The organism is Streptomyces sp. WAC 04229, assembly GCF_003947455.1.
Lineage (GTDB): Bacteria > Actinomycetota > Actinomycetes > Streptomycetales > Streptomycetaceae > Streptomyces.
In genome coordinates this window covers 1-93,579 of the sequence record NZ_QHJH01000011.1, presented here as the reverse complement: position 1 = coordinate 93,579, position 93,579 = coordinate 1, and the positions used below count along the sequence as shown (strand labels likewise).

At 72.9% G+C, this 93,579-nt stretch carries 92 protein-coding genes and 3 pseudogenes; 44 read left to right on the top strand and 51 right to left on the bottom strand.

Annotated features, from left to right (window positions below):
* Positions 1-111 precede the first annotated feature (111 nt).
* From DMH12_RS05545 to DMH12_RS05525, 5 genes and pseudogenes are all read left to right on the top strand, one after another.
* Positions 112-789, top strand: a complete 678-nt coding sequence (locus DMH12_RS05545) for an AIM24 family protein (RefSeq protein ID WP_125490408.1) — start codon at positions 112-114, stop codon at positions 787-789.
* A gap of 8 nt (positions 790-797) precedes the next feature.
* Positions 798-1,757: a threonine/serine dehydratase gene (locus DMH12_RS05540; RefSeq protein ID WP_125490417.1), complete on the top strand. Its 960-nt coding sequence runs from the start codon at positions 798-800 to the stop codon at positions 1,755-1,757.
* A gap of 320 nt (positions 1,758-2,077) precedes the next feature.
* Positions 2,078-3,441: pseudogene (locus DMH12_RS05535) on the top strand (serine/threonine protein kinase).
* A 57-nt stretch (positions 3,442-3,498) separates the two neighbouring features.
* A complete protein-coding gene (locus DMH12_RS05530; RefSeq protein ID WP_125490407.1) occupies positions 3,499-4,491 on the top strand; it encodes an LLM class F420-dependent oxidoreductase in 993 nt (330 codons plus the stop codon).
* Positions 4,492-4,527: 36 nt separating this feature from the next.
* Positions 4,528-4,953, top strand: coding sequence for an SsgA family sporulation/cell division regulator (locus DMH12_RS05525; protein ID WP_125490406.1), 426 nt, complete (start codon positions 4,528-4,530; stop codon positions 4,951-4,953).
* 7 nt (positions 4,954-4,960) lie between these two features.
* Here DMH12_RS05525 and DMH12_RS05520 read toward each other — a convergent pair whose 3' ends face one another.
* Positions 4,961-5,464: a DUF6328 family protein gene (locus DMH12_RS05520; RefSeq protein WP_125490405.1), complete on the bottom strand. Its 504-nt coding sequence runs from the start codon at positions 5,462-5,464 to the stop codon at positions 4,961-4,963.
* A gap of 162 nt (positions 5,465-5,626) precedes the next feature.
* On the opposite strand from DMH12_RS05520, the gene DMH12_RS05515 reads away from it, so the two are divergent.
* Positions 5,627-5,968: a hypothetical protein gene (locus tag DMH12_RS05515; protein WP_125490404.1), complete on the top strand. Its 342-nt coding sequence runs from the start codon at positions 5,627-5,629 to the stop codon at positions 5,966-5,968.
* A gap of 16 nt (positions 5,969-5,984) precedes the next feature.
* Here DMH12_RS05515 and DMH12_RS05510 read toward each other — a convergent pair whose 3' ends face one another.
* The 5 genes from DMH12_RS05510 to DMH12_RS05490 form a co-directional block, all read right to left on the bottom strand.
* On the bottom strand, positions 5,985-6,968 hold the full coding sequence (locus tag DMH12_RS05510) for an aldo/keto reductase (RefSeq protein ID WP_125490403.1): 984 nt from the start codon (positions 6,966-6,968) through the stop codon (positions 5,985-5,987).
* A 4-nt stretch (positions 6,969-6,972) separates the two neighbouring features.
* Positions 6,973-8,205, bottom strand: a complete 1,233-nt coding sequence (locus tag DMH12_RS05505) for an FAD-dependent monooxygenase (RefSeq protein WP_125490402.1) — start codon at positions 8,203-8,205, stop codon at positions 6,973-6,975.
* Between the two features lie 92 nt (positions 8,206-8,297).
* Positions 8,298-8,999 carry a ribonuclease H gene (locus DMH12_RS05500; protein ID WP_125490401.1) on the bottom strand — a complete coding sequence of 234 codons (702 nt, stop codon included), beginning with the start codon at positions 8,997-8,999 and terminating at the stop codon, positions 8,298-8,300.
* A gap of 31 nt (positions 9,000-9,030) precedes the next feature.
* Positions 9,031-9,828, bottom strand: coding sequence for a VOC family protein (locus DMH12_RS05495; RefSeq protein ID WP_125490400.1), 798 nt, complete (start codon positions 9,826-9,828; stop codon positions 9,031-9,033).
* Between the two features lie 99 nt (positions 9,829-9,927).
* The gene (locus DMH12_RS05490) at positions 9,928-10,410 is read right to left on the bottom strand and encodes a VOC family protein (protein WP_125490399.1); all 483 of its coding nucleotides are present in this window, start codon (positions 10,408-10,410) and stop codon (positions 9,928-9,930) included.
* A gap of 211 nt (positions 10,411-10,621) precedes the next feature.
* Here DMH12_RS05490 and DMH12_RS05485 point away from each other — a divergent pair, with 211 nt between their 5' ends.
* Both DMH12_RS05485 and DMH12_RS05480 read left to right on the top strand, forming a co-directional pair.
* Positions 10,622-11,275 carry an ATP-dependent Clp protease proteolytic subunit gene (locus tag DMH12_RS05485; protein ID WP_125490398.1) on the top strand — a complete coding sequence of 218 codons (654 nt, stop codon included), beginning with the start codon at positions 10,622-10,624 and terminating at the stop codon, positions 11,273-11,275.
* Between the two features lies 1 nt (position 11,276).
* Complete coding sequence (locus DMH12_RS05480; RefSeq protein ID WP_125490397.1) at positions 11,277-11,879, top strand: ClpP family protease; 603 nt, start codon at positions 11,277-11,279, stop codon at positions 11,877-11,879.
* 44 nt (positions 11,880-11,923) lie between these two features.
* Here the strand turns inward: DMH12_RS05480 and DMH12_RS05475 are convergent, their stop codons facing one another.
* Positions 11,924-12,352 carry a RodZ family helix-turn-helix domain-containing protein gene (locus DMH12_RS05475; RefSeq protein ID WP_125490396.1) on the bottom strand — a complete coding sequence of 143 codons (429 nt, stop codon included), beginning with the start codon at positions 12,350-12,352 and terminating at the stop codon, positions 11,924-11,926.
* Positions 12,353-12,600: 248 nt separating this feature from the next.
* Here DMH12_RS05475 and DMH12_RS05470 point away from each other — a divergent pair, with 248 nt between their 5' ends.
* Positions 12,601-13,488: an RNA polymerase sigma factor SigF gene (locus DMH12_RS05470; protein ID WP_125490416.1), complete on the top strand. Its 888-nt coding sequence runs from the start codon at positions 12,601-12,603 to the stop codon at positions 13,486-13,488.
* 65 nt (positions 13,489-13,553) lie between these two features.
* Here DMH12_RS05470 and DMH12_RS05465 read toward each other — a convergent pair whose 3' ends face one another.
* Positions 13,554-14,009 carry an ATP-binding protein gene (locus DMH12_RS05465; protein ID WP_125490395.1) on the bottom strand — a complete coding sequence of 152 codons (456 nt, stop codon included), beginning with the start codon at positions 14,007-14,009 and terminating at the stop codon, positions 13,554-13,556.
* 144 nt (positions 14,010-14,153) lie between these two features.
* On the opposite strand from DMH12_RS05465, the gene DMH12_RS05460 reads away from it, so the two are divergent.
* The 3 genes from DMH12_RS05460 (at position 14,154) to DMH12_RS05450 (ending at position 16,528) form a co-directional block, all read left to right on the top strand.
* Entirely contained in the window at positions 14,154-14,738 is a 585-nt protein-coding gene (locus DMH12_RS05460) for a PRC-barrel domain-containing protein (RefSeq protein WP_125490394.1), read from the top strand.
* Positions 14,735-15,154: a hypothetical protein gene (locus DMH12_RS05455; protein WP_125490415.1), complete on the top strand. Its 420-nt coding sequence runs from the start codon at positions 14,735-14,737 to the stop codon at positions 15,152-15,154. Before DMH12_RS05460 ends, DMH12_RS05455 begins: the two co-directional genes overlap by 4 nt.
* A 72-nt stretch (positions 15,155-15,226) precedes the next feature.
* Positions 15,227-16,528 carry a streptophobe family protein gene (locus DMH12_RS05450; protein ID WP_185832160.1) on the top strand — a complete coding sequence of 434 codons (1,302 nt, stop codon included), beginning with the start codon at positions 15,227-15,229 and terminating at the stop codon, positions 16,526-16,528.
* Between the two features lie 25 nt (positions 16,529-16,553).
* Here the strand turns inward: DMH12_RS05450 and DMH12_RS05445 are convergent, their stop codons facing one another.
* Positions 16,554-16,964, bottom strand: a complete 411-nt coding sequence (locus DMH12_RS05445; RefSeq protein WP_125490393.1) for a hypothetical protein — start codon at positions 16,962-16,964, stop codon at positions 16,554-16,556.
* 376 nt (positions 16,965-17,340) lie between these two features.
* Between DMH12_RS05445 and DMH12_RS05440 the strand changes: the two genes are divergently transcribed.
* The gene (locus tag DMH12_RS05440; RefSeq protein ID WP_125490392.1) at positions 17,341-17,727 is read left to right on the top strand and encodes a nuclear transport factor 2 family protein; all 387 of its coding nucleotides are present in this window, start codon (positions 17,341-17,343) and stop codon (positions 17,725-17,727) included.
* Positions 17,728-17,802: 75 nt separating this feature from the next.
* On the opposite strand, the gene mgrA is transcribed toward DMH12_RS05440, so the two are convergent.
* Positions 17,803-18,795 carry an L-glyceraldehyde 3-phosphate reductase gene (mgrA, locus tag DMH12_RS05435; RefSeq protein ID WP_125490391.1) on the bottom strand — a complete coding sequence of 331 codons (993 nt, stop codon included), beginning with the start codon at positions 18,793-18,795 and terminating at the stop codon, positions 17,803-17,805.
* Between the two features lie 138 nt (positions 18,796-18,933).
* On the opposite strand from mgrA, the gene DMH12_RS05430 reads away from it, so the two are divergent.
* Both DMH12_RS05430 and DMH12_RS05425 read left to right on the top strand, forming a co-directional pair.
* Entirely contained in the window at positions 18,934-19,818 is an 885-nt protein-coding gene (locus DMH12_RS05430) for a LysR family transcriptional regulator (RefSeq protein ID WP_125490390.1), read from the top strand.
* A 25-nt stretch (positions 19,819-19,843) separates the two neighbouring features.
* The gene (locus DMH12_RS05425) at positions 19,844-20,383 is read left to right on the top strand and encodes a mycothiol transferase (RefSeq protein ID WP_125490389.1); all 540 of its coding nucleotides are present in this window, start codon (positions 19,844-19,846) and stop codon (positions 20,381-20,383) included.
* 145 nt (positions 20,384-20,528) lie between these two features.
* Here the strand turns inward: DMH12_RS05425 and DMH12_RS05415 are convergent, their stop codons facing one another.
* From DMH12_RS05415 to DMH12_RS05405, 3 genes are all read right to left on the bottom strand, one after another.
* Positions 20,529-21,605 carry an adenosine deaminase gene (locus DMH12_RS05415; RefSeq protein ID WP_125490387.1) on the bottom strand — a complete coding sequence of 359 codons (1,077 nt, stop codon included), beginning with the start codon at positions 21,603-21,605 and terminating at the stop codon, positions 20,529-20,531.
* A gap of 44 nt (positions 21,606-21,649) precedes the next feature.
* Positions 21,650-22,042: a VOC family protein gene (locus DMH12_RS05410; protein WP_125490386.1), complete on the bottom strand. Its 393-nt coding sequence runs from the start codon at positions 22,040-22,042 to the stop codon at positions 21,650-21,652.
* Positions 22,043-22,157: 115 nt separating this feature from the next.
* Positions 22,158-23,048: a glycoside hydrolase family 19 protein gene (locus tag DMH12_RS05405; protein ID WP_125490385.1), complete on the bottom strand. Its 891-nt coding sequence runs from the start codon at positions 23,046-23,048 to the stop codon at positions 22,158-22,160.
* 257 nt (positions 23,049-23,305) lie between these two features.
* On the opposite strand from DMH12_RS05405, the gene DMH12_RS05400 reads away from it, so the two are divergent.
* Positions 23,306-24,361 (top strand): acyl-CoA dehydrogenase family protein, encoded by a 1,056-nt coding sequence (locus DMH12_RS05400; RefSeq protein WP_125490384.1) that lies wholly within the window; start codon positions 23,306-23,308, stop codon positions 24,359-24,361.
* 57 nt (positions 24,362-24,418) lie between these two features.
* On the opposite strand, the gene DMH12_RS05395 is transcribed toward DMH12_RS05400, so the two are convergent.
* Positions 24,419-25,573, bottom strand: coding sequence for an LLM class flavin-dependent oxidoreductase (locus tag DMH12_RS05395; RefSeq protein ID WP_125490383.1), 1,155 nt, complete (start codon positions 25,571-25,573; stop codon positions 24,419-24,421).
* Between the two features lie 89 nt (positions 25,574-25,662).
* A complete protein-coding gene (ssuE, locus tag DMH12_RS05390; protein WP_125490382.1) occupies positions 25,663-26,241 on the bottom strand; it encodes an NADPH-dependent FMN reductase in 579 nt (192 codons plus the stop codon).
* 513 nt (positions 26,242-26,754) lie between these two features.
* Between ssuE and DMH12_RS05385 the strand changes: the two genes are divergently transcribed.
* The gene (locus tag DMH12_RS05385) at positions 26,755-27,195 is read left to right on the top strand and encodes an SPW repeat protein (protein WP_125490381.1); all 441 of its coding nucleotides are present in this window, start codon (positions 26,755-26,757) and stop codon (positions 27,193-27,195) included.
* 169 nt (positions 27,196-27,364) lie between these two features.
* Positions 27,365-27,634, top strand: a complete 270-nt coding sequence (locus tag DMH12_RS05380) for a GlsB/YeaQ/YmgE family stress response membrane protein (protein WP_125490380.1) — start codon at positions 27,365-27,367, stop codon at positions 27,632-27,634.
* Between the two features lie 11 nt (positions 27,635-27,645).
* Here DMH12_RS05380 and DMH12_RS05375 read toward each other — a convergent pair whose 3' ends face one another.
* Positions 27,646-28,596 (bottom strand): NAD-dependent epimerase/dehydratase family protein, encoded by a 951-nt coding sequence (locus tag DMH12_RS05375; protein ID WP_125490379.1) that lies wholly within the window; start codon positions 28,594-28,596, stop codon positions 27,646-27,648.
* Between the two features lie 155 nt (positions 28,597-28,751).
* On the opposite strand from DMH12_RS05375, the gene DMH12_RS05370 reads away from it, so the two are divergent.
* Positions 28,752-29,237: a nucleoside deaminase gene (locus DMH12_RS05370; protein WP_125490378.1), complete on the top strand. Its 486-nt coding sequence runs from the start codon at positions 28,752-28,754 to the stop codon at positions 29,235-29,237.
* A 74-nt stretch (positions 29,238-29,311) separates the two neighbouring features.
* Here DMH12_RS05370 and DMH12_RS05365 read toward each other — a convergent pair whose 3' ends face one another.
* Positions 29,312-30,019 carry a chaplin gene (locus tag DMH12_RS05365; protein ID WP_125490377.1) on the bottom strand — a complete coding sequence of 236 codons (708 nt, stop codon included), beginning with the start codon at positions 30,017-30,019 and terminating at the stop codon, positions 29,312-29,314.
* Positions 30,020-30,275: 256 nt separating this feature from the next.
* Between DMH12_RS05365 and DMH12_RS05360 the strand changes: the two genes are divergently transcribed.
* From DMH12_RS05360 to DMH12_RS05345, 4 genes are all read left to right on the top strand, one after another.
* Positions 30,276-31,886 (top strand): alpha/beta hydrolase, encoded by a 1,611-nt coding sequence (locus DMH12_RS05360; protein ID WP_125490413.1) that lies wholly within the window; start codon positions 30,276-30,278, stop codon positions 31,884-31,886.
* Between the two features lie 79 nt (positions 31,887-31,965).
* On the top strand, positions 31,966-33,060 hold the full coding sequence (locus tag DMH12_RS05355; protein ID WP_125490376.1) for a chemotaxis protein: 1,095 nt from the start codon (positions 31,966-31,968) through the stop codon (positions 33,058-33,060).
* A gap of 124 nt (positions 33,061-33,184) precedes the next feature.
* Positions 33,185-34,204: a Gfo/Idh/MocA family protein gene (locus tag DMH12_RS05350; RefSeq protein ID WP_125490375.1), complete on the top strand. Its 1,020-nt coding sequence runs from the start codon at positions 33,185-33,187 to the stop codon at positions 34,202-34,204.
* 271 nt (positions 34,205-34,475) lie between these two features.
* Positions 34,476-35,804, top strand: coding sequence for a PP2C family protein-serine/threonine phosphatase (locus DMH12_RS05345; protein WP_125490374.1), 1,329 nt, complete (start codon positions 34,476-34,478; stop codon positions 35,802-35,804).
* A gap of 15 nt (positions 35,805-35,819) precedes the next feature.
* On the opposite strand, the gene DMH12_RS05340 is transcribed toward DMH12_RS05345, so the two are convergent.
* Positions 35,820-37,328 carry a hypothetical protein gene (locus DMH12_RS05340; protein ID WP_125490373.1) on the bottom strand — a complete coding sequence of 503 codons (1,509 nt, stop codon included), beginning with the start codon at positions 37,326-37,328 and terminating at the stop codon, positions 35,820-35,822.
* A gap of 290 nt (positions 37,329-37,618) precedes the next feature.
* Here DMH12_RS05340 and DMH12_RS05335 point away from each other — a divergent pair, with 290 nt between their 5' ends.
* Together DMH12_RS05335 and DMH12_RS05330 are read left to right on the top strand one after the other, a co-directional pair.
* Entirely contained in the window at positions 37,619-38,764 is a 1,146-nt protein-coding gene (locus tag DMH12_RS05335; protein ID WP_125490372.1) for an aminoglycoside phosphotransferase family protein, read from the top strand.
* A gap of 263 nt (positions 38,765-39,027) precedes the next feature.
* Positions 39,028-40,962, top strand: a complete 1,935-nt coding sequence (locus DMH12_RS05330) for an N-acetylmuramoyl-L-alanine amidase (protein WP_260474076.1) — start codon at positions 39,028-39,030, stop codon at positions 40,960-40,962.
* An 8-nt stretch (positions 40,963-40,970) separates the two neighbouring features.
* On the opposite strand, the gene DMH12_RS05325 is transcribed toward DMH12_RS05330, so the two are convergent.
* The 6 genes from DMH12_RS05325 to DMH12_RS05300 form a co-directional block, all read right to left on the bottom strand.
* On the bottom strand, positions 40,971-41,468 hold the full coding sequence (locus tag DMH12_RS05325) for a hypothetical protein (RefSeq protein WP_053127120.1): 498 nt from the start codon (positions 41,466-41,468) through the stop codon (positions 40,971-40,973).
* Positions 41,469-41,526: 58 nt separating this feature from the next.
* The gene (locus DMH12_RS05320; RefSeq protein WP_185832159.1) at positions 41,527-42,126 is read right to left on the bottom strand and encodes an ABATE domain-containing protein; all 600 of its coding nucleotides are present in this window, start codon (positions 42,124-42,126) and stop codon (positions 41,527-41,529) included.
* A gap of 74 nt (positions 42,127-42,200) precedes the next feature.
* Positions 42,201-43,103, bottom strand: a complete 903-nt coding sequence (locus tag DMH12_RS05315; protein WP_125490371.1) for a universal stress protein — start codon at positions 43,101-43,103, stop codon at positions 42,201-42,203.
* Between the two features lie 86 nt (positions 43,104-43,189).
* Positions 43,190-43,432, bottom strand: coding sequence for a DUF397 domain-containing protein (locus DMH12_RS05310; protein ID WP_122618732.1), 243 nt, complete (start codon positions 43,430-43,432; stop codon positions 43,190-43,192).
* A 37-nt stretch (positions 43,433-43,469) separates the two neighbouring features.
* Positions 43,470-44,345, bottom strand: coding sequence for an alpha/beta fold hydrolase (locus DMH12_RS05305; protein ID WP_125490370.1), 876 nt, complete (start codon positions 44,343-44,345; stop codon positions 43,470-43,472).
* Between the two features lie 50 nt (positions 44,346-44,395).
* The gene (locus tag DMH12_RS05300) at positions 44,396-45,895 is read right to left on the bottom strand and encodes an acyl-CoA synthetase (protein ID WP_125490369.1); all 1,500 of its coding nucleotides are present in this window, start codon (positions 45,893-45,895) and stop codon (positions 44,396-44,398) included.
* Between the two features lie 161 nt (positions 45,896-46,056).
* Between DMH12_RS05300 and DMH12_RS05295 the strand changes: the two genes are divergently transcribed.
* Positions 46,057-47,832 (top strand): serine hydrolase domain-containing protein, encoded by a 1,776-nt coding sequence (locus DMH12_RS05295; RefSeq protein WP_185832158.1) that lies wholly within the window; start codon positions 46,057-46,059, stop codon positions 47,830-47,832.
* A 28-nt stretch (positions 47,833-47,860) separates the two neighbouring features.
* Here DMH12_RS05295 and DMH12_RS05290 read toward each other — a convergent pair whose 3' ends face one another.
* The 4 genes from DMH12_RS05290 to DMH12_RS05275 form a co-directional block, all read right to left on the bottom strand.
* On the bottom strand, positions 47,861-49,435 hold the full coding sequence (locus DMH12_RS05290; RefSeq protein WP_125490367.1) for an NAD(P)/FAD-dependent oxidoreductase: 1,575 nt from the start codon (positions 49,433-49,435) through the stop codon (positions 47,861-47,863).
* 174 nt (positions 49,436-49,609) lie between these two features.
* Complete coding sequence (locus DMH12_RS05285) at positions 49,610-51,745, bottom strand: serine/threonine-protein kinase (RefSeq protein ID WP_125490366.1); 2,136 nt, start codon at positions 51,743-51,745, stop codon at positions 49,610-49,612.
* Positions 51,746-51,803: 58 nt separating this feature from the next.
* Positions 51,804-52,661: an oxygenase MpaB family protein gene (locus DMH12_RS05280; RefSeq protein ID WP_125490365.1), complete on the bottom strand. Its 858-nt coding sequence runs from the start codon at positions 52,659-52,661 to the stop codon at positions 51,804-51,806.
* Positions 52,662-52,716: 55 nt separating this feature from the next.
* Complete coding sequence (locus tag DMH12_RS05275; RefSeq protein ID WP_125490364.1) at positions 52,717-53,094, bottom strand: four-helix bundle copper-binding protein; 378 nt, start codon at positions 53,092-53,094, stop codon at positions 52,717-52,719.
* A gap of 90 nt (positions 53,095-53,184) precedes the next feature.
* On the opposite strand from DMH12_RS05275, the gene DMH12_RS05270 reads away from it, so the two are divergent.
* The gene (locus DMH12_RS05270) at positions 53,185-53,544 is read left to right on the top strand and encodes a DUF6479 family protein (protein ID WP_125490363.1); all 360 of its coding nucleotides are present in this window, start codon (positions 53,185-53,187) and stop codon (positions 53,542-53,544) included.
* 10 nt (positions 53,545-53,554) lie between these two features.
* Here the strand turns inward: DMH12_RS05270 and DMH12_RS05265 are convergent, their stop codons facing one another.
* From DMH12_RS05265 to DMH12_RS05255, 3 genes are read right to left on the bottom strand one after another with little or no spacing between them, the layout of a single operon-like run.
* Complete coding sequence (locus DMH12_RS05265) at positions 53,555-54,223, bottom strand: hypothetical protein (protein ID WP_125490362.1); 669 nt, start codon at positions 54,221-54,223, stop codon at positions 53,555-53,557.
* Entirely contained in the window at positions 54,220-55,719 is a 1,500-nt protein-coding gene (locus tag DMH12_RS05260; protein WP_125490361.1) for a HAMP domain-containing sensor histidine kinase, read from the bottom strand. The genes DMH12_RS05265 and DMH12_RS05260 overlap by 4 nt, the downstream gene beginning before the upstream one ends.
* Positions 55,716-56,405, bottom strand: coding sequence for a response regulator transcription factor (locus DMH12_RS05255; protein WP_122618644.1), 690 nt, complete (start codon positions 56,403-56,405; stop codon positions 55,716-55,718). Before DMH12_RS05255 ends, DMH12_RS05260 begins: the two co-directional genes overlap by 4 nt.
* Positions 56,406-56,518: 113 nt before the next feature.
* Between DMH12_RS05255 and DMH12_RS05250 the strand changes: the two genes are divergently transcribed.
* Positions 56,519-57,451 carry a DUF3152 domain-containing protein gene (locus tag DMH12_RS05250; protein ID WP_125490360.1) on the top strand — a complete coding sequence of 311 codons (933 nt, stop codon included), beginning with the start codon at positions 56,519-56,521 and terminating at the stop codon, positions 57,449-57,451.
* A 53-nt stretch (positions 57,452-57,504) separates the two neighbouring features.
* Here DMH12_RS05250 and DMH12_RS05245 read toward each other — a convergent pair whose 3' ends face one another.
* The 5 genes from DMH12_RS05245 to DMH12_RS05225 all read right to left on the bottom strand — a co-directional run bounded on the left by DMH12_RS05245 (position 57,505) and on the right by DMH12_RS05225 (position 61,541).
* On the bottom strand, positions 57,505-57,714 hold the full coding sequence (locus DMH12_RS05245) for a hypothetical protein (RefSeq protein WP_125490359.1): 210 nt from the start codon (positions 57,712-57,714) through the stop codon (positions 57,505-57,507).
* A gap of 53 nt (positions 57,715-57,767) precedes the next feature.
* Entirely contained in the window at positions 57,768-58,772 is a 1,005-nt protein-coding gene (locus DMH12_RS05240) for a TerC family protein (RefSeq protein WP_125490358.1), read from the bottom strand.
* A 28-nt stretch (positions 58,773-58,800) separates the two neighbouring features.
* Positions 58,801-59,847 carry an SPFH domain-containing protein gene (locus DMH12_RS05235; RefSeq protein WP_185832157.1) on the bottom strand — a complete coding sequence of 349 codons (1,047 nt, stop codon included), beginning with the start codon at positions 59,845-59,847 and terminating at the stop codon, positions 58,801-58,803.
* Positions 59,848-59,849: 2 nt separating this feature from the next.
* Entirely contained in the window at positions 59,850-60,281 is a 432-nt protein-coding gene (locus DMH12_RS05230; protein ID WP_125490356.1) for an NfeD family protein, read from the bottom strand.
* 120 nt (positions 60,282-60,401) lie between these two features.
* Positions 60,402-61,541 carry a winged helix DNA-binding domain-containing protein gene (locus tag DMH12_RS05225; protein WP_125490355.1) on the bottom strand — a complete coding sequence of 380 codons (1,140 nt, stop codon included), beginning with the start codon at positions 61,539-61,541 and terminating at the stop codon, positions 60,402-60,404.
* A 113-nt stretch (positions 61,542-61,654) separates the two neighbouring features.
* On the opposite strand from DMH12_RS05225, the gene DMH12_RS05220 reads away from it, so the two are divergent.
* Entirely contained in the window at positions 61,655-62,509 is an 855-nt protein-coding gene (locus DMH12_RS05220) for an alpha/beta fold hydrolase (RefSeq protein WP_125490354.1), read from the top strand.
* Here the strand turns inward: DMH12_RS05220 and DMH12_RS05215 are convergent.
* Both DMH12_RS05215 and DMH12_RS05210 read right to left on the bottom strand, forming a co-directional pair.
* Positions 62,506-63,081 (bottom strand): dihydrofolate reductase family protein, encoded by a 576-nt coding sequence (locus DMH12_RS05215; RefSeq protein WP_125490353.1) that lies wholly within the window; start codon positions 63,079-63,081, stop codon positions 62,506-62,508. The genes DMH12_RS05220 and DMH12_RS05215 overlap by 4 nt on opposite strands.
* Positions 63,082-63,272: 191 nt before the next feature.
* Positions 63,273-64,172, bottom strand: coding sequence for a virginiamycin B lyase (locus DMH12_RS05210; protein ID WP_125490352.1), 900 nt, complete (start codon positions 64,170-64,172; stop codon positions 63,273-63,275).
* A gap of 265 nt (positions 64,173-64,437) precedes the next feature.
* Here DMH12_RS05210 and DMH12_RS05205 point away from each other — a divergent pair, with 265 nt between their 5' ends.
* Positions 64,438-65,652 carry a phosphatidylserine/phosphatidylglycerophosphate/cardiolipin synthase family protein gene (locus DMH12_RS05205; RefSeq protein WP_125490351.1) on the top strand — a complete coding sequence of 405 codons (1,215 nt, stop codon included), beginning with the start codon at positions 64,438-64,440 and terminating at the stop codon, positions 65,650-65,652.
* A gap of 42 nt (positions 65,653-65,694) precedes the next feature.
* On the opposite strand, the gene DMH12_RS05200 is transcribed toward DMH12_RS05205, so the two are convergent.
* Entirely contained in the window at positions 65,695-66,549 is an 855-nt protein-coding gene (locus DMH12_RS05200; RefSeq protein ID WP_125490350.1) for a helix-turn-helix transcriptional regulator, read from the bottom strand.
* Positions 66,550-66,758: 209 nt separating this feature from the next.
* Here DMH12_RS05200 and DMH12_RS05195 point away from each other — a divergent pair, with 209 nt between their 5' ends.
* The 5 genes and pseudogenes from DMH12_RS05195 (at position 66,759) to DMH12_RS05175 (ending at position 71,787) form a co-directional block, all read left to right on the top strand.
* On the top strand, positions 66,759-67,706 hold the full coding sequence (locus DMH12_RS05195; RefSeq protein WP_125490349.1) for an SDR family oxidoreductase: 948 nt from the start codon (positions 66,759-66,761) through the stop codon (positions 67,704-67,706).
* 214 nt (positions 67,707-67,920) lie between these two features.
* A pseudogene (locus DMH12_RS05190) lies at positions 67,921-68,211 on the top strand (respiratory nitrate reductase subunit gamma); the annotation flags it as partial.
* A gap of 234 nt (positions 68,212-68,445) precedes the next feature.
* Positions 68,446-69,186 carry a dienelactone hydrolase family protein gene (locus tag DMH12_RS05185; RefSeq protein ID WP_125490348.1) on the top strand — a complete coding sequence of 247 codons (741 nt, stop codon included), beginning with the start codon at positions 68,446-68,448 and terminating at the stop codon, positions 69,184-69,186.
* Positions 69,187-69,433: 247 nt separating this feature from the next.
* On the top strand, positions 69,434-70,771 hold the full coding sequence (locus DMH12_RS05180) for a hemolysin family protein (protein ID WP_125490347.1): 1,338 nt from the start codon (positions 69,434-69,436) through the stop codon (positions 70,769-70,771).
* On the top strand, positions 70,768-71,787 hold the full coding sequence (locus tag DMH12_RS05175) for a hemolysin family protein (RefSeq protein WP_125490346.1): 1,020 nt from the start codon (positions 70,768-70,770) through the stop codon (positions 71,785-71,787). Before DMH12_RS05180 ends, DMH12_RS05175 begins: the two co-directional genes overlap by 4 nt.
* On the opposite strand, the gene DMH12_RS05170 is transcribed toward DMH12_RS05175, so the two are convergent.
* The 4 genes from DMH12_RS05170 to tsaD form a co-directional block, all read right to left on the bottom strand.
* Complete coding sequence (locus tag DMH12_RS05170) at positions 71,763-72,530, bottom strand: fibronectin type III-like domain-contianing protein (RefSeq protein WP_125490345.1); 768 nt, start codon at positions 72,528-72,530, stop codon at positions 71,763-71,765. The two genes, DMH12_RS05175 and DMH12_RS05170, sit on opposite strands and share 25 nt — an antisense overlap.
* A gap of 170 nt (positions 72,531-72,700) precedes the next feature.
* On the bottom strand, positions 72,701-73,258 hold the full coding sequence (locus tag DMH12_RS05165; RefSeq protein WP_125490344.1) for a dihydrofolate reductase family protein: 558 nt from the start codon (positions 73,256-73,258) through the stop codon (positions 72,701-72,703).
* Positions 73,259-73,629: 371 nt separating this feature from the next.
* Positions 73,630-74,208, bottom strand: a complete 579-nt coding sequence (locus DMH12_RS05160) for a dienelactone hydrolase family protein (RefSeq protein WP_125490343.1) — start codon at positions 74,206-74,208, stop codon at positions 73,630-73,632.
* Between the two features lie 162 nt (positions 74,209-74,370).
* Positions 74,371-75,441: a tRNA (adenosine(37)-N6)-threonylcarbamoyltransferase complex transferase subunit TsaD gene (gene tsaD, locus DMH12_RS05155; RefSeq protein ID WP_185832156.1), complete on the bottom strand. Its 1,071-nt coding sequence runs from the start codon at positions 75,439-75,441 to the stop codon at positions 74,371-74,373.
* 197 nt (positions 75,442-75,638) lie between these two features.
* Here tsaD and DMH12_RS05150 point away from each other — a divergent pair, with 197 nt between their 5' ends.
* Positions 75,639-76,607, top strand: a complete 969-nt coding sequence (locus DMH12_RS05150; protein ID WP_125490342.1) for a DUF3500 domain-containing protein — start codon at positions 75,639-75,641, stop codon at positions 76,605-76,607.
* A 16-nt stretch (positions 76,608-76,623) separates the two neighbouring features.
* On the opposite strand, the gene DMH12_RS05145 is transcribed toward DMH12_RS05150, so the two are convergent.
* Positions 76,624-77,049, bottom strand: coding sequence for a Rid family hydrolase (locus DMH12_RS05145; RefSeq protein WP_125490341.1), 426 nt, complete (start codon positions 77,047-77,049; stop codon positions 76,624-76,626).
* 95 nt (positions 77,050-77,144) lie between these two features.
* On the opposite strand from DMH12_RS05145, the gene DMH12_RS05140 reads away from it, so the two are divergent.
* Entirely contained in the window at positions 77,145-77,648 is a 504-nt protein-coding gene (locus tag DMH12_RS05140) for a MarR family winged helix-turn-helix transcriptional regulator (RefSeq protein WP_125490340.1), read from the top strand.
* Positions 77,649-77,661: 13 nt separating this feature from the next.
* Here the strand turns inward: DMH12_RS05140 and DMH12_RS05135 are convergent, their stop codons facing one another.
* From DMH12_RS05135 to DMH12_RS38950, 4 genes are all read right to left on the bottom strand, one after another.
* On the bottom strand, positions 77,662-77,844 hold the full coding sequence (locus DMH12_RS05135) for a DUF6480 family protein (RefSeq protein ID WP_125490339.1): 183 nt from the start codon (positions 77,842-77,844) through the stop codon (positions 77,662-77,664).
* 140 nt (positions 77,845-77,984) lie between these two features.
* Positions 77,985-80,213: an MMPL family transporter gene (locus DMH12_RS05130; RefSeq protein WP_125490338.1), complete on the bottom strand. Its 2,229-nt coding sequence runs from the start codon at positions 80,211-80,213 to the stop codon at positions 77,985-77,987.
* Between the two features lie 278 nt (positions 80,214-80,491).
* A complete protein-coding gene (locus DMH12_RS05125; protein ID WP_125490337.1) occupies positions 80,492-81,229 on the bottom strand; it encodes a VOC family protein in 738 nt (245 codons plus the stop codon).
* 72 nt (positions 81,230-81,301) lie between these two features.
* Entirely contained in the window at positions 81,302-82,318 is a 1,017-nt protein-coding gene (locus DMH12_RS38950) for a DUF6215 domain-containing protein (protein WP_185832154.1), read from the bottom strand.
* Between the two features lie 435 nt (positions 82,319-82,753).
* Here DMH12_RS38950 and DMH12_RS05115 point away from each other — a divergent pair, with 435 nt between their 5' ends.
* Genes DMH12_RS05115 through meaB form a run of 3 tightly spaced genes read left to right on the top strand, consistent with a single transcriptional unit; the run spans position 82,754 to position 87,771 of the window.
* A complete protein-coding gene (locus tag DMH12_RS05115; protein WP_125490336.1) occupies positions 82,754-84,565 on the top strand; it encodes a methylmalonyl-CoA mutase family protein in 1,812 nt (603 codons plus the stop codon).
* A complete protein-coding gene (gene scpA / locus DMH12_RS05110; RefSeq protein ID WP_125490335.1) occupies positions 84,565-86,745 on the top strand; it encodes a methylmalonyl-CoA mutase in 2,181 nt (726 codons plus the stop codon). Before DMH12_RS05115 ends, scpA begins: the two co-directional genes overlap by 1 nt.
* Positions 86,746-86,757: 12 nt before the next feature.
* Entirely contained in the window at positions 86,758-87,771 is a 1,014-nt protein-coding gene (meaB, locus tag DMH12_RS05105) for a methylmalonyl Co-A mutase-associated GTPase MeaB (protein ID WP_185832153.1), read from the top strand.
* Positions 87,772-87,894: 123 nt separating this feature from the next.
* Here meaB and DMH12_RS40425 read toward each other — a convergent pair whose 3' ends face one another.
* Positions 87,895-88,203 (bottom strand): TetR/AcrR family transcriptional regulator C-terminal domain-containing protein, encoded by a 309-nt coding sequence (locus DMH12_RS40425; protein WP_399186671.1) that lies wholly within the window; start codon positions 88,201-88,203, stop codon positions 87,895-87,897.
* Between DMH12_RS40425 and DMH12_RS39660 the strand changes: the two are divergent.
* Positions 88,189-88,590, top strand: a pseudogene (locus tag DMH12_RS39660) (SDR family NAD(P)-dependent oxidoreductase); the annotation flags it as partial. The gene DMH12_RS40425 and the pseudogene DMH12_RS39660 sit on opposite strands and share 15 nt — an antisense overlap.
* A 124-nt stretch (positions 88,591-88,714) precedes the next feature.
* On the opposite strand, the gene DMH12_RS05090 reads toward DMH12_RS39660, so the two are convergent.
* Positions 88,715-89,674, bottom strand: a complete 960-nt coding sequence (locus DMH12_RS05090; protein WP_125490333.1) for a TIGR03557 family F420-dependent LLM class oxidoreductase — start codon at positions 89,672-89,674, stop codon at positions 88,715-88,717.
* Between the two features lie 398 nt (positions 89,675-90,072).
* Between DMH12_RS05090 and dhaK the strand changes: the two genes are divergently transcribed.
* The 3 genes from dhaK to DMH12_RS05075 are packed head-to-tail and all read left to right on the top strand — an operon-like array spanning position 90,073 to position 92,117.
* Positions 90,073-91,065 (top strand): dihydroxyacetone kinase subunit DhaK, encoded by a 993-nt coding sequence (gene dhaK / locus DMH12_RS05085; RefSeq protein WP_125490332.1) that lies wholly within the window; start codon positions 90,073-90,075, stop codon positions 91,063-91,065.
* 49 nt (positions 91,066-91,114) lie between these two features.
* Positions 91,115-91,714 carry a dihydroxyacetone kinase subunit DhaL gene (dhaL, locus tag DMH12_RS05080; RefSeq protein ID WP_122614602.1) on the top strand — a complete coding sequence of 200 codons (600 nt, stop codon included), beginning with the start codon at positions 91,115-91,117 and terminating at the stop codon, positions 91,712-91,714.
* Positions 91,707-92,117 (top strand): PTS-dependent dihydroxyacetone kinase phosphotransferase subunit DhaM, encoded by a 411-nt coding sequence (locus DMH12_RS05075; RefSeq protein ID WP_125490331.1) that lies wholly within the window; start codon positions 91,707-91,709, stop codon positions 92,115-92,117. The genes dhaL and DMH12_RS05075 overlap by 8 nt, the downstream gene beginning before the upstream one ends.
* 79 nt (positions 92,118-92,196) lie before the next feature.
* On the opposite strand, the gene DMH12_RS05070 is transcribed toward DMH12_RS05075, so the two are convergent.
* Entirely contained in the window at positions 92,197-92,997 is an 801-nt protein-coding gene (locus DMH12_RS05070; protein WP_260474072.1) for a glycoside hydrolase family 75 protein, read from the bottom strand.
* Between the last annotated feature and the right edge of the window lie 582 nt (positions 92,998-93,579).

Genomic DNA, 93,579 nt, shown 5'->3' with positions numbered 1-93,579 from the left:
GGGGCGGACGGGCGGGCACCTACTGGACCCAGCTCCTCGGCGGCTGAGCACGCGGGACGGACTCGGCACGCGATCTTGGCGGAACGGCACTCTCCGGGCCAGGATGCCGGTATGAAGGGTGACCTCTTTTCCAGTGAGCACATGGTGCAGCCCGCCTCCGCGCCGGGCATGACCGTCGAGAACTCCAAGTGCATCCGCTATTCGGTGAACGGTGAGATGCTCGCCCGGCAGGGCGCGATGATCGCCTACCGCGGCCAGCTCCAGTTCGAACGCAAGGGCCAGGGCGTGGGCGGCATGCTCAAGCGCGCGGTCACCGGCGAGGGGCTGCCGCTGATGGCGGTGCGCGGACAGGGCGAGGCCTGGTTCGCGCACGAGGCGCAGAACTGCTTCATCGTGGAGGTCGAGCCCGGCGACGAGTTCACGGTGAACGGGCGCAACGTCCTGTGCTTCGACGCCTCGTTGTCGTACCGCATCGCCACCGTGAAGGGCTCGGGCATCGCCGGCGGCGGGCTCTTCAACAGCGTCTTCACGGGACACGGCAGGCTGGGGCTGGTGTGCGAGGGCAGCCCGCTGGTCATCCCGGTCTCGCCGCAGTACCCGGTCTACGTCGACACGGACGCGATCGTCGGCTGGTCGGCGGGGCTCGAAACCTCCCTGCACCGTTCGCAGTCCATGGGTTCGATGCTGCGCGGCGGCTCCGGGGAGGCGGTCCAGCTGCTGCTCCAGGGTGAGGGCTACGTGGTCGTCCGGCCGAGCGAAGCGACACCGCAGAAGGCGCAGCAGCACTGATGACCGCACTGATCGGGATCACGGAGATCGAAGCCGCGGCCCAGCGGATCGCCGGACATGTCGTCCGCACCCCGACCGTGCCAAGCCCCGGGCTGTCCGCACTGCTCGGGGTTCCGGTCGCCGCGAAACTGGAGCTGCTCCAGCGCACCGGCTCGTTCAAGGCGCGGGGCGCGACGGCGAAGCTGCTGACGCTGACCGAGGCCGAGCGGGCCGCCGGGGTCGTCGCGGTCAGCGGCGGCAACCACGGCATCGCCGTGGCGGTGATGGCCGCGGCCCTGGACGTGAAGGCGACGGTGGTCATGCCGCGCACGGCACCGGCCCGTTCCGTCGAGATCGCCGAGGAGGCGGGCGCGCTGGTGCGGCTCACCGACGGCATGGACAGCGCCTTCGCGCTCGTGACGCGCCTGCGCGAGGAGGGACTGACCCTGGTCCACCCCTTCGACGACCCGGTGGTGATCGCCGGTCAGGGCACCGTGGGGCTGGAGTTCGCGGAGGACGCCGGGGACCTCACCGACGTGCTGGTGAGCATCGGGGGCGGCGGTCTGATCGCGGGCGTCGCCGCGGCGCTGCGGGCACGGCGGCCGCAGCTGCGGGTGTGGGGGGTGGAGACCGAGGGCGCCGAGGCGATGTCCCGGGCGCTGGCTGCGGGCGGGCCGCTGCCCGTGGCCCTGTCGTCGATCGTCACCACGCTCAGCGCCCCGGCCGTCTCGCAGGTGACGTACGAGCATGTGTCGGCGCTGGTCACCGAGGTGCTGGTGGTGTCGGACCGGGAGGCCGTCGAGGGGTCGCTGGCGCTCGCCGAGCACGCCAAGGTGTGGACCGAGCCGGCGGCCGGGTGTCTGCTGCCGGCCGCCCGGCGGGTGGTGGAGCGGGTGGGGGACGACGCCCGGCTCGGCCTGGTGGTGTGCGGCGGCAATGCCACGACCGCCGACATGGCATCGTGGGCGGACCGGTTCGGGTTGCGCTGACACCGATGGCCGGCACCGATTGCTGACACCGTTTCCAGCACCGGATCCGTAATTACCGCCGGTTACCCCCAGGTGGGCATCGGAATTCCGGTGCCGCGCGGTCCGGCGGCGGAATTCGGGACGGACGAGCGTGCGGGACCATCCAGCTCAGGGCTGGTCCATACCGGGTCGGTCGCTTTTCCCGCATCCATGGTCGCGCAGGTGTTCGGCGCATTTTGAAGAAGGGTCAGAAAGGGTCCCGGATCGCGCATTCGTTGAACGCGGCCGGGCCCGCTCACCGTATCCCTGGACAAGCTGAGAGCCAGCGGTGCGAACGAGGGATGGCCATGGGCTGGGCGCACGTCTCCACACACGAGATGGTCGCCGGGCGGTACCGCCTGCTGGAGGTCGTCCACGAGGAGACGAACCGCGTCTGCTGGTCCGGGGAGGACACCGGGACGGGCCGTCCGTGCCTGGTCACGCGGATCGCGCTCCCGGAGGAACAGTCCGGCGACACCGCCCGCCGGGCCACCGGGCGAGTGGTCCGCACCTGCGAGACCGTGGAGCGGCTGTGCCCCGGGCGGATCGTACCGGTGGTCGACGCGACCGTCGCGGACGGCGCCCTGTGGACGGTGACCGAGTGGGTCGGCGGGGTGCCGCTCGGCGACCTCCTGCACCGGCAGGGCACCTTCAACTACGTGCGCGCCGCTCGCGTCGGCCTGGAACTGCTGGCCGTGCTGGACGCGGCGCACGGCGAGGGCATCACCCACGGCGAGCTGAGCCCGGGCCAGGTGTTCGTGCGCGAGGACGGCTCGGTCGCCGTCACCGGGTTCGGACTGGCCGGCGCCACCCTCGCCCCGCGGCTCACCGCGCCCTCGTACGCCTCGCCCGAGCAGGCCCGCGACGAGCGGATCGGCCCCGCTGCGGACCTGTGGACGCTGGGCGCGATCCTCTACACCATGGTCGAGGGGCGTCCGCCCTTCCGCGACCGCGGCCGCCCCGAGGCGACGCTGAAGGGCGTGGACCGGCTGCCGCTGCGCACCCCGGCGCGCACCGGTCCGCTCACCCAGGCGGTGCTGGGACTGCTGCGCAAGGACTCCCGCGAGCGGCTGACCCGCCCGGTGGTCCGCGAGGCGCTCACCCGGGTGCTGACGGAGGACCCCGACACGGCCGTGCGCGAGGTTCCGCGCCCCCGTCGAGCGCGCGTCCGTCACCGTCGAAACCGGCCGACGGCACGCTGCCCGCCGGGTTCGGCCGCTACGACGCGCCGGAGGGCTTCTCCGTGGCCCTGCCCGGGAACTGGCGGCGCCTGGACACCTCTCGGGTGCCGGACGGGGCCTACCGGGTCGTCTTCGGCGCGTCCGGCGACCCGCGCACCCTCGCGGTCACCTACAGCGAGCGCGCGGGCGCGGACCCGGTCGCGGTGTGGCGCGACGACGTCGAGCCGGGACTGGAACGCTCGGGCGGCTACCGGCGGATCGGCGAGATCCGGGCGACGACGTACCGGGGGCGGGAGGCCGCCGACATGCAGTGGGTGGCCTACGACGACGGCGACCGGCTCCGCACCTTCGGCCGCGGGTTCCTCCTCGGCGGCGGGCGCAGCTTCTCGCTGCGCTGGACGGCCCCGGCCGCCGACTGGGACGACGGCGAGAACGAACGGACGCTCGCCACGTTGCTCGGAAGCTTCCGGGAGGACACGGCCTGACCGCTTCCCTCCCCTTTACGGCGGTTTTCCCTCCGGCCGGGCGGGGACCCGGACGCCATGGCACACATCGGATACACGATGATGACCGAGCAGGCCGGCCCACGTGAACTCGTCGGCCATGTGGTGCGGGCGGAGGAGGTGGGGTTCGACTTCTCGGTGACCTCGGACCACTACTTCCCCTGGCTGCGCTCGCAGGGCCACTCGCCGTACGCCTGGAGCGTGCTGGGCGCCGCGGCTCAGGCGACCTCCCGCATCCCGCTGATGACGTACGTGACGTGCCCGACCTTCCGCTACCACCCGGCGGTGGTGGCGCAGAAGGCGGCGACGCTGCAACTGCTGTCCGAGGGCCGGTTCCGGCTGGGTCTCGGCTCGGGCGAGAACCTCAACGAGCACGTGGTGGGCGGCGGCTGGCCGTCCGTCGACGTGCGGCACGAGATGCTCCGGGAGGCCGTGGAGATCATCCGGGCGCTCTTCGAGGGCGGCCACGTGAACCACCGCGGCACCCACTTCGACGTGGAGTCGGCGCGGCTGTGGGACCTGCCGGAGAGCGCGCCGCCGATCGGGATCGCCGTCTCCGGCGACCGCTCCTGCGCGCTGGCGGGCGAGTTCGCCGACCTCGTGATCGCCACCGAGCCCAAGGCGGAACTGTTGGCGGCCTTCGACCGGCACGGCGGCGCGGGCAAGCCGTGCGTGGGCCAGCTGCCGGTCTGCTACGACCCCGACCGGAAGGCGGCGGTGGAGCGCGCCCACGCCCAGTTCCGCTGGTTCGGCAGCGGCTGGAAGGTCAACTCGGAGCTGCCCCACCCGGACTCCTTCGCGGCGGCCACCCAGTTCGTCACCCCGGAGGACGTCGCCGGGTCCATCCCCTGCGGCGACGACCCGGACGCCTTCGTGGCGGCCGTGCGCCCGTACGTGGAGGCCGGGTTCACCGAGATCGCCCTGGTGCAGATCGGCGGCGAGTCCCAGCACGCCTTCCTGGACTGGTCGGAGAAGACCCTGCTGCCCGCGCTCCGCGAGGCGCTGGGCGATAGCCGGCCGACCGCGGGGTAGGAGAGGGCTCTACGTCCGTCCCGCTGGAGGTCACTCGTGAACACCACCGTGCACAGGACCCTCGTCGTGCAGATCCGGACGGGCGACACCGACCGTTTCCCGGTACTCGCGCACTTCTCCTACGACGCGCGGGACCCGTTCGCGCTCACCGTGGTGTTCAGCCACGACGGCCGCGTCCTCGCCCGCTGGACACTGGACCGGCAGATGGTGGGCGAGGGGCTGACGCGGCCGGTCGGCGTCGGCGACGTACGGATACGGCCGCAGTCGCGGGGCGTGTGGGACGAGCTCCGCATCGAACTGCTGGGCGACGACCGGTCCGACGGGGACCGCCACCGCGCCGTGGTGTTCGTCTGGGCCGCGGCCGTCGAGGCGCTGCTGCGCGAGACGCACGCCGTGGTCCGGCCGGGCACGGAGCGGGTGCGCGTCGACGACTTCCTCGCGGAACTGACGGCCGAGGGCTGACTCCGCCTCAGTCGGCGGTGTGCCGGTGCCGGGTCCACATCGGGATCCCGAACCAGCAGATCAGGTACCAGAGCACGACGCCGGTCACGACGTAGGGCACGACCCCGTTGTGGGTGGCGACGCGCAGGATCAGCAGGAGCGAGCAGGCCATGGTGGCGAGCAGCCCCACGAGGCCGAGCATGGTCAGCCGGGACGCCCACCGCACCGCCTGGGGTTTCACCCGCCGCCCGGACACCAGACGGTGCAGGGACACGGGGCCGATCAGGGCGCCGGTGGTCACGGCGCCGAGCACCACCGTCACCAGGTAGATCCGCTGGTCGGTGGCGGAGAGTTCCTCGTACTTGGACTGGAACACCACGGTGAGCAGGAAGCCGAACAGGATCTGCACGCCCATCTGCGCGACGCGTACCTCCTGGATCAGCTCCGACCACATCCGGTCGGCCCGCTCCTCCTCGGTCTCGTTGCGGCCTCTGCGCCGCCCCCCGCCGTCAGCCGTTCCCGAGTCGGTCACGGTTCCTCCCGATCGCCGTCGCCCGTGTGTTCTCCGTTCCCACCTCTGTTCCCGCGATCCCCGCACTCAGGCGCCGGGCCGGGAGGAGGACGCCCGGTTTGAGGGAACGGCGGGCGGTTACACGGGCCGAACCCATCGGCATACAGGGAGGAAGTGCGAAGGATGTCCGACACTCAGCTCACCGTGACGCTCAGCGGCGGCGGCCTCGACGACGCGCGGGCCATCGTGCGGGCACTGGAGGACGTCTTCGGGGCACCCGACGGCCGTCCGGCCGACGAGCGGGCGACGGTGCGCACCGCGACCTTCGACTCCCCGCCCTCACCTCAGGCCGCCCCGTCACCGGCGCGGGCCGCGCTGTCCGCGCCGGTGACGGTCACCGTCCAGGGCACGCCGCAGGCCGTGGAGGCGGCGAGCACGACGCTGTCGCACGCCTTCAGCACGCGCGACGAGGGAGCGGCCGCCGGGGACCAGGAACGCGAACGGCAGTTGCTCCTGGTGCCGTGAGGCCGCGGCGGACCGGCTACCAGCGGGCCTCGACCTGGTCCTTGATCCGCCGGTCGTAGAGGTCGCGGATCGCCGCGAGGGTCCGGTCGGAGAGTTCCGGGAGCCGGGCGGCGTCGGTGTTGGCGCGCGCCTGTTCGGGCGAACGGGCTCCCGGGATCACCGTGGTCACACCGGGCTGCTGGACGACCCAGCGCAGGGCCAGCTGGGCCGGGGTGTATCCCTCGGGGGCGAGCGCGGCGAACTGGGCGGCGGCCTCCACACCGGTGGCGAAGTCGACGCCGGAGAAGGTCTCGCCCTGGTCGAAGGCCTCGCCGTGCCGGTTGAAGTTCCGGTGGTCGTTCTCCGCGAAGACGGTGTCCTTGGTGTACTTGCCGGACAGCAGTCCGGAGGCGAGCGGCACCCGGGCGATGATGCCGACGCCCGCCTCCCGGGCCGCGGGCAGCACCTCGGCCAGGGGCTTCATCCGGAACGGGTTGAGGATGATCTGCACGCTCGCCACGTTCGGCCGGGCGATCGCGGTCAGCGCCTCCTCGCAGGTCTCCACGCTCACGCCGTACGCGGCGACGCGCTCCTCCTCGACCAGCGTGTCCAGGGCGTCGAAGACCTCGTCGCTGGAGTAGACGGGCGTGGGCGGGCAGTGCAGCTGCACCAGGTCGACGACGTCGACGCCGAGGTTGCGGCGGGACCGGTCGTTCCACTCGCGGAAGTTGTCGAGGACGTAGTTCTGCGGGATCTGCTCGACCCGGCGGCCCATCTTGGTGGCGACCAGCACGTGCAGGTCGGGCCTGCCGCGCAGGAACGTGGCGATGGTCTCCTCGCTGCGGCCGTCGCCGTAGACGTCGGCGGTGTCGAAGAAGGTCACGCCCGACTCGGCCGCCGCCTCCAGCACCGTGAGGGCCTGCTTGTCGTCGACGTCCCCCCAGTCGGCGCCCAGTTGCCAGGTGCCGAGGCCGACGACCGACGCGTGCTGATCCGACCTGCCGAAAGTGCGCTCGTCCATGGCGTCAGTCTGTCATCCGCCGCGCGCCCGCGGTTCTGCGGGCCTGCGCGGCCCGCGCCAGCCGCGGTCCCAGCCAGCGCTTGAACCGGCGCAGCGCCTCCAGCCGCCCCGCCGCCCGGTCCAGCCGGTAGTAGAGGCCGGGCGGGACGTGCGGCAGCAGGGGCGAGTGGCGCTGCCCGAGCAGGGCGAACATCTGCTCCGGGGGCAGCCGGAGGTAGCGGGGCAGGTTCTCGTACCACTGGGCGCTGAGGCGGGCGGCGCTCTGCACCGGCAGCAGGGCGGCCCTGCGTTCCCTCTCGTACCGGGCGAGCGCTTCGGGCAGGCGGTTGTGCTCGCGCAGCGCCGCGGCCAGGGCCATGGCGTCCTCCAGGGCGAGCGTGGTGCCGGCGCCGATGGAGTAGTGCGTGGTGTGGGCGGCGTCGCCGAGCAGGACGAGGTTGCCCCGGGACCAGGTGCGGTTGGTGAGGGTGCGGAAGGCGGGCCAGCCGGCGTGGGCGCGACCGCCGCCGGAGCGTGCGCTGAGGGGGTGTCCGTCCAGGACGTCGGCGAAGAGCTTCTCCAGCAGGACCAGTGCCTCGCCCTCGTCGGCGCGGTCGAGGCCCAGACCGGTCCAGGTCTCGGGCGCGCACTCGACGACGCAGGTGCTGCCGCCGGGACCGAACCCGTACCCGTAGGCCCAGATCCAGCCGTGGTCGGTCTCGGTGAAGGCGAAGGTGAAGGCGTCGAAGACCTTGGTGGTGCCGAGCCAGACGTAGCGGTTGCGGCCGAAGGTGATCTCGCTGCCGAAGTGCGCGGCGTGGTGGGTGCGCAGCGCGCTGCCCACGCCGTCGGCCGCGACCACGAGGTCGGCGGCGGGCGGGTTGGCGCCGGTGATCTCGTGGTCGAACTCCAGGCGCACGCCGAGGGAGCGGGCGCGGGCGGCGAGGATCTCCAGGAGCCGGTGGCGGCCGATGCCGAAGCCCTCGTCGCCCTGGTGCCGGGTGGAGAGGTCGCCGACGTGGGCGACGCCGTCGCGCCAGCGCACGGAGTGCTCCTCGACGGCGCGCGCCGATTCCGGGTCGTGCTCCCGGAGCCGGTCGAGCAGTCCGCGCCAGTAGGTGACGCCCCAGCCGTAGGTGGAGCCCTCCGGGTCACGTTCGTAGACGGTGATGTCGTGGGACGGGTCCTGCAGCTTCAGCAGGATGGACAGATACAGTCCGGCGGGCCCGCCGCCGACACAGGCGACCTTCACACACACCCCTGGTATGCACTCGTCGCGGTCATGGGGACACGCAGAGTAGCAAGGACGGGGTGGAAAACGGCGTCACCCGGCCGACGGGTCCGCGCGGATCAGCCGACGGTCGCCGTGCGGCACTCCGGGTGGCCCCAGCCCTGGTCGTTCTTGGCGATGGACTCCCCCGCCGCGTACGCGCGTCCGCACAGGCAGCGGCCCGGGAACTTCGCCTTGATGGTGCGCGTCGCGGAACCGTTGCCCTTGCGGGCGGTGCCCGGCTTGCGGCGCGGCGGCTTCCCGGCCGCCGGGGCGTCGGGGGCGGGCGGCGGCTCCGGGGAGCCGAGGCCGCTGCCCGCGGGCTCCTGGGCCACCGCGGCCTGGCTGGCGGCGCGGTCGGCGAAGTCGTTGAGGCGGTCGCCGTCGACCTGGTGGGCGGGGACGTAGCGGAAGTCGACCGAGCGGCCGGCGAGCAGCTCGTCGATGCGCACGACCAGTTCCTGGTTGGCGACCGGCTTGCCGGCCGCCGTCTTCCAGCCGTTGCGCTTCCAGCCGGGCAGCCAAGTGGTGACGGCCTTCATGGCGTACTGCGAGTCCATGCGGACCTCGAGCGGCACGTCCGGGTCGGTCGACGCCAGCAGGCGTTCCAGCGCCGTGAGTTCGGCGATGTTGTTGGTGGCCCTGCCGAGCGGGCCGGCCTCCCAGCGGGCCGGACTCTCCGAGGCGTCGGCCACCACCCAGGCCCAGCCGGCCGGACCCGGGTTTCCCTTCGACGCCCCGTCGCACGCGGCCACCACACGTTCACCCATGCGCCCGATCATGCCATGGCGCGGCGGGGCTCCCGGACCGGGCTCAGGCGACGTCCGTGATCTTCGGCATCTCCCCCTCGGTGGTGGTGATGTCGATCACCGAGAAGGCCGCGCCCTGCGGGTCGCTCAGCGCCGCGAACCTGCCGAACGGGGTGTCCATGGGCCCGAACCGCAGGACGCCGCCGCGTCCGGTGGCGCGGGCCACGGCCGCGTCGCAGTCGGGGACGGTGAAGTAGACGTTGACGTAGGGGGGAACCTCGGGCGGGAAGTCGTCCCCCATGGCCATGCGGCCCAGGACGGTGCGCTCGCCGAGGTCGAAGAGGCGGAAGTCCACCCCGTCGTCCTCCATCTGCTTCGCCCTGTAGGGGAAGACCTGGGGGAAGAAGGCGTCCGACTTCCCGGGGTCGCGGGTGAAGACCTCGGCCCAGCAGTACGCGCCGGGCTCGGCCATCACCCCGAAGCCCTCGTGGGTGCCCGCCTGCCAGACGCCGAAGACGACGCCGCTCGGGTCGCGGGCCAGGCACATGGTGCCGTAGTCGCCGACCTGCATCGGCTCCATCACCACCTCGCCGCCGGCCTCCCGGATCCGGGCCGCGGTCGCCGCGGCGTCCCGGGACGCGAGGTAGAGGCACCACTGCGCGGGGCCCTCCTGGCCGGGCATGGGCGGGACCACGGCCGCCACCGCCTTGCCGTTCGCATACGCTTCGGTGTAGTTGCCGTACTCCGTCGAGGACTCGCCGAAGGTCCAGCCGAGGACGTCGCCGTAGAAGCTCTTGGCTGCCTCGACGTCGCCGAACATCGCGTCGGCCCAGCAAGGGGCCCCTTCAGGTTGCACGGCCATGGTGCCGCCTCCCGTGCGCGTGAATGGTCCGGACGGCAGGGGCCGTCCGCTTCCTCACGCTAGTCACCCCCGGCCCGCCCCGCGCGCCGGAGGCACGCCTCACTTCCCGGCGTACGCGAGCTCCAGCGCGGCGATGTCGAGCTTGCGCATCGCCATCATGGCCTTGTTGGCGCGCGCGACCTTCTCGGGGTCCGGGTCGCGGAACATCTCCTCCAGCCGGATCGGGACGACCTGCCAGGACACGCCGAAGCGGTCCTTGAGCCAGCCGCAGGGTCCCTCCTCGCCGCCGCCCTCCGTCAGCTTCGCCCAGTAGTGGTCCACCTCGTCCTGGTTCTCGCAGGAGATCTGGAAGGAGACCGCCTCGTTGAACCGGAACTGCGGGCCGCCGTTGAGGGCGACGAACTTCTGGCCGTTGGCGGTGAAGTCGACGGTGAGGACGGTGCCGGCGGGCTGGTACGACCCCTCGGGGTAGTGGGTGACGGCGCCGATGCGGGAGTTCTTGAAGAGGGAGACGTAGAAGTGGGCGGCCTCCTCGGCCGTGCCGTCGAACCAGAGACACGTGGTGAATCCGTCGGTGCTCATGACTGCCTCCTGGGCGTGGAACTCGGTCACCACTGCCGACCGGCGCGGACCGCGAAAGTAATCGCTCTGCTCGTGGCGAATCTGCCGCGGGCAGAGAACGCGCCGCCCGGGGCCACGGCGGGCCGAGAGTGAACGAGTGAGGGAAACGCGGCGCCGCGAGCCGCGTACCACCCACCCTCCAGGACCGTCCACGACTCGACGAGGAGCGCCGATGTTCCCACTCATCGCCGGCCCCGGCCCGGCCGCACTGCCCCGAGCGGAGGAGGGCGACACCCCCTCGACCCGGTTCGACGAGCAGCTCGCCGCGCAGTTGCTCGACCAGCGGATCGTGCTGCTGGGCACGCAGGTCGACGAGGTCTCCGCGAACAGGGTCTGCGCCCAGTTGCTGATCCTTTCCGCGCAGGACCCGCGCGCCGACATCAGCCTGTTCATCAACAGCCCCGGCGGCTCCGTGCACGCGGGGCTCGCCGTCTACGACACGATGCGGCTGATCCCCAACGACGTCTCGACGCTCGCCATGGGCTTCGCCGCCAGCATGGGTCAGTTCCTGCTGAGCGTCGGCGCGGCGGGCAAGCGCTACGCCCTGCCGAACGCGCGGGTCATGATGCACCAGCCCTCCGCGGGCATCGGCGGCACCACCGCCGACATCGAGATCCAGGCCGACAACCTGGAGTTCACCAAGCGGACCATCGAGCGGATCACGGCCGAGCACACGGGCCAGACCCCTCAGACCATCTCCCGGGACGGCGACCGCGACCGCTGGTTCACGGCCGAGGAGGCCAAGGAGTACGGAATGGTGGACCGGGTCGTCCAGTCCCTCGCGGACGTGCGTCCGGCCGCCCCCGCCCGACGGATGGGACTGTGACATGGGGAGCTACACGATTCCGAACGTCGTCGAGCGCACCCCGCAGGGCGAGCGGTCCTACGACGTGTTCAGCCGGCTGCTGTCGGAGCGGATCATCTTCCTGGGCACCGAGATCGACGACGGCGTGGCCAACGTCGTGATCGCGCAGCTCCTGCACCTGGAGTCGTCGGCCCCGGAGACCGAGATCGCCGTCTACATCAACTCCCCGGGTGGCTCGTTCACCTCGCTGATGGCGATCTACGACACGATGACGTTCGTGCAGGCGCCGATCTCGACGTTCTGCGTCGGGCAGGCGGCGTCCACGGCGGCCGTGCTGCTGGCCGGCGGGGACCCGGGTCGGCGGTTCGTGCTGGAGCACGCGCGGGTCCTGCTGGGACAGCCCGCCAGCGGGGGCCGGCAGGGCACCGTCTCCGACCTGGCGCTGCAGGCCAAGGAGATGGTCCGGATCCGCTCGCAGGTCGAGGAGGTGCTGGCCCGCCACACCCGCCACGACGTCGCGACCCTGCGGGCCGACATGGACCGCGACAAGGTGTTCACCGCCGAGGAGGCCGTGGCGTACGGGCTGGCGGACGAGGTGCTCGCCCGGCGCCTGGCGCGGGTGTGAGGAACCGGGCCGGCGTCGCACGGGGCGCCGGCCCGGAGGGCCGCTCAGGCGGCCAGGCACATCCCGTCGTACCGCGCGCCGGATGCGCCCCGGCCGGCGCCCGCGCCGGTGTGGCGCGAGGTGAGGCGGACCAGCTCCCCGTGGGCCCGGGCCAGCAGGTCGCCCAGGGAGAGCCCGAGGGCAGCCGCGGCGGCGGCGAGCACTTCCGACGACGCCTCCTTGCGCCCGCGCTCCACCTCCGACAGGTACGGCATGGAGATCCGGGCGGCCTCCGACACCTCCTTCAGGGTCCGCTCCTGGGCGAGGCGTTCGCCGCGCAGGACGTCGCCGACCAGATCGCGCCAGAGGGGCTCGCGGGCGGTGGGCCGCCTTCGCTCCGGGGACACCGGCGCGACGGCGGGGCGGGCCGCCGGGCGCGTGGCCTGGGGGCGCAGGGGGATGACGCGGGCTTCGTTCGGCACGTGGCTGGTCACCTCCTCAGCCTAGGAGCCCGGCCGCGTCACGGAAGGGTTCGGCATTCCGCCCTGAGGGGAATCCGCGGATGACGGGGGCCACCCGCGGGACTACGCTGAGACAGGAGGCATCACCCCGCGACGACGCGGCGGCGGCACCCGTTTTCCGCCACCCGTGGGAACGGGGGGCATGTGCTGCCGTGACCCGGGTACCCGCAGGGCGGGAAACCTAGGGAGACGTCTGAACCGTGACTTTCGTGGGAGAGGTAATGGAGACCGCCGTGGTCCGGCCGAAAGCGCAGGTTGTCGGGAAGACCGCCGGGGGCGGGACGGGTGACGGAACCCTGCCCGGGGCCGTGGACCCCCGCACCGTGGCGCCGCGTGACGCGCGGCAGTTGTCCCGCCAGTTCTTCCAGCGCCTGACGGAGCTCGAAGAGGGCACGCACGAGTACCAGTACGCGCGCAACACCCTGATCGAGATGAACATGTCGCTCGTGCGGTTCGCCGCCGGCCGCTTCCGCGGTCGCGGCGACGACATGGAGGACATCGTCCAGACCGGCATGATCGGCCTGATCAAAGCCATCGACCGGTTCGAGCTGTCGCGCGAGGTCGAGTTCACGTCCTTCGCGCTGCCGTACATCGTCGGCGAGATCAAGCGCTTCTTCCGGGACACCACGTGGGCGGTGCACGTGCCGCGCCGGCTCCAGGAGCTGCGGGTGGAGCTGGCCAAGGCCCGCGAGGAGCTCTCCTCCCGCCTGGACCGCGAGCCCACCGTGGCCGAACTCGCCACGCTGATGAACATCGGCGAGAACGAGGTGATCGAGGGCCAGATCGCGTCCAACGGCTACAACTCGTCCTCGCTGGACGCGGCGCTGACCGGCGACGGCCCGGAGAACGGCGAGTCGGTGCTGGCCGACTTCATCGGTGTGGAGGAGGACGGACTGCGGCTCGTCGAGGACTTCCACTCGCTCGCACCGCTGATGGCCGAGCTGAGCGAGCGGGACCGCCGGATCATCCACATGCGGTTCGTCGAGGAGGCCACCCAGGCCGAGATCGGCGCGGAGCTCGGCTGCTCGCAGATGCACGTGTCCCGGCTGATCAAGCGGATCATCACGCGGCTGCGCGAGGGCATGCTGGGCGAACTCGGCTGCGCCTGACCCCTCGGCGCCCGTGGTTCCTCGTGGTGCTCCTCACGCTTCGGTGAGGGGCACCACGCTCACGTTCACGCCTGGGTGAGCGGGATCACGGCACGTACCCGCTTGCCGACCGGGACGGGTTCGACGACGACGCTCTCCGCCAGGGCGTGCACGATCTCCAGGCCGTGGTGCCCCACCCGTTCGGGGTCCTTGGGGAACCGCTCGGGCACCGCGCCGCTGCTGTCGTACACGGTCACCGCCACCGAGGCTCCGGTGCCCTCCAGCTCCAGGATGTACGGGCCCATGCTGTGGCGGTCGGCGTTGGTCACGAGTTCACTCACCACCAGCAGGACCGCGCCGTCGGAGCGGGAGCCGATCGCGGCGCACCACTCGGTCCTCAGCTGGTCGAGGAAGAGCGCGGCAAAGCCTCGCGCCCGCGCTATGCATCCCGGCTCACCGGAGTAGTGTGCCGCCCGCCTCAGCGGTTCAACGGGGACGTCGAAACCAGTACGTATCACTGCCCCGTCCAGGTGCTCGGTCATGCCTGTCTCTCTCGGAAGCCGGACTGGCCGGTCGCTGCTGCACCCGTCCTCGTACCCCGAGCCGCGCGACACAGTCCCCGTCTTCTCGTAGTGCGGGCATCGTCACAGTGGAGCGGGGAACCCGAGAAGGCGGGAAGGGGTGCGATGAACGAGCTGATGGCCGCGCGAAGCATCACCACCCGGCCGGTGGTGACCCTCGGCGGCGACGCCGTCGCCCACGTCAAGGACACCGTATGCGACGCCGCCGCGTCCCGGATCACCGGTTTCACTCTGACCGGGCGGGGGCTGCTGTCCGGCCCCCTCAAGGACGGCCTGCCCTGGGCGGCCGTGTCCGCGCTGGGCCACGACGCGGTGATGATCCGCGACCGGCGGGGCCTGGTGAACGCGGCGGTCATGACGGCGCGGCAGCAGCCCCTGCGGGCCCGGCTGCTGGGCGCGCGCGTGCTGACCGAGGCGGGCGCGGAGGTCGGCACGGTGCTCGACGTCGTCGTGGAGGGCGGCACCGCCGGGCGGGTCGTCGGCTTCCGGGTGGCGGCGAGCCGCCGGTTCGTGCCGGGGCCGGCCCGGCACCGGCGGCGGGTGTACGTGCCGCGCGGCGGGACGCTCTCGGTCACCGGTCGCGCCCTGATCCTGCCCGAGGACGCCGTCCGGCACGTCGCCGACGACCTGCCGGGCTTCAGCTCCCTGGTGGGCGGTGTGCCCGGCCCGTGGCGGGGCTCGCTGCCGTGATGCTGTTCACCGAGGTGCGGGGACTGCCGGTGGTGCCGTCGGCCGCCGATGCGGGTCCGCTCGGCACCGTGGTGTCCCTGACCGTCGACATCGCCTCCGGCACCGTGAGCCACGTCCGGTTCCGCGGCGGGCGCCTGCGCCGGGAGACGGTGCTGGCCTGGGACGCGGTGGACACGATCGGGCCGAGCGCCGTCCGGGTGCGGTCCACCGGGTCCGCCGAGCCGCCGGTGCCCCGCCACGACCTGCTGGGCCACCGGGTCCTGACCGAGGGCGGCACCGCGCACGGCACGGTGCTGGACGCCGCCTTCGACCCGGTGACGGGCCGGGTCCTCGCGGTCTTCACCACCCGGGGCGAAGTGGCGCCCGAGCGCCTGCTGGGGCTCGGCGACCACGCCCTGGTGGTCCGCGCCGCCTGACCGGAGACGGGGGCACCGCGCGGACGGCCCAGTCGGCGGGCGGGCCCGGCGGGGCCTGCCTAGCGTGGCAGCGTGAGTGCGCGAAACCCCTCCGGAACCCCCGGCCGGACCGCACCCCCCGGCCGGGCTGTCGCCCGGCACGGCTGGGCGCAGGCCCTGGGCACCGTGCTGGCGGCGCTGGTCGCCATGGGCGTCGTGGCGGCGCTCGGACTGTGGGCGGCCGGGGCCGCGAACCTGCCCGACGACGCCTTTCCCCGGGTGGTCGTGGCGACCGTCGTCACCGCCCTGGGCGGCGCGCTGGAACTGGCCGGGGACGCCGGGGAGTTCGCCGACACGGACGCGGGACTGACCGTGATGCCGCTGTCCGTCACCCTGACCGGTGCGCTGGCGATCGCCTACGGCTTCCTGCGGCCGCTGCGCCACCGCGCCGTCGCCGGCGCCACCGAGCTGGCCGGCTGGGCGGGGCGGATCGCGTTCCTTTGGCTGATCGCCCTCCTCGGGCTGGCCTTCGCCGCGCGCCAGACCTTCGAGGTGTCCCTCGGCGAGGGTGTGCTGAGCGACCTCGGCGACCTGTTCGGCGTCCGGCCGACCGTCGGTTTCACCGCGGACGTGCCGCTGACCGTGCTCTTCGGGCTGCTGTGGCTGGCGGGCGTGCTGGTGCTGGCCCTGCTGGTCTCCCGCGGGGCGCCGCTGCCCGGCCGGCTGCTGCGCCTGCACACGGCGGTGCGGCCGGCGGCGTACGCGATGGTCGCGCTGCTGCTCGCCTACGTCGTCATCGGCGTCGTCGTCGGCCTGGTCGTCGCCGGGACGCGCGGGCACCCGGCGGACACCTTCGCCGTGCTGCTCCTCGGCCTGCCGAACCTGGCGTGGCCGGCGCTCACGATCGGTCTGGGCGCGACCTGGAACGGGCGGGTCGAGGGGCCGTTCGGGCTGCCGATGCCGCGGGCGGTGGACGAGGTGCTGCGCACGGAGGACGTCTCGACCGTGAACCTGGGCACGCTCACGGAGCAGGACGGGCGGATGTGGTGGCTGCTGGTCGCCGCGGCGGTCCTGGTCGTGGCGGCCGGGTTCGTCATGGCGCTCCGCTCACCGGCCGGGACCGCGGTCTGGCTGCACGCGGTGCGCCTGGCGGTGGCCCTGGCGCTGACGGTCCTGATGATCGGCCTCGTCGGCCGCGTCTTCGCCCACTACGGGCTGTCCGTGCTCGGCATCGGCGACCTGGGCGGCGGCCTGTCCGGCCGGCTCTTCCTGCGGCCGCGACTGTGGAGTGCGGTGGGGCTCGCCCTGCTGTGGGGACTGGTCGCCGGGGCGCTCGGCTCGCTGCTCGCACGGTGGGCGAGGCGACGGACGGGGCGGGCTCCGACGGGCGCCTAGGGCGGTGGCGCGGGTCCCGGGAGGGTCAGGAGACCGGGACGACGAGGGGCGGGGAGGCCCGTTGCATGCGGAGTGCGTCCACGGACTCGGCCATCAGCTCGTACTCGGTGGTGTCGTCGCTGGTCGCGATCCGCACCAGGCGGCCCGCGGCCAGTTCGTCGGCGACCAGTTCCTGCTGGAGGTCGTCGGCGCACCAGGTGCGCAGCACGTGCGGCACGTCGGGCGCGTCGTCGGCGACGGGGGTCAGGGCGGCGCGCGGTAAGTGGGGGCTGTCGGGCTGCGGGTCCAGCCGCTCGGCCATCCAGGAGGCGCGGTCGCGCAGCCACCACAGGGCCAGGGCGAGGGTAGGCGCCCGGTAGGTACCGAGCGGGACACCGATGCGCCGGCCGTCACAGACGCCGTAGGCGGTGACGTGGCACAGGAACTCGTCGTGCACTGCTACCCTCCCCCGTCACCCACCGCCTGCCGGGTAGGGCGGCGCGTCCGTGCGGCTCGTGTGCTGTGCGTGAGGGCGCTGTCGCATGGTGTGAGAGGCCCTAGAGGTGAGTATGTTCACCGATGAATCACTGTCACCATGAATTTCCGGCCAGTCTCCTGGCATATTCACGGTCGTTGATGGCCGAAAGCCGCCCCGTGCCGCCGGTCGCCCGGATTCCGGGCGGGCGGTCCGCCGGCGGAGGCGCGGGGCGCCGCCATGACCCCGGGGGTAATCGACGGTCCGCGCGGGTGCGGGCATGGTTGCGGTACCGGGTCGCCGAGACCGGGATCCGGTCCCCGACCAGCGCACACGACATCGATGGAGGCTGATCGCCATGTCCGCATCCGCACCCGCCCGCCGCCACGAAGACGCCGTCGCCCGCTACTTCGAGGCGTGGAACGCGGCGCCGGAGGCGCGGGCCGAGGCGGTCGCCGCGGCCTGGACCAATGACGGCGGCTACACCGATCCCCTGGCCGACGTCCGCGGCCACGAGCAGATCGCGGCCGTGATCGCGGCGGCGCACGAGCAGTTCCCCGGCTTCGCGTTCCGGCTGTCCGGTGCCGTGGACGGGCACCACGACACGGCGCGCTTCTCCTGGGAGCTGGTGAGCGAGGCCGACGGCTCCGCACCGGTGGCCGGGTTCGACGTGGTCAGGCTGGACGACGAGGACCGGATCAGCGCCGTCTTCGGCTTCCTGGACCGGGTGCCCGCCGGGGCGTGAGGGCGCCCCGGCGAACGGCCCGGGTCCCGGAGGCGGTGACCCGACTCCGGGACCCGGGTGTCCTGCGGCCGCGCCCTACTTGTTGACGATCTTGTCGATGCGGGTCAGCTCGTCGGAGCCGAAGTCCAGGTTCCTGGTGGCCGCGACGCTGTCCTCCAGCTGCTGCGGGCTGCTCGCGCCGACCAGCGCCGACGTCACGCGGCCTTCGCGCAGCACCCACGCGAGAGCCATCTGGGCCAGCGACTGACCGCGGGACTTCGCGATCTCGTCCAGGGAGCGCAGCCGGCCGACCAGTTCCTCGGTGACCGCCTCGGACTTGAGGAACGGGCTGTCGCTCGCGGCGCGCGAGCCCTCCGGGATGCCGTCGAGGTAGCGGCCGGTGAGCAGGCCCTGCTCCAGCGGGGAGTAGGCGATGGAGCCGACCTTCAGCTCGTCGAGGGCGTCCAGCAGGCCGCCGGTCTCGGGGCGGCGGTCGAGCATGGAGTAGCGCGGCTGGTGGATCAGCAGCGGGGTGCCCAGCTCACCGAGGATGCGGGCGGCCTCGCGGGTCTGCTCGGCGGAGTAGTTCGAGACGCCCACGTAGAGCGCCTTGCCCTGCTGCACCGCCGTGTGCAGGGCGCCCATCGTCTCCTCCAGGGGAGTCTCCGGGTCGGGACGGTGCGAGTAGAAGACGTCGACGTAGTCCAGGCCCATGCGGGTCAGGCTCTGGTCGAGGGAGGACAGGACGGACTTGCGCGAGCCCCACTCGCCGTACGGGCCGGGCCACATCAGGTAGCCGGCCTTGGTGGAGACGACCAGCTCGTCGCGGTACGACCCGAAGTCCGCCTTCAGCGCCTCGCCCAGCGCGGACTCGGCGGAGCCGGGGGGCGGGCCGTAGTTGTTGGCGAGGTCGAAGTGGGTGACGCCGAGGTCGAAGGCGCGGCGCAGGATGGCGCGCTGGGTCTCGGCGGGACGGTCCGGGCCGAAGTTGTGCCACAGGCCGAGCGAGAGCGCGGGGAGCTTCAGGCCGCTGCGTCCGGTGCGCCGGTAGGGCATGTCCGCGTAGCGGTCGGGGTGTGCGGTGTACAACGCGACTCCAGAGGGGGTTGGGCACCCGGGTACGGGTAGGGGTGGATCCGGCTGGAACCGTCCCCCACTCTGGCCTGACCTGCGTGCAGTGGTCCAACAGAAGAATCCGATGGGATTGCGCGGTTACGCTTCTCAATCATGGAACTGCGTCATCTTCAGCATTTCGTGGCGGTCGCCGAGGACCAGCACTTCACCCGTGCGGCGGAGCGGCTGCTGGTGTCCCAGTCGGGCCTCTCGGCGTCGATCCGGGCGCTGGAGCGGGAACTGCGGGCGCCGCTGTTCGTACGGACCACCCGCCGGGTGACGCTGACGGAGGCCGGGCGGGCACTGCTGGGCGAGGCGGAGCGGATCCTCGCGCAGGTGCGGTCGGCGCACGAGGCGGTGGCGGCCGTCCAGGGGGTGCTGCGCGGCACGCTCTCGCTGGGCGCCGAGCAGTGCATCGCCGGGGTGCCGGTGGCGGGGCTGCTGGCCGGGTTCCGGCGGCTCCACCCGGACGTGGAGATCCGGCTGCGGCAGGCGGGCTCCGGCGAGCTGGCCGAGGAGGTGGCGGCCGGGCGGCTCGACCTGGCCTTCGCCTACCGCACCCAGGCCGACACCGAACAGCTGCGCTCGGTCCCGCTGTCCGGCGAGCCGATGACGGTGCTGTGCCACCCCGGCCACCGGCTCGCGGCGGACGGCGCGGCGCTCACCCCGCACGATCTCGCCGACGAGGTCTTCGTCGACTTCCACCCGGACTGGGGTCCGCGCCGCGTCACCGACGCCGTCTTCGCCGCGGCGGGCGTACGGCGGACCGTGCCGCTGGAGGTGAACGACGTGCACGGGCTGCTCGACCTGATCGACGAGAACCTCGGTATCGCGGTGGTGCCGCGGCACTTCCGGCACAAGCGGGCCGCCCTCACCTCGCTGCCGCTGAAGGACGCGGACGGGACGGAGTACGAGACCATCGCGCTGCTGCCGCCCGCCCAGGCGACCAGCCCCGCGGCGCGGGCGCTGATGGGGCTGCTGGAAACGGGGAGCGGGTGAGGGCGGACTGCGCGATGGTGGACGTATGCATGCGAAGGACATCCTCATCGAGGGCTACGCCCGTATCCAGGAAGAAGTCCACGCCGCCGTCGAGGGGCTGGACCCCGACGGCCTGAACACCCGCCCCGCCGACGAGGCCAACTCCGTCTCCTGGCTCGTCTGGCATCTCACCCGCGTCCAGGACGACCACGTCGCGGACGCCTTCGGTCTCGACCAGGTGTGGCCGACCGGCGAGTGGGAGAAACGCTTCGGTCTCGGCCTGCCCCGCCGGGACACCGGGTACGGCCACGGTCCCGCCGAGGTCGCGAAGGTGCGCGTCGACTCGGGCGACCTGCTGACCGGCTACTACGACGCCGTGCACGAGCAGACGCTCGGGGCCCTGCGCTCCCTGACCGCCAAGGACCTGGAGCGGATCGTGGACGACGCCTGGGACCCGCCGGTCACCCTGGGCGCGCGGCTGGTCAGCGTCCTGTCCGACGATCTCCAGCACGTCGGACAGGCCGCCTATGTGCGCGGGCTGGGGCCTGTCCGGCGGATCAGGTCGCAGGAAAGTGGCGGCGCCTGATCAGCACAGGTGAGCGAGGGCTGGTGCGTCCGGCTGCAAGGCGGAGGAGGGCGACGGGGCGGAGCCCTGGCAACCGACGACAACGCCGCAGACGGGCGTGCCGGCCCCCGCGTCTGCGGCACGATCCGCCGGACAGGTCCCAGGTTCAGAGCGCCGCGTAGCCCGGCAGGACGACGTCCTCGATCAGGGCGTTGCGCTCGTCGAAGGGGATGAAGGCGCTCTTGAGGGCGTTCACCGTCACCGTGCGCAGGTCCTCGGCACTCCAGCCGGCCTGCTCGACGAGCAGCGACATCTCGCGGGTCATCGTGGTGCCCGAGACCAGGCGGTTGTCGGTGTTCAGGGTGACGCGGAAGCCGAGGTCCTTCAGCGCGGTGATGGGGTGCTCGGCGATCGAGGTGGCGGCGCCGGTCTGGAGGTTGGAGGTCGGGCACATCTCCAGGGCGATCCGGCGGTCGCGGACCCAGCCCGCGAGGCGGCCCAGCTTGCCGGAGGCGAGGTCGGGGATGTCGTCGGTGATGCGCACGCCGTGGCCGATGCGCTGGGCGCCGCACACCTGGAGGGCCTGGTGGATGCTGGGCAGGCCGTGCGCCTCGCCGGCGTGGATGGTGAAGGGCACGTTCTCGCGGCGCAGGTGCTCGAAGGCGTCGAGGTGGTCGGCGGGCGGGAAGCCGTCCTCGGCGCCGGCGATGTCGAAGCCGACGACCCCGGCGTCCCGGAAGGCCACCGCGAGGTCGGCGGTGGCGCGGGTGCGGTCGAACATCCGCATGCCGCACAGCAGGGTGCCGACCCGGACCGGGGTGCCGGCCGCGGCGGCCTTGGCCATCCCGGCGGCCAGGCCCTCCTGGACGGTCTCGACGACCTCGGCGAGGGTCAGGCCACCATTCGTCATCAGCTCCGGGGCGTAGCGGACCTCGCCGTAGACGACGCCGTCGGCGGCGAGGTCGAGGACGTACTCCTCGGCGGTGCGCAGCAGGCCCTCGCGGTTCTGCATCACGGCGAGGGTGTGCTCGAAGGTGGCGATGTAGCGCACCAGGTCGCCGGAGTTGGCGGCCTCGTAGTACCAGGCGGCCAGCTCGTCGGGGTCGGTGGTGGGCAGGGCGTGGCCGACGGCCGCGGCCAGTTCCACGACGGTCGCGGGGCGCAGGCCGCCGTCGAGGTGGTCGTGCAGCACGGCCTTGGGGAGGCGGCGGAGGGTTTCGGCGTCTATGCGCGTAGATGACATGTGCGGTGGTTCCTCGGCGGGGTCTGAGCGGAGATCGGGAGGGTTCAGGCGGCGGGCTGGAGCAGGTCCCAGCGGTTGCCGTAGAGGTCCTGGAAGACGGCGACCGAGCCGTAGGGCTCGTGCCGGGGCTCCTCCAGGAAGGTCACGCCGGCGGCGGCCATGCGGGCGTGGTCGCGGGCGAAGTCGTCGGTGTGCAGGAAGAAGCCGACCCGCCCGCCGGTCTGGTCGCCGATCCGGGAGCGCTGCGCCTCCCCCTTGGCGCGGGCCAGCAGCAGCGCGGTGCCCTGTCCGGGGGTGCCGGGTTCGACGACCACCCAGCGGGAACCGTCGGGCCGGGGCGCGTCCTCGGCCAGGCGGAAGCCGAGGGCCTCGGTGTAGAAGCGGATCGCCTCGTCGTAGTCGTCGACGACGAGGGCGACCAGGGCGATACGTGTCATCGGGACCCTTCCGGACGGACGGTTGACGGGAGAGGTTATACGTAAAACTCCGGAACGCCAAGTCGGCCGCGTCCTGCCGGAGCGGGACGCGGCCGACGGGTGGCCCGGGGCGGGGTCAGCAGTACAGGTTGCCGCCCGGGGAGACACCGAGGATCTGGCTGAACTGCTGGTACTTGGTGACGCGGCTCTGGACCTGCGCCGGGTTCCGTCCGTCGCACTCCAGGGAGCCGTTGATGGAGCGGATCGTCTGGCCGAAGCCTGCGCCGTTGACCATGGCGTTGTGCGGGGTCATGCTGCCCGGTCCCGACTGGGTGTTCCAGTACCACAGGGCGGTCTTCCAGGCGACGGCCGCGTCGTTCTGCACCAGCCAGGGGTTGCCCAGCAGGTCGATGCCGAGCGCGTCGCCCGCGGCCTTGTAGTTGAAGTTCCAGCTGAGCTGGATCGGCCCGCGCCCGTAGTAGGCCGCCTGGCCGGCCGGACAGCCGTAGGGCTGGTTCCAGTCGCAGTAGTGCGGGTAGTTGGCGGTGTTCTGCTCGACGACGTGCACGAGTCCGCCGGTCTCGTGGCTGACGTTGGCGAGGAAGGCCGCGGCCTCCTGCTTCTTGGTGGCGTCGCCGCCGGTGTTGGCGAAGCCGGGGTAGGCGCTGAGCGCGGCGGTGAGGCCGCTGTAGGTGTAGAAGGAGTTCCGGCCCGGGAACATCTGGTTGAACTGGGCCTCGCTCACCACGAAGTTGCCGACCGGCGTACCCGGGCCGCCGCCGCAGGCGTACGGCTCCCAGTACCAGGTGCTGATCACCGGGTCGTAGCCCGGGTTGGCGTGCTCGGCGATGTACGCCTTGCCGTCGGTGTAGCGGACGATGTCGCCGGCGTTGTAGTTCTTGCCCGCCGTCCAGGCCGGGTAGCTCGAACACGCGGCGGCGGACGCCTCGGTGGCGGGCAGGAGGGTGGGCACGGCGCCCGCGAGGGCGAGCACGGCCACCAGGGCGGAGATACGACGCCTCGACACAGGACTGCCTCCTTTGACGGGCACGGCCGCTCCCGCGCAAGGCAGGCCGGGGCGAGGCCTTGCGCGCACGCGCCGGCCTGGCCGGTCACGGCGTCGGGGGCGGCCGTAGTGGGGGGTGTGACGCACACTCAACCGCGTTGGTCTGTACCAGTCAAGGGTGTAGACCAGTCGGACTCGGGGCCGGTTTCCGGCCTGGCGGGGACTCGCCGTACCGCGCCCGCTCGTCACCGTCCGGAACCGGTCGGGAGAATCGCCGTATGACCACCACGACCCACCCGCTCGTCACCGAGGCGCACCGGCTCGCCGACGACCTGCTCGCCCCGTCCGCCCAGCGCGTCGACCAGGACGTCGTGCCCAGGAGTCACATCGAGGCGGTCCGGCGCTCCGGACTGCTCGGGGTGAGCGCGCCCGGGGAGTCCGGCGGGGCCGGCGCCCCGGACCGGGTCGCCAGGGAGGTCGCCGAGATCCTGGCCGGGGCGTGCTGCTCCACGTGGTTCGTGCAGACCCAGCACCACACGCCGGTACGACTGCTGGCGAAGGCGGAGCCCGGACTCGCCGTGCGCGAACGCCTGTTGCGCCCGCTCGCCACCGGCGAACTGCTCGCGGGCATCGCCTACGCGCACGTCAGGTCCCACCCCCGGGTGCCGGTGCGGGCCACCGTCGAGCGGGGCGGGGTGCGCTTCGACGGCACCGTGCCCTGGTACACGGGCTGGGGCCTGAACGACCTGATGCTGCTCGCGGGCGTGACGGACGCCGACGAGGTGGTGTTCGCCTTCGCCGACGCCCGCGAGCAGCCGGGGCTGCGGGCGTCGGCGCCCATGCGGCTGGTGGCGCTGACGGCGGCCCGCACGGTGTCGCTGACGCTGGACGGCCTGTGGGTGCCGGAGGAGTCGGTCGCATTGCGCACGCCCCGCGAGGAGTTCGCCCGCGTCGACGTACCCCGCAGCACCAACACGTCCCCGGCCGTCTTCGGCCTCGGGTACGCCGCGCTGGACCTGCTCGGCGCCGCGCCCGCCGAGCGCGGTGCGGCCGACGCCCTGCGCGCGCGGCTGGACGAGGTGCGGGAGCGGGCGTACGCGCTCGCCGACCACCCCGTCCCGCACGAGCACGTCGAGGAGCGGCTGGCGCTGCGGACGCGGGCGTACGAGCTGCGGCGGGCGGCCACGACCGCCGCGGTCGTGGCCGGGGGCGGGCGGGCCACGAGTGTGGACAGTCCGGCCCAACGGATCGCGCGGGAGGCGGTGTTCCTGTTGATCCAGGGCCAGACGGCCACGGTGCGCGAGGCCCACCTGGCCGCGCTGGCCTCCGTCTAGACGGCTGGACGCCAGCGACGCCCAGGACGGCTGGGACGGCTGGGACGGCTGGGACGGCTAGACGGCGGCCGGCAGCACCATCTCCTCGGCACCGGCACCCGCGTGCTCGGGGTGGCGCCAGAGTCCCCGGGCGGCGAGGCGCGGCAGGACGCCCTCGCCGAACCAGTACGCCTCCTCCAGGTGCGGATAGCCGGACAGGACGAACTCGTCGATGCCGAGGGCGTGGTACTCGGCGATCCGCTCGGCGACCTCGTCGTGACCGCCGACCAGGGCGGTGCCCGCCCCGCCGCGCACCAGGCCGATGCCTGCCCACAGGTTGGGGTGGATCTCCAGGGCGTCGCGGGAGCCGCCGTGCAGGGCGAGCATGCGCCGCTGCCCCTCGGACTCGCTGCGGGCGAGGTTGGCCTGCGCCTCCCGTACGGTGTCCGGGTCGAAGCCGTCGAGCAGCCGGTGGGCCTCGGCCCAGGCGTCCGCCGCGGTGTCGCGCGTGATGACGTGCAGCCGGATGCCGAAGCGCAGGGTGCGGCCCTCGCGTGCGGCCGCCTCCCGCAGCCGGGCGATCTTGCCGGCGACCTGCGCGGGCGGCTCGCCCCAGGTCAGGTACACGTCCGCGTGCCGGGCGGCGACCTCGACCGCGGCGGGCGAGGAGCCGCCGAAGTACACCTCGGGCACGGGGTCGGGGACCCGCGTGAGCCGCGCGTCCTCGACCCGGAGGTGCTCGCCGCGCAGGTTCACGGTGCCGCCCTGCCACAACTCCCGCACGACGTGCAGGAATTCTCCGGTGCGCCGGTAGCGGGCGTCCTTGTCCAGGAAGTCGCCGTAGGCCCGCTGTTCGCGGCTCTCGCCGCCCGTGACGACGTTGAGCAGCAGCCGTCCGCCGGTCTGCCGCTGGAAGGTGGACGCCATCTGCGCGGCGAGTGTGGGTGACACGAAGCCGGGGCGGAAGGCGACCAGGAACTTCAGGCGCTCGGTGGCCTGGGAGACCATCGCGGTGGTCAGCCACGCGTCCTCGCACCAGGCACCGGTGGGAGTGAGCGCGCCGACGAAGCCCAGGTTCTCGGCGGCGCGCGCGATCTGCCCGAGATAGGCCACCGTCGGCGGTCGGCGGCGGCCGGGGCCGGTGGCGGTGTCCGGGGCGCCGTGGCCGCCGCCGACGACGTCGCGGCTGTCGCCGCTGGTGGGCAGGAACCAGTGGAAGGTGAGGGACGACAAGGGATCTCCGTTCGGGGACGTCCGGCCACGGCGGGCCGGCGCCGGGCGGGAAGCGGAAGGGCGAGCGGCCTACGGTCGCGGCGCGCCGGTCAGACGGCCGCGGCCAGCACGGGCGGGGCCGGCAGGGGCGCCGCCACCGGATTGCCCAGGGCCGCCGAGAACTGGTCGACCACCTGGGCGAGCGCCTCCGCCGAGCCCGGTGCGACGCGGACCGACCCGTCCTCGTGCGCCGTGATGTCCCGGTCCAGCGTGAACCAGCCCTGCACGATGTGTGCGGCGCCCATGGAGTTCAGCACCGGGCGGAGCGCGTAGTCGATCGCCAGGACGTGGGCGGTGGAGCCGCCGGTGGCGAGCGGCAGCACCGTCTTGCCGGTGAGGGCGTACTGCGGAAGCAGGTCGAGCAGTGCCTTCAGTACGCCGGAGTAGGACGCCTTGTAGACGGGGGTGCCGACGACGACGCCGTCGGCACGGGCGAACAGCGCGGCGGCCTCCGTGACGGCGGGATGCCTGAAGTCCGCGCCGAGCAGCGCTTCGGCGGGGATGGCGCGGACGTCGAGCGGGATCACGTCGTGGCCCTGCGCGGTCAGCCGTTCGTCGAGGTGGCGCAGCAGCCGGTGGGTGCGGGAGAAGGCGGAGGGGCTGCCGGAGACGGACAGGACGGTGGCCATGGGTCCTCTTTTCGGGAAGGCGGGAAGGCGGTGCGCGCCTTCCGGCCGGGGCGCGCGGCGGAATTCCCGGTCCGTCCTCCCCTCGGGGAGCCGCTGGACCGGGACATGGGAAGCACCGGGCCGGACGGGAGCCTAAGCGGCCACCGGTTGGGGCGGTGCGGGGATTCGCTCGCAGGGCGGTGCCGGGCCGTGCGGCGGGGTGGGAAGGGGGCGGCGGATCGGCGGGATCAGGCCGCGGTGCGACAGGAGGCGCTGAAGACGCGGGCGAGGTCGACGTGGCGTCGCCGCGTGAGGCCCGGTCGCGTTGGCATGCCGTCGATCGTGGCAGCCGCCGTCGAACAGGGTCAAGGAGATCAGGGCCGGTCTCGTCCCGCGGACGCGGATTTCACACGGGTGTGACAGAGGGGGTTCCCGACTACACATAAGGGAAAAATAAGAGCAGAATACCCTTATGCGGCGCTACCGCACACCGCACCCGAAGCGGTTGGCCCTGCCAGTCGAAGGAGACGACTCATGGCCCACGTCTCACACTCCAGAAGTGACATCACCAGCCATCCCGACGCCCCGGAAATGCAGGAACGCTACGCGCGCATGCTCGGTGGCCGTGACGTGGCGCTCGTGGACGGGCCGGTGTTCCTGCTCGGCCTCTACTGCGCCGTGTCCCCGTGGATACTCCACTTCACCACCAGCCAGCCGTCGCTCGTGGCCCACAACCTGATCGTGGGCATCGCCATCGGTCTGCTGGCCCTCGGATTCACCCGCGCCCCGGAGCGCATGTACGGCCTGAGCTGGGCCATGTGCGCGATGGGCGTCTGGATGATCATCTCGCCGTGGATCGTGGGCTCGAGCCCGGACGCCGGCGTCATCTGGAACAACATCATCATCGGCGCACTCGCCCTGGTCCTGGGCATGGTCTGCGCCGGCACGGCGGCGCGGAGCGCCCCCAGAAGTTAGACACCCGGGAAGGGAGCCGCACGGCCGGTCCGCTCACGCGCGGGCCGGCCCGCCCGCGCCCAAAGAGGCCCCCACGCCCCGGCCCGGGGCAGGTCGGAGCGCGGCGGACTGCGCCTGTCCGCAGCGGGCAGAAGCACTACAGCGGGGGACCTGACGAAGTGGGGTGGAGATGGAGATCGACGGCGTCATCAGCGCCATCGTCATCGGTATCGTCATCGGCGTCCTGGGCCGCCTCGTGGTCCCGGGGCGCCAGCGCATCGGCGTCCTGTGGACGATCGCTGTCGGCATCCTGGCCGCGCTGCTCGGGTCGGCGGTCGCCTCGGCGTTCGACGTGGCCGACACCGACGGCGTGGACTGGATCGAGTGGCTCATCCAGATCGGGCTGGCCGCGGTCGGCGTGGCCGCACTGGACCGGTCCCGGTCGCGACCCGGCCGCTGAGGCGTTGACCGTCACCGGTCGGCGAGCCACGCCTCGTACCAGGTGACGGTCGCGTCCAGGGTGTCCGCGAGCGGCGTGGGGGCCACCGCGAAGAACCGCTCGAAGGCGCCGGAGTCCACGATCTGCGCCTCCGTGTGCTGGTAGAACATCTCCTCGTACTCGGCCATGAACTGCTCGTCGAACGGGCCGAAGGCGCGGGGCCGGTCGAGCAGCACGACGTTCAGCGGTCGGCCCACCCGCTTCTCGATCATCGTGTGGATCTCGCGCGTGGTCACGGCCGGCGCGGTGGGCAGGTGCCAGACCCGGCCGTCGCCGTCCGGGCGTTCACCGAGGGTCGCGAGACCGGCCGCCACGTCCGCGATGCCGGTGTAGCTGTGCGGCAGGTCGATGTCGCCGAAGCCCACGACCTCCCCGCCGGTGAGCGCGCCGGGGAACACGGCCGCGCCGAGGGACGAGTTGAGTACGCCGGGACCGACGAAGTCGGCGCTGCGGCCCAGGACCACACGGGCCCGGCCGGCCCGGTGCGCGGCGAGGTACCGCTCGTCCAGTTCGGCGCGCATCCGGCCCTTGCGGCTCGTCGCCTGCCAGGGGCTGTCCTCGGTCATCACCGCTCCCCCGGTCTCGCCGTAGGGGTAGAGCGTGTCGAGCACGACGAGGCGCGCGCCGGTCTCCTCGACCGCGGCCAGAACGGCCTCCTGGACGCGGGGCATCACCTCGACCTGGAGGTGATAGGCGACGTTGACGCAGTGGTACACCACGGCCGCGTCGGCTATGGCGGCCCGGGCGCCTCCGACCGTGCCGACGTCGGCGGCGAACCGCTCGACGCCCTCGACCGCGGGGCCCTCGCCCCGCCGGTCCACCAGGCGGACGGGGTGCCCCCTGCCTACCAGTTCACGGGCGAGCGCGGTCCCGGCGGGGCCGGATCCGAGGACGGTGTGCGACTGCGGGGTGACGGCGGGCATGGGGCGCTCCTCTTCCAGTACGTTGCCTTGCACTGCTATTGCCATTCGCTTTCGTTAGAGACTGTAACTCTCACGAGTGGCGATAGCAAGGACGCCGGAAGCCGGGCGGACATAGGCTGATGGACGGGGCCACGTCACGAGGAAGGCCGTACGCCATGGTCGTGAAGGACGTCGAACTGCCGCATCTGCGCCGGTGTGTGGAGCTGGCGGCGCGGGCACTGGAGGCCGGCGACGAGCCGTTCGGGTCGGTGCTGGCCGGCGCGGACGGCACGGTACTGGCCGAGGACCGCAACCGGGTGGCCGGCGGCGACCGCACCCGTCACCCGGAGTTCGAGCTGGCCCGCTGGTCCGCCGCCCACCTCACCCCCGGCGAGCGGGCCGCGGCCACGGTGTACACGTCCGGGGAGCACTGCCCGATGTGCGCCGCCGCGCACGCCTGGGTGGGTCTGGGGCGCATCGTGTACGTCGCCTCGTCCGAGCAGCTGGGCGGCTGGCTGGCGGAGCTGGGCGTCCCGGCCCCGCCGGTGCGGCCGTTGGCGGTGCGGGAGGTGGCGCCCGGCGTGGCCGTGGACGGGCCGGTACCGGAACTCACCGAGGAGATCCGCGCGTTGCACCGGCGGTTCCACGAAGGGCGCGGCTGAGCGCGCGGGCCGCGTGAACGGACGGGGCGCCCCTCCGGCCGGAAGGGCGCCCCGGAATGTACGACCGGGCCCGGTCAGCTCTCGACACCCGGGCGGAAACGCCGGTAGAGGACGGCGCCGCCGAGGACGAGCGCCACGCCGCCCGCTAGCACGGGCAGGGTCTGATCCGCCCCGGTGTGGGCGAGGGCCGCCGACTCGCTCGGCGGTGCGGCGTGCGGTACCGGCTCCGGCCGGGCGCGCTCCTTCTCGGGCGCGGACGGCTCGGGCTCGGCGGGGGTCGGCGGCGGGGGCTCGGGGTCGTCGTCGGAGCCGTTCGTCGACTCGTTGCCGACGGCCGGGTTGCCGATGCCGACCACATTGACGCTGTTGCCGGTGACATTGACCGGGAGATGCACCGGCAACTGAACGCCGTTGCCGGACAGCACGCCCGGTGAATCCTTTCCGCTTCCCTCGGCGTGCGCGCCGCCCGACGTGCCGGCGGCGCCCGTCCCCTTGTGCGCCGCGTCCGGCTCGTGGGACGCGCCGCCCTTCCCGGTGTTGGCGCAGCCGTTGCCCGCGGCCGGGTTGAGGAGCCCCACCACGTTCACGGTGTTGCCGCACACGTTGACCGGTACGTCCACCGGGAGCTGCACGGTGTTGCCGGAGACCAGACCCGGCGAACCCGCCGAGGAGCCGTCGGCGGTGGCACCGTCGGACGCGAACGCCGCGTACGCCGGCATGGTCACCGCCAGCGCGCCGGAGGCGGCGACGGCGAGCACACCGTTTCGGGTAACCCTTCTCATGCGGTCCCTGCCTTCCAGACATCATCGCGGGCAGTCGCCCGCACCGGTTAAAACGCGGGCGCACCATCCGAGTTATGGCTAATCGGTCTTTCACCCCATCGAGTGGACGGTTCATCGAACAAACGCTGGCGTCCGTCGGGCGCCCGCGCGGGGCCCCGCCGGCCGTCCGCGCCCGGAGGCGCCGGGTGCGAGGCCCGCTTATGGTGATCGAGTGGCGCCGACCACGGGTCCGCGACAGGGCGCCCGGGAGGCATCGATGCAGGCCAAGCCGTCGACTCGGCCCTCGGTCCGGCGCTGCGCGGTCAGCGGGGCGCTCGGCCTGTCCCTGCTGGGCGCGGGGCTGCCCGCGGCCGCAGAACGGGACACCGGACCGGATCTGTCCCGGTTCTACGACCAGAAGGTCACCTGGTCGGCGTGCGAGGGCATGGAGATGCCGAAGGATCTCCAGTGCGGGAAGGTCACCGTCCCCCTCGACTACGGCCGGCCGAAGGGCGACACCCTCGACCTGGCGCTGGCCCGGTTCCGGGCGACCGGCGAGTCACGCGGCTCGGTGCTGCTGAACTTCGGCGGTCCCGGCGGCTCGGGGGTCAGTGAACTCTCCTTCGGCGGCAAGGACTTCATGCATCTCACCAACGGCTACGACGTGGTCACCTTCGACCCCCGCGGCGTAGGCCGGTCCTCCCCCGTGACCTGCGGCCCGGCCACCATGAAGATCATCGAGGCGACGGGCGGGGACGAGTCGGTCACCGACCCCGAGGACGTGCTCGGACGGCTGCGGGACGCGGCGGCCGAGTGCGCGAAGTACTCCGGACCCGTGCTGCACCACATGGGCACGGTCGACGCCGCCCGCGACATGGACGTGATGCGCAGCGCCCTCGGTGACGGCCGGCTCAACTACCTGGGCTTCTCCTACGGCACCCGGCTGGGCGCGGTCTACGCCGCCCGGTTCCCGGACAAGGTGGGCCGGATGGTGCTGGACGGCGTGGACACACTGACCGAACCGCTGGCCGAGCAGGGGCTGGCGGGCGCGCGGGGTCAGCAGACCGCGCTGGAGAACTTCCTCGACTGGTGCGTGGAGGACATCGCCTGTCCGTTCGGCCAGGACGCCCGGGCCGCCCGGGAGCAGGTCGAGCGGCTCGTCGCCTCGCTCGACGCCGATCCCGTACCGTCGGCCTTCGGGGAGCCCTTCTCCGGCCAGGACATGGTGGGGGCCATAGGTCAGGCGCTGTACAGCCGGGAGCTGTGGCCCTCACTGCAGCGGGCGCTGGCGCAGCTGCTGGACGACGGCGACACCCGGGGCCTGGAGGGCTTCTCCTCCGGCGGCGTCACCTTCCCCGTCCGTGCGGGGTCGGCCGCGGCGGGCCGGGAGCCCGCGGGCGCCGGTCTCACGGACGAGGAGGACATCCCCATGGACAACCTCCCGGCCGCCCTGATGGCGGTGAACTGCGCCGACGACCCCGACCGCCCCTCGGCCGCCGAGGTCACCGGGTCCCTGGACCGGCTTCGCGCACGGTACGAGGAGGCTTCGCCGGTCTTCGGCCGGTACCGCCTCACCCAGGTGCTCATGTGCTACGGGCGCCCCCGGGGCACCGACTACATCCGCGACGACGTGAAGGACCTCGACACCCGCAGGATGCTGCTCGTCGGCACCCGGGGCGACCCGGCCACGCCGTACCGGTGGACCACGGAGACCGCCGAGCGGCTGGGGTCCCCGGCCGTGGTCCTCGACAACCGGGACGAGGGACACACCGGGTACGCGTCCTCCGAGTGCGTGCACCGCAAGGTCGACGACTTCCTGCTCTACGGTTCCCTGCCGCCCGACGGCAGCTCCTGCGGACCGGAGAACGGCGAGGGCGAGACCGGCTGAGCGCCCGGCCGCGCCGGCCACCCCGACTGTCCGATGTGATCGATATGCCCTATCCGTCCAACGGTCCTATCGTGCTGACATGGAGCACGATCTGAGTCCCGCCACCCTCGCCGAGCTGCGGCGCCCCCGCCCGTATCCGGCCGTGTCCGTGCTGACGCCGACCCACCGCCGCGAACCGGACAACGCCCAGGACCGGGTCCGGCTGCGCAACGTGGTCGCCGCGGCCAAGAAACAGCTGGAGGACGATCCCGCGGTCACCCGCGAGCGCCGTACCGACGTCTCCCGGGAGCTCGACCGGGCGCTCGCCGAGGTCGATCTGACCTACGCCGAGGACGGCTTGGCGATCTTCGCCGCTCCGGGGGAGCACCAGGTCTGGACGCTGGCCCGTTCCGTGCCCGAGCGCGTGGTCCTCTCGGACACCTTCCTGACCCGCAACCTCGTCGCCGCGCAGGCCGCCGAGCGGCCGTTCTGGGTACTGTCGGTCGCCGCCGACCGCGTCAAGCTGTGGAGCGGCGGCGCGGACCGGGTCGTCGAGGAACACCTCGGCGGCTTCCCGTTCGACCGGCCCGCCGAGGACTTCGACCCCGAGCGCCAGGAGCGGATCGGCGACGCGCCGAGCACCTTCCGCGACGAGGGCACCCGCCGGTTCCTGCGGGACGCCGACACCGCGATGGGCAGGATCCTGCGGACCCATCCCCGGCCGCTGTACGTCACCGGCCCCGAGCCCGCGCTGTCCCTGTTCGACGAGGCGGGCACCCTCGCCGCGGGCGCGGTGCTGGTCCCGCACGGCGGCCTCGCGCACGGCACGCCCGAGGCCGTGTGGCAGGCCGTGCGGCAGGTGCTCGACGACGAGGCGAAGGGGTCCGTGGCCGCGGTGGCCAGGGAGCTGGACGCGGCCCGCGGGCGCAAGGACTTCGCGGCCGGGGTCGACGAGCTGTGGGAGAGCGCCCACAGCGGCCGGGTCCGGCTGCTCGCCGTCGAGGAGAACTTCAAGGTCACGATGCGCGACGACGGGGAGCACCTGCTCCCGGCGTTCGACGGGGACCTCGACGCCCGCGAGGACATCGTGGACGAGATCGTGGAGCAGTGCCTGGAGACCGGTGCCGACGTCCGCTTCGTGCCGGACGGCGCGCTCGCGGACGCGGACGGCATCGCGGGGGTGCTGCGCTACTGACGCCGGCGCTCGCGCCTCGCGGGCCGTCCCCTCTTGACGACGGTGACGGCCATGAAACCCTGTTCGCCGTACACGCGCCCGCCGCCCGCGGGTGCGCGGCGGACGGGGAAGGAGCCGGCGGAGCGTGAGCGATCTTCTGGGTGTGGCGGTCCTGGGCGCGGGGCACATGGGCGCCGACCACGTACGGCGCCTCGACGCGGTGGTGAGCGGCGCCAGGGTCGCCGCCGTCGCGGACCCCGACGCGGAACGGGCGAAGGAGGCCGTGGGCGGCATCGACGGGGTCTTTGTGCACACGGACCCCGTCGCCGCGCTCGACGCACCGGGCGTCCGCGCGGTCCTGATCGCCTCGCCCGGCGAGGCGCACGAGGAGGCCCTGCTGGCCGCGTTCGAGCGAGGGCTGCCGGTGCTGTGCGAGAAGCCGATGGTGCCGGACTCCGCGGGCGCGCTGCGCGTGGTGGAGGCGGAGGCGCGGCTCGGCAGGCGGCTGACGCAGGTCGGGTTCATGCGCCGGTACGACACCGAGTACCGGCAGCTGAAGTCGTTGCTGGACGGCGGGCGGCTGGGCCGGCCCCTGATGCTGCACTGCGTCCACCGCAACGTCTCCTCGCCGCCGCACTTCACCTCGGCGATGCTGGTCAACAGCTCCGTCTCGCACGAGATCGACGCCGCTCGCTGGCTGCTGGGACAGGAGCTCGGCGCGGTGACCGTGCTCCGGCCGCGGCCGTCGGCGGGGGCGCCCGAGGGCCTGCTCGATCCGCAGCTGGTGCTGTTCGAGACCGAGGGCGGCGCGCTCGTGGACGTGGAGGTCTTCGTCAACTGCGGCTTCGGCTACGAGGTGCGCTGCGAGGCCGTCTGCGAGGCAGGCAGCGCCCGGATCGGCGAGGCGCACGGCATGCTGGTGACGGCGGCGGGCGGCGCCCGGGAGGAGGTGCCGCAGGACTACCTCGTGCGGTTCTCCGACGCCTACGACCGCCAGGTCCAGACCTGGGTGGACGCCACCCGCCGCGGCCGGGTCACCGGTCCGGGCGCCTGGGACGGGTACGCCGCCTCCGCGGTCGCCGAGGCCGGGGTGCGGGCGCTGGAGACGGGTGAGCGCACGCCGGTCGAACTGGCGCCGCGGCCGCCCCTTCACGACCCGGCATAGAACAAGGGTCCACCGAACACCAGGGCGACGAAGCCTCCGGGCTGCGACACCCGCCAAGTCCCGTAGAAGCCCTACGACTTGAGCTGCGCCGCACTTACGCAGTCCACGTACCCACGCCACTCCGTCAAGACGCTGGCATATGCCGGAAGCACCACCGTATCGTGTGTTGCCGAATCCCTTACGAGTCGTCGCGGGCTGTGCAACAGTCGTAACGGTCCTTCCGCCGGCCCCGGTTCACCCTGGTCGTACCGTCTGCACATCGGAGTGCGTCATGTCGCCCCATCTCTCCGCGGACCACCCCGCCGCCCAGCCGCCGGGACGCGGCTCGGTCGAGTCGCTCATATCGCAGGCGCGGCGGCTGCGGGGCGACGTGGACGCGGTGCGGCGGGACAGCCAGGGCGAGGCGGCGGACCCCCGGGGACGGTGGCAGCGCGCGCTGTACGACCTGGCGCTGCACCAACTCACCGACCTCGACGCGCACTTGGCGCAGCTCCGCGACGGCCCGGCGCCCGCGCCACGGCCCGGTTCGCTGCTCAGCCGGGTCGGCAGCGCGGAGTGGAACCTGCTCACGGACGAGGCCGACTGGTCCGGGGAACTGTTCCAGATCCTCGGCCGCGACCCCGCCTCCACCCCGCTCAGCCTCGACGAACTCCCGTCCCTGGTCCTCACCGAGGACCGCCCGAAGCTGACCGCGATGGTCACGGACTGTCTCGTCGACGGCCGGCCCATCGACGGCGAGTTCCGCGTCGTGCGCCCCGACGACACCGTGCGCACCGTGCACATGATGGGCGAGCCCGTGCTCGACGCCGACGGCAGCACCGCCTCGATGTGGGCGGTGCTGCGGGACGTCAGCGAACTGCGCCGCAGCCAGCGGGCGGTGAGCGAGACCCGTGACTCGCTCCGTCACCGCCCGCTGCCCGCGGACACCGGGTCACGGGCCGCGGTCGAACCGCGGGAGGCCGCATCCGCGCCCTGGCACGGCCTCCTGCGGTTCCCGCACCAGGGACGGCCGGGCCTCGACCTGGCCGCCGGGTACCTGCCCTCGTCGGACCCCGCGCCCCGGCACAGCGCCTGGTACGACGCGTGTCCGCTCACCGGCGACGAGACCCTCTTCGCCGCCGGCGACCTCCCCGGCGTGGACACCGACGGGGCGCAGGGCGCGGTGATGCTGATCGGCGCCCTGCGGGGCCTGGCCCTGGCGGGGACCCGCCCCGGGCGACTCCCCGACCGGCTGGCCGGGTTACTCGAAGCCACCGCCCTGCCCCCCGTCCGCTCCGCCGTGTACTGCGGCTACGCGCCTCGCACCCGCTCCCTGAACTGGGCCGGGGCCGGGCACCCGGTCCCGCCGCTGCTGTTCCGCGCGGGAGCGGGACGTGCGCTGACCGGACAGGGCGAGGTGACCCTCGAGCCGGGCGACCTGCTGCTCCTGCACACCGGCGCGACGGAGCCCGCGGCCGTCGCACACCTCCTCTCCCTGGCCCCCCGGCTGACCGGGCCGGGCTCGGCGCGGGACGGCGTACGGATCGCGGCCGGTGAACCCGCCGCGCGCCCGGCGCCGACGGACGACGCCTGTGTGCTGGTGGCCCGGGTGACACCCTGAACGACGCGTCACCCCCTACGCCGGCGCGACGCCGCCGCCCTTCCCCTTCCCCCTGGCCGACTTGCCCTTGGGCAGCGCCAGTTCGATCTCCTCGCGCAGTTCCTGGATCCTCGGGTACCCGGAGTACTCGGCGGTGAGCCGGTACATCTGCCGCAGTCGGTCCCAGGTCCGCTGGGACGAGTTGGAGCCCATCGACACCAGGGCCAGGCGCGCGTACCGGTCCGCCTGTTCGGGGTCGTCGGCGATGAAGCAGGCGGAGGCCATGGACAGGTAGTCGAAGATCTTCGACCGCTGCCGGCCGTCGATCCTCAGGGCCAGCGCCTTCTCCGCGTAGTGCTGGGCGTGCGCGGCCGCCCCCGGCTCGAAGTCGGCGAGCGTCCGGTAGGCGAGGGCCTGCATGCCGTACAGGTCCTCTTCCTTGAACGTCTGCATCCAGTCCGGCGGCGGCACGTCGGCCTTGTCGGAGACGAAGAGGTCCTCGGCCCGCCCGAGGGTGCGGCGCATGGCCTGGCCCTTGCCCATGGACGCCTGTGCCCACGCCTCGATGGTGCAGAGCATGGCCTGGGTGCGCGGCAGCACCTGGTCGCCGGAGCCGGACTCGGCGAGCTTCATCAGGTCGAGCGCGTCGTCGGGCCGGCCCAGGTGCACCATCTGGCGGGCGGCCCGGGAGAGCGCCTCCCCGGCCCGGGGCCGGTCGCCGCCTTCACGTGCGGCGTGGGCGGCGATGACGAAGTACTTCTGGGCCGTGGGTTCCAGGCCGACGTCGTGCGACATCCAGCCCGCGAGGACGGCGAGGTTGGCGGCGACGCCCCACAGGCGCCGCTGCAGATGGGGTGGGTGGTGGTAGGCGAGCATGCCGCCCACCTCGTTGAGCTGGCCCACCACGGCCTTGCGCTGGAGCCCGCCGCCACGGGCGGCGTCCCAGGCGCGGAACACCTCGACCGAGCGCTCCAGTTCCTCCACTTCCTGCGACCCGATGGGGGCGGCCTCGTAGCGGTCGAACCCGGCGGGGTCGGCGTGCAGGGGTTGGCGGAGGTCGGGGGCGTCGGCCGCGAGGGCCGGGTCGGTGTGCAGCCAGTCGTGCATGGCGCTGCTGAGTGCGGAGCCCGCGGCGAGCGCGGCGCCCGCGCCCACCAAGCCGCGTCGGTTGAGCATGAGGTCCATTCCCGTGAATTCGGTGAGGACCGCCGCAGTCCGCTCGGGCGCCCACGGCACTCCGTCGGGATGTTCCTCGCTCCCGCCGCCCTGCCGTTTCCCCGCGCGCCCGTGCCGGACCAGACCGAGGTCCTCGATGGTCACGACACGGCCGAGTCGCTCGGTGAACAGAACCGCCAGCACCCGCGGCACCGGATCGCGCGGGATCTCTCCCATGTCGATCCACCGCCGCACCCGCGAGGTGTCGGTCGCCAGCTGGGGGTGGCCCATGGCCGCCGCCTGCCGGTTGACCAGCCTCGCGAGCTCGCCCTTGGACCAGCCGGCCAGGCCGAACAGGTCCGACAGACGGGTGTTGGGTTCTCCGCTCACGTCAAGCCCCCAGGTTCTCGGCTGAGTTGACAGTAGCCCGGTGCGGGTTGCCGGGCGACTATTCGCCACCGTTCGCCAGGGTGCGCCAGATGGTGTGCCAGGGGCGGCCGGGTGTCAGGTAGGAATGCGCCACCCCGACCCGGTTGCCGTGGAGTTACTCCCCAGGGTGACCCCGGGCGGCCGGTCGGGCGGCGCGACGGCTTACGGAAGACGCGCTCCTCCGGCACCCCGCGGACGGGCACCGGTCTTCAGGCAGGCACAGCAGGCACACGAAGGGATCTGTCTCGCCCATGTACGCAGCATCGTCCTCCGTGTCCGCCCCGCAGCGCTCGCTGCACCCCCGCCCGGCGGCGGGCGGCGGCCCCTATCTCGCCCCCGCGCGTCCGGCGGCCCCGGTGCTCGGGGCGGGCAGGGCGCGGCGCGGCGCGGGGCCCGGCACGCAGCCGCTCAGCGGAAGAATCGACCTGTCCGGCCCCCAGGGGGCCCAACTGCGCACGGCGATCGCCTCCGTGCACCGCATCTGCCCGGAGTTCTCCCCCGTGCAGGTCCTGCGCCGCAGCGGGCGCTCCGTGCTCCTGGTCGGGACGACCGGGCGCAGCACGGCGGTCGCCAAGTGCTTACTGGACCACTCGCCGGTGTGGTCGGAGCGGATCCGGCACGAAATAGGGGCATACCGCTCGTTCGTCCGGCAGCGCCCTCCGGTGCGGGTGCCGAGGCTGATCGCGGCGGATCCGGACAACGGCACGCTGGTCATCGAGCGGATGCCGGGACGGGTGGCCGCGCTGCAGCGGCACCCCGTGGAGGCCCCGCCGCGCGCGGACATCAGGGCGGCGCTGGGCGCGATCTGCCGGCTGAACGCCTGGCGGCCGCCGGCCGGGGCGTTCGACGCCCCGCTGGACTACGCGGCCCGCATCTCCCGGTACCACGAGCTGGGGCTGCTCACCGACCGGGACCTGGGCGACCTGCAGAAGCTGCTGCACGGCATCGCCCACGCGAGCGGACGCCAGGGCATGGGGCAGTTCTGCCACGGTGACGCGCTGCTGTCCAACGTCCTCATGTCGCCGGCCGGTCCGGTCCTGGTGGACTGGGAACACGCCGGCTGGTACCTGCCCGGCTACGACCTGGCGACACTGTGGGCGGTCCTGGGCGACGCCCCGGTGGCCCGCCGTCAGATCAGCCAGATCGCCCAGTCGACGGGCACCGCGGCGCGCGACGCCTTCCTGGTGAACCTGATGCTCGTGCTGACCAGGGAGATCCGCACCTACGAGACGGCCGTGCAGCGTTCGATGCACGACGCGGCCCCGGCCCCCTCGGCCACGCCGGCCCACCCCGGCGCCACGCCGACCGGCGAGGAGCAGCGGCTGCTGCTGCGCCGGCTGCACGACGACTGCCAGATGGCCCGCCGGGCCGTGCGGGCGGCGGTCGGCACGCGCTGACACGAAGGACGACGGTCCGCGGTGTGCCCTTCGGGGCGCACCGCGGATTTTGTGCGTCCAGGTACATGCAGGGGCCATTGGTGTACGCCACTGACGCCGCGCAGGCCGGTGCCCCGCCGCCACGAAACTCGCCGGGCACCGTGCTGACGTGGGAAATCGCCTCCATGACGGCATGATTGACGGATCATCGGACCGCCGGGTAACACTGACCCACGCCCGGCCCCGCACGCCCCCCGCACGTCCGACCGTCACAGGAGGCCGCTTTGCGAAGGTCCCCCCTGGTGCCCGCCCTGGCCGGCGCCGCGCTGCTGCTGCCACTGCTCGGCGCGGCACCGTCCGCCGCCGGCCCCTCCGACGCGCCGCCCGCCACGGACCGCCTCCAGCGGGCGTTCGCCACCGCGGCGGCCGAGTACCGGGTGCCGCAGAGCGTCCTGCTCGGCGTCTCCTACCTCCAGTCCCGTTGGGACGCCCACGGCGGAGCGCCCAGCGTGACCGGCGGCTACGGCCCGCTGCACCTGACCGACGCCCGCACGGCACTGGCCGGGACCTCGCACCACGACGAGGGCACCGAGGACCCGCGCGGCGACGACGCCCGCGCCCCGCTGCACCCGAAGGCCGTGTTCACGCGCGCCGCCGCCCTGCCGGACCGGCTGACGACGCTGCCGAAGGCGGCCGAGCTGACCGGCCTGAGCCCCGAGGCCCTGCGCACCGACCCGGCCGCGAACGTGTCAGGCGGCGCCGCGCTGCTGGCCGCCGCCCAGCGGGACCTGGGTGAGCCGCTCAGCGCCGACCCGGCGGACTGGTACGGGGCGGTGGCCCGCTTCTCGGGCGCGGAGGACGCGGCGACGGCGGCCGCGTACGCCAACGACGTGTTCGAGGTGATCCGCGCGGGCGAGCGACGGACCACGGACGCCGGGCAGCGCATCACCCTGGCCGCCCGTCCGGGCGTGGCCCCGGACACGGCGCAGCTGGGCGAGGCGGGCCTGCGCACCGCCTCGGCCGCCGGCACCGAGTGCCCGAAGTCGGTGTCCTGCGAGTGGCTCCCGGCGCCGTACGAGGAGTTCGGCGACGGCGACTACGGCAACCACGACCTGGGGAACCGGCCCGCCTCGCAGCGCATCCGGTACATCGTCGTGCACGACACGGAAGGCGCCTGGGACGGCGTCCTCAACATGGTCCAGGACCCCACCTACGTCTCCTGGAACTACACGCTCCGCTCCACCGACGGGCACATCGCCCAGCACGTGAAGGCGAAGGACGTGGCCTGGCACGCGGGCAACTGGTACGTCAACGCCAAGTCGATCGGGCTGGAGCACGAGGGTTTCCTGGCGGAGCCGGACGCCTGGTACACGGAGGCCATGTACCGCTCCTCGGCGCGGCTGGTGAAGTACCTGGCAGGGAAGTACGACATCCCGCTGGACCGGCAGCACATCCTGGGCCACGACACCGTCCCGGGCACCACCACCGCGACGATCCCGGGCATGCACACCGACCCGGGACCGTACTGGGACTGGCGGCACTACTTCCGGCTGCTCGGCCGCCCCCTGGAGCCGACCGCGGGCCGGACGTCCGGCGTGGTGACGATCCGCCCCGGCTACTCCGCCAACCGCCCGGAGTACACCGGCTGCGAGAAGGCGGGCGAGCCCTGCGCGACGCACGGCTCCAGCGCGGTGCGGCTCTACTCCGACCATGACGTGAACGCGCCCCTGATCAAGGACATCGGCCTCGGCTCGGCCCCGACGACGGGCGTGAACGACCTGTCGTCCCGGGTCTCCACGGGGCAGCAGTACGCGGTGGCCGACCGGTGGAGGGACTGGACGGCCATCTGGTACCTGGGCCAGAAGGCCTGGTTCCACGACCCGGCGAAGAGCCCGGCGGCGGTGCCCGCGTCGGGCCGGGTGATCACTCCGAGGAAGGGGCTGGACAGCGTCCCCGTGTACGGAAGGGCGTACCCGGAGAAGGCCGCCTACCCGGCGGACGTGCCCGCCCAGACCGTGTCGCCGCTGCCGTACACGCTGGGCAAGGGGCAGAAGTACGTGGTCGGGGAGAAGGTGCCCGGCGAGTACTACTACGCGGTCGGGTTCGACTCGGCCTCCCACCGGGTGGTGCGGGGCGAGGACGAGTACTACGAGATCCAGTACGGCCACCGGGTCGGGTACGTGCGCGCCGCCGACGTCACCCTCTCGGCCGTGCGGTAGCCGCCGGGTCAGCCCTGCTGGAAAAGCTCCGCCGGGAGCGGCTTCAGCAGGGCGTACAGGTCGTCGGTGATCGGTCGGTCCCAGGCGGCGATGGTCACCAGCACGCCGTCGCTGCGGTCGAACTGCACGCAGGAGATGCGGCCCTCGGAGAGTTTGAGGCGGCGCACGATGAGCAGGTTGTCGCCCTGCATCACCGGCACGTCCTCGGCGCCGACGACGGTGACCTCCTCGTCGTTCTCCAGCGCGAGCAGCAGTTGGGCGACCTCGAAGGGGATCTCCCCTTCGGGGACCTCGCGGGCCGGGGAGCCGGCCGGCAGGTTGCCGATGATCATCGCGGGGCCGCGGCCGCCGAACAGGTCGTAGCGCAGGAAGACGCCCTGGCAGCTGCCGTCGGGCGCGGGCAGCAGACCGGCGCCCAGATTGCCGGGCCAGTCGCCCGGGTCCATGGCCAGTACGTCGAAGTCGGGCCCGGCGGGCGTGGCGCTGCGGCGGCGGAGGAACGACATGCCGCCATGGTACGTGGCCGCACCCCGCGGACGGCGTGCGGGCGGGCGGCCGTCCCGGCTACGGCCGAGGCTCGGCGGTCCGCCGCCGGCGCTGCTGGTGGCGGGCGACCCGGGCCCGGTTGCCGCAGGAGGGTTTGCACCACTCCTGGCGCGGGTGGTCCTTGAGGAAGTACCGCACGCAGCGCGGTGCGTGGCAGGCCCGCAGCCGCTGCCGGTCGGGTCCCGCGAGGAAGCCGATCACGGCCTGGGCGAGCGCGGCGGTGAGGTCGGGCCGGGCGCCGGGCGCGGGCGCGGCGCGGACGACGGGGGTCCCGGCGTCGGCCCAGTGCAGGACGGGGACGGTGGGGGTGCGGGCGGCGGCCTCGTTCAGGCGCCGCAGGGCTTCGGCGACGGGCAGCAGCCGGGCGGCGTCGGCCGGGCTCGGCTCGCCCGGACGCACGGCGCGGGCGAAGAGGGCGCGGGCGGCGGCCCGCACGTCGCGGACGGCGGCCGGGTCGGCGGCCTCGGCGGCCGCCGCGAGGTCGGGGTGGGCCCGTACCCAGGCGGTGAGCCCGGCGGGGTCGGCGAGGTCGTCGGCGACCCCGCCGTGCCCGTCGTGCCGGACGGTCAGGGCGAGGTCGAGGGCGATCCGGGCGTCCCTGCTGGGTGAGTCCTGCATGGGGCCGATGATAGGCAGGGCAGGGTGCGCAGGGGCGTGACCCCGTACGGGAGAGCGGACGACGGGGCGTCCCCTCAGTCCTCCGGTGGGGCCGGTGGTACGACCGCGACCGGGGACGCCGCGTGGAGCAGGACCGCGTGGGTGACCGAGCCCATCATGCGGGCGGGGGCCAGCAGGCGGCGGCGGTGGCGGCCGACGACGACCAGCTGGGCGTCGCGGGAGGCGGCGACGAGGTGGCCGGCGGCGTCGCCGGGCGCGACGTACGGCTCGGCCCGGACGTCGGGATGACGTTCGCGGTACGGGGCCAGGAAGCCGTCGGCCAGGACCCGGGTCTCGCTCTCGATGGAGACCTCGTCGATCACCGGGGGCATGATCTGCCCGGCGGCGGCCCAGGTCTGCACCGGCCACGGGTAGGCGGCGACGACCTGGAGGCGGGCGCCGCGCAGTTCGGCCTCGGCGAAGGCGAAGGAGAGGGTGGCGTCATCGGGACTGTCCACGTGGAGTCCGACGACCACCCGGGGCCCCTCCTCGGCCGGTGCCTCGCCGTGCACCTCGCGTCCGGGGCGGGGCACCACGACGACGGGGCACTCGGCGTCGCGGGCGGCGGCCATGCCGTTGGAGCCGAGCAGCAGGCTGGCGAAGCCGCCGCGGCCCCGGGATCCGAGCACCAGCAGCTGGGAGTCGGCGCCCAGCTCCGGCAGCGCGGCTCCGGGCACGCCCTCCATACCGACGTACTCCGTCGCCACGGCGTAGGCACGTCCCTGCAGGTGGGCGCGGGCCTGGTCGAGCACCGGGTCGTCGCCGGTGTCCGGCTCGCCCGCGACCAGGATGTCGGTCTGGGCCCAGGTGGCGTACTGCCGCACGTGCACCACCCGCAGGGGCGCCCCGCGCCGGTGCGCCGCGTCGAGGGCCCAGTCGAGGGCGCGCAGGCTGTCGTCGGAACCGTCGACGGCCGCGATGACCGGCAGGGTGCTCATGGGACCTCACCTCCGGAAAACGGCCTTCCCCCCGGCGCGGGACGGGACACCCCGGTTCGGCCGGTCGGCTCACCGCACCCCGCGGGTCAGGTGAGGTCGAACTCCCCTTCCCGCGCCCCCGACACGAACGCGCCCCATTCCGCGGGGGTGAAGATCAGGGAGGGGCTTTCCGGGCTGCCGCTGTTGCGCATGGCGATGAACCCCTCGACGAAGGCGATCTGGACATCCCCCAGGCCCCGGCTGCTCGACTGCCACTGCGCGTCGCTGAGGTCCAGCTCCGGCTTGTCCCAGCCCATGATCGGGCGCTGGTGGGTGGTGCTCTCGGCCACGTCCGTGCTCCTCCCGGTCTCGTCGTTCGCGGCCAGCCTAGCGATCGGCTCCGACCGCCGACAGGCCATGTGAGGGCTGCCCTTCGAGGAACGCGGTGACACGCCGTACGAACCACTCGGGGTCGTCGAGCCAGGGATAGTGCCCGGCACCCGGCTGGACGGCGACCTCGGCGTGGGGGAAGACGGCGGCGCAGCGGCGGGCGAGTTCCGGCCGGGGACCCCCGTCGAGTTCACCGGCGAGGACCAGGACCCGGGCGGTACTGCGGGCGAGGGCGGCGCGGGTGGCGGGCGGGTCGAAGGCGTCCGGGGAGAGGTAGACGTCGCCCGCCTCGTAGTGGGACTCCTGGGGGCCGCGGGCGACGTGGGCGCGGGCGGCGTCGTCCCAGCGGCCGTGGAAGAAGGGGAGGAACACCGGGTCGAAGTCGCCGGTGCCGGCCAGCCACGCCTCGAAGGGGCCGTACGCCTCCTCGAACCAGGGTTCGTCCCGGCGCAGGAGGGCGGCCGCCCTCCGGTCCTCCGGCGTGGCGGGCATGTCCAGCGCCCAGGGCGTGGCGGTGATCAGGGCGAGGCGTCCCACCCTCGTCGGGTGGCGGGCGGCGTGGAGCATCGCGAGGCTGCCGCCTGCGGAGTGCGCGAGGACGTCCATGCGGTCGAGGCCGAGGTGGACACGGAGCGCCTCCACGTCGTCGACGAGCCGGTCGCAGCGGTACGTCGCCGGGTCGGCGGGGACGGCGGAGTCGCCGGTGCCGCGCAGGTCGAGCAGGACCAGCCGCCGGTGCGCGGTCAGACCGCCGAGGTCGCCGAGGTAGGAGGAGGCCCGCATGGGGCCGCCCGGCAGCACGACCAGCGGGGCGCCGCGGCCCCGGACGTGGTAGGCGAGTTCGGTTCCGTCGTACGCGGTGAAGGTGCCCATGGCGCCGATCCTCGGCTGCCGGGGGCGGGGGCCGCAACGGAGTTGTGGAGTCATGACCCGGCGAAGCGGTCCCGCAGTTCGCGCTTGAGGATCTTCCCGCTGGCGTTCCGCGGCAGCACGTCCACGAACCGCACCCCCTTGGGTGCCTTGAAGGAGGTGAGCCGGTCCCGGGCGTGGGCGATCAGCGCATCCTCGGTGACCTCGCCGCGCGCGACGACGACGGCCGTGACGGCCTCGATCCAGCGTTCGTCGGGCAGGCCGATCACCGCCACCTCGGCGACTCCGTCGTGCGTGTAGAGGGCGTCCTCGACCTGGCGGGAGGCGACCAGGACGCCGCCGGAGTTGATCACGTCCTTCACCCGGTCGACGATCGTGTAGTAGCCGTCCGCGTCCCGCACGGCGAGGTCGCCGGAGTGGAACCACCCGTCGCGGAAGGCGGCTTCGGTCTCCTCGGGCTTGTCCCAGTAGCCCTCGCACAGCTGCGGCGAGCGGTAGACGACCTCTCCGGGGGTGCCGTCGGGTACGTCCGCGCCGTCCTCGTCGACCACGCGCGCCTCCACGAACAGGACGGGCCGCCCGCAGGAGTCCATCCGGCCCTGGTGCTCGTCCGGGCCGAGGACGGTGGCGAGGGGGCCGATCTCGCTCTGGCCGAAGCAGTTGTAGAAGGCGAGTGCGGGCAGGCGCTCGCGCAGTCGCTCCAGGACGGGCACGGGCATGATCGACGCCCCGTAGTAGGCCTTGCGCAGGCCGCCGAGGTCGCGGGTGGCGAAGTCGGGCCGGTTCGCCAGGCCGATCCACACGGTGGGCGGCGCGAAGACGCTGTCCACGCGGCCGGCTTCGACGAGGTCGAAGAGCCGGTCGCCGTCCGGGGCGTCGAGGATGATGTTCGTGGCGCCGACGGCGAGGTAGGGCAGCAGGAAGACGTGGGTCTGCGCCGAGTGGTAGAGCGGCAGGGCGTGCACGGGGCGGTCGCCGGCGCCGAGGTCGAGGGCGGTGATGGCGCTGAGGTACTCGTGCACCAGGGCCCGGTGGGTCATCATCGCGCCCTTGGGCAGGGCGGTGGTGCCGGAGGTGTAGAGGAGCTGCACCAGGTCGTCGCCGGCCGGCTCGGGGCCGTCGTACGCGGGCGCCGCGGCGAGGCGGGTGAGGAGCGAGTCGTCGGCGTCGCGGAGCGCGAGGACGCGGGTGCCGTCCGGCAGCCGGCCGGCGAGGCCGGGGTCGGCGAGGACCAGGGAGCTGCCGGACTGGCCGACGAGGTAGGCGAGGTCGTCGCCGGTGAGGTTCTGGTTGACCGGGACGTGCACCAGCCCGGCCCGGGCGCAGGCCAGGAAGGCGATCAGGTAGGCGTCGGAGTTGTGGCCGTAGGCGCCGACCCGGTCGCCGGGGGACAGTCCCTCGGCCAGCAGGGCGCCGGCCGCGCGGGAGACCGCGGTGTCGAGTTCGCCGTACGTCCAGGTGCGGTCGCGGTACTCGACCGCGACGCGTGCCGGAGTGCGTCGGGCGCTGCGCCGCAGCACCCCGTCGACCGTGCTGCCGTGTCCGGGCTTCATGACCCGATCCTCGGCCGCCCGCCGGGGCGGGTCAAGCGGCGTGCGTCCGGTCCGTGGACCGCGCACGCCCCATTGACACGACCCCGTCATGACAGGAAAGTTTCACTCCGCACGGCGATCCGGGAAAGATACTTTCAGCTTCGGTGGCGGGAGACTCTTCGATGGCCGGACAGGCGAACAGCGGATTCACACGGCGTCAACTGGGCGCCGGTGCCCTGGCCCTGGGCGGTGCCCTGGCCATCGCCCCGTTCGCCGCCGGCCCGGCCGAGGCGGTCGCGGTCGGGGGCCGCCGGCCCACCCTCCGGCGCGGCTCCGCCGAACGCGCGGGGCTGCTCCCGGGGCATCTGCGACGGCTCGTCAGCGACGCGGAGACCTACCTCCAGCCCTCTCCCCAGCACCCGTGGTACGCGGGCGCCGTGCTGCTGGCCGGCCGGGGCGGCACGGTCGCGCTGCACGAGCCGATCGGCATGGCGGTGCGCTACCGGGCGTACGACGAGGCGACCGACACCGGCGTCGAGTTCCCGGCCGCGGAGCAGATCCCGATGGCCGGCGACACCGTGTTCGATCTCGCGTCCATCTCCAAACTGTTCACCTCGATCCTCGCCGTGCAGCAGCTGGAACGGGGTGCGCTGGAGCTGGAGGCGCCGGTCGCGTCGTACCTGCCGGGCTTCGGGCGGGCCGGGAAGCAGGACGTGACGGTCCGGCAGCTGCTCACGCACACCTCCGGGTTCCGGGCGTGGATCCCGCTGTTCCGCGCGCCCACCTACGACGAGAAGGTGCGGCTCGTCTACGACGAGGCCCCGGTCGGCGCGCCCGGCACGGCGTACCTGTACTCGGACCTGAACATGATCTCGCTCCAGCTGGTGCTGGAGAAGGTCACCGGCCGCGCGCTGGACGTCCTGCTGCGCGACGAGATCACCGGCCCCCTGGGGCTGCGCCGCACCCGCTACAACCCGCCCGCGTCCTGGCGGCCGGGTATCGCGGCCACTGAGGACGCCCGGCAGCCCTGGTCCGGCCTCGACCGCGGTCTGGTGTGGGGCGAGGTGCACGACGAGAACGCGTTCAGCCTCGGCGGCGTCGCCGGTCACGCCGGGGTCTTCTCCTGCGCGTGGGACCTGGCGGTGCTCGGCCGCACCCTGCTCAACGGCGGTTCCTACGGCCGGGCGCGCGTCCTGCGGCCGGAGTCGGTGGAGCTGATGTTCACCGACTTCAACACGGACTTCCCGGGGGACGCGCACGGCCTGGGCTTCGAGCTGTACCAGCACTGGTACATGGGTGCCATGGCGACACCGCGCACGGCCGGGCACACCGGCTTCACAGGCACGTCGCTGGTGCTCGACCCGACGACGGACTCGTTCCTGGTCGTGCTCGGCAACTCGGTTCACCCGGTCCGCAGTTGGCGCTCGGGGTCCGCGCCCCGGGTGGCGGCCGGCACCCACATGGCGCGGGCGGTGGCGGTCCGGCCCGCGCACGGGCGCACGGCGTGGTTCTCGGGGACGGCGAGTGCCGCGACGGCCACGCTCACGCTGCCCGCGCTCGACACGTCGGCCGGGCGGGCGCGGCTGCGCTGTGACCTGTGGTGGGACACCGAACCCGGGTCCGACGCCCTCGTCCTGGAGGCCTCGACGGACGGCGGCACCGCCTGGCGGCCCGTGCCGTTCACGACCACTCGGCGCGCAGAGGGACCCGTGGCGCACGAGGACGGCTCGGTCACCGGCTGGTCGGGGCGGGTCTGGCACCGGCTGACGGCCGGACTCCCGGCCGCCCGCGCGCTCACGCTGCGCTGGCGGTACACCACCGACCAGCTGTACGTGGGCCGCGGCGCGTACGTCGACGGGCTGCGGGCGGAGGCGGCGGGCGACGTCCTGTTCCACGACGCGCGCCCGGCGGACGCGGCGCGCGTCGAGACCGTGGGGTGGACGGCTTCGGCCGACTAGTCCCGGCCCGGTGGCCCCGGGCACCCCGTCACCGGTCCGCCTCCAGGACCGCCATCGCCGCGTTGTGTCCCGGCACGCCGCTCACCCCTCCCCCGCGCACCGCGCCCGCTCCGCACAGCAGGACGTTGGCCTGAGCGGTCTCCACGCCCCAGCGGCCGGTGCCGTCCTGGGTGTGCGGCCAGGACAGCTCGCGGTGGAAGATGTTGCCGCCGGGCAGGCGCAGGTCGCGCTCCAGGTCGAGCGGCGTCCGGGCCTCGACGCAGGGCCTGCCGTCGGCGTCGGTCGCCAGACAGTCGGCGATCGGTTCGGCGAGGTGGGCGTCGAGCTGGGCGAGGGTCGACTTCAGCAGGTCCTCCCGTACGGCGCCGTTGTCCCCGGCGAAGAGCCGGGCGGGGGTGTGCAGGCCGAAGAGCGTGAGGGTGTGCATGCCCCGGCCCGCCAGATCCGGGCCGAGGATCGTGGGGTCGGTCAGGGAGTGGCAGTAGATCTCGGAGGGCGGGGCGGCGGGCAGTGAGCCCGCGGACGCCTGGGCGTGGGCGGCGGCCAACTGCTCGTACCCCTCGGCGATGTGGAAGGTCCCGGCGAACGCCTCGCGCGGGTCGGCGTCGGGGTCGCGCAGCGCCGGGAGCCGGTCGAGCAGCATGTTGACCTTGAGCTGGGCGCCCTCGGCGGGCGGCGGAGCGGGGGTGCCGGTCAGGGCGGCCAGCTCTCGCGGGGAGGCGTTCACCAGGACGTGCCGTGCGGCGGCGACGTGCTCGCCGTCGGCGGACCGGTAGGTGACCTCGGCCGTGCGTCCGTCGGTGTCGATCCGCACCGCCTCGTGGCCGGTGACGAGTTCGGCGCCCGCGGCGCGCGCCGCGCCGGCCAGGGCGTCGGTGAGGGCGCCCATGCCGCCGACCGGCACGTCCCAGGCGCCGGTGCCACCGCCGATCACGTGGTACAGGAAGCACCGGTTCTGGCTCAGCGAGGGGTCGTGGGCGTCGGCGAAGGTGCCGATCAGGGCGTCGGTGAGGGCCACGCCGCGGACGGTGTCGTCGGCGAAGTGCTCCTCGATGGCGACGCCGACCGGTTCCTCGAACAGGGCCCGCCAGGCCGCCTCGTCGTCGATCCGGCGGCGCAGCTCGTCGCGGGTGGGCAGGGGCTCGGTGAGGGTCGGGAAGACGCGTTCGGCGACGTGGCCGGTCATGGCGTAGAACCGCTGCCAGGCCGCGTACTCCCGGTCCGACCCGGTGAGCCGGGCGAACGACTCCCGGGTCCGCCGCTCGCCACCGCCGACGAGGAGCCCGGTGGGGCGGCCGTCGCGCTCGACGGGCGTGTACGAGGAGACCGTGCGCCCGCGGACCCGGAAGTCCAGGTCCAGGTCCCCCACGATCTTCTCCGGCAACAGGCTGACCAGGTACGAGTAGCGGGACAGCCGGGCGTCGACCCCGGCGAACGGCCGGGTGGAGACGGCCGCGCCGCCGGTGTGGTCCAGCCGTTCCAGTACCAGCACGGAGCGGCCGGCGCGGGCCAGGTAGGCGGCGGCGACCAGGCCGTTGTGGCCGCCGCCGACGATCACGGCGTCGTAGGTGCGGGAGGCGGGGGGTGTGCTGGTCGGGGTCATGGCTCTTGGTAACACGGGGCGGTCCGGGGCGGCCAGGGGTGGCTCACGGAGCCGGCCGGTGGAAGAGCCTGCCGGTGACCGGGCCGCCCGCGGCGCCCACGAGACGTCCGGCCCGCCGGCAGGTGCGATCGGCAGGGCGGTGCGCAGCCCGGGCTCGCCGACCGAGCCGCGCGCTCAGTGCGCCGCCGCCCGGTGCGGTGCCGCGACCCGGTGGTACAGCTCCGCGGCCTCGGTGGCGCGGCCGAGCTGTGCCAGGCAGTGCGCCTCGTCGTCGCGGGCGGTGCGGGTGTCGGGATGGTCGGCGCCCAGGACGCGGTGGCGGGCGCCGGTGACCAGGCGGTACTCGGCGAGGGCGGCGGACCAGCGGCCGAGCCGGCACAGCGCGACGGCGACCTCGCGGCGGCTGACCAGGGTGTCCGGGTGATCGGCGCCCAGGACGCGGGTGCGGACCGCGCACACCTCTCGGGACTCGGCGAGGGCCTCCGCCCAGCGGCCGAGCCGGCCGAGGTTGACGCCCAGGCCGTGCCGGGCGCGCAGGGTCTCCGGGTGTTCGGGCCCCTGGGCGCGGGCGCGGTCGGCGATCAGTTCCGCGTACAGCGCCAGCGCTTCGGTGCTGCGGCCCAGGCGGCCCAGGGCGATGCCGGTCTCGTAGCGGGCGGCGAGGGTGTCGGGGTGGTCGGGGCCCAGCGCCCTGCCGCGGGCCGCGGCGACGCCCCGGTAGGTCGCCAGGGCTTCCGGCCAGCGGCCCAGCCGCCCCAGTTCGTAGGCCACCTCGTAGCGGGTGACGAGGGTGTCGGGATGGTCGGGGCCGAGCACGCGGGCGCGCGCGGCGGCCACCTCGCGGGCCAGGCGGTGGGCGTCCTCGGTGCGCCCGAGGCGGCCGAGGTTGAAGGCCAGGTTGTGGCGGCAGCGCAGGGTGTCGGGGTGCTCGGCGCCCATGGTGCGCTCCCGGGCGGCCAGGACCGCCGTGTAGACCTGGTGGGCGTCGGTGTGCCGGCCGAGCCGTCCCAGGGCGTAGGCCATCTCCTGGCGGGCGGCGAGGGTGGCGGCGTGGTCGGCGCCCAGGACCCGGATCCTGGCCTCGGCGACGCGCTTGTACGCGCGCAGCGCGTCGGCGGCGTGCCCGGTGCGGCCGAGGACGAAGGCGACCTCGTAGCGGCTGGCGAGCGTGTCGGGGTGGTCGGGGCCGAGCAGCTGCTCGCGTTCGGCGGCCACCGCGCGGTGCACGTCGCCGGCCTCCTCCCAGCGGCCGAGCCGCCCCAGGCTCAGGCCCGCGTGGTGCCGTGCGGTCAGGGCGGCGGCTCTCCCGGTGCGGTCGGGCGGCGTGGTGCGCGGGCCGGGGCCGGCCGTCGTGTGTCCGGCGGCATGGCCCTGGGTCCAGGAGGGTGGCGTGGTGCGGGCCCCGGCCGGCAGGGGCGTCCGCGGCCGGGGCGCCGCCGGGGCCGGCCCGGACGCCGGTGCCGTACGGCCTGCGGTGATCCGGCGGGCCAGTTCCCGGGTGTCGTCGGGGCGTTGCTCGGGCCGCTTGGCCAGCAGGTCCAGGATGATGCGGTCCAGGAAACCGGGCAGGTCGGCGCGGTGGCCGCGGGGCGGCTCGGGCTCGGTGTCGCGGTGGCCGACGAGGACCGCCCAGGTGTCGTCGAGGTCGAACGGCGGGGCGCCGGTGGCGACCTCGTACAGCACGCAGCCCAGCGAGTACAGGTCGCTGCGCCCGTCGACGTCGTCGCCGCCGATCTGCTCCGGCGACATGTAGTGCGGGGTGCCCATGGCGATGCCCGTACCGGTGAGCCGGGCGGTGAACCCGACGTCGTCGCCCAGCCGGGCGATGCCGAAGTCGCAGATCTTCACGGTGCCGTCGGTGAGCCGGACGATGTTCGCGGGCTTGAGGTCGCGGTGCACGATGCCCCGCTCGTGGGTGTGGGCGAGGGCCTGGGCGACCTGTTCGGCGATGTCGACGACGTCGGGGACCGGCAGCGGGCGGTGGCCGTTGTCCTTGAGGAGCCGGCTCAGGTCGCGGCCCTCCAGCAGCTCCATGACCAGGAAGAGCACGCCGTCGCACTCGCCGAAGTCGTGGACGACGGTGACCCCGCGGTGCTGGAGCGCGGCGGCCACCCGGGCCTCGCGCCGGAACCGCTCCCGCATCGCGCGGGTGAGCGACTGGTCGTGCCGGGTGCCCAGCGGTTTGAGGCACTTGACGGCGACGCGACGGTCCAGTGACTCGTCCTTCGCCCGCCAGACCTCGCCCATGCCGCCGCGCCCGATCCGCTCCAGCAGCCGGTACCGGCCCTGGAGCAGCGTGGTGTCCCCCATCTCGCTGCCCGCCCCCGTAGCAGTCCGCGCCCTCCCCTGGCCGGTCCAGTATGGCGGCTTATCGTCCGAGTTTGTACGGTGCCGGGCGCGCGGCCGGACCGAGCCGTGCCATCGCGCCGAGGATGTGTTTGGGCGGCAGTTGCCAGCGCAGACGTGCGGGAATCGCGCGCAGCAGGGTGCCCGTGGCGCGAAGCCGCCGGGTGACGGTGGCGGGTGGGGGCGCCGGTCTGCCGTACAGCTCGTGCGCGTACGGCGGTAGGGAGTCGTACGCCAGATGCGCGACCCGCCGCCACAGCAGTGCGCGGGCCGGGACCAGCAGGGGCGGGACGGGCGGGTTGCGCAGGAAGTCGTCCACCTCGCGTGCCTCGGCGCCGGCGGCCAGCTCGGGCCGTACCCGGTCGAAGTAGGCGGCCAGCTCGGACCGGCCGGCGGGTACGGCTTCGGGGTCGAGGCCGACGAGGCGGGCGCTGTGCCGGTGCTCGGCGAGGTAGCGGTCGGCGTGGGCGTCGGTGAGGGGGTAGCCGGAGCGGCGCAGGACGTGCAGGTAGGAGCCGATCTCGGCGCAGTGCACCCACATCAGCAGCGCGGGTTCGTCCACGCCGTACCGCTCCCCCGTGCCGGGGTCGGTCGCGCCGAGCAGGGTGTGGATCCGCCGGACCCGGGCGCCCGCCCGCTCGGCGGCCTCCGTGGTGCCGTACGTGGTGGTGCCGACGAATCCGGCGGTGCGCATCAGGCGGCCCCAGGCGTCGCGCCGGAAGTCGCTGTTCTGCGTGACGCCCCGTACGGCGCGGGGGTGCAGGGCCTGGAGGTAGAGGGCGCGGATGCCGGCGATCCACATCATCGGGTCGCCGTGCGCCTGCCAGGTCACCGAGTCCGGGCCGAACAGCCCCGGATCGGCGTCACGCGTCGCCGCCATGGAGCGAGGCTAACGCCCCGCGCGGCCGGATCCCAGGGGCCGCCGCTCCCGGGCGTCAGTGCAGGGTGTCCAGGAACTCTCCGCAGGCTTGGGCGCAGTCGCGGCACGCCTGCGCGCTCTCCTCGGCGCCCGGGTGCGCGTCGAAGACGTGGGCGCTCTCCAGGCACACCTGCCGGCACCACTCCAGTTGGACGCGGATGGCGTCCTCGTCCACCTGGTTCTGTTCGGACAGCACCCGGCAGGTCGCGTCGCAGACCTCCGCGCACATGATGCCCCGGCGCCGTACGAGTTCCTGGTTCTCGGTTCCGTCCGGGTCCACGAGGCTGGCCCGCAGCGCGCAGGCCCTGGCGCACTCGGTGCACGCCTGTGCGCACGCGAAGCGGTCCTCGAGGAAGCGGAACAGCTCCTGCTGGGAAGTCGTCGTCGATGTCACACCGGGCGGGTTGCCGCCGCGAGCGACGGCAAACCGGCGGGCCCGGGTGTTTCCAAGGGTTCTGGCGGGATTTCCGGGTACCCGACCGCCATGAACGACACAGCAATGGACCTGGCCGCGGGCGCGGGCGGGCTCGGCATCGGACTGATCGTGGCCGCCGTCGTGGTGGCGGCCCTGCTGATCGGCGCGTTCGCCTTCGGCAGCCGTCTCAAGCGCCGTGAGTCTCCGCCGCCGCTGCCGGAGGAGCAGCCCCGCCTGCCCGACGACGGGCCGGTGCGCGAGGAGCGGGAGCGGCGGGAGCCCGACGAGATGCCGCAGAGCGACGAACGGACGCTGCCGCACGACCTGGGCCATCAGGGCAGCCGCACCGCCGCCGGACAGGAGCGGCCCCGCTGGGACGAGGGCGGCAGCGGTGCGTTCGGCAGCGGAGGGCCGGGCGGACGACGCTGACGCGAACCCGTCAGCCGCCACCGCCGGTGCCACCGGATGGGCCGGGGGCACCGGTTCCGCTTGCGCTGGGCACGGCGGTGCCGGTGCCGCCCGCCCCGGCGCGGGCCGGTTCCGCGCCCGCCGGGCAGTCGTCGCTGGAGCGGCCCGAGAGCCGGCCACCGGGCTGTTCCACGGTCACCTGCGCCCGGTCCAGCGCCGGGTCCTGACGCAGCCGGGCGGCGGCGACCGTGCAGGCCAGCTGGTCCACGGCCGTGCCGCTGAGGCTGCTCGTGCCGCGCGGCAGGAGCACGGTGACCGACGCACCGTCGACGCGGACGGTGGGCGCGGCGGCGGTGAGCGGCAGTTCGGTCGTCAGTCCCCTGTTCCGCTCCTGGTCGTCCGGGCCCTTGAACAGCATGAGGACGACGGTGCCGGGATCGGTGGCATTGGGCACCGTCCGGGTCACCGGCGCCAGGGCGCCGTCGTCGACGAAGAAGAGCGGCACGGCGGCGACGGGCACCGGCGTGGGCTGTGCCTGGGACGGGCTGGGAGCGACGCCCGGTTGCAGGACGCCGGTCGCGGGTTCACCCGCCTCGACCACGCCGGTCTCGGGGATGCCGCAGCCGGCCAGCGGGAGCAGCGCCGCGAGCAGGAGCGGGAGGGCGCGTCGGGCGGTCCGTGGTGTCGTCGGCGGTTTCATGTCCGGCCCTCCTTGGCCGCGTCCGTCGCCCCGTCGCGCGGCAGGGGCAGCACGACCGTGAAGACCGCGCCGCCGCCCGGGTCGTTGGCCGCCCGCACGGTACCGCCGTGCAGGCGTACGTTCTCCGCGGTGATGGCCAGCCCGAGGCCGCTGCCCTCGGTGCGGGTGCGGGCGGCGTCCGACTTGTAGAAGCGGTCGAAGACGTGCGGCAGGACGCTCTCGGGGATGCCGTCGCCCCGGTCGCGGACCGTGAGGACCGCCTCTTCCCCGGTGCCCGTCTCGTCCCCCGCGCTCAGTCCCACGTGGACCGGGGGTGCGCCGTGCCGCAGGGCGTTGCCGACGAGGTTCGCGACGACGACGTCGAGGCGGCGCGGGTCGACCCGGCCGCGCAGCTCGCCCGGTCCGGGCAGGCCGGCCGTCACCGAGTCCAGCCAGCCGCGGGAGGCGAGCGTGCGCCGTACGGACTCCGCCAGGTCGATCTCGTCCAGGTGCAGGGCGGCGGCCCCCGCGTCGAACCGGGAGATCTCCATCAGGTCGTCCACCAGGGTGGCCAGCTTGGTGGTCTCCTCGCTGATGAGGCGCACCGCCGTCGCCGTGTCCTCGTCCAGTCCGGCGGCGTCCTCGTCGAGTACGTCCGTCACCGCCGACATCGCCGCGAGCGGAGTGCGCAGTTCGTGCGAGACGTCCGCGGCGAAACGGCGGGCGCCGGCCTCCATGCGCCGCAGCTCCGCCACCGAGCCCTCCAGGGCGGCGGCGGTCTCGTTGAAGGTGTGGGACAGGTCGGCGAGTTCGTCGGAGCCCTGCACCGCGAGCCGGGTGTCCAGGCGGCCCTCGGCGATGCTGCGGGTGGCGCGGCGCAGTGCCCGCACGGGTCGCAGCACCCCGCGCGCGGCCAGCAGCGCGATCAGCACGGCCAGCGCCAGCGCCGGCACGGTGGCCCGTTCGATGGCGGTGACCAGGGCGTCGACGTAGCCCTGTTCCTCCTGTTGGGGCACGGTCAGGTAGACCTCCAGGCCGGAGGCGCTCTCCGAGACGGCGTACGGGCCGGTGAAGGTCACCGGCATGCCGACGACGAGTGCGGGCCGGCCGTCGTGCGACACCCGCTGGAACACCGTGGCCCGGCGGGAGCGCACGGACTCGCGCATCTGCGGGGACAGTTCGCGGAAGGCGTCCCCGGGGCGCGAGGTGGCCTCGGCGTCCCGGTAGGCGGCGAGCACCCGCCAGGTCTGGGACCGGCCGCTGCGCGCCACGTCGGCGGCGAACGCCTGGAGGTCGGCCGCGTCGGGCGGGAAGCGGTAGTTGGGGGCCAGGGTGTTGACCCGGTGCCGGAAGTCCTCGATCACGGTGTCCTGGCTCTGCTGGAGGACCCCGTTGCGCGCCTCGCGGAAGGTCAGCGCACCGGTGGTCACGGTGGCCACGACGGCGACGAGGGTGAAGGCCACCACCAGCCGCACGCGCAGCCCGTTCAGCGCGCGCAGCGCCCGCGGAACCCTCACCGGGCCCCGAACCGGTAGCCGAAGCCGCGCACGGTGTGGACGTGGCGGGGGCTGCCCGCGGGCTCGCCGATCTTGGCCCGCAGGCGCTTGACGCAGGCGTCCACGAGGCGGGCGTCCCCGTGGTAGCTGTGCTCCCACACGGCTTCCAGGAGCTGCTGGCGGCTGAAGACCTGGCCCGCCGACGCGGACAGCGTGAGCAGCAGCCGCAGCTCCGAGGGGCCGAGGGCGACGGGCCGCCCCTGGTGGGTGACGGTCAGTCCGGCGCGGTCGATGACCAGGTCGCCGTGGTGTTCCGTGCGCGGGGTCCCCTGGTCGTCCGGGGTGCCGCCGGCGCGGCGCAGCACCGCGCGGATGCGTGCGTCCAGGACCCGGGCGCGGACCGGCTTGACCACGTAGTCGTCGGCTCCGGCCTCCAGGCCGACGACGATGTCCGTGTCGTCGCCGCGGGCGGTGGCCATGATGATCGGCACCTGGTCGTGGGCGCGTGCGCGGCGGCACACCTCCAGGCCGGACATGCCGGGCAGCATCAGGTCGAGGACGACGGCGTCGGGCCGGAACGACCGCAGCAGCTCCAGCCCTTCCTCGCCCGTCGCGGCGGCGGCGACCTCGTGCCCCTGGCGGCGCAGGGCGAGGCGCAGGCCGTCGCGGACGGCGCGGTCGTCTTCGATGATCAGGACCCGTGGCATGGGTCTCAGTATGCGTATGAACGGGCGGGCGTCCCCGCGCGGGTGACGGCTGTTACACAGCGGTCCAACAGCGGTCCACGGGCGATCACACCGTCGCGGCACGCTTCGTGATCATGAACGAGCGCCGATCGACCCCCTCGTCCCCCTCCGCGCCGGACCGGCGGCACCGCCGCGGGTCCCGCGGGCGCCGTGGCAGCGGTGCGCGCCGCCGCCGGGGCGTCCGGTCGCGTCTGCTGTGGCCGGGTCTCGCGGCCGGGGCGGTGCTGGTGCTCGCCGGCGGTCTGGCCCTGCGTGAGGGCGGGGAAGCCGCCGCAGACCGCTCCGCCGGCGCCACCGGTCCGGCGGGCCCGCCGGGCCCGTCCGCGTCCGTGCGGCCCGGGCCGCGCGACGTCGTCGAGACAGAGAAGGCCGAGGCGACGGAGAAGGAGAAGGCCGACGGGACGACGGGGACGGGGAAGGACCGCGATCCCGGCTCGATCCCGTCGTCCGGCCCGGGGACGTTCGCCACCGCGGGCGGCGGCGGGGAACGGGTCGGCGGGAGCGGGCGGACTCTGACCTACGTGGTCCAGGTCGAGGACGGCATCGGGATCCCGGCCCGGGACGTCGCGGCCGAGGTCGAGGAGATCCTCTCCGACGAGCGGGGCTGGACGGCGGACGGAATCGTGGGGTTCCGGCGGGTGTCGGGCGGCGCCTCCGACTTCCGGGTACGGCTCGCCACGGCGGGGACGGTGGACACGATCTGCGGCCGGTACGGCCTGGACACCGGCGGCGAGGTCAACTGCAACGTCGGTCAGGACGTCATGGTCAACCTCAAGCGGTGGCTGCTGGCCACGCAGTACTACGCGGACGACGTGACGTCGTACCGGGCGCTGATCATCAACCACGAGGTCGGGCACTTCCTGGGCCACGGCCACGAGGGGTGCCCCGGGGCGGGGCGGCCGGCACCGGTCATGATGCAGCAGATCAAGGGCCTGCACGGCTGCCGGACCAACGTCTGGCCCTACGACTTCGAGGGCAGGCCGATCGCGGGTCCCGCCGTCGGCTGAGCCCGGACGGGGCGCCGGACCCCTCGGCACCGCATGCCGGTGGCGGAGCGGTGTCAGTGGCGGAGGCCGGTTGCGCCGGTGCCGCAGTCGGGGTTACGGCAGGTGCCCGGCCCCCAGACCGGGACGTAGATCCCGAGGGTCTTGTGGCGGGTGATCTCCGCCGGGACGGAGTGACCGCAGGTGGGGCAGATGGCAGGGCGCTGCGCGTCGGCCTGCCGCGGTGCGGTGCGGGTCTGCTTCGTCTGCTGTGTGTGACTGCTCATCGTTCTCACATCCGCGCTGGGAACGGATTCGGACCCTTTGTGAGACTTTACCCCTATTTTACGTTCTTATGTTCGGGTGAGGCCAGGACTTCATCGTCGGGGCCGCCCGTGTCCCCGTCGTCCGTGTCGGGCGGGCGCCGCAGGCTCAGGAACACCGATGCCGCGAGGACCACGACGATGACCGCCAGGCTCACGGGCGAGGGGATCTCCGGCACGGAGGGGCTGACCATCTTGTGGGTCGCCTGGAGGATGAGCTTGAGGCCGATGAACCCCAGGATGATCGCCAGCCCCCTGCTCAGGTAGTGGAAGCGGTCGAGCAGCCCGGAGAGCATGAAGTACAGGGCCCGCAGGCCGAGGATGGCGAAAGCGTTGCTGGTGTAGACGATGAAGGTGTCGTCACTGACCGCGAGCACGGCGGGCACGCTGTCCACGGCGAAGATCAGGTCCGCCGCCTCGATCGCGGCGACGACGGCGAGCAGCGGCGTCGCCACGTGCTTGCCGGCCTCCTTCACGAAGAACTTCGGGCCCGCGTAGGTGTCCCGCACGGGGATGACCTTGCGCAGCAGCCGGACGGCGAAGCTCTTGCCGGGGTCGAAGCTCTCCTCCTCGCCCTTCAGGATCTTGTAGACGCTCCAGAAGAGGATGGCCGCGAAGGCGAACAGCACGGCGGTGAAGCGGTTGACCACGGCCACACCGGCGGCGAGGAAGATGCCGCGGAACACCAGCGCCCCGATGACGCCGAAGAAGAGGACGCGGTGCTGGTAGGCGCGTGGCACCTTGAAGTAGGCGAAGATCAGGGCGAAGACGAAGAGGTTGTCGACCGAGAGACTCTTCTCCAGCAGCCACGCGGTGGTGTACTCCGTGCCCGCGGTCGGGCCGAGGACGAGGAAGACGACCGCCCCGAAGACGAGCGCCAGGCCCACCCACAGGCCGCTCCAGGCGGCCGCCTCCTTGAATCCGATGACGTGTGCGCTGCGGTGGGCCAGGAGGTCGACGGTGAGCGACACGACGACGGTGGCGGCGAAGACGGTCCAGAGCCAGAAGGGCACGTCGAACATGGGGGCCTCGCATGGACGGGCGGGGTTCTCATCGGTCCTCGGTCACGGGGGTGGCGCGCATCGCCTCGGAGGTCACCCGGTCGGCCCGGGCGGCGTCGGCGAGGGCCTCGGCGGCGGCCTCCGCGGCCTGGGCCGTGTCGCTGGCGGCCTGGGCGGCACCGTCGTCCGAGCGGCTCTCGCGGGTGGCGGGTGACTGGGGCAGCGCTTCGGTGAAAGCGCGGGAGACGCCTTGGAGCGCGGAGGTGACCTCGCTGGGGATGACCCAGAAGGTGCTGCCCGAACCCTGGGCGAGCTGCGGCAGCACCTGGAGGTACTGGTAGGCCAGCAGTTTGGGGTCGGGGTCGTTGCGGTGCACGGCCTGGAAGACCTCGTCGATGGCCCGGGACTGCCCCTCGGCCTTGAGGATCTCGGCGGTGCGGTTGCCCTCCGCGCGCAGCACGGCGGCCTGCTTGTCGCCCTCGGCGGTGAGGATCTGCGACTGGCGCTGGCCCTCCGCGCCGAGGATCGCGGCCCGCTTGTCGCGCTCGGCCCGCATCTGCTTCTGCATAGCGTCCTTGATGGACTGCGGCGGGTCGATGGCCTTGATCTCCACCCGGTTCACGCGCAGCCCCCATTTGCCGGTGGCCTCGTCCAGTACGCCGCGGAGCTGGCTGTTGATGGTGTCGCGCGAGGTGAGGGTCTTCTCCAGGTCCATCGAACCCACGACGTTGCGCAGGGTGGTGACGGTGAGCTGCTCCACCGCCTGGAGGAAATTCGCTATCTCGTAGAAGGCCGCGCGTGGATCGGTCACCTGGAAATACAGCACGGTGTCGATCTCGACGACCAGGTTGTCCTCGGTGATGACCGGCTGGGGTTTGAAGGAGACGACCTGTTCGCGCAGGTCTATCACGGGATAGACCCGGTCGATGTAGGGGATGACGAGGTTCAGCCCCGGTTTCAGCGTACGATGGTAGCGGCCGAGCCGTTCGACATTGCGGGCACGGGCCTGGGGCACGATGCGAACCGCCCGCACCACGGTGAACACCGCGAGAATCGCGACGATCACACCGGCGATCAGGAAAGCCGAGACTTCCATGGTCACTCCCGGGGATAGACGAATGCGGTGGTGCCGCTGATCTCCAGTACGTCGACGGTGGCCCCGCGGGGAATCACCAACGTCTCGTCGTAGGAACGGGCGCTCCATTCCTCACCGCCGATACGGACCCTGCCCTCCATGCCCGTCACCTCGGAGACGACGTACGCGGCCTTGCCGACCAGCGCCTCCACGCCGAACCGCTCGGTCTGGGGCTGCAGGAGATGGCGTACGGCGACGGGGCGCACGAACAGCAGGGTGACCGTGGCGACGACGGTGAACAGCAGGAACTGGAAAGGCGGCGAAAGGCCGGCCGCGGCGGATCCCGCCGTGATCAGCGCGGCCGCACCCAGCATTCCGAGCGCGGCGGTCAGAGTGAAGATCTCCGCCACGATCAGGACCGCCGAAACGATCAACCAGATAAGCCACGGATCCATGGCGACCCCTCCGGACGATGCGAGAAGAGCGGTCTGTTGATCAAGTAGTGATCAAGGCACCGCAAAGGCGCCTTTGACGTAATTTTACCTGGTTCCCGGAAAATCCGACCCCGCCCGGGATCAGCCCTTCACGGTCACGCGTTCGGCACCCGGGAGCCCCTTTTCCCACCAGTGTCCGTAGCGCCCGTACACGGCCGGATCGCGGTCGGCGAGCAGCGCCGACAGCTTCTCCGCCTCCTCGGTCACCCCGCGCCACGCGGCCTTGCCGAGCTTGTGGAAGGCGGTCAGTTCCAGTCCGCCGTCGACCGCGCGCCACACCCCGGCCACCCGGCCGTCGACCAGCAGACAGGGCAGCACGTCACCGTTGCGGCGGACGACCGCCGGGCGGTACTCGGGAGGCAGGAACCGTCCCGGTACGACGTGCGCGAGCAGGGTGCTGTCCCACATCGGCAGCAGCCGGGGCGGGGCCTCGGTGTCCTCGGCCGGCACGGTGGCCTCCGCCAGGTCGAACAGGGCGGCGCGGCCCCGGCCCGCCACCGGCACCACGCGGTCGCCGAGTTCGTGCAGCGCCCCGTCGACGGTGCCGCGCGTCAGCAGGGTGAAGCGGGCGAAGTCCTGGGCCGTGGCGGGCCCGAACGCCCGCAGGTAGGAGAGCAGCAGCCTCCGCACCCCCGCGGCCGCCTCCCCCGGACCGTTCTCGGCGTCCGCCGGGGCGGCCAGGTAGGCGTTGCGCGCGGTGAACGACCAGGGCCCGCCAGTGGGCCCGTGGTGTATCGGCGCGTAGGTGCGCAGCGCCCACCACACGCGGTGCGCGTCCTCGCCGAACCGTGCGGTGACTTCCTGCTCCACCTCGGCGCCGGTGCGGGGCCGGTCGAGGAACCCGGCCAGCTCCGGAAGGACCGAGTCGGCGTCGGCGGGGGTCAGCGCGGTCGAGGTGAAGCGGCGGTCGTACAGCCGGGAGGCGCGCAGGGTGCTCAGCATGGCCGCGCGGAAGGGCGCGTGGTCCTCGGCGTGCACGGCGTGCAGGGTGATCCGCATCAGGCTCGCCTTGACGATCCGGCGCTCCGCGAACGCCGCGTCGAGGTCCTCCGGTGCGAAGTCCCGCACCCTGTTCCACAGCGCCAGGTACGGCGACGCCGGTGATTGCGCCTGCAGCGCGCAGACCCGGCGCACCGCCTCCGCCACCTCCAGGCGCTCGCGTTCGAGCAGGAGTTGCCGGTCCAGGGTGGCCAGGGCGAGGCGTCGCGGGGTGAGGGTCACGCACGGATTATGGCCTCCCTCGGCCTGCCCGGGGCGACGTGAGCGTGCAGGCCCCTCCCCCGCCCCCGCCCGCCGGACCGGCCGGGCCGTCCAACGCCGGATACGGTGGTCCGATGAGCACCGTCAACGCCAACGGAGTGACCCTGGGCGTCGAGTCGTTCGGTGACGACGACGCGCCCCTCGTGCTGCTCGCGGGCGGGACGACGATGCTGTCCTGGCCCGACGCGCTCTGCGAGCGACTGGCCGCCGGCGGGCGGCGCGTGGTGCGCTACGACCTGCGCGACAGCGGCGAGTCGACGACGGCGGATCCGGAGGCGCCCGCCTACACCCTGCGGGACCTCGCCTCCGACGCGGCGGCGCTCGCGCGCGCCCTGGGCGGCGGGCCCGCGCACCTCGCGGGGATCGGCGTGGGCGGGATGGTCGCCCAGGTGGCCGCCCTCGACCATCCGGAGGCGTTCTCCGCGCTCACCCTGGCCGGCACCCGCGCGGTCGCCCCCGGCCCGCCCGACGCCGACCTCCCCGACCACGACGCGGAGACGATGAGCCGCCTGTTCGCGCATCCCATGCCGGACTGGACCGACCGGGAGGCGGTGGCGGAGTTCGCCGCCGCCGGTGCGGCGATCCTCGGCGACGACCCCGACGCCGCGCGCACGACGGCCGCCCGTGTCTGGGACCGCACACCCGGCGCCGAACCCCCCGTGCACCTGGCCAACCAGCTCGGCATGGTCTTCTCCGCGCTGGACTGCGCGCCCCGCTGGCGGGAGCGGCTGCCCGGGATCGCGATCCCCACGCTCGTCGTGCACGGCCGCCGCGACCCGTTCTTCCCCGTCGGCAACGCCGAGGCGATCGCGCGCGAGATCCCGGGCGCCCGGCTGCTCGTGCTGGAGGACGCGGCGACCGCGATCCCCGACGCGTCGGCCGACGAGGTCGCCGAGGCGATGCTCGCGCTCGGCACGGGCCGGTCCTAGTCGCCGGCGCCGGGCGGCCCGTCGAGGACCCTGGGGACGTACTCCAGCAACTGGAGCCCGCCGTCGAACGTGCGGTGTTCGACCATGTCGAGGGCGAGGTCGGGATAGCCGTCGAAGATGCGGTCCTTCCCGGTGGCGCCGGTGATGACCGGGAAGACGACCACGCGGAAGCGGTCGACCACGCCCGCCGCGATGAGCGACCGGCACAGGGTGAGACTGCCGAGGGTGCGCAGCGGGCGCCCGTCCCGCTTCATCTCCCGTACGGCCGCCACGGGCTCCTCCCGGTTCAGCTCCGAAGCGGTCCACGACAGCGGCGCCTCCAGGGTCGAGGAGAACACCACCTTGGGCGACGCGGCCAGGAGCGCCATCCCCGGGTCGTCGGGCATCTGGGCGGCGAACCCCGACATGAGCCGGTACGTCGTGGCGCCCATGAGGGTCGTGTACTCCTTGTGCGAATCCTCCTCCAGCCAGGCGAGGTACTCGGGCCCCTCCATGCCCCAGAAGCCCGGCCATCCCTCCGCGGCGCCGTAGCCGTCGAGCGAGATGATGAAGTCCACCATGAGGCTTGACATCGGTCTCTCCTCCTACGCACGTGTACGTAGGAGTGCTGACCGGCGGCGGGAGGGAAAGTCATCGGCACCGCGGCGATCCACGGGGCGCTCGCCGCGGATCGTGGCGGTACTGCCCGCCGGGGACGCCTGCCCGGACGGCCTCCGGGCCCTGGTGGACGGCTTGCCGGCCCGGCGCTGAACCGGCCCCGTGGTCAGCGTGTCGTCAGGCGGGCGATCGTCCCGTTCTCCAGGGCGGTCCAGATCGCGCCGTCCGGTCCCTGGACGATGCCGTGGGGCTCCGAGGCCGGGGTGGGGAGGTCGTACTCGTCGATCTCGCCGTCGGGGGTGATCCGCCCGACCCGGTTGGCTCCCCACTCGGTGAACCAGCAGCCGCCGTCGGTGCCGGCGGCGATGGCGTGCGGGCGGGACCCGCGGTCGGGCAGGGCGAACTCGTCGATCGTGCCGTCCGGGGTGATCCGCCCGATCCGCCCGGCGCCGATCTCGACGAACCACATCGCGCCGTCGGCCCCGGCCGCGATGCCGACGGGGGCGGCGTCCGGTGCGGGCAGCGGATGGACGTCGACGGCGCCGTCGGGAGCGATGGCTCCGATCGCGTTCGCCTGGTTCATCGTGAACCACAGCCGGTCGTCCCGGCCGGCGGCGATGCCCGAGGGGAAGGCACCCGAGACGGGGAGGGGGAACTCGCCGACCCGGCCGTCGGTCGTGATCCGGCCGATGCGGTCGGCGCTCGCCTCCGTGAACCACAGCGCGCCGTCCGGGCCCGCCACGATCCCGAACGGCCCGGCGTCCGGCGTGGGCAGCGGGAACGACGTGACCTGACCGGCCGTGGTGATCCGGCCGATCCGGTGGCCGCGGAACTCGGTGAACCACAGCGCTCCGTCGGGCCCCGCCGTGATGGTCGACGGTCCGCCGGAAGCCGGTTCCAGGGCGTGGGAGTCGGTGGCGCCGTCCGGGGCGACGCGCCCGATCCGCCCGTGGTGGACCATGGTGAACCACACCGCGCCGTCGGGTCCGGCGGTAATCCCGTAGGGGCCTGCCTCGGGGTCGGAGACGGGGAATTCCTCGATCGAGACGGTCGGGCGGCGCGGCATGGGCGGTTTCCTCGATCGGTCGGCGGCGGGGATCCGACAGCGGATGCTAGCCGTGCCGCGGTCAGCACGCCTCCGGTTATTCCGGAAGCCCCGCCGGGGCCTGGGGATGTTCCGGCGGACCGGCCGGGAACGACGCCTCACGGGACGACGCGCATGCACGGCGGCGGACAGGGCAGACGCAGCGTCGTCGGCGTCGGCCGACGGCTCAGGGGCGGGTTCACCGGGAACTGTCGCTTCCCCTTGCGCGCTTCGAAAGGAAACAGGGATGACCAGTGTCCAGGAGGTCCCGTCGGCCTCCGTCCGTGCGGCGGACGACGGTGCGGTAACGGAACGAACCGTGCGGATACGGCGCCGCCTGGAGCGTCTGATCGGCATCGCGGCGACCGAGGGCAACGCCCTGCTTCCGCTGCGCAACGGGGACGAGATCTTCCCCGCCATGCTCGACGCCATCCGCTCCGCCGAGCACACCGTGGACATGATGACGTTCGTGTACTGGAAGGGCGAGATCGCGCGCGAATTCGCGCACGCCCTCGCGGAGCGGGCCCGGGCCGGCGTGCGCGTGCGGCTGCTCCTCGACGGCTTCGGCAGCCGGCTCATCGACAGCGACCTGCTCGCCGAGATGGACCGGGTCGGCGTCCAGGTGGCCTGGTTCCGCAAGCCCGCGCACCTGTCGCCGCTCAAGCAGAACCACCGCTGCCACCGCAAGGTCCTGGTCGTGGACGAGCAGATGGCCTTCACCGGCGGCGTGGGCATCGCCGAGGAGTGGTGCGGCGACGCCCGCAACCCCGGCGAGTGGCGGGACACCCACGTCCAGGTGCGGGGACCGGCCGTGGACGGCATCGCGGCCGCGTTCGCGCAGAACTGGGCCGAGTGCCACGACGAACTCTTCGACGACCGCGACCGCTTCACCCCCCACCAGCCCCACGGCGACGCGGTGGTGCAGGTGGTGCGCGGCTCGGCCAGCTTCGGCTGGCAGGACATGCAGACCCTGATCCGGGTCATGATCGAGTCCGCCGAGGAGCGTTTCCGGCTGACCACCGCCTACTTCTCCCCGGACAGCTACTTCATCGAACTCCTGTGCGCCGCCGCACGGCGCGGCGTGGAGGTGGAGATCCTGCTGCCCGGCCCGCACACCGACAAGCGCGTCTGCCGGCTGGCCGGACAGCACTACTACGACGATCTCCTCGCCTGCGGGGTGAAGGTCTACGAGTACCAGCCGACCATGATGCACGCCAAGGTCATCACCGTGGACCGCACGGCCGCGCTCGTCGGGTCGACCAACTTCAACCGGCGCTCCCTCGACCACGACGAGGAAGTCATGCTGGCCGTCCTGGACGCGGAGTTCACCGCCGGCCTGGACGCCCACTTCGAGGCCGACAAGGCGGCGGCCGAGCCGATCCGCAAGGGCGCCTGGAAGCGGCGTTCCTTGCTCCAGCGCGCCCGTGAGGCAGCCGTCCAGCCCATCCGCCGGTTCCTGTGACGGCGACCGTCGGCACGGCGGCCGACGCGCGCCGTGCCCTGATCAGCGCAGTGCCCGCGCCTGCGGCCCGATGACCGCGAGGAGGCGCAGCCGGTCGTGGCTCTCGCTGCCCGGGACCGCCGTGTAGACGAGCAGTCGGTGTGACTGGTCCGGGTCGAGGAGCGTCTGGCAGTTCAGTTCGAGGGCGCCGACCTCCGGATGGCTGAAGCGCTTGACGTGGTGGGGCCGGACGCCGACCTCCTGCTTGTCCCACAGAGCGCGGAACTCGTCGCTGCGGGCGAGGAGCAGCTCGGCGTAGTGGGCGGCCCGGGAGCCGGGGCCCCGCAGGGCGGTGACTTCACGCAGCCCGGACGCGAACATCCGGGAGAGGAACGCGTGATCCTCCGGCGCGTAGAGCCCGCGGGTGACGGGGTCGGTGAACCAGCGGTAGCCGATGCTGCGCGCGGGGCCGGCGTAGCGGGTCGTGTCGCCGGTGAGGGCGACGCCGAGCGGGGTCTGGCGCAGCGTCTCCCCCAGCTCGGTGACGACCTCCGCCGGCGTGTCGTCCAGCCGGTCGAGGATGCGCAGCAGGCCGGGGCTGATGTGCTCGCCGACGGCGCCCGTACCCCGGGCCGGCGGAGCGTGGCCACCGAGGCGGAACAGGTGGTCCCGCTCGTCGAGGGAGAGGTGCAGCCCCTGCGCGATCGAGGCGATCATCGACTCGGACGGCTGCGGGCCGCGCTCGCGCTCGAGCCGGGCGTAGTAGTCGGTCGACATGTGGCACAGCTCGGCGACCTCCTCGCGGCGCAACCCGCTGGTCCTGCGCCGCGGTCCGCGTGGGAGGCCGACGTCCTCGGGTTGCAGCAGCTCCCTGCGGCGCCGCAGGAACGCCGCGAGCCCGGCCCGGTCGATCTCCATGCGCCCTCTCCCTCTCGTACCGGTCTCTTTCTAGCGTGCGCGTCCGCGCTTATCCACGGTCCGCCGATCCCCCTCTCGCGCTTGTCCACGGTCCGCCGGCCCCGTTTCCGACGCCGCTACGCGACCGCGCGCATCGGTGGATCGGGAGTCCCTGGATGGGTCCGGCCGCCGGGGTGACGGTGGAGGCAACGACATCGTGGGGAGCAGACATGCCACGCAAGGACATCGACATCACCGTTCCCGACCTGACCGGGAGGCGCGCCGTCGTCACCGGAGCGAGCGACGGGATCGGACTCGGCATCGCGACGCGTCTGGCCGCCGCCGGCGCGCAGGTCGTCATGCCGGTCCGCAATCCGCGCAAGGGCGAACGGGCGGCCGCCGGAATCCGGGAGCGGGTCCCCGGCGCGGACGTGTCCCTGCGCGCCCTCGACCTCTCCTCGCTCGCGTCCGTCGCGGAGCTGGGCAGGACGCTGCTGGACGAGGGCCGTCCCATCCACGTCCTCGTCAACAACGCCGGCGTCATGACCCCGCCCGACCGGCGGACGACGGCCGACGGCTTCGAGCTGCAGTTCGGCACCAACCACCTGGGGCACTTCGCCCTGGTCAACCATCTCCTCCCCCTGCTACGGGCCGGGCGGGCCCGTGTGACGTCCCAGATCAGCGTCGCGGCGAACCGCAACGCCATCAACTGGGACGACCTGAACTGGGAGCGTTCCTACGACGGCATGCGCGCCTACAGCCAGTCGAAGATCGCCTTCGGTCTCTTCGGCCTCGAACTCCACCGGCGCAGCGAAGCGGCGGGCTGGGGCATCACCAGCAACCTCTCCCACCCGGGAGTCGCACCGACGAGCCTGCTCGCCGCCCGCCCCGAGGTCGGCCGCGCCCGGGACACGCTGGGCGTACGCCTGATCCGCGCCCTGTCCGCCCGCGGCGTCGTCGTCGGAACGGTGCACACGGCGCAGTTGCCCGCCCTGCACGCCGCCACGGCCCCCGAACCCGGGGCCACGGGCGGCGGCTTCTACGGACCGAGCGGGCCCGGACACCTGGGCGGCCCGCCGGCGGAGCAGAAGCTGTACGGCCGCCTGCGCGGTACGGAGGACGCGCGGCGCGTCTGGCAGATCTCCGAGGAACTCGTGGGCGCCCACGCCTGGCGGTAGGAGGGGTTCACCCGCCGGGGCGTATGCGCGGAAAAGCGGGGCGCGCGCACCGTTATGGCGCGAATACGCACCGGAAGAGCGCCGGACGGCGGGCCGACGTGGGGTGAATTACCAGCGGACAGGAATCCGGCACGATTCACTCCGCCATTCCTGGCCGAAAGTATTCACGCACCAAGAATATGCGCATGACAAATAATGCAATGTGCAATAAAACGACTACCGGCTGGGCGTCTCCGTCTGGTTCCGCAGCCTGTTCACCCTGGCACCCGATGTCCCGGCGATGGCCGAGGCGCCCCTCGTCCACCGCCTGCACGCCCTCCTCGCGATGGCCCTCTTCGCCCTCTGGCCCTTCACCCGCCTGGTCCACGCCTTCACGGCTCCGTTGGGATACCTGGTACGGCCATACGTCGTGTACCGCCACCGGGGGCGCGGACGGGCCGGGACGGACGGCCAGGGCGGCGGATCCGCACCTGCCGCGGCGGTGGGGCCACGGCCGGGGCGCTGAGACGTGTCCGGGGTGGCGTGGCGGGGTCCTCGTGGCGCCGCTCGGGGAGGCTCCGAATAACCGTTGGCAGACGACTGCCGGCCACTGCTACATTCCCGGAGACCGTGCGAGAGAGCGAGGAGGTGGTACCCGTGAACACAGTATCGACATGGGTGCTCCCCTCCGGGGTCACGGTCGGGCGATAGGCAGGTCGTCCGGGAGCGCCGTCCCAGTGCACTCCCGAAAGGCACGACCATGCATGTCACTTCCGAGCAACGCCTCGACGACGGCGTCCTCGAACGCGCATTCACCCTCGGTGAGATCCCCGGCTTCCTGTGGACGCCCGAAACCGCGTCCGCTTCCGCACCGGTGCCGCTGATCCTGCTGGGCCACCCCACGCTCGGGCTGCGCAGGATGTACCCCCGGCTGGTGGCCCGAGCCCGGCACTCCGCGGCGGAAGGCTTCGCCACGGCCACCATCGAGCTCCCCGGAAGCGGCGACCGGCCCGGTTGGCCCGCCCTCGACCAGGCCCGCACCGACCTGCGCCGGGCCATGCAGGCCGGCCTGCCGGTCCCCGACGAGACGGTCGACGCCCTCATCCTCCCGCTGGTCGACAAGGCGGTCCCGGAATGGCAGGCCGCGCTGGACGTCTTCCTGTCGCTCCCCGAGATCGACGGTCCGGTCGGGTACTCGGGCGGAGTGATCTCCATCGGTGTCCGGCTGGCGGTGGTCGAGCCGCGCATCAGGGCCGCCGGCCTGTTCGCGGGGAGTCTCGTGCCTCGCGTCATGTTCGAGGAGGCCCGGCAGGTCACCATTCCGCTGCACGTCCTGCTGCAGTGGGACGACGAGGGCAACGACCGGCAGGCGTCCCTGGACCTGTTTGACGCCTTCGGTTCCAAGGAGAAGTCCCTGCACGCCAACATGGGCGGGCACACCGGCGTCCCGCAGCACGCGGGGGACTCCGCGGCCCAGTTCTTCACACGGCACCTGAAGTAGCGTCACCGCTCAGGGCCCCTGCCGAACTCTCGGCAGGGGCCCTGTCCCGCGGTTCACCCGCCTCGCGTCGTGGCGTTCGCTCCGGCTCGCCGTCGGGAACCTGTTCTCGGTCGGAATCGTTTCGCTGTCTGCACGCCTAGACGAGGAGTCATCGCTTGTCCGCCAGATCGACGGGCCCGTCGGGGCCCGGTCCCCGGCCATCGCGCCCGGTACTTCCCGAGCACGGCAAGCGGTGGAGTGGTGTCCGGTGAGTGCCGTGGAAGCCTGGCTGGGCGTGCTGGCGGTGTTCGCGCTGACCGCGGGCACCGGTTACTTCGTCGCCCAGGAGTTCGCGTACGTCTCCGCCGACCGGCTCGCCCTGGCCCGTGAGGCCGATGCCGGGGACCGGAAGGCCGCCCGTGCCCTGACGGTGCTGGAGCGGTTGTCGTTCATGCTGTCGGGCGCTCAGCTCGGCATCACCGTCACGGGTCTGGTCGTCGGTTTCCTCGCCGAGCCGTCCGTCTCGGCGCTGCTCCGGCCGGTCCTGTCCGGGCTCGGCATCCCCGACGGCGCGGTCACCGGCATCTCCGTCGTGCTCGCCTTCGTCCTGGCCACGGTCGTGCAGATGGTGCTCGGCGAGCTGGCCCCGAAGAACCTCGCCATCGCCGTCCCGGAACGGCTGGCGAAGTCGCTGGCCGGATCCACGCTGGCCTATCTGAAGGTCGTCGGCCCGGTGGTACGGATCTTCGACGGCGCAGCGAACAGGCTGCTGCGCAGGATCGGTATCGAGCCGGTCGAGGAACTGCACCACGGCGCCACCCTGGAGGAACTGGGCCACCTGATCGGCGAGTCCCACGAGCAGGGACAGCTGCCGCGCGGCACCGCAGAGCTGATCGACCACGCCCTGGAGTTCTCCGAGCGGACGCTGCACGAGGTGATGGTGCCGCGCGTCGACGCGGTCTTCGTCCGCGAGGACGCCACCGCGGCCGAGGCCGTCGGCCTCATCGCCCGGCACGGCCACTCCAACTACCCCGTGCTCGGAGACCACCCCGACGACGTCCCGGGGGTACTGGGCGTGCGGGAACTGATGGGGCTGCCCGCCGGCCGGCTCACCTCCACCACGGCCGGCGCGCTGGCCCGGAGGCCACTGCTGCTGCCGGCCACCCTGCCGCTGCCGGACGCCGTGCAACGCATGCGCGAGCTGGACGACGAGTTCGCCGTCGTCCTCGACGAGCACGGCGGTGTGGCCGGGGTCGTCACCTACGAAGACGTCGCCGAGGAACTCGTGGGCGACATCGCCGACGAGTCCGACACCGTCACCGAGGTGGCGGTCGCGCACGGCGACGGCTGGCTGGTGGACGCCGGGCGGCGCCTGGACGAGGTCGCCGCCGTCACCGGTATCGAACTGCCCGAGGACGAGGACTACGACACGGTGGCCGGCCTGATCGTCGACCGGCTCGGCCGTTTCCCGGCCATCGGCGACCACCTGACGGTCACGCTGCCCGACGGCGGCGACGTGGCGATCGACGTACGCACCCTCGACCGGCACGTACCGGAGCGGATCCGGATCGAGCGGACGACCGAGAAGGCGCAGGAGCAGGCATGAGTTTCCCCATCGCGCTCTTCGTCACCGTCCTGCTGCTCATCGGCAGCGGGTTCTTCGTGGCGGCCGAGTTCGCACTGGTCGCCGCCAAACGGCACCGCGTGGAGAAGGCCGTGGCCGACGGACAGCGCGGCGCCAAGGCGGCACTGGCCGGCATGCGGGAGCTCTCGCTGATGCTGGCCGGCGCCCAGCTCGGCATCACCGTGTGCACTCTGGGCCTCGGTTCGGTGTCCAAGCCCGCGATCTCCCACGAACTGGACCCGCTGCTGAACAAGCTGGGCCTACCCACCGCACTCAGCTACGGCGTGGCCTTCGCCGTGGCGATGATCGTGGTCGTGTTCCTGCACATGGTGCTCGGCGAGATGGCCCCCAAGTCCTGGGCCATCGCGCACCCCGAGCGCTCCGCGATGCTCCTCTCCCCGCCCTTCCGGGCCGTCGTCAAGGCGGTACGTCCGCTCATCCGGATCCTCGACCGGATCAGCAACGCCCTGGTCCGGCTGTGCCGGGTCACCCCGCGCGGCGAACTGGCCTCCGTCCACAACCGCGAACAGCTCACGCACCTCGTGGCGGAGTCCGAACGCCTCGGCCTGATCAGCGAGACCGATTCCGACCTGCTGGCCCGCTCACTGACCGAACCGGAGACCCCGGTACGCGACCTGCGGGTCCCGGCCGCCGACATCACCGCCGTCGACGCGGACGCCGACACGGAACAGATCCTCGCCCTGGCCGCCGCCACCGACCGCACCCGACTGCTGGTACGCGCGGACGCGGACGTGCTCGGCTCGCTGCATACGCGCGACGTCCTGGTCGCACGCGCCCAGGGACGCCCCACCACCGCCCGCGCCCTGGCACGCCCCGTGCCCGAACTGGCCGAGGACGCCACGGTGGCCGACGCGATCGAGCTGCTGCGGCGACGCCGGTCCACCCTGGCGGTGGTCCGCGACGCCACCGGCGCTCTCTCCGGCGTGGTGAGCCTGGACGACCTGCTGGCCCGCTACCTACAGCCCCAGAAGGCGTAGCCCTCACCTGCCGCCCAGTGCCCGGAACGGCCACGGGCAGCCTGGCACGGGGGCACGGCGATGCGACTCACCCGGCGTTCTCCGAGCCGATGCGGGCGAACGGCGAAGGCCCAGCGAATCGTGCGACCCCTTCTTCGATCTGCTCCTCGCTCAGGGGGGAATCCGGGGAAGCGGGAGAGCCGCCGCAGCGGTATCGCACGGATCATCTGGCCGCTGTGCGGGTCGAAGAGGATCGCGCCGAAGCCCTGGTCCCCGACCGCCTCGCGGAGCCACGGCCCGGCGTCGCGGTGGGACAGCCAATCCTCGGCCGGGGAGTCGGACCGGAGCGGGAGGGCGATGTCGTCGCCGCTGAGTGCGACGGCGGTCTCCAGGCGGATGTCGCGGGACGAGGCGCCGACGCGCAGGCCGAACGTGCCCCCCTCGACGACCCACCGGTCCAGTGTCTCGCTCCAGAAGGCGAAGGCCCGACGGCCGAGGGCGAAGGTGACCAGGGAGCTCTCACCGGGCTCCAGGGCGACCCGCGCGAACGCGCGCAGTTCCTGGGCGGGCCGGCTCACGGTCGATTCGGGGTCCGTGACATAGAGCTGGACGGTCTCGGTGCCCGGCCGGTCACCGGTGTTGGTGACGGTCACCGTGACCTCCACCTCCGGCTCGGCGCCGTCGGACCGGACCACGGCGTCGACGTCGTCGTAGGAGAACGTCGTGTAGGACAGCCCGTGGCCGAACGGATAGGCGACGGGCATCCGGCGCGTGTCGTACCAGCGGTAGCCGATGAGGAGGCCCTCGCCGTAGTGGACGCGGCCGAAGTCGCCGAGGAGGACGAGGGCGAGGCCATGGTCGTCATCTTCGCAGAGGGGTGAGGCGGGCCGCCTTCGCCCCGGCGTCCGCGACCGGTGGGACCGGCCGGTGCGGTTCAGCGGGTCCGGTAGCGCGCGTAGACCAGTCCGCTGTCGAAGGCACGCTCCTCGACCATGTCCAGATCGAGGCGTACGCCGTCGGGGAAGAAGCGCTTGCCGCCGCCGACCACGCTGGTGGTGACGAACAGGTGGTACTCGTCCACCAGACCGGCCGCGATCGCCTGGGCCGCGAGGGTGGGGCCGTCGACGGTGAGGTCGGCCTCGGCCTCGGCCTTGAGCCGGCGCACCGCCTCCGGGTCGAAGGTCCGCTCGATCCTGGTCTTCGCGCTCGACACCGACTCGAGCGTCGTGGAGTACACGACCTTCTCGGCGGCCTGCCAGTCGCGGGCGTACTGCAGGATGTGCGGCGGCTGGTCGGGTTCGGTGTGCGCGGTCTCCCAATAGACCATCGTCTCGTACATCCGCCGGCCGTAGAGGTAGGTGCCGACGGGGCGGAAGAGGTCGTTGATGAAGGTGTGCACCTCCGGGTCCTCGGCCCCGGTGCCGAGGTCGCCCTCGGCCGCCTCGGCGTAGCCGTCGAGCGAGGTGACCATCGAGTAGATGAGCTTTGCCATGCCTCTCCTTCGCTACGGGCGCGCCAGTCTGTCAGCGGTCCTGCGAACCATGACCCCGACAGAGCCGGGAACCCACCGATCGGCCGAGTCGCAGTGACCCGAGACGAGCCCCGGGAGCCGGGGCGCCGGTCCTGTTCCTCCGTCGGTTCGTGCCGGGTGATGCTCGCCGAGCCCTGCGAGCCCGCGAACGAGGAACGGTTCACCGCCACCGCGGCCATCTCGGAGTACGTCCGCTCCACCGTCCCCGAGGTGGCCGCGGAGGCCGTGTCGACCACGGTGCAGGCCATGGTCCACGGCCTCTCGTTGCTGCTCCTCGCTCCCGGCGGCCGTGCACGCGCTGTTCGCCGCCTCACCGGTCCGCGAGGTGCCTGCTACTCGACGCGGTCGAGGAAGCCGAGCACTCGACGGGCGACCTGCTCCGCGGCTGGTTCGTCGTAGGACGGCAGGCTGTTGTCGGTGAACAGGTGCCTGTCGCCCGGGTACAGGAACAGCTCGCCGTCCGTCGCCGTCCCCACGAGCGCGCGGGCGGCGTCCACGTCGCCCTCCCCGGCGAAGTAGGGATCCGCGTCCATGCCGTGGACCTGGACCGGGACGTCCCGGGGCCAGGTGCCGCCGAACTCGGCGATCGGCACGCACGACTCGAGCAGCAGCGCGCCCTTCGCGCCGGGGCGGGTCTGGGCCAGCTTCTGCGCCGGCAGGACGCCGAGTGAGAAGCCGACATGGACAAGCTCCGGCGGCAGCTGCTCCGCGGCGGCGATTCCGCGCGCGGTGATCGTGCCGAAGCCGGTGCTCCCGGCGTAGGCGATGCCCTCCTCGAGGGTGTCGAACACCCGCCCCTCGTACAGGTCCGGGGCGTGGACGGTGTGTCCGGCCCGTCGCAACCGCTCGGCGAACTCGCGGACGCCGGCGGTCAGTCCGTGTCCGTGATGGAAGACCAGCACCTCGGCCATGTCGCTCCCCTCGTACCGCGGAGCCCGGGTGGCGCCGCGGCACGAGTATGGCCGGGAGCACTGACACCCGGTCCGGCTCAGCGTTCGCCCACTCCGGCCGAGGGCTGGGCCGGCCGCCGGCCGGGTGTGCGGGCCGGGTGTCGGGTGCGGCGCCGGCCGGTATCAGGCGGCCTGCGGTGAGAGGGCCGGGAGCGGGGTCAGGGAGGCGTACTCCAGCGGCGCCGACGGATCGATGGACACCTCCAGCGGCGCGGGCTCGGCACCGGCGCGGACGAGGAGGTCACCGACGGCGGCGATCATGGCGCCGTTGTCCGTGCACAGCGTCATGGGCGGCACTCGCAGCTCGATCCCGGCCGCGGCGCAGCGTTCCTCGGCCAGGCCCCGGACCCGGGAGTTCGCGGCCACACCGCCGACCACGATCAGTGTCCGCACGTCGTGTGCGCGGCAGGCGGCGAGCGCCTTGCGGGTCAGCACGTCCGCGACGGCCTCCTGCAGGGCGGCGGCACCGTCGGCCACCGGCACCTCCTCGCCGCGCAGCCGCTGCCTCTCGACCCATCGGGCCGCGGCCGTCTTGAGTCCCGAGAAGGAGAAGGCGTACGGATCGTCGCCGGGGCGCGTGAGGGGGCGGGGGAAGTCGACGGCGCGGGGGTCGCCCTCCCGTGCCGCGCGGTCGATCGCGGGTCCGCCCGGATAGGGCAGGCCGAGGATGCGGGCGACCTTGTCGAAGCACTCCCCCGCCGCGTCGTCGAGGGTGTCCCCGAGGTGCAGGATCGGCTCACGCACCAGGTCCCGTACGAGGAGCAGCGAGGTGTGTCCGCCGGAGACGATCAGCACGACGCACGGCGTGGGCAGCGGCCCGTGCTCCAGCGTGTCCGCGGCGACGTGTCCGGCGAGGTGATGCACCCCGTACAGCGGCACGCCCGCCCCGTAGGCGAGCGACTTGGCTCCCGCGAGGCCGACCTGGAGGGCGCCGGAGAGGCCGGGGCCGGTCGTGACGGCGACGGCGTCGATCCGGCCGAGTCCCAGCCCCGCCCGTTCGAGGGCCTCACGCACGACCGGGGTGAACGCCTCGAGATGCGCCCGGGCGGCGATCTCGGGCACGACCCCGCCGAATCGGGCGTGCTCGTCCATGCTCGACGCCACGACGTGGGCGAGCAGCCTTCCGTCCTGGACGATCCCGGCTCCGGTCTCGTCGCACGAGGACTCGATCCCGAGTACCACTGGTCCGCCCATCGGGTCATCTCCTTCTGCGCTGGAACTGCATCTGCAATATATGTGCAATAGGCGCCTGGAAACGTCCGGCCCGTCCGAGGGCGACGGCGAGCGCGTGCGGGTGAGCGCTTCCTGACCGCGGAGGCATGCGGGCAGGGGATTCCGCGCGCAGAATGAAGCCCGTTGCCGGCCGTGCGGCCGTCAGCGGGAGGAGAAGCGTGGGCGAGATCCCGTCGAAGCACATCGCCTCCGGGATGCGGGAGGCGGCGCATGCGCTGCTGGCCGCCCTGGAGCCGGAGCAGGTGCGTGAACTGCGCTCAGGGCCGGACCGGCTGGACGCGCCGGAGCTGCGCGAGTGGACCTACCTGCCGGGCCCGCGCCCCGGACTCTCCACCGAGGGTCTCGACGCCCGGCAGCGTGAGGCGGTCGACGCGCTGCTGGCCACGGCGCACAGCGCGCCGGGAGCGGAGCTGGCGCGCGGGGCTATCGAGGTGGAACGGCATCGCCGCGCCCAGCAGGGGTCCGTGGGCGCGGACCGCTACTGGGTACGGCTGCTCGGCGACCCGGACGGCGACGAACCGTGGGGCTGGCGGATGAACGGCCACCACCTCGCGGTGCACGTCCTGGTCACGGCGGTCGGGATCCGGGTGACGCCGCACTTCGTCGGCTCGGAACCGGCCCGCGTCGGCAGCGGCCCCCAGGCCGGCCGCCGGCTCCTGGGCCCGGAGGAGGACCTGGCCAGGGAGCTGATCACGGATCTGGACGGCGGTGCGCGGGCCGAGGCGCTCTTCGCCGCCGTGCCGCCGGACGACATCCTGACCCGGGACGATCCCTTCGCCGATCCGACCGTCCTGCCGGACGGCCTGGCCCACGACCGCATGACGCCCGGTCAGCAGCGCCTCCTGGAGTCCCTGGTGCGCCGCTATCTCGACCGCGCGCCCGCTGCGTACGCGCGGGAGTGCTGGTCGGACGCGGTGACCCGCGGACTGGGTTCGGTCTCCTTCGCCTGGGCCGGCGGCCTCGTCCCCGGCGACCGGCACTACTACTGCGTCCGCGCCCCGGACTTCCTCATCGAGTACGACAACACCCAGGACGACGGAAACCACGCCCACTCGGTCTGGCGCCACGTCCGCCACGACTGGGGAACGGACCTGCTCCGGAGGCACTACACGGAGCAGCACGCATAAAGCGGCGCCTCAGCGTTCAGTTCCCGGATCCGGCGATGGCGGTGACGCGGATCTCCACACGCATGGCGGCGAGGCCGAGGACCGTGACGCCGGTCTCGGTCCAGATCGGCGCGCGGCCGCCGAGGCGACGGCGGAACTGCTCGGCCATGACCCTGTTGTGGTCCTCGCCGATGACGTCGTCGCCCGGTGCGACCTTGTGGTACGAGTTGACGTGGATGACGTCCTTCCACGTCGCGCCCACCGTGGCGAGGGTGCGCTCCACGTTGTCGAAGGCCTGGACGATCTCGTCCTCCAGCGAGTCGGGGACGACCAGATCGTCGTCCACCCCCGCCTGGCCGGAGATCTCCACCCGGTCGCCGACGCGGACGGCTCCGCTGTAGCCGAGGGCCTCGTGGAGCTTCTCACCGAAGCCCGGAGTGACGCCGAAAGTGACGGTGCTCATGGTGGTCCCTCTTCCTGTCCGCAGGGCCGCGTTTCCCGTTGTATGACTTCACGCGTAAAGTGAGACTAGCAAGCGATGACTTCAAGCGCAAAGTGATGACGGGAGGTCCCGTGAGCGGCACCGGAGAACACGAGGACGATCAGGAGCTGCGATGGCTCGACGAGCAGGAGAAGGCGGCGTGGACGGGGCTGATCTCCCTCGTCCTGCTGCTGCCCGGCAAGCTGGAGTCACCGCTGCGGCAGGAGCACGGCCTCACCCTGTTCGAGTACCTCGTGCTCAGCCACCTCTCCGAGGCTCCGCAGCGCAAGCTGCGCATGGGAGAACTCGCCTTCCTCGCCAGCGGGTCGCTCTCCCGCCTGTCCAACGTCGTCAAACGCTGTGAACAGCGGGGCTGGATCGTACGGACCCCCGACCCGGCGGACGGCCGCTACACGCTCGCCGAACTGACCGCCACCGGCTTCGACACCGTGGACCGGGCGGCCCCCGCCCACCTGCGCTCCGTACGCCGCACCGTCCTCGACTCGCTCAACACCACGGACCAGAAGGCCCTCGCGCGCATCGCGCAGAAGCTCCGCATCGTCCCCGACGACTTCGGCTGACGGGCGGAGCCGGTCACATCAGCGACACGGCGCGGGCGACGAAGAAGGCGGCGAAGATCACCGCACCGATGAGGATGATCCACGTCCAGATCCGGGGGTGCTCCCAGATGCCGCCGTCGGGGCGCTCCTCGTGGGCCTCCGCCGTGGAGCCTTCGACGGGAGGGGTCTCCTGAGGGGGTACGAGCGGTTCGGTCATGGTTCCAGGTTCCTGCAGACACCCGGGGTACGCATCCGCTGCCCGCACACCCCCGCGGACGCGGAGCACGAAGGTCCCGGCGGTGACACGACTGTCACTGCCGGGACCGGGCACCGCCGGGGTGATCACCGTCGCGTGGATCAGACTCCCGTGGGGTCCTTCTCGTACGTCCGCTGTGGCGGTGGCGCAGGCTCGTGGCCGCCCTCGCTGAGGCCGAAGCGGTCGTGCGCCTTGCGCAGGGACGGTGGCGCGTACCAGGCCGCGCGGCCGAGCACGCGCATCGCGGCGGGCACGAGGACGCCGCGGACGGCGACGGCGTCGATGAGGATGGCCAGTCCGCTGCCCAGACCGAACATCTGCATGTAGCTGATGCCGGCCGTCCCGAAGGCGAAGAAGCTCACCGCCAGCAGACAGGCCGCGGCGCTGACGATGCGTCCCGTGTGCCCGAGCCCGTTGACCACCGCGGTCTCGTTGTCCGCGCCCGCGTCGTGCAGCTCCTTGATCCGGCTGGTGACGAACACCTCGTAGTCCATCGAGAGGCCGAAGGCGATGCAGAACATCAGCAGCGTCATCGAGACCTCCATCGGCTGCGGCGTGAAACCGAACAGGTCGGAGAGGTGGCCGTCCTGGAACATCCACGTCATGACGCCGAGGGCCGCTCCCAGGCTGACGATGTTGAGCACCAGCGCCCGCAGCGGCTGCACCACGCTGCCGGTGAACAGGAACAGCAGGAGGAAGGTGGTGAGGGCGATCAGGCCGCCGGCCGGCGGAATCAGGCTGGTGATGGAGTCCTTGGAGTCGACCAGTGCGGCGTCCCTGCCGCCCGCCAAGGGGTCCGTCCCCTCGGGCGCTTCGACCGCTCGCACGTCCTTGACCAGGCCCTGGGCCGCCTCCGACATCGGTGTCAGGTCGCTCACCACGTTGATCCGCTGCGCCTCGGGGCGGCCGAGCGCGGTGTTGCGCGGACCGGGCGCGGTGGCACGGCCGTCGGTGTAGGTCCCGGTGGACGCCTCGACGCGGACCACGCCGTCGAGCTCCGAGAGCTTGCCCGCGTACGCGTCCAGCGGTGCCCTGCCGACCGCCTCGTCCATGACCACGTGGATGGCCGCCGCGTCGCTGCCGTTGAAGTTCTTCTCCAGTGCGGCCGAGACCTGGCGGCTCCTGGCGTCCTCGGGCAGGGAGCGCTCGTCGGCGATGCCGATGGTGATGCCCAGCAGCGGGCTCGCCGCCAGCAGCAGCACTGCGAGGACCGGCATCGCGGTGAGGGCGGGACGCCGCATGGCCGTACGGGCCAGCCGGCCCCAGAAGGGGAGCCTGGAGTCCTGCCGCTTCGCGTTCCCCGCCCAGGGCAGCCGCCCCTTGTCCACCCGATGCCCCAGGACCTTGAGCAGGGCCGGCATCACGAGCAGGGTGCTGATGGCGGCGATGGCGACGACACCGACCCCTGCGTACCCGAACGAGCGCAGGAAGTACTGGGGGAACACGAGCAGCGCGGCGAGCGCGACCGCCACCGTGGCGGCGGAGAAGGCGACCGTACGGCCCGCGGTGTGCACGGTGTGCCGGACGGCGTCGTCCACGCTCGCGCCCTTCGCGAGCCGTTCGCGGAACCGGCTGACCATCAGCAGCGCGTAGTCGATGCCGAGGCCGAGTCCCAGGGCGGTGGTCAGGTTGGTGGCGGTGATGGAGATGCTGGTGGCGCTGCCGAGGACGAAGAGTTCCGCGAAGGTACCCACGATCGCGATGAGTCCGATGACCAGCGGCAGCAGGGCCGAGACCACACTGCCGAAGACGAAGAGGAGCAGCAGGAGGGTCAGGGGCACCGCGATCGCCTCGGCGAGTACGAGGTCCTTGGAGGAGTAGGTCCCCATGTCGTCGCCCACGGCAGCGGTGCCGCCGGCCTCGACGGTGAGCCCGGCGCCCTTCGCACCGGTGTACTCGTCGATGATCTCCTTGGCGTTCTCCCGCTCCTCGCTGTCACCGCCCTTCACATGGGCGAGCACCATCGCCTGACTGCCGTCCTTGGAGCGGAGGTCCGGGTTGCCCGTGTCCCAGTACGAGATGACGTTCGCGACCGTGTCCTCCTCCTTCAGACCGGCCGCCAGTTTCGCGCCCTGCTGCTTGACGGCCGCCGCGTCGACGCCACCCTCGGGGGCCCGGACCAGCAGGACCAGGTTGGACTCCCCGCCGAACTTGTCGCTGATGACCGCCTCGGCCCTGCTGGACTGGGACGACGGGTCGTCAAATCCACCGGGCAGGAGCTTGCCGAACGCGCCGGCGCCCAGAACTCCCATGAGGACCACGGCCACGGCGGTGATGACGAGGACCAGCCGGGACCGGCGGATCGCCAATTCGGCTATGCGTTCGAACACGCACTTTCTCCTTGCATTCTGACGGCGTGAACCCCGGGCCCGCGCGGGTGGTGGGGGTGTGGCCCTGAAGGTAGCCAGGCAGCAAGGGGCTTTGGCAGTGCGAGATTTACTTGACACTGTCAGGTGTTTCTCACACCTTGGATACGGGCGTGCAGACGCATGCGGTACCGGCCGTCGTCGTGCACGGCGGCACTGCGTCGGGTTCCGCGTGTTGCTGTAGTGCGCGGTCAGGCGTCGCGCGCTGACGCACCGCGGTGGGCGAACCGCCGGGGTGTCTGTCAGCCCCGGCCGAGGACGCAGAACTCGTTGCCTTCAGGGTCGGTCAGGACGACCCAGGAGACGTCGCCCTGCCCCACGTCGGCCCGGGTCGCGCCAAGGTCTTCGAGTCGGGCGACCTGCTTCGCCTGGTCCTCGACGGGGTCGGACATCACGTCGAGGTGGACGCGGCTTCCTACGACGTCGTCGTCAGGTGCGCGGCGGAACTCCAGGTACGGCCCGACACCCCTGACGGAGCGCAGCAGGGCGCGGTCGTCGGTCAGCTCGTGGACGGTCCAGTCGATCGCCTCGCCCCAGAACCGGACCATCGCCCGTGGATCGGCGCAGTCGACGACCACGGCGGCTATCGGCCCTGTGTCCCGGTACAGCTCTTGGGGCTCCAGGACGCTGAACTTGTTGCCTTCCGGATCGGCCATCAACGTCCACGGTGCGTCGTCGTGGCCCGCATCCGCGTGCGTCGCCCCGAGTTCCTTCGCGCGTGCGATCAACTCCGTCCGGTGGGTGTCGGAGGTCGTGGCGAGCGCGAGGTGGACGCGGTACCGCACGCTCTCCGGGTCCGGGACGCGGACGAGATCGACGCAGACGGCGGACGGGTCCGGCCAGTCGAAGCCCACCGGTTCCAGGTTGGTGACCCCGGGCCCTTCACTGGAGACACTCCAGCCGAGGACCTCCGCCCAGAAGCGACCAAGTGCCGAGTCGTCCCGTGCCTTGAAGTTCACCTGAACAAGCTGCAGCGTCATACCGCACACCCTAGGTGGTCCGTGATCGCCCTGGACGGTGTCCAGCACGCCGCTGCGATCCCCGACCGCCTCTCACACCGTCCGTTCGGGGATCGCCGGGAGGATCTTCTCGGCGATGCCGAGGAGGGCCCTGTCGTCCGGGAGGGCTCCGGTCCTGCTCCACACGGTGATGTCGAAGTAGCCTCCCCGGTCCTGCGCGTCGAAGGCCACGGACAGCGTTCTGGCCAACGGGCCCTGCTCGACCGGTCCGCCGGATCCGCCGCTCCCGAGATCGATCTCGATCTTCATGGTGTGATCCGAGGCGAGGACCGCGGGCCGGCCGAGGACCACGAGCGTCCTGACATCCGTCTCCGCCCCGTACTTCATCAGGTTCACGTACTGGGCGATCGACAGCTCGTTGTACGTGGCCGAGACGTTCACGGTGTAGGTGTCGAACTGGACCTCGGCCTCCGGCTGGGCGACCTTCCCGTCGGTCAGGGGCGCGGTGTTGCTCGTGCCGGACGCCACGGTGGCGGCCTCGGCGGGGGTTCCCAGGAGCTGGGCCAGGTCGGGCATGTTGAGCGCCTTGCAGAGCTCGTCGCCGGTCACCGCCTCGGGGTTCTTCGCGTAGGCGCCCGGCAGTTCCTCGCCCTCCCCGCTCGGACACGAGGCGGGCTGCGGCGTGCCGTCGTTCTCGGAGGGCTGCAGACGCGGGCCCAGCCACACCGCGGCCCCGAGCGCCGCGAACACGGCCACGGCCGCGACGGCCTGGGCCCACGCGTTGGGTTCCTTCTCCCGCGCGGACGGAGTGGGACGCTGCGCCGCTGGAGCGTGAGTCTGCGTCTGCGCCGGCACCTGGACAGGGGCGGCGGTCGCCGTGCCGTCCGCCGAGGCCTCCGGGCCGCGGTCCCGGCGGGCGCGCAGGGCGCCGACCACCGTGTGGACGCGCACCGCGGTGAACACCAGGAACACCACACCGATCCCGGCCGGCACCCATGTGTCGTCGCGGAGGGCGAGATACACGAGGCGTACACCGAAAACGGCCCCGACCACGATGAACAGCGGCTCGCGGACCCAGAAGGGCAGGAGCCGGAGGAGGAAACCGAGCATCCGGCCATCTCACCAGGACAAGATCGCGTCGGCTGTGGTGGAAGCCACAGTTCCGGCTCGGACCGTCCAGTCGCGTCGAGGAGGCCGGGCGGGCGCGAAGGGCGACTCCCCCGCGAGCCCGGGGCGGGGGAATCGGAAAGCCGTCGGGTGACGGGTCGGCGGCGGCGCACGTGGCACCGATCCGCGGACGACGCGGCCCCGTTGACGCCGCACATCGCCGTGGGCGACCATCCCCGCCGGAGGGGAATGCGCGTCACCCACCCCGCCACCACCGTCCACCCGGGTGAGTCGGCACTCACCGGCCATCCCGCCGAGTCCCGGCGAGCATGGGAGTGCCAGTGGGTGCGTGAGCGGCTTATGTCACACACGCGGAGAGAACAAGGTCACAACCGCTCCCTCTGCTGCTCGTCTGCCCGCCTGACCTAACATCCGAGCATGACGCTCCTGCCTGACGACGGACTCGACCTCGCAGCCGAGTTCCCGCACCCGACACACGAGCAGTGGCAGCACCTGGTGGCGGGCGTGCTGCGCAAGTCGGGCAGGGAGGTGCCGGACGACGAGGCGGAGGACGCCCTGTCCACCGCGCTCGAGGACGGCCTGCGGGTACGGCCCCTGTACACCGCGCGCGACGCCGCCCCCGACCCCGGTCTGCCGGGCCTCGCGCCCTTCGTGCGCGGCGGCCGCGCCCAGGCCGCCCGCATCGGCGGCTGGGACGTGCGCCAGCGGCACACCGTGGCCGAGGGAGCGTCGGTCATGACCGACCTCGAGAACGGTGTCACCTCCCTGTGGCTGGTCGTCGGCGAGTCCGCCGGCATCCCGGTCACCGCGCTCGACGGCGCCCTCGACGGCGTCTACCTCGACCTGGCTCCCGTCGTCCTGGAGGCGGGCGACGCCTTCGAGCCGGCCGCGCGTGCCCTGTTGCGCCTGCACGAGGAGCGGGGCGTCCCGGCGGACACCGTGCGGGGCAACCTCGGCGGCGATCCGCTGGGCCACGAGGCCCGTACCGGCAGGTCGTACGAGACCGCGCCCGTGACCGAGCTGGCCCGGCTGTGCGCCGAGCGCCACCCCGGAATGCGGGCCCTGACCGTGGACGCGCTGCCCTACCACGAGGCCGGTGGCTCGGCCGCGCAGGAGCTGGGCTGCTCCCTGGCGACAGGCCTGGCCTATCTGCGCGAACTGACGGCGGCCGGACTGGACATGGCCCAGTCCCTCGCCCAGCTGGAGTTCCGGTACGCCGCGACCGCCGACCAGTTCCTGACCATCGCCAAGCTGCGTGCCGCACGCCGGCTGTGGGCGCGCGTGGCCGAGGTCTGCGGCGCGCCGCGCGAGGGCGCGCAACTGCAGCACGCGGTGACGTCGCCGGTGATGATGACACGCCGCGACCCGTGGGTGAACATGCTGCGCACCACGGTCGCCGCCCTGGCCGCCGGGACGGGCGGCGCCGACGCCGTGACCGTGCTCCCCTTCGACCACGCGCTCGGTCTGCCGGACGCGTTCGCGCGGCGTATCGCCCGCAACACCTCCACCATCCTGATCGAGGAGTCGCACCTGACCCGGGTGATCGACCCGGCGGGCGGTTCCTGGTACGTGGAACGGCTGACCGACGAACTGGCCCACGCCGCCTGGACGTTCTTCCAGGACATCGAGCGGGCGGGCGGGCAGGCGGCCGCCCTGCGCTCCGGGACGGTCGGCGAACGGCTGGCGGACACCTGGGCCGTGCGCAGCGCGAAGCTGGCGAAGCGGCGGGAACCGGTCACCGGGGTCAGCGAGTTCCCGCACCTGGCCGAGAAACCCGTCGTGCGCGAGCCCGCGCCCGAACCTCCGTCCGGGGGCCTGCCCCGGGTGCGGCGGGACGAGGCGTTCGAGGCGCTGCGCGCCCGCTCCGATGCCCACCTGGCCGCGACCGGCGCCCGGCCCCGTGTCCACCTGACCGCGCTCGGCCCGGCCGCCGCCCACACCGCCCGGCTCACCTTCGCCGCCAACCTCTTCCAGGCCGGCGGCATCGAAACCGTCACCGAGGGGGACTTCGGTGAGAGCGGGGCGCGGGAGGTGTGCCTGTGCTCCAGCGACACGCTGTACGGGGAGCAGGCCGAGTCCACCGCCGCCGCGTTGCGCGAGGCGGGCGCCGAGCACGTGTTCCTCGCGGGCCGTCCGGGCCCGTACCCGGGCGTGGACACCTACGTCTTCGCGGGCTGCGACGCCGTCGCCGTGCTGTCCGCCACCCTCGACCGCATGGGAGTGTCCTGATGTCCATCCCCGATTTCTCCGCGATCGGGCTGGGGGCTCCGACCGCCGACGCCGACGCCTTCGACGAGTGGCGTGCGGCCGTGAAGAAGGCCGCGGACGGTGACGACCTCCGCTGGGAGACGCCGGAGCAGATCACGGTCAAGCCGCTGTACACCGGGCAGGACCTGGAGGGTCTGGACTTCCTGGACACCTTCCCGGGCGTCGCCCCGTACCTGCGCGGCCCGTATCCGACGATGTACGTCAACCAGCCGTGGACGATCCGTCAGTACGCGGGTTTCTCCACGGCCGAGGAGTCCAACGCGTTCTACCGCCGCAACCTGGCGGCAGGGCAGAAGGGCCTGTCGGTCGCCTTCGACCTGCCCACCCACCGCGGCTACGACAGCGACCACCCGCGGGTGACCGGCGACGTCGGCATGGCGGGCGTGGCCATCGACTCGATCTACGACATGCGGCAGCTGTTCGACGGCATCCCGCTGGACCGCATGACGGTGTCGATGACGATGAACGGCGCCGTGCTGCCGGTGCTCGCGCTGTACATCGTAGCGGCGGAGGAACAGGGCGTGCCGCCCGAGAAGCTGGCCGGGACCATCCAGAACGACATCCTCAAGGAGTTCATGGTCCGCAACACCTACATCTACCCGCCGAAGCCGTCGATGCGGATCATCTCCGACATCTTCGCGTACACGTCCCAGCGGATGCCCCGCTACAACTCGATCTCCATCTCCGGCTACCACATCCAGGAGGCGGGTGCGACGGCCGACCTGGAGCTGGCGTACACGCTCGCGGACGGGGTGGAGTACATCCGGGCCGGGCGTGAAGCGGGCCTGGACGTCGACGCCTTCGCGCCCCGGCTGTCGTTCTTCTGGGCGATCGGCATGAACTTCTTCATGGAGATCGCCAAGTTGCGGGCGGCCCGGCTGCTCTGGGCCAAGCTGGTGAAGCAGTTCGACCCGCAGAACGCCAAGTCGCTGTCCCTGCGTACGCATTCGCAGACCTCCGGCTGGTCGCTGACCGCCCAGGACGTGTTCAACAACGTGACCCGCACCTGCGTGGAGGCGATGGCCGCCACCCAGGGCCACACCCAGTCGCTGCACACCAACGCCCTCGACGAGGCGCTCGCGCTGCCCACCGACTTCTCCGCGCGCATCGCCCGCAACACCCAGCTGCTGCTCCAGCAGGAGTCCGGCACGACCCGCGTGATCGACCCGTGGGGCGGCAGCGCCTACGTGGAGAAGCTGACGTACGACCTCGCGCGCCGCGCCTGGCAGCACATCCAGGAGGTCGAGCGGGCGGGCGGCATGGCGCAGGCCATCGACGCGGGCATTCCCAAGCTGCGGGTCGAGGAGGCCGCCGCCCGCACCCAGGCGCGGATCGACTCCGGGCGGCAGCCGGTGATCGGCGTGAACAAGTACCGGGTGGACTCGGACGAGCAGATCGAGGTGCTCAAGGTCGACAACTCCTCGGTGCGCGAGCGGCAGATCGCCAAGCTGCGGCGGCTGCGCGAGGAGCGGGACGAGACCGCGTGCCGGGACGCGCTGGACGCGCTCACGCGGGCCGCCGGCGCCGAGGGCAACCTGCTGGAGCTGGCGGTGCGCGCGGCTCGTGCGAAGGCGACCGTGGGGGAGATCAGCGACGCCCTGGAGAAGGTGTACGGGCGGCACGCGGGTCAGATCCGTACGATCTCCGGTGTGTACCGCAACGAGACGGGCGAGTCGCCGGCCGTGGAACGCACCCGGGCGGTGGTGGACGCCTTCGCCGACGCCGAGGGCCGCCGGCCGCGCATCCTGGTCGCCAAGATGGGCCAGGACGGCCACGACCGCGGACAGAAGGTCATCGCCACCGCCTTCGCCGACCTCGGCTTCGACGTGGACGTCGGCCCGCTGTTCCAGACCCCGGCCGAGGTGGCCCGCCAGGCCGTCGAGGCGGACGTGCACATCGTCGGGGTGTCGTCCCTGGCCGCCGGGCACCTCACCCTCGTCCCGGCGCTGCGCGAGGCGCTCGCCGAGGAGGGCCGCGAGGACATCATGGTCGTCGTCGGCGGGGTGATCCCGCCGCAGGACGTGCCGACCCTGCTGGAGATGGGCGCGGCGGCCGTGTTCCCGCCCGGCACGGTGATCCCGGACGCGGCCCGTGACCTGGTGGGACGGCTGGCGGCCGGTCTCGGACACGGCGAGCTGTGAGCCGGTGACGTGATGGCCCTCGAACTCGACGCCTACGTCAAGGGCGTCCTGGACGGCAAGCGCGCGGTCGTCGCCCGCGCGATCACCCTCGTCGAGTCCACCCGTCCCCAGCACCGTACGCTCGCCCAGCAGTTGCTGACGAAATTGCTGCCGCACAGCGGCACGGCCCGGCGGATCGGGATCAGCGGCGTGCCGGGCGTCGGCAAGTCGACGTTCATCGACGCCTTCGGCACGATGCTGACCGGGCTCGGCCACCGGGTCGCCGTCCTCGCCGTCGACCCGTCGTCGAGCCGGACCGGTGGATCGATCCTCGGCGACAAGACCCGGATGGAGCGCCTGGCCGTCGACCCGGCGGCGTTCGTCCGCCCCTCCCCCACCGCGGGGACGCTCGGCGGGGTCGCGAAGGCGACCCGCGAGTCGATCGTGGTCATGGAGGCCGCCGGCTACGACGTGGTGCTGGTGGAGACGGTCGGCGTGGGCCAGTCCGAGACGGCCGTCGCCGACATGGTCGACTCCTTCCTGCTGCTCACCCTGGCCCGCACCGGCGACCAGTTGCAGGGCATCAAGAAGGGCGTGCTGGAACTCGCGGACGTGATCGCCGTCAACAAGGCGGACGGCCCGCACGAACGCGACGCCCGCACGGCGGCACGTGAACTGGCGGGCGCCCTGCGGCTGATGCACGGCAAGGACGCCTTCTGGACGCCGCCGGTGCTCAGTTGCAGCGCACGCGAGTCGACCGCGCTCGACACCGTCTGGGAGCGCCTGGAGCAGCACCGCACCCTGCTGGACTCCACCGGCCGCCTCGCCGCCAAGCGCCGCACCCAGCAGGTCGACTGGGTCTGGAGCATGGTCCGCGACGAACTGCTGGGCCGCCTGCACGCCGACCCGGCCGTCCGGTCGCTGGCTCCGGGGCTCGAACAGCAGGTGCGGGAGGGCGGATTGACCGCGACCCTGGCGGCGGAACGCATCCTGGACGCGTTCACCAACGACACAGCCGTCCCTGCACCACCCGCCTCCTCTCAGTGACCGTCCCGGCCGTCGGCGGCTCCCGCCGTCGCCGGGCCATTGTTGACCTACTGGCGAAGCAGCGGTCTGGACGCCCAAGCGCCTGGTTGCGGTGACGTCCAATGCGGGTCAGAGCCACCGGCCTCACCGCCGGGCGGCACGCAGTCCGTCCAGGAGCAGCCGCCTGCCGAACTCGAAGCGCGCCGTGAAGTCCGTGCCGGTGAGCACCGGCAGGGTGGCAGCGAGGTGCGGATACGTCTCTGTCACCACCGCCTCGCGCCGGGCGCCCGCCTCTGAGTCGCCCCGCAGGAGAGCACCATCCGGGGGAACCCGAAGATCACGAACCTTGCGCGAGGCGGCCCGCAGCCGAGTCCTCTCGTGGCCCTCCTGCCCGAGTGCCGATGCGGCCCCCGGTACCCAGAGCCAGACGAGAGGTCGACCTACCTGGGTCACGTGCACGGAACCCGGGCGGCGCTCGACCACATGCTCGCGCGGGACCACGGTGCCATCGGGTGCAGGTCGGTTCCGCACTCGCGTACCGCGGAATCCCCCCTCTAAAACGCCTACCGTGGCGCCAAGCACGCCATCCAGGGCTTCACCGAGTCGGTGCGCTGCGAGCTACAGCACGACAAGTCCTCCGTCCGCGTGACGATGGTCCAGATGCCCGCCGTCAACACCCCTCAGTTCTCCTGGCTGCGCAGCCACCTGCCCCGGCACGCCCGACCGGTGCCCCCGCTCTATCAGCCGGAGGTCGCGGCCCGCGCCGTGCTGCGGGCCGCCGACCATCCGCGGCGTCGCGAGTACTGGGTGGGTGCGTCCACCGTGCTGACCCTGCTCGCCACAGGCCGGAGGCGCGCGGGATCCTCTCTCGTCCGCAGGGCTGCTACGACGGCAGGGCTCGCGCCGGACAGCCGGACCGCGGCTGCGAATGCGTCGGCTACCAGGCCCACGACGCCGTTCGGGGTCACTGTCCGTCGAGGCGGGGCAGGACGTCGCTGCGGTAGAAGTCGAAGAAGCCCTGCTGGTCGGGCCCGATCTGACCGACGTACACCTCGTCGAATCCCGCGTCGACGTACGCCGCCACGGCGCGGACGTGCTCGTCCACGTCGTCGCCGCAGACCATGCCCTCGGCGACGGCCTCCTCGGTCACGAGCGTCGACGCCTGCTCGAAGTGGGCCGGGTCGGGCAGCACCTGCCCGAGTTCACCCGGCAGGAACTGGGTCGGCCACAGCCGGTGGGCCGTCTTCACCGCCTGCCCCCGGTCGGTACCCCAGCACACCTTCATGCCGCCCAGTACGGGCTTCTGGCCGCCACCCGCGCGTCGGAACTGCCCCACGAGGTCCGCGTCCGGCGACATCGTGACGAACCCGTCCCCGATCCGGCCCGCCACCGCCGCGGCCTTGGGGCCGAACCCGGAGACGTAGATGGGAACGGGCTCATCGGGCACCGTGTACAGGCGGGCGTTCTCCACCGTGTAGTGCTTGCCGCGGTGGGTGACCTCCTCACCGCTCTGCAGACTCCGGATGACCTGCACCGCCTCTTCCAGCATTTCGAGACGTACATCGACAGCGGGCCAGTCGTCACCGAGGATGTGCTCGTTGAGCGCCTCTCCGCTGCCCACGCCGAAGCGGAAGCGGTTGCCGGTGAGTACACCGGAGGTGGCGACCGCCTGGGCGTTGACGGCCGGGTGCATGCGGATGGTGGGACAGGTCACGAATGTCGTCACCGGCAGCGACGTCACCTGGGCCAGCGCACCGATCATCGACCAGACGAAGGGGCTCTGCCCCTGCTCACCCGTCCAGGGGTGGTAGTGGTCGGAGATGGCCAGACGGGTGAACCCCGCCTGTTCCGCGGCGCGTGCCTGCTCCAGCAGCTCGGCGGGTGTGAATTCCTCGCTCGCCAGGAAGTATCCGAAACTCGTCATGACCTGCTCCTCGCTGCATCATCGCGCGCCGAGGGCCCGCACATGCGCGCTCCTCACACGGCCTCACACGGCCTCACACCGCTCCCGGCCTGGTGCCGACGGCCCGTGTACCCAGCGGCCGCCGTCCAACTCACCGGGTGCTCGCCGGACAAGCACCGTGTCAACGTTCGCGCTGATCTTTCTGTGACAGATCCTGCGGTCGGCCGTATCTGCCAGACCGGTATTCCCTGGCCTCTGCAGACGTAGCCTCCCGTGACCTTCGCGGTCGCAAGGTCGATACTGCCCCTGCAGGACCCGTGTCGATCTGCAGTCGACTCGCCACCTCACAAACTGATCTCTGCCACTCTGGCCGGCAAAAAGGTCAAACACCCAACTGCTGACTTACGTAGGAGGTACCCGTGAAGATGCTCATCAACGTCCCCGAGACCGTGGTCGCGGACGCGTTGCGCGGTATGGCGGCCGCCCATCCGGAGCTGGCCGTGGATGTCGAGAACCGGGTGATCGTGCGGCGGGACGCGCCCGTGGCGGGGCAGGTGGCGTTGGTGTCGGGGGGAGGGTCCGGGCACGAGCCGCTGCACGGCGGGTTCGTGGGGCCCGGGATGCTCGCGGCCGCCTGTCCGGGTGAGGTGTTCACCTCGCCGGTACCGGACCAGATGGTGCGGGCCGCGGCGGCCGTGGACAGCGGGGCCGGGGTGTTGTTCGTGGTCAAGAACTACACCGGTGACGTGCTCAACTTCGACATGGCCGCCGAGCTGGCCGAGGACGAGGGCATCCAGGTCGCGAAGGTGCTGGTCAATGACGACGTCGCGGTGACGGACAGCCTCTACACGGCCGGGCGGCGCGGCACGGGCGCGACGCTGTTCGTGGAGAAGATCGCCGGGGCCGCCGCGCAGGAGGGACGGCCGCTGGAGCAGGTGGAATCGCTCGCCCGGCGGGTCAACGACAGCTCCCGCAGCTTCGGCTTCGCGCTCAGCGCCGTCACCACGCCCGCCAAGGGCACCCCGACCTTCGACCTCCCGGCGGGTGAACTGGAACTGGGCATCGGTATCCACGGGGAGCCCGGCCGTGAGCGCCGTCCCATGATGACCTCGGGCGAGATCGCCGAGGCCGCCGTGGACGCGGTCCTCACCGACCTCGCGCCGCGCAACCCGGTCCTCGTGCTGGTCAACGGCATGGGCGCGACGCCGCTCCTCGAGCTGTACGGCTTCAATGCCGAGGTGCAGCGCATCCTCCGGGGGCGCGGAGTCGCCGTCGCCCGTACGCTCGTCGGCAACTACGTCACCTCCCTCGACATGGCGGGCGCCTCCGTCACCCTGTGCGAGATCGACGAGGAGCTGCTCGCACTGTGGGACGCGCCGGTGAGCACCCCCGGACTGAGGTGGGGCATGTGACGGTGGACGGGGAAGGGATCGCAACGTACCTACCAGGCAAGGAGACACTGTGCTCGACGCCGACTTCTTCCGCCGCTGGATGACGGTCACCACCGCGTCCGTCGACCGCGAGGCGGAACGGCTCACCGCCCTCGACTCGCCCATCGGCGACGCCGACCACGGCAGCAACCTCCAGCGGGGGTTCAGGGACGTGGCGGCCGCGTTGGAGAAGGAGGCGCCGGACACCCCCGGCGCGGTCCTGATCCTCGCCGGGCGCCGGCTCATCTCCACCGTCGGCGGTGCCTCGGGACCGCTGTACGGGACGCTGCTGCGCCGTACCGGCAAGTCACTCGGGGACGCGCCCGAGGTCAGCCGGGAGCAGTTGGCGGAGGCTTTCCGGACGGGTGTGGACGCCGTCATGACGCTCGGAGGTGCCGCGCCGGGCGACAAGACGATGATCGACGCCCTGGTGCCGGCCGTGGACGCCCTCGGTGACTCGTTCGCCGCGGCGCGCACGGCGGCCGAGGAGGGGGCCGAGGCGACCACGCCGTTGCAGGCCCGCAAGGGCAGGGCGAGCTACCTCGGCGAGCGCAGCATCGGGCACCAGGATCCCGGCGCCACCTCGGCGGCACTGCTCGTCGCGGCGCTGCAGGAGGCGGCCGGTGAGTGACGAGAAGCTGGTCGGGATCGTGCTGGTGTCGCACAGCGCCGCGGTCGCCGCGTCCGTGGCGGAACTGGCGAAGGCGCTGTCGGGCGGCGGCGCGGCCGTCCCCGTCGCCCCGGCGGGCGGCACCGCGTCCGGCGAGTTCGGCACCAGTTCCGAGCTGGTGTCGGCGGCCGCCGCGTCCGTGGACCGGGGTGCGGGCGTCGCCGTCCTCACCGACCTCGGCAGCGCGGTACTCACCGTCAAGGCGCTGCTCGCCGAAGGCGACGAACTCCCGGCCCACACCCGTCTGGTGGACGCGCCGTTCGTCGAGGGCGCGGTGGCCGCCGTGGTGACGGCCTCGACGGGCGCCGACCTCGCGGCCGTGGAGGCGGCCGCCGGCGAGGCGTACTCCTACCGGAAGGCCTAGGCCCCGCGCCGGGGCGGTCGGGTGAGCCCGGCCGCCGTGGCGCGCGGCGCGGGGGCGCCGTACCTCGGCCGTCCCGGTCTCAGTCGTCGCCCATGAACTCCCGTACCAGCCGCTCTCCCTCCTTCTCCGCGGCCTCCTGGTCCTCGATGGGCTCGACCTGGCTGCCCTTGAAGACGATGTACGTCACGTCGGACGCCGCGCCGCCGCCGTGCGGGTCGGCCGGGACGCCGAGCGCCTTCGCGGCGGCGTAGGACGCCTCGCCGATGAGGTCGCGCGGGCCGATGTCGCCGACGACCGCGTACCGCACCCGGTCCCCGTGGACGAGGGCGGCGAGCGATCCGCCGCGCACGTCGTCCTCGCGGTGGTCCCAGATGTCGCTCGGCTCGGGCACGACGACGTAGGGCAGGCGTTCGGCGTCCAGCGGGCGGCCGTCCGACCGGGTGAACGCGGTGGCGGGGCTGAAGTGCGGGTCGCTGCTGCTGTTGCACCGGTCGCCGGGCACTCCGTCGCAGTCGACGTCCAGGTCTGCCTTCCAGTACACGGCGTCGCGCTTGCCGCAGACCGGGATGTCCGCCGGCGTCCCGGAGTCCTTGCGGTAGCGCCCGCGCGAGACGGGGGTGCAGTCGCGTACCTCGGCCAGCAGGTCGGCGGCGCGGACCGGCGCCTCCCGCTCGTCCCCCTTCGGGCGGGCAGCCGCCCCCGGGACCGGTCCGATCCGGACTCCGGACCGGTTCGCGCGCCCCGGGACGTCCTGGGACCGGCCGTCGGCCACGTGGCGCGCCGGGAGGTCGGCGCGGAACGGGTGCGGAGCGTCGGGGAACGTCGCGGGAGCGATCAGGGCGGCACTGGCCGCGACCAGCGTCAGCGACTGGACACGCACGATGTGGCCTCTCCTGGGGGACATGGGCGGGCACTCGGTCCCATCTGTCCCCGATTCGGCCGTGCGGCCACCTTTCACAGGGCCAGACGGAGCATGCCTTCGCCCTCCGCGCCCGCCTCGGGGGTGCGACCGGGGCCGGGCGGGCCGGGACCCACTAGGGCTCCCGGCGCGCCCGGCCACCCGCGCCGGCACGGCATCTGCGACGACAGCGGTCCGTGCCTCCGGCCCGAACCCGCCTCAGGTCCCCCGGAGTTCGACCCTCAGGTGACTCAGCATACGTAACGCGGCGACGACCCTCTTGATGTGATCGCGTCACGGGCGTCATATTGGTCCGGACCATTGCCGTCGCATCGAATCGGACCGACGCCCCACCGGAGGCTGAGCCGTGCGAGACGTACCCGTTCCCGCTGTCCCCGCGCCCACCACCGCCCCCCCCGGGGGGGGTTCCTCGCCGCCAACGAGTCCTTCCTCGCCCGGCAGCCGGTCCTCGACCCGGCCGACCGCCGGTACTCCGCACGGACCCCGGACGGGAAGGGCCCGAACGCCCACGCCGTGCGGCTCATCGTCCCCGACTCCCTCGCC

Coding starts and splice junctions, on each gene's coding strand:
- DMH12_RS05240 (WP_125490358.1), bottom strand. CDS start 58,772: ATGTTCGACGTGCCCTTCTGGCTCTGGACCGTCTTCGCCGCCACCGTC.
- DMH12_RS05205 (WP_125490351.1), top strand. CDS start 64,438: ATGACCAGTGTCCAGGAGGTCCCGTCGGCCTCCGTCCGTGCGGCGGAC.
- meaB (WP_185832153.1), top strand. CDS start 86,758: ATGGCCCTCGAACTCGACGCCTACGTCAAGGGCGTCCTGGACGGCAAG.
- ssuE (WP_125490382.1), bottom strand. CDS start 26,241: ATGGCCACCGTCCTGTCCGTCTCCGGCAGCCCCTCCGCCTTCTCCCGC.
- DMH12_RS05125 (WP_125490337.1), bottom strand. CDS start 81,229: ATGACGCTGCAGCTTGTTCAGGTGAACTTCAAGGCACGGGACGACTCG.
- DMH12_RS05115 (WP_125490336.1), top strand. CDS start 82,754: ATGACGCTCCTGCCTGACGACGGACTCGACCTCGCAGCCGAGTTCCCG.
- DMH12_RS38950 (WP_185832154.1), bottom strand. CDS start 82,318: ATGCTCGGTTTCCTCCTCCGGCTCCTGCCCTTCTGGGTCCGCGAGCCG.
- DMH12_RS05460 (WP_125490394.1), top strand. CDS start 14,154: ATGAACGAGCTGATGGCCGCGCGAAGCATCACCACCCGGCCGGTGGTG.
- DMH12_RS05335 (WP_125490372.1), top strand. CDS start 37,619: ATGTACGCAGCATCGTCCTCCGTGTCCGCCCCGCAGCGCTCGCTGCAC.
- DMH12_RS05090 (WP_125490333.1), bottom strand. CDS start 89,674: ATGACGAGTTTCGGATACTTCCTGGCGAGCGAGGAATTCACACCCGCC.
- DMH12_RS05270 (WP_125490363.1), top strand. CDS start 53,185: ATGAACGACACAGCAATGGACCTGGCCGCGGGCGCGGGCGGGCTCGGC.
- DMH12_RS05315 (WP_125490371.1), bottom strand. CDS start 43,103: ATGAGCACCCTGCCGGTCATCGCGGCCGTCGACGGTTCCGACGACAGC.
- DMH12_RS05380 (WP_125490380.1), top strand. CDS start 27,365: ATGGAGATCGACGGCGTCATCAGCGCCATCGTCATCGGTATCGTCATC.
- DMH12_RS05545 (WP_125490408.1), top strand. CDS start 112: ATGAAGGGTGACCTCTTTTCCAGTGAGCACATGGTGCAGCCCGCCTCC.
- DMH12_RS05245 (WP_125490359.1), bottom strand. CDS start 57,714: ATGAGCAGTCACACACAGCAGACGAAGCAGACCCGCACCGCACCGCGG.
- DMH12_RS05185 (WP_125490348.1), top strand. CDS start 68,446: ATGCATGTCACTTCCGAGCAACGCCTCGACGACGGCGTCCTCGAACGC.
- DMH12_RS05530 (WP_125490407.1), top strand. CDS start 3,499: ATGGCACACATCGGATACACGATGATGACCGAGCAGGCCGGCCCACGT.
- DMH12_RS05400 (WP_125490384.1), top strand. CDS start 23,306: ATGACCACCACGACCCACCCGCTCGTCACCGAGGCGCACCGGCTCGCC.
- tsaD (WP_185832156.1), bottom strand. CDS start 75,441: ATGGGCGGACCAGTGGTACTCGGGATCGAGTCCTCGTGCGACGAGACC.
- DMH12_RS05165 (WP_125490344.1), bottom strand. CDS start 73,258: ATGGCAAAGCTCATCTACTCGATGGTCACCTCGCTCGACGGCTACGCC.
- DMH12_RS05215 (WP_125490353.1), bottom strand. CDS start 63,081: ATGTCAAGCCTCATGGTGGACTTCATCATCTCGCTCGACGGCTACGGC.
- DMH12_RS05360 (WP_125490413.1), top strand. CDS start 30,276: ATGCAGGCCAAGCCGTCGACTCGGCCCTCGGTCCGGCGCTGCGCGGTC.
- DMH12_RS05385 (WP_125490381.1), top strand. CDS start 26,755: ATGGCCCACGTCTCACACTCCAGAAGTGACATCACCAGCCATCCCGAC.
- DMH12_RS05285 (WP_125490366.1), bottom strand. CDS start 51,745: ATGGGGGACACCACGCTGCTCCAGGGCCGGTACCGGCTGCTGGAGCGG.
- DMH12_RS05410 (WP_125490386.1), bottom strand. CDS start 22,042: ATGACACGTATCGCCCTGGTCGCCCTCGTCGTCGACGACTACGACGAG.
- scpA (WP_125490335.1), top strand. CDS start 84,565: ATGTCCATCCCCGATTTCTCCGCGATCGGGCTGGGGGCTCCGACCGCC.
- DMH12_RS05325 (WP_053127120.1), bottom strand. CDS start 41,468: ATGTCGTTCCTCCGCCGCCGCAGCGCCACGCCCGCCGGGCCCGACTTC.
- DMH12_RS05425 (WP_125490389.1), top strand. CDS start 19,844: ATGCATGCGAAGGACATCCTCATCGAGGGCTACGCCCGTATCCAGGAA.
- DMH12_RS05470 (WP_125490416.1), top strand. CDS start 12,601: ATGGAGACCGCCGTGGTCCGGCCGAAAGCGCAGGTTGTCGGGAAGACC.
- DMH12_RS05375 (WP_125490379.1), bottom strand. CDS start 28,596: ATGCCCGCCGTCACCCCGCAGTCGCACACCGTCCTCGGATCCGGCCCC.
- DMH12_RS05305 (WP_125490370.1), bottom strand. CDS start 44,345: ATGGGCACCTTCACCGCGTACGACGGAACCGAACTCGCCTACCACGTC.
- DMH12_RS05345 (WP_125490374.1), top strand. CDS start 34,476: ATGTCGCCCCATCTCTCCGCGGACCACCCCGCCGCCCAGCCGCCGGGA.
- DMH12_RS05510 (WP_125490403.1), bottom strand. CDS start 6,968: ATGGACGAGCGCACTTTCGGCAGGTCGGATCAGCACGCGTCGGTCGTC.
- DMH12_RS05265 (WP_125490362.1), bottom strand. CDS start 54,223: ATGAAACCGCCGACGACACCACGGACCGCCCGACGCGCCCTCCCGCTC.
- DMH12_RS05485 (WP_125490398.1), top strand. CDS start 10,622: ATGTTCCCACTCATCGCCGGCCCCGGCCCGGCCGCACTGCCCCGAGCG.
- DMH12_RS05355 (WP_125490376.1), top strand. CDS start 31,966: ATGGAGCACGATCTGAGTCCCGCCACCCTCGCCGAGCTGCGGCGCCCC.
- DMH12_RS05370 (WP_125490378.1), top strand. CDS start 28,752: ATGGTCGTGAAGGACGTCGAACTGCCGCATCTGCGCCGGTGTGTGGAG.
- DMH12_RS05465 (WP_125490395.1), bottom strand. CDS start 14,009: ATGACCGAGCACCTGGACGGGGCAGTGATACGTACTGGTTTCGACGTC.
- DMH12_RS05220 (WP_125490354.1), top strand. CDS start 61,655: ATGAGCACCGTCAACGCCAACGGAGTGACCCTGGGCGTCGAGTCGTTC.
- DMH12_RS05515 (WP_125490404.1), top strand. CDS start 5,627: ATGTCCGACACTCAGCTCACCGTGACGCTCAGCGGCGGCGGCCTCGAC.
- DMH12_RS05200 (WP_125490350.1), bottom strand. CDS start 66,549: ATGGAGATCGACCGGGCCGGGCTCGCGGCGTTCCTGCGGCGCCGCAGG.
- DMH12_RS05295 (WP_185832158.1), top strand. CDS start 46,057: ATGGCCGGACAGGCGAACAGCGGATTCACACGGCGTCAACTGGGCGCC.
- DMH12_RS05160 (WP_125490343.1), bottom strand. CDS start 74,208: ATGGCCGAGGTGCTGGTCTTCCATCACGGACACGGACTGACCGCCGGC.
- DMH12_RS05255 (WP_122618644.1), bottom strand. CDS start 56,405: ATGCCACGGGTCCTGATCATCGAAGACGACCGCGCCGTCCGCGACGGC.
- DMH12_RS05500 (WP_125490401.1), bottom strand. CDS start 8,999: ATGATCGGGCGCATGGGTGAACGTGTGGTGGCCGCGTGCGACGGGGCG.
- DMH12_RS05290 (WP_125490367.1), bottom strand. CDS start 49,435: ATGACCCCGACCAGCACACCCCCCGCCTCCCGCACCTACGACGCCGTG.
- DMH12_RS05135 (WP_125490339.1), bottom strand. CDS start 77,844: ATGACCGAACCGCTCGTACCCCCTCAGGAGACCCCTCCCGTCGAAGGC.
- DMH12_RS05140 (WP_125490340.1), top strand. CDS start 77,145: ATGACGGGAGGTCCCGTGAGCGGCACCGGAGAACACGAGGACGATCAG.
- DMH12_RS05480 (WP_125490397.1), top strand. CDS start 11,277: ATGGGGAGCTACACGATTCCGAACGTCGTCGAGCGCACCCCGCAGGGC.
- DMH12_RS05415 (WP_125490387.1), bottom strand. CDS start 21,605: ATGTCATCTACGCGCATAGACGCCGAAACCCTCCGCCGCCTCCCCAAG.
- DMH12_RS05235 (WP_185832157.1), bottom strand. CDS start 59,847: ATGGAAGTCTCGGCTTTCCTGATCGCCGGTGTGATCGTCGCGATTCTC.
- DMH12_RS05280 (WP_125490365.1), bottom strand. CDS start 52,661: ATGGCGGCGACGCGTGACGCCGATCCGGGGCTGTTCGGCCCGGACTCG.
- DMH12_RS05170 (WP_125490345.1), bottom strand. CDS start 72,530: ATGCCCGTCGCCTATCCGTTCGGCCACGGGCTGTCCTACACGACGTTC.
- DMH12_RS05300 (WP_125490369.1), bottom strand. CDS start 45,895: ATGAAGCCCGGACACGGCAGCACGGTCGACGGGGTGCTGCGGCGCAGC.
- DMH12_RS05320 (WP_185832159.1), bottom strand. CDS start 42,126: ATGCAGGACTCACCCAGCAGGGACGCCCGGATCGCCCTCGACCTCGCC.
- DMH12_RS05250 (WP_125490360.1), top strand. CDS start 56,519: ATGAACGAGCGCCGATCGACCCCCTCGTCCCCCTCCGCGCCGGACCGG.
- DMH12_RS05495 (WP_125490400.1), bottom strand. CDS start 9,828: ATGGCCGTGCAACCTGAAGGGGCCCCTTGCTGGGCCGACGCGATGTTC.
- DMH12_RS05210 (WP_125490352.1), bottom strand. CDS start 64,172: ATGCCGCGCCGCCCGACCGTCTCGATCGAGGAATTCCCCGTCTCCGAC.
- DMH12_RS05365 (WP_125490377.1), bottom strand. CDS start 30,019: ATGAGAAGGGTTACCCGAAACGGTGTGCTCGCCGTCGCCGCCTCCGGC.
- DMH12_RS05440 (WP_125490392.1), top strand. CDS start 17,341: ATGTCCGCATCCGCACCCGCCCGCCGCCACGAAGACGCCGTCGCCCGC.
- DMH12_RS05175 (WP_125490346.1), top strand. CDS start 70,768: ATGAGTTTCCCCATCGCGCTCTTCGTCACCGTCCTGCTGCTCATCGGC.
- DMH12_RS05490 (WP_125490399.1), bottom strand. CDS start 10,410: ATGAGCACCGACGGATTCACCACGTGTCTCTGGTTCGACGGCACGGCC.
- DMH12_RS05230 (WP_125490356.1), bottom strand. CDS start 60,281: ATGGATCCGTGGCTTATCTGGTTGATCGTTTCGGCGGTCCTGATCGTG.
- DMH12_RS05430 (WP_125490390.1), top strand. CDS start 18,934: ATGGAACTGCGTCATCTTCAGCATTTCGTGGCGGTCGCCGAGGACCAG.
- DMH12_RS05195 (WP_125490349.1), top strand. CDS start 66,759: ATGCCACGCAAGGACATCGACATCACCGTTCCCGACCTGACCGGGAGG.
- DMH12_RS05145 (WP_125490341.1), bottom strand. CDS start 77,049: ATGAGCACCGTCACTTTCGGCGTCACTCCGGGCTTCGGTGAGAAGCTC.